General features: G+C 67.4%; 104 protein-coding genes, 3 tRNA genes and 3 riboswitches (2 of these 110 running past the window's edge). Of the genes, 61 read left to right on the forward strand and 46 right to left on the reverse strand.

Features of this window, described 5'->3' with window-relative positions; all coding sequences use genetic code 11:
• Positions 1-51: the 3' end of a GNAT family N-acetyltransferase gene (locus BLT71_RS03820; protein WP_015935736.1), read on the forward strand. The gene continues 279 nt to the left of window position 1, outside the view; 51 of the gene's 330 nt are visible here — the last part of the coding sequence; its start codon lies beyond the left edge, outside the window; it ends in the stop codon at positions 49-51.
• A gap of 122 nt (positions 52-173) precedes the next feature.
• Here BLT71_RS03820 and BLT71_RS03825 read toward each other — a convergent pair whose 3' ends face one another.
• Entirely contained in the window at positions 174-488 is a 315-nt protein-coding gene (locus tag BLT71_RS03825; protein WP_091723791.1) for a hypothetical protein, read from the reverse strand.
• Positions 489-820: 332 nt separating this feature from the next.
• Here BLT71_RS03825 and BLT71_RS03830 point away from each other — a divergent pair, with 332 nt between their 5' ends.
• From BLT71_RS03830 to BLT71_RS03850, 5 genes are read left to right on the forward strand one after another with little or no spacing between them, the layout of a single operon-like run.
• Positions 821-2443, forward strand: coding sequence for a pyridoxal phosphate-dependent decarboxylase family protein (locus BLT71_RS03830; protein ID WP_231994440.1), 1623 nt, complete (start codon positions 821-823; stop codon positions 2441-2443).
• Positions 2440-3816 carry a lysine N(6)-hydroxylase/L-ornithine N(5)-oxygenase family protein gene (locus BLT71_RS03835; protein ID WP_091717731.1) on the forward strand — a complete coding sequence of 459 codons (1377 nt, stop codon included), beginning with the start codon at positions 2440-2442 and terminating at the stop codon, positions 3814-3816. Before BLT71_RS03830 ends, BLT71_RS03835 begins: the two co-directional genes overlap by 4 nt.
• Entirely contained in the window at positions 3813-4412 is a 600-nt protein-coding gene (locus BLT71_RS03840) for a GNAT family N-acetyltransferase (RefSeq protein ID WP_091717733.1), read from the forward strand. The genes BLT71_RS03835 and BLT71_RS03840 overlap by 4 nt, the downstream gene beginning before the upstream one ends.
• On the forward strand, positions 4409-6298 hold the full coding sequence (locus BLT71_RS03845; RefSeq protein WP_091717735.1) for an IucA/IucC family protein: 1890 nt from the start codon (positions 4409-4411) through the stop codon (positions 6296-6298). Before BLT71_RS03840 ends, BLT71_RS03845 begins: the two co-directional genes overlap by 4 nt.
• Positions 6299-6307: 9 nt before the next feature.
• Complete coding sequence (locus BLT71_RS03850) at positions 6308-7099, forward strand: SDR family NAD(P)-dependent oxidoreductase (RefSeq protein WP_091717737.1); 792 nt, start codon at positions 6308-6310, stop codon at positions 7097-7099.
• Here the strand turns inward: BLT71_RS03850 and BLT71_RS03855 are convergent.
• Positions 7049-8140 carry an FUSC family protein gene (locus BLT71_RS03855; RefSeq protein WP_091717739.1) on the reverse strand — a complete coding sequence of 364 codons (1092 nt, stop codon included), beginning with the start codon at positions 8138-8140 and terminating at the stop codon, positions 7049-7051. The two genes, BLT71_RS03850 and BLT71_RS03855, sit on opposite strands and share 51 nt — an antisense overlap.
• 119 nt (positions 8141-8259) lie before the next feature.
• Complete coding sequence (locus BLT71_RS03860; protein ID WP_091717741.1) at positions 8260-9837, reverse strand: MFS transporter; 1578 nt, start codon at positions 9835-9837, stop codon at positions 8260-8262.
• Between the two features lie 700 nt (positions 9838-10537).
• On the opposite strand from BLT71_RS03860, the gene BLT71_RS03865 reads away from it, so the two are divergent.
• Entirely contained in the window at positions 10538-10795 is a 258-nt protein-coding gene (locus tag BLT71_RS03865; protein ID WP_091717743.1) for a hypothetical protein, read from the forward strand.
• A gap of 152 nt (positions 10796-10947) precedes the next feature.
• Here the strand turns inward: BLT71_RS03865 and BLT71_RS03870 are convergent, their stop codons facing one another.
• Positions 10948-13482: an ATP-dependent DNA ligase gene (locus BLT71_RS03870; protein ID WP_091717745.1), complete on the reverse strand. Its 2535-nt coding sequence runs from the start codon at positions 13480-13482 to the stop codon at positions 10948-10950.
• A gap of 40 nt (positions 13483-13522) precedes the next feature.
• Between BLT71_RS03870 and ku the strand changes: the two genes are divergently transcribed.
• The 3 genes from ku (at position 13523) to BLT71_RS03885 (ending at position 16117) form a co-directional block, all read left to right on the forward strand.
• Positions 13523-14695 carry a non-homologous end joining protein Ku gene (gene ku / locus BLT71_RS03875; protein ID WP_091717747.1) on the forward strand — a complete coding sequence of 391 codons (1173 nt, stop codon included), beginning with the start codon at positions 13523-13525 and terminating at the stop codon, positions 14693-14695.
• Between the two features lie 146 nt (positions 14696-14841).
• A complete protein-coding gene (locus BLT71_RS03880; RefSeq protein WP_091717748.1) occupies positions 14842-15684 on the forward strand; it encodes a class I SAM-dependent methyltransferase in 843 nt (280 codons plus the stop codon).
• A gap of 1 nt (position 15685) precedes the next feature.
• Positions 15686-16117, forward strand: coding sequence for an SRPBCC family protein (locus BLT71_RS03885; RefSeq protein WP_091717750.1), 432 nt, complete (start codon positions 15686-15688; stop codon positions 16115-16117).
• 101 nt (positions 16118-16218) lie between these two features.
• Here BLT71_RS03885 and BLT71_RS03890 read toward each other — a convergent pair whose 3' ends face one another.
• The 5 genes from BLT71_RS03890 to BLT71_RS03910 form a co-directional block, all read right to left on the reverse strand.
• Positions 16219-16497, reverse strand: coding sequence for an HPr family phosphocarrier protein (locus BLT71_RS03890; protein ID WP_091717752.1), 279 nt, complete (start codon positions 16495-16497; stop codon positions 16219-16221).
• A 66-nt stretch (positions 16498-16563) separates the two neighbouring features.
• Positions 16564-18621 carry a PTS fructose transporter subunit IIABC gene (locus tag BLT71_RS03895; protein ID WP_091717754.1) on the reverse strand — a complete coding sequence of 686 codons (2058 nt, stop codon included), beginning with the start codon at positions 18619-18621 and terminating at the stop codon, positions 16564-16566.
• Positions 18622-18623: 2 nt separating this feature from the next.
• The gene (locus BLT71_RS03900; RefSeq protein WP_091717756.1) at positions 18624-19616 is read right to left on the reverse strand and encodes a 1-phosphofructokinase family hexose kinase; all 993 of its coding nucleotides are present in this window, start codon (positions 19614-19616) and stop codon (positions 18624-18626) included.
• A complete protein-coding gene (locus BLT71_RS03905) occupies positions 19613-20419 on the reverse strand; it encodes a DeoR/GlpR family DNA-binding transcription regulator (protein ID WP_091717758.1) in 807 nt (268 codons plus the stop codon). Before BLT71_RS03905 ends, BLT71_RS03900 begins: the two co-directional genes overlap by 4 nt.
• A 262-nt stretch (positions 20420-20681) precedes the next feature.
• On the reverse strand, positions 20682-20939 hold the full coding sequence (locus BLT71_RS03910) for a DUF6458 family protein (RefSeq protein ID WP_045732066.1): 258 nt from the start codon (positions 20937-20939) through the stop codon (positions 20682-20684).
• Positions 20940-21203: 264 nt separating this feature from the next.
• Here BLT71_RS03910 and BLT71_RS03915 point away from each other — a divergent pair, with 264 nt between their 5' ends.
• The 3 genes from BLT71_RS03915 to BLT71_RS03925 all read left to right on the forward strand — a co-directional run bounded on the left by BLT71_RS03915 (position 21204) and on the right by BLT71_RS03925 (position 25377).
• Positions 21204-21839 carry an alpha/beta hydrolase gene (locus tag BLT71_RS03915; RefSeq protein ID WP_091717760.1) on the forward strand — a complete coding sequence of 212 codons (636 nt, stop codon included), beginning with the start codon at positions 21204-21206 and terminating at the stop codon, positions 21837-21839.
• 291 nt (positions 21840-22130) lie between these two features.
• Positions 22131-22904, forward strand: coding sequence for an HAD family hydrolase (locus BLT71_RS03920; RefSeq protein ID WP_091717762.1), 774 nt, complete (start codon positions 22131-22133; stop codon positions 22902-22904).
• Positions 22905-23031: 127 nt separating this feature from the next.
• Positions 23032-25377: a glycoside hydrolase family 65 protein gene (locus BLT71_RS03925; RefSeq protein ID WP_091717764.1), complete on the forward strand. Its 2346-nt coding sequence runs from the start codon at positions 23032-23034 to the stop codon at positions 25375-25377.
• 12 nt (positions 25378-25389) lie between these two features.
• Here the strand turns inward: BLT71_RS03925 and BLT71_RS03930 are convergent, their stop codons facing one another.
• The 7 genes from BLT71_RS03930 to gcvP all read right to left on the reverse strand — a co-directional run bounded on the left by BLT71_RS03930 (position 25390) and on the right by gcvP (position 35629).
• A complete protein-coding gene (locus tag BLT71_RS03930) occupies positions 25390-26676 on the reverse strand; it encodes an MFS transporter (RefSeq protein ID WP_091717766.1) in 1287 nt (428 codons plus the stop codon).
• A gap of 127 nt (positions 26677-26803) precedes the next feature.
• Positions 26804-27817: a lipoyl synthase gene (lipA, locus tag BLT71_RS03935; RefSeq protein WP_091717768.1), complete on the reverse strand. Its 1014-nt coding sequence runs from the start codon at positions 27815-27817 to the stop codon at positions 26804-26806.
• Between the two features lie 55 nt (positions 27818-27872).
• Positions 27873-29330 (reverse strand): L-serine ammonia-lyase, encoded by a 1458-nt coding sequence (locus BLT71_RS03940; RefSeq protein WP_091717770.1) that lies wholly within the window; start codon positions 29328-29330, stop codon positions 27873-27875.
• A 328-nt stretch (positions 29331-29658) separates the two neighbouring features.
• Positions 29659-30993 carry a serine hydroxymethyltransferase gene (glyA, locus tag BLT71_RS03945; protein WP_091717772.1) on the reverse strand — a complete coding sequence of 445 codons (1335 nt, stop codon included), beginning with the start codon at positions 30991-30993 and terminating at the stop codon, positions 29659-29661.
• On the reverse strand, positions 30990-31373 hold the full coding sequence (gene gcvH, locus BLT71_RS03950; RefSeq protein ID WP_015935762.1) for a glycine cleavage system protein GcvH: 384 nt from the start codon (positions 31371-31373) through the stop codon (positions 30990-30992). Before gcvH ends, glyA begins: the two co-directional genes overlap by 4 nt.
• A 245-nt stretch (positions 31374-31618) precedes the next feature.
• On the reverse strand, positions 31619-32767 hold the full coding sequence (gcvT, locus tag BLT71_RS03955; RefSeq protein WP_091717773.1) for a glycine cleavage system aminomethyltransferase GcvT: 1149 nt from the start codon (positions 32765-32767) through the stop codon (positions 31619-31621).
• A 9-nt stretch (positions 32768-32776) separates the two neighbouring features.
• The gene (gene gcvP / locus BLT71_RS03960) at positions 32777-35629 is read right to left on the reverse strand and encodes an aminomethyl-transferring glycine dehydrogenase (protein ID WP_091717774.1); all 2853 of its coding nucleotides are present in this window, start codon (positions 35627-35629) and stop codon (positions 32777-32779) included.
• A gap of 157 nt (positions 35630-35786) precedes the next feature.
• Positions 35787-35885, reverse strand: a riboswitch (glycine riboswitch).
• A gap of 260 nt (positions 35886-36145) precedes the next feature.
• A riboswitch (glycine riboswitch) is annotated at positions 36146-36244 on the forward strand.
• Positions 36245-36339, forward strand: a riboswitch (glycine riboswitch).
• Between the two features lie 51 nt (positions 36340-36390).
• Between gcvP and cycA the strand changes: the two genes are divergently transcribed.
• The 3 genes from cycA (at position 36391) to BLT71_RS03975 (ending at position 39693) form a co-directional block, all read left to right on the forward strand.
• Positions 36391-37935: a D-serine/D-alanine/glycine transporter gene (cycA, locus tag BLT71_RS03965; RefSeq protein WP_091717776.1), complete on the forward strand. Its 1545-nt coding sequence runs from the start codon at positions 36391-36393 to the stop codon at positions 37933-37935.
• Positions 37936-38153: 218 nt separating this feature from the next.
• Positions 38154-38960 (forward strand): hypothetical protein, encoded by an 807-nt coding sequence (locus BLT71_RS03970; RefSeq protein ID WP_091723794.1) that lies wholly within the window; start codon positions 38154-38156, stop codon positions 38958-38960.
• Positions 38944-39693, forward strand: coding sequence for a LamB/YcsF family protein (locus BLT71_RS03975; RefSeq protein ID WP_091717778.1), 750 nt, complete (start codon positions 38944-38946; stop codon positions 39691-39693). Before BLT71_RS03970 ends, BLT71_RS03975 begins: the two co-directional genes overlap by 17 nt.
• Before the next feature lie 27 nt (positions 39694-39720).
• Here the strand turns inward: BLT71_RS03975 and BLT71_RS03980 are convergent, their stop codons facing one another.
• Entirely contained in the window at positions 39721-41070 is a 1350-nt protein-coding gene (locus BLT71_RS03980) for a DUF445 domain-containing protein (RefSeq protein ID WP_091717780.1), read from the reverse strand.
• A 49-nt stretch (positions 41071-41119) separates the two neighbouring features.
• Between BLT71_RS03980 and BLT71_RS03985 the strand changes: the two genes are divergently transcribed.
• The 7 genes from BLT71_RS03985 to BLT71_RS04015 all read left to right on the forward strand — a co-directional run bounded on the left by BLT71_RS03985 (position 41120) and on the right by BLT71_RS04015 (position 45812).
• Positions 41120-42136, forward strand: coding sequence for a glycerophosphodiester phosphodiesterase (locus tag BLT71_RS03985; protein WP_231994441.1), 1017 nt, complete (start codon positions 41120-41122; stop codon positions 42134-42136).
• A gap of 2 nt (positions 42137-42138) precedes the next feature.
• Complete coding sequence (locus BLT71_RS03990; protein WP_091717782.1) at positions 42139-43485, forward strand: CoA transferase; 1347 nt, start codon at positions 42139-42141, stop codon at positions 43483-43485.
• Between the two features lie 100 nt (positions 43486-43585).
• Positions 43586-44053, forward strand: a complete 468-nt coding sequence (locus BLT71_RS03995; RefSeq protein ID WP_091717784.1) for a DoxX family protein — start codon at positions 43586-43588, stop codon at positions 44051-44053.
• 5 nt (positions 44054-44058) lie between these two features.
• The gene (locus BLT71_RS04000) at positions 44059-44796 is read left to right on the forward strand and encodes an AzlC family ABC transporter permease (RefSeq protein ID WP_091723797.1); all 738 of its coding nucleotides are present in this window, start codon (positions 44059-44061) and stop codon (positions 44794-44796) included.
• Positions 44793-45104, forward strand: a complete 312-nt coding sequence (locus BLT71_RS04005; protein WP_091717786.1) for an AzlD domain-containing protein — start codon at positions 44793-44795, stop codon at positions 45102-45104. Before BLT71_RS04000 ends, BLT71_RS04005 begins: the two co-directional genes overlap by 4 nt.
• A 90-nt stretch (positions 45105-45194) precedes the next feature.
• On the forward strand, positions 45195-45449 hold the full coding sequence (locus BLT71_RS04010) for a hypothetical protein (protein WP_091717788.1): 255 nt from the start codon (positions 45195-45197) through the stop codon (positions 45447-45449).
• A gap of 108 nt (positions 45450-45557) precedes the next feature.
• The gene (locus BLT71_RS04015; protein WP_091717790.1) at positions 45558-45812 is read left to right on the forward strand and encodes a hypothetical protein; all 255 of its coding nucleotides are present in this window, start codon (positions 45558-45560) and stop codon (positions 45810-45812) included.
• 21 nt (positions 45813-45833) lie between these two features.
• On the opposite strand, the gene BLT71_RS04020 is transcribed toward BLT71_RS04015, so the two are convergent.
• Together BLT71_RS04020 and BLT71_RS04025 are read right to left on the reverse strand one after the other, a co-directional pair.
• The gene (locus BLT71_RS04020; RefSeq protein WP_091717792.1) at positions 45834-46058 is read right to left on the reverse strand and encodes a hypothetical protein; all 225 of its coding nucleotides are present in this window, start codon (positions 46056-46058) and stop codon (positions 45834-45836) included.
• 217 nt (positions 46059-46275) lie between these two features.
• A complete protein-coding gene (locus BLT71_RS04025; RefSeq protein ID WP_091717794.1) occupies positions 46276-46920 on the reverse strand; it encodes a TetR/AcrR family transcriptional regulator in 645 nt (214 codons plus the stop codon).
• Positions 46921-47040: 120 nt separating this feature from the next.
• Between BLT71_RS04025 and BLT71_RS04030 the strand changes: the two genes are divergently transcribed.
• From BLT71_RS04030 to BLT71_RS04055, 6 genes are all read left to right on the forward strand, one after another.
• Positions 47041-47364 (forward strand): thiamine-binding protein, encoded by a 324-nt coding sequence (locus tag BLT71_RS04030; protein ID WP_091717796.1) that lies wholly within the window; start codon positions 47041-47043, stop codon positions 47362-47364.
• Between the two features lie 96 nt (positions 47365-47460).
• On the forward strand, positions 47461-48138 hold the full coding sequence (locus BLT71_RS04035; RefSeq protein ID WP_091717798.1) for an O-methyltransferase: 678 nt from the start codon (positions 47461-47463) through the stop codon (positions 48136-48138).
• A gap of 98 nt (positions 48139-48236) precedes the next feature.
• The gene (locus BLT71_RS04040; protein ID WP_091717799.1) at positions 48237-48716 is read left to right on the forward strand and encodes a Dps family protein; all 480 of its coding nucleotides are present in this window, start codon (positions 48237-48239) and stop codon (positions 48714-48716) included.
• Positions 48717-48815: 99 nt separating this feature from the next.
• Positions 48816-49838: an acyl-CoA dehydrogenase family protein gene (locus BLT71_RS04045; RefSeq protein WP_231994442.1), complete on the forward strand. Its 1023-nt coding sequence runs from the start codon at positions 48816-48818 to the stop codon at positions 49836-49838.
• The gene (locus BLT71_RS04050) at positions 49832-51226 is read left to right on the forward strand and encodes a bifunctional PIG-L family deacetylase/class I SAM-dependent methyltransferase (protein ID WP_091717801.1); all 1395 of its coding nucleotides are present in this window, start codon (positions 49832-49834) and stop codon (positions 51224-51226) included. The genes BLT71_RS04045 and BLT71_RS04050 overlap by 7 nt, the downstream gene beginning before the upstream one ends.
• Positions 51223-51975, forward strand: coding sequence for a glycosyltransferase (locus BLT71_RS04055; RefSeq protein ID WP_091717803.1), 753 nt, complete (start codon positions 51223-51225; stop codon positions 51973-51975). The genes BLT71_RS04050 and BLT71_RS04055 overlap by 4 nt, the downstream gene beginning before the upstream one ends.
• Before the next feature lie 66 nt (positions 51976-52041).
• On the opposite strand, the gene BLT71_RS04060 is transcribed toward BLT71_RS04055, so the two are convergent.
• The 5 genes from BLT71_RS04060 to BLT71_RS04080 all read right to left on the reverse strand — a co-directional run bounded on the left by BLT71_RS04060 (position 52042) and on the right by BLT71_RS04080 (position 56086).
• Positions 52042-52299 carry a hypothetical protein gene (locus BLT71_RS04060; protein WP_091717805.1) on the reverse strand — a complete coding sequence of 86 codons (258 nt, stop codon included), beginning with the start codon at positions 52297-52299 and terminating at the stop codon, positions 52042-52044.
• A 325-nt stretch (positions 52300-52624) separates the two neighbouring features.
• On the reverse strand, positions 52625-53833 hold the full coding sequence (locus BLT71_RS04065; protein ID WP_091717807.1) for a YihY/virulence factor BrkB family protein: 1209 nt from the start codon (positions 53831-53833) through the stop codon (positions 52625-52627).
• A gap of 116 nt (positions 53834-53949) precedes the next feature.
• Positions 53950-54624, reverse strand: coding sequence for a DUF3618 domain-containing protein (locus tag BLT71_RS04070; protein WP_091717809.1), 675 nt, complete (start codon positions 54622-54624; stop codon positions 53950-53952).
• Entirely contained in the window at positions 54621-55049 is a 429-nt protein-coding gene (locus BLT71_RS04075; protein ID WP_091717812.1) for a phage holin family protein, read from the reverse strand. Before BLT71_RS04075 ends, BLT71_RS04070 begins: the two co-directional genes overlap by 4 nt.
• Positions 55049-56086, reverse strand: coding sequence for a hypothetical protein (locus BLT71_RS04080; protein ID WP_091717814.1), 1038 nt, complete (start codon positions 56084-56086; stop codon positions 55049-55051). The genes BLT71_RS04075 and BLT71_RS04080 overlap by 1 nt, the downstream gene beginning before the upstream one ends.
• 187 nt (positions 56087-56273) lie before the next feature.
• Between BLT71_RS04080 and BLT71_RS04085 the strand changes: the two genes are divergently transcribed.
• Positions 56274-57095 (forward strand): hypothetical protein, encoded by an 822-nt coding sequence (locus tag BLT71_RS04085; protein ID WP_157693421.1) that lies wholly within the window; start codon positions 56274-56276, stop codon positions 57093-57095.
• A 20-nt stretch (positions 57096-57115) separates the two neighbouring features.
• Here the strand turns inward: BLT71_RS04085 and BLT71_RS04090 are convergent, their stop codons facing one another.
• The gene (locus BLT71_RS04090; protein ID WP_091717818.1) at positions 57116-58159 is read right to left on the reverse strand and encodes an NAD-dependent epimerase/dehydratase family protein; all 1044 of its coding nucleotides are present in this window, start codon (positions 58157-58159) and stop codon (positions 57116-57118) included.
• Positions 58160-58305: 146 nt separating this feature from the next.
• Here BLT71_RS04090 and BLT71_RS04095 point away from each other — a divergent pair, with 146 nt between their 5' ends.
• The 11 genes from BLT71_RS04095 to BLT71_RS04145 all read left to right on the forward strand — a co-directional run bounded on the left by BLT71_RS04095 (position 58306) and on the right by BLT71_RS04145 (position 70244).
• Positions 58306-59235, forward strand: coding sequence for a sigma-70 family RNA polymerase sigma factor (locus tag BLT71_RS04095; protein WP_091717820.1), 930 nt, complete (start codon positions 58306-58308; stop codon positions 59233-59235).
• A gap of 154 nt (positions 59236-59389) precedes the next feature.
• Entirely contained in the window at positions 59390-59926 is a 537-nt protein-coding gene (locus BLT71_RS04100) for a D-glycero-alpha-D-manno-heptose-1,7-bisphosphate 7-phosphatase (protein WP_091717822.1), read from the forward strand.
• Positions 59926-61014, forward strand: a complete 1089-nt coding sequence (locus BLT71_RS04105) for a glycosyltransferase family 9 protein (RefSeq protein ID WP_091717824.1) — start codon at positions 59926-59928, stop codon at positions 61012-61014. The genes BLT71_RS04100 and BLT71_RS04105 overlap by 1 nt, the downstream gene beginning before the upstream one ends.
• Complete coding sequence (locus tag BLT71_RS04110) at positions 61011-62039, forward strand: glycosyltransferase (RefSeq protein ID WP_091717826.1); 1029 nt, start codon at positions 61011-61013, stop codon at positions 62037-62039. The genes BLT71_RS04105 and BLT71_RS04110 overlap by 4 nt, the downstream gene beginning before the upstream one ends.
• On the forward strand, positions 62036-63295 hold the full coding sequence (locus tag BLT71_RS04115) for a glycosyltransferase (RefSeq protein ID WP_091717828.1): 1260 nt from the start codon (positions 62036-62038) through the stop codon (positions 63293-63295). Before BLT71_RS04110 ends, BLT71_RS04115 begins: the two co-directional genes overlap by 4 nt.
• Positions 63292-63993: a D-sedoheptulose-7-phosphate isomerase gene (locus tag BLT71_RS04120; protein WP_091717830.1), complete on the forward strand. Its 702-nt coding sequence runs from the start codon at positions 63292-63294 to the stop codon at positions 63991-63993. Before BLT71_RS04115 ends, BLT71_RS04120 begins: the two co-directional genes overlap by 4 nt.
• Positions 63990-65450, forward strand: a complete 1461-nt coding sequence (locus BLT71_RS04125) for a PfkB family carbohydrate kinase (protein WP_091717832.1) — start codon at positions 63990-63992, stop codon at positions 65448-65450. Before BLT71_RS04120 ends, BLT71_RS04125 begins: the two co-directional genes overlap by 4 nt.
• An 84-nt stretch (positions 65451-65534) precedes the next feature.
• A complete protein-coding gene (locus tag BLT71_RS04130) occupies positions 65535-66236 on the forward strand; it encodes an SDR family oxidoreductase (RefSeq protein ID WP_091717834.1) in 702 nt (233 codons plus the stop codon).
• Between the two features lie 41 nt (positions 66237-66277).
• The gene (locus BLT71_RS04135) at positions 66278-67705 is read left to right on the forward strand and encodes an aldehyde dehydrogenase family protein (RefSeq protein WP_091717836.1); all 1428 of its coding nucleotides are present in this window, start codon (positions 66278-66280) and stop codon (positions 67703-67705) included.
• Positions 67702-69261, forward strand: coding sequence for a D-glycero-beta-D-manno-heptose 1-phosphate adenylyltransferase (rfaE2, locus tag BLT71_RS04140; protein ID WP_091717838.1), 1560 nt, complete (start codon positions 67702-67704; stop codon positions 69259-69261). Before BLT71_RS04135 ends, rfaE2 begins: the two co-directional genes overlap by 4 nt.
• A 53-nt stretch (positions 69262-69314) precedes the next feature.
• Positions 69315-70244, forward strand: coding sequence for a spermidine synthase (locus BLT71_RS04145; protein ID WP_091717840.1), 930 nt, complete (start codon positions 69315-69317; stop codon positions 70242-70244).
• Here BLT71_RS04145 and BLT71_RS04150 read toward each other — a convergent pair.
• Positions 70241-71137 (reverse strand): LysR family transcriptional regulator, encoded by an 897-nt coding sequence (locus BLT71_RS04150; protein ID WP_091717842.1) that lies wholly within the window; start codon positions 71135-71137, stop codon positions 70241-70243. The genes BLT71_RS04145 and BLT71_RS04150 overlap by 4 nt on opposite strands.
• Positions 71138-71268: 131 nt before the next feature.
• On the opposite strand from BLT71_RS04150, the gene BLT71_RS04155 reads away from it, so the two are divergent.
• Positions 71269-72651, forward strand: a complete 1383-nt coding sequence (locus BLT71_RS04155) for an MFS transporter (protein ID WP_091717844.1) — start codon at positions 71269-71271, stop codon at positions 72649-72651.
• A 46-nt stretch (positions 72652-72697) separates the two neighbouring features.
• Positions 72698-73447, forward strand: coding sequence for a 3-hydroxybutyrate dehydrogenase (locus BLT71_RS04160; RefSeq protein ID WP_091717846.1), 750 nt, complete (start codon positions 72698-72700; stop codon positions 73445-73447).
• Between the two features lie 67 nt (positions 73448-73514).
• Here the strand turns inward: BLT71_RS04160 and BLT71_RS04165 are convergent, their stop codons facing one another.
• Together BLT71_RS04165 and BLT71_RS04170 are read right to left on the reverse strand one after the other, a co-directional pair.
• Positions 73515-73778, reverse strand: coding sequence for a hypothetical protein (locus BLT71_RS04165; RefSeq protein WP_091717848.1), 264 nt, complete (start codon positions 73776-73778; stop codon positions 73515-73517).
• Positions 73779-74040: 262 nt separating this feature from the next.
• Entirely contained in the window at positions 74041-74418 is a 378-nt protein-coding gene (locus tag BLT71_RS04170; RefSeq protein ID WP_091717850.1) for a winged helix-turn-helix transcriptional regulator, read from the reverse strand.
• A gap of 140 nt (positions 74419-74558) precedes the next feature.
• Between BLT71_RS04170 and BLT71_RS04175 the strand changes: the two genes are divergently transcribed.
• Positions 74559-75425: an SDR family oxidoreductase gene (locus BLT71_RS04175; RefSeq protein WP_091717851.1), complete on the forward strand. Its 867-nt coding sequence runs from the start codon at positions 74559-74561 to the stop codon at positions 75423-75425.
• Between the two features lie 139 nt (positions 75426-75564).
• Here the strand turns inward: BLT71_RS04175 and BLT71_RS04180 are convergent, their stop codons facing one another.
• The 4 genes from BLT71_RS04180 to BLT71_RS04195 all read right to left on the reverse strand — a co-directional run bounded on the left by BLT71_RS04180 (position 75565) and on the right by BLT71_RS04195 (position 79269).
• Positions 75565-76200, reverse strand: coding sequence for a LysE family translocator (locus BLT71_RS04180; RefSeq protein WP_091717853.1), 636 nt, complete (start codon positions 76198-76200; stop codon positions 75565-75567).
• Between the two features lie 48 nt (positions 76201-76248).
• Complete coding sequence (locus BLT71_RS04185) at positions 76249-77745, reverse strand: amino acid permease (RefSeq protein ID WP_172829901.1); 1497 nt, start codon at positions 77743-77745, stop codon at positions 76249-76251.
• Between the two features lie 150 nt (positions 77746-77895).
• Positions 77896-78486 (reverse strand): DinB family protein, encoded by a 591-nt coding sequence (locus BLT71_RS04190; protein WP_091717856.1) that lies wholly within the window; start codon positions 78484-78486, stop codon positions 77896-77898.
• Between the two features lie 63 nt (positions 78487-78549).
• Positions 78550-79269, reverse strand: a complete 720-nt coding sequence (locus BLT71_RS04195) for a class I SAM-dependent methyltransferase (protein WP_091717858.1) — start codon at positions 79267-79269, stop codon at positions 78550-78552.
• Between the two features lie 167 nt (positions 79270-79436).
• Between BLT71_RS04195 and BLT71_RS04200 the strand changes: the two genes are divergently transcribed.
• From BLT71_RS04200 to BLT71_RS04215, 4 genes are all read left to right on the forward strand, one after another.
• Positions 79437-80261 carry an IclR family transcriptional regulator gene (locus BLT71_RS04200; RefSeq protein ID WP_231994517.1) on the forward strand — a complete coding sequence of 275 codons (825 nt, stop codon included), beginning with the start codon at positions 79437-79439 and terminating at the stop codon, positions 80259-80261.
• Positions 80262-80473: 212 nt separating this feature from the next.
• Positions 80474-82216 carry a urocanate hydratase gene (locus BLT71_RS04205; protein WP_091717859.1) on the forward strand — a complete coding sequence of 581 codons (1743 nt, stop codon included), beginning with the start codon at positions 80474-80476 and terminating at the stop codon, positions 82214-82216.
• A 5-nt stretch (positions 82217-82221) separates the two neighbouring features.
• A complete protein-coding gene (hutH, locus tag BLT71_RS04210) occupies positions 82222-83814 on the forward strand; it encodes a histidine ammonia-lyase (RefSeq protein ID WP_091723803.1) in 1593 nt (530 codons plus the stop codon).
• A gap of 163 nt (positions 83815-83977) precedes the next feature.
• A complete protein-coding gene (locus BLT71_RS04215) occupies positions 83978-84214 on the forward strand; it encodes a hypothetical protein (RefSeq protein WP_045732783.1) in 237 nt (78 codons plus the stop codon).
• A gap of 114 nt (positions 84215-84328) precedes the next feature.
• Here BLT71_RS04215 and BLT71_RS04220 read toward each other — a convergent pair whose 3' ends face one another.
• Complete coding sequence (locus BLT71_RS04220; RefSeq protein WP_091717862.1) at positions 84329-84589, reverse strand: hypothetical protein; 261 nt, start codon at positions 84587-84589, stop codon at positions 84329-84331.
• A 188-nt stretch (positions 84590-84777) separates the two neighbouring features.
• Between BLT71_RS04220 and BLT71_RS04225 the strand changes: the two genes are divergently transcribed.
• The gene (locus BLT71_RS04225) at positions 84778-85647 is read left to right on the forward strand and encodes a fumarylacetoacetate hydrolase family protein (protein ID WP_091717864.1); all 870 of its coding nucleotides are present in this window, start codon (positions 84778-84780) and stop codon (positions 85645-85647) included.
• A gap of 38 nt (positions 85648-85685) precedes the next feature.
• Here BLT71_RS04225 and BLT71_RS04230 read toward each other — a convergent pair whose 3' ends face one another.
• Genes BLT71_RS04230 through BLT71_RS04245 form a run of 4 tightly spaced genes read right to left on the reverse strand, consistent with a single transcriptional unit; the run spans position 85686 to position 89166 of the window.
• Positions 85686-86078: a universal stress protein gene (locus tag BLT71_RS04230; protein WP_091717866.1), complete on the reverse strand. Its 393-nt coding sequence runs from the start codon at positions 86076-86078 to the stop codon at positions 85686-85688.
• A 38-nt stretch (positions 86079-86116) separates the two neighbouring features.
• Positions 86117-87655: a tripartite tricarboxylate transporter permease gene (locus BLT71_RS04235; RefSeq protein ID WP_091717868.1), complete on the reverse strand. Its 1539-nt coding sequence runs from the start codon at positions 87653-87655 to the stop codon at positions 86117-86119.
• Positions 87656-88159 carry a tripartite tricarboxylate transporter TctB family protein gene (locus BLT71_RS04240; RefSeq protein ID WP_091717869.1) on the reverse strand — a complete coding sequence of 168 codons (504 nt, stop codon included), beginning with the start codon at positions 88157-88159 and terminating at the stop codon, positions 87656-87658.
• Entirely contained in the window at positions 88156-89166 is a 1011-nt protein-coding gene (locus BLT71_RS04245) for a Bug family tripartite tricarboxylate transporter substrate binding protein (protein ID WP_091717871.1), read from the reverse strand. The genes BLT71_RS04240 and BLT71_RS04245 overlap by 4 nt, the downstream gene beginning before the upstream one ends.
• 255 nt (positions 89167-89421) lie before the next feature.
• Between BLT71_RS04245 and BLT71_RS04250 the strand changes: the two genes are divergently transcribed.
• Both BLT71_RS04250 and BLT71_RS04255 read left to right on the forward strand, forming a co-directional pair.
• Positions 89422-90996, forward strand: a complete 1575-nt coding sequence (locus tag BLT71_RS04250; RefSeq protein WP_091717873.1) for a sensor histidine kinase — start codon at positions 89422-89424, stop codon at positions 90994-90996.
• The gene (locus tag BLT71_RS04255; RefSeq protein ID WP_091717875.1) at positions 90993-91664 is read left to right on the forward strand and encodes a response regulator; all 672 of its coding nucleotides are present in this window, start codon (positions 90993-90995) and stop codon (positions 91662-91664) included. Before BLT71_RS04250 ends, BLT71_RS04255 begins: the two co-directional genes overlap by 4 nt.
• A 42-nt stretch (positions 91665-91706) precedes the next feature.
• On the opposite strand, the gene hutG is transcribed toward BLT71_RS04255, so the two are convergent.
• Positions 91707-92684 carry a formimidoylglutamase gene (gene hutG, locus BLT71_RS04260; RefSeq protein WP_091717877.1) on the reverse strand — a complete coding sequence of 326 codons (978 nt, stop codon included), beginning with the start codon at positions 92682-92684 and terminating at the stop codon, positions 91707-91709.
• 158 nt (positions 92685-92842) lie between these two features.
• The gene (locus BLT71_RS04265) at positions 92843-94288 is read right to left on the reverse strand and encodes an NCS2 family permease (RefSeq protein ID WP_091717879.1); all 1446 of its coding nucleotides are present in this window, start codon (positions 94286-94288) and stop codon (positions 92843-92845) included.
• 111 nt (positions 94289-94399) lie between these two features.
• Here BLT71_RS04265 and BLT71_RS04270 point away from each other — a divergent pair, with 111 nt between their 5' ends.
• Complete coding sequence (locus tag BLT71_RS04270; protein WP_091717881.1) at positions 94400-95020, forward strand: copper resistance CopC family protein; 621 nt, start codon at positions 94400-94402, stop codon at positions 95018-95020.
• 49 nt (positions 95021-95069) lie between these two features.
• Here BLT71_RS04270 and BLT71_RS04275 read toward each other — a convergent pair whose 3' ends face one another.
• Positions 95070-95693 carry an FAD-dependent monooxygenase gene (locus BLT71_RS04275; protein ID WP_091717883.1) on the reverse strand — a complete coding sequence of 208 codons (624 nt, stop codon included), beginning with the start codon at positions 95691-95693 and terminating at the stop codon, positions 95070-95072.
• A gap of 430 nt (positions 95694-96123) precedes the next feature.
• Between BLT71_RS04275 and BLT71_RS04280 the strand changes: the two genes are divergently transcribed.
• The 5 genes from BLT71_RS04280 to BLT71_RS04300 all read left to right on the forward strand — a co-directional run bounded on the left by BLT71_RS04280 (position 96124) and on the right by BLT71_RS04300 (position 103328).
• Complete coding sequence (locus tag BLT71_RS04280) at positions 96124-97167, forward strand: universal stress protein (RefSeq protein WP_091717884.1); 1044 nt, start codon at positions 96124-96126, stop codon at positions 97165-97167.
• 48 nt (positions 97168-97215) lie between these two features.
• On the forward strand, positions 97216-100089 hold the full coding sequence (locus tag BLT71_RS04285; protein WP_091717886.1) for a PEP/pyruvate-binding domain-containing protein: 2874 nt from the start codon (positions 97216-97218) through the stop codon (positions 100087-100089).
• Between the two features lie 104 nt (positions 100090-100193).
• Positions 100194-101429, forward strand: coding sequence for a LolA family protein (locus BLT71_RS04290; RefSeq protein ID WP_231994443.1), 1236 nt, complete (start codon positions 100194-100196; stop codon positions 101427-101429).
• Entirely contained in the window at positions 101426-102457 is a 1032-nt protein-coding gene (locus tag BLT71_RS04295; protein ID WP_091717888.1) for an ABC transporter ATP-binding protein, read from the forward strand. Before BLT71_RS04290 ends, BLT71_RS04295 begins: the two co-directional genes overlap by 4 nt.
• Before the next feature lie 73 nt (positions 102458-102530).
• Positions 102531-103328: an ABC transporter permease gene (locus BLT71_RS04300; protein ID WP_091717890.1), complete on the forward strand. Its 798-nt coding sequence runs from the start codon at positions 102531-102533 to the stop codon at positions 103326-103328.
• 25 nt (positions 103329-103353) lie between these two features.
• Here BLT71_RS04300 and BLT71_RS04305 read toward each other — a convergent pair whose 3' ends face one another.
• The 4 genes from BLT71_RS04305 to BLT71_RS04320 form a co-directional block, all read right to left on the reverse strand.
• Positions 103354-104871: a C40 family peptidase gene (locus BLT71_RS04305; RefSeq protein WP_091717892.1), complete on the reverse strand. Its 1518-nt coding sequence runs from the start codon at positions 104869-104871 to the stop codon at positions 103354-103356.
• Between the two features lie 181 nt (positions 104872-105052).
• Positions 105053-105973 carry a cation diffusion facilitator family transporter gene (locus BLT71_RS04310; RefSeq protein WP_091717894.1) on the reverse strand — a complete coding sequence of 307 codons (921 nt, stop codon included), beginning with the start codon at positions 105971-105973 and terminating at the stop codon, positions 105053-105055.
• A gap of 10 nt (positions 105974-105983) precedes the next feature.
• Positions 105984-106412, reverse strand: a complete 429-nt coding sequence (locus BLT71_RS04315) for a metallopeptidase family protein (protein ID WP_091717896.1) — start codon at positions 106410-106412, stop codon at positions 105984-105986.
• Between the two features lie 9 nt (positions 106413-106421).
• On the reverse strand, positions 106422-107468 hold the full coding sequence (locus tag BLT71_RS04320) for a DMT family transporter (protein WP_091717899.1): 1047 nt from the start codon (positions 107466-107468) through the stop codon (positions 106422-106424).
• 126 nt (positions 107469-107594) lie between these two features.
• Between BLT71_RS04320 and BLT71_RS04325 the strand changes: the two genes are divergently transcribed.
• On the forward strand, positions 107595-108284 hold the full coding sequence (locus tag BLT71_RS04325; protein ID WP_091717901.1) for a DsbA family protein: 690 nt from the start codon (positions 107595-107597) through the stop codon (positions 108282-108284).
• A gap of 45 nt (positions 108285-108329) precedes the next feature.
• Here BLT71_RS04325 and BLT71_RS04330 read toward each other — a convergent pair whose 3' ends face one another.
• Positions 108330-109364: a PHP domain-containing protein gene (locus BLT71_RS04330; RefSeq protein ID WP_091717903.1), complete on the reverse strand. Its 1035-nt coding sequence runs from the start codon at positions 109362-109364 to the stop codon at positions 108330-108332.
• 164 nt (positions 109365-109528) lie between these two features.
• On the opposite strand from BLT71_RS04330, the gene BLT71_RS04335 reads away from it, so the two are divergent.
• From BLT71_RS04335 to BLT71_RS04345, 3 genes are all read left to right on the forward strand, one after another.
• A tRNA-Glu gene (locus tag BLT71_RS04335) sits at positions 109529-109601 on the forward strand.
• Positions 109602-109691: 90 nt separating this feature from the next.
• Positions 109692-109765, forward strand: a tRNA-Asp gene (locus BLT71_RS04340).
• A gap of 48 nt (positions 109766-109813) precedes the next feature.
• Positions 109814-109889: transfer RNA gene (locus tag BLT71_RS04345), tRNA-Phe, on the forward strand.
• Between the two features lie 280 nt (positions 109890-110169).
• On the opposite strand, the gene BLT71_RS04350 is transcribed toward BLT71_RS04345, so the two are convergent.
• Positions 110170-112000, reverse strand: the 3' portion of a protein-coding gene (locus BLT71_RS04350) for a polysaccharide deacetylase family protein (protein WP_157693422.1). 701 nt of this gene lie beyond the right edge of the window; only the last 1831 of its 2532 coding nucleotides appear in the window; its start codon lies beyond the right edge, outside the window; it ends in the stop codon at positions 110170-110172.

The following is a 112000-nucleotide window of genomic DNA, read 5'->3' on the forward strand; positions in this document are numbered from 1 at the left end:
CTCCGCAAGCACGAAGGGTACGAGCAGTTCGTCGACTGGCCGGAGGGATAGTGCGGCAGTTCTTCAGCTGCCGCCACGGGAGCCGCGTGGGCGGGAGCGGCCTGGGTTCGCCGTAGCGCTACAGCTGGTGGGAGCCGGTCCCGCTGCATGGCGGGACTGCGGTCATTCCTGCGTCAGCTGGCCAGGGCCTGGTCGCTGACCGTGGCGCTGAAGGCGGGATCGTCGAGGGTGAAGCCGCAGGCGCAGCGGTACGTGACGACGGTTTCGGCCGGTGAGGCCGGGTCGGCGGGCAGCACCCCGCTTTCGTCGACGTAAACAGGCTGCCCGACGGGCAGGTCCAGCGGATCGAGCCGCTGCATCGGCGTGCGGCAATGCATGCGCGAATTGAGGGTGACCAGGAGCCCCAGGTCCAGTGGCTGGGCTGTGCTGCCGGCTGGCTCTGTGCGTTCCCCGGACGCGGCCAGACGGTGTTCCGTTGCGGAGGTCATGCGATGTTCATCCTTGGGCTTCTTCACGAGGCTGCTCTTCCAGCCCCGCCGCGAACTGCTTGCGGAGGTCATTTATCCCCACAAGCAAAGCATGCTTACTAAAGGTGTGACAAGCCGGACATTCCCGTCCGCGGCCGCCCCCGCGTTGCTGGCGGGGCGTGAATTGTGCACCATGGGCCCGCTTCGGCGCCAGTCAATGACCTTCTGCACATCCTGGAAACCCTGTCATTCCGGGGCGAAAGAGAAATAGGGCACAAAAGTTTGATTAAAAGGGCATCCTAAGTAAGGCTTACCTACGCAACGCCCCCAAATTGCTGACCGAAGGAAGACCCGTGCCGCTGATGCCCCGACTCGATGAGACGCAAGTGGACCACTCCACCCGCCCCGATGTGCCCCGCCAGGACCTGGACAACACAGTTCCTCCGGGGCAGGATTTCGGCTCGCGCGTGGAACTGGCCCTCGGGGCAACCAACCACCTCTTCAATGCCCGGAACTCACCCCGGTACGTTTCGCAGGTGCTGCAGGGCGTCACTACCGTGGCAACCAAGCTGGAGCGGACCACCCGGCCGTTCACCGGCGTCGGGCCCGCGGAAATGCGGAACCGCGTAGGCGCAGTGGACCTGGACACCCCCCTGCCGGACACCGCCGCGGCGCTGCAGGAACTTGAGGACGTCTACCTGCGTGACGCCGTCTATTTCCACGATCCCAAGTACGCCGCCCACCTCAACTGCCCCGTGGTGATTCCGGCGCTGGTGGGTGAGGCCATCCTGTCCGCGGTGAACTCCTCGCTGGACACCTGGGACCAGAGCGCGGGTGCCACCATGATCGAACGGCGCCTCATCGACTGGGCCGCCGAACGGCTGCACCTGGGCGTCGCGGCGGACGGCATCTTCACGTCCGGCGGCAGCCAGTCCAACCTCCAGGCCCTGCTCATCGCACGGAACCACGCCGTGGCTGGCCTCCGCCAGGACCCTGCACGGGCATCCCTCCGCCTCCCGGCACTGCTGGATACCCTGCGCATCTTCACGTCCGAGGACAGCCACTTCAGCGTCCAGAAGTCCGCCTCCATGCTGGGCCTCGGGTTTGACGCCGTCATCACCGTCCCGTGCTCCGCGGACCACCGGATGGACCCGGCGGCACTTGCCGCAGCCATGGCGGAAGTCCACGACGCCGGCCTGACCGCCATGGCCGTAGTGGCAACGGCCGGGACAACGGACTTCGGCGCGGTGGACCCGCTCGCAGAGCTCGCCGCCCTGGCCCGTGCTTACGGTGCCTGGTTCCACATCGACGCTGCGTACGGCGGCGGCCTGATGGTCTCCGGCCGGTACCGGCACCTGCTGGACGGCACAGGCCTCGCGGACTCGGTCACCGTCGATTTCCACAAGACCTTTTTCCAGCCCGTCAGCTCCAGCGCCCTGCTGGTCCGGGAAGCGGCGATGCTGCGCCACATCACCTACTACGCCGATTACCTGAACCCGGAGAGCGCCGCCCTGGCGGACATCCCCAACCAGGTGGACAAGAGCATCCAGACCACCCGCCGCTTCGACGCCCTGAAGCTCTGGCTTACCCTGCGCATCATGGGGGCGGATGCCATCGGCGCGCTCTTCGACGAGGCCATCGACCTCGCCGCCCGCGTGGGTTCGGTCCTCGAAGCCGACCACGATTTCGAGCTTGCTGCCGCACCGCAGCTGAGCACCCTGGTGTTCCGCTACCGCCCTGTGCTGGAATCCGGTGCCCGCCTCTCCGATGAGGACGCCGATGCCCTTAACCCCGCCATCCGGGCGGCCGTCTTCGCCTCCGGAAAAGCCGTGGTGGCCGGCACCAAGGTGGGCGGACGCCACTACCTCAAGTTCACCCTCCTCAACGCCGAGGCCACCCTCGAGGACATCACGGACATCATCACCCTCCTGCGCAGCACCGGCGCCGGACTCCTGCAGAAGGAAACCACCGCATGAGCACCCCCACCAACAGCACCATCTTCGACTTCGCCGCGATCGGCGTCGGGCCCTTCAACCTGGGCCTCGCCGCCCTCACAGAACCCGTGGAAGGCCTCAACGGCATCTTCCTCGAACAGCGCGATTCCTTCGACTGGCACCCCGGCATGATGCTCGAACCCGCACACCTGCAGGTTCCGTTCATGGCTGACCTGGTGACCATGGCTGACCCCACATCGCCCTACTCATTCCTGAACTTCCTGAAGCAGACCGGCCGGCTCTACCGCTTCTACATCAGGGAAAACTTCTACCCGCTGCGTGCCGAGTTCAACGAGTACTGCCAGTGGGTTGCCGGGCAGTTGCCGTCGGTGCGTTTCGGCACGGCAGTGCAGGAGTTGGCGTACGACGACGGCGTATACCGGCTCTCCGTATCAGGTCCGGACGGGCCGGAGGTGCTTTACGCGCGGCGGCTGGTGCTGGGCACCGGCACCTCCGCGTACGTTCCGGCGGCCGCCCAAGGCATCGTGGCGGGTGCGGCCGCCGGAAACGGGGGAGTGGCCTTCCACAACGCCGAGTACCTGGCCCGGAAAGTCGAACTGCAGCGGCAGCGCAGCATCACCATTCTGGGGAGCGGCCAAAGCGCGGCGGAGATCTATTACGAGCTGCTGCAGGAAGCGGACGCCTACGGATACCAGCTGAACTGGTTGACCCGTTCGGGCAGGTTCTTCCCGCTGGAGTACACCAAGTTGACCCTGGAGATGACCTCGCCGGAATACGTGGACTACTTCCATGGCCTCCCGCTGGAGCAGCGCGACCACCTGAACAAAACCCAGAAGAACCTCTACAAGGGCATCAACTCGGACCTGATCGATGCCATCTACGACCTCCTCTACACCAGGAGCCTGTCCGGCATGGTGGACACCCAGTTGCTCACCCACTCCACGCTGACGGCCGCCGAATGGGACGCGGCCGCCGGGACCCACCGGCTGCACCTGGAGCACGGCGAACAGGGCACCTCCTACGCCCTGGACAGCGAGGCCGTGGTGCTGGCCACCGGGTACGGCTACAGCGAACCGGCGTTCCTTAACGGAGTGCAGGACCGGATCGCCCGGGACGGTTCCGGCCGCTTCGCCGTGGACCGGAACTACAGCACCGGCGTTGAACCGGGCGAGATTTTCGTCCAGAACGCCGAACTGCACACCCACGGGTTCGTCACCCCGGACCTGGGCATGGGCGCCTACCGCAACTCCTGCATCCTCCGGGAAATGACCGGCCGCGAGATATACCCGGTGGAACGCAGCATCGCCTTCCAGCAGTTCGGGGCGCCGCTCACCGTCCCGGTCGGGCAGCCGGACCCGGCAGCGGGGAACGTATCCGTGGAGGTGCCGGCATGAGGTTCACGTTCCGGTGCGTGGACCCGGTGGCGGACGCACCCCTCCTGCACAGCTGGGTCACCCAGCCGTACGCCTCGTTCTGGGGAATGCTGTCCGCCACCGAGGCCGGCGTCATTGACGAATACGCGAAGATCCAGGCGAGCGGCCACCACCACGCCCTCCTGGGGCTCGACGGCGGGGTCCCCGCCTTCCTGATGGAGGAGTACCTTCCGGCGTCCTCACCGCTGGCCGACGCCTACCCCGTCCTTCCCGGCGACGCGGGGATGCACCTGCTGGTGGCCCCGCCGTCGGGCGTTCCGGAGCCGGGCTACACCACCGCAGTCATGGATGCCGTCCTGGCCCGGCTCTTCGCCAAGCCCGAGGTGGAGCGCATCGTGGTGGAGCCGGACGCCCGCAACACGAAAATCCACGCCCTCAACGAGCGGTTCGGGTTCCGGCCCGCGGGCGTGGTGGGGCTGCCGGACAAGGATGCGCTGCTCAGCTTCTGCACCCGGGACGGCTACCTCGCCGCCCGCGCAACCCTTCCCACCCTGGAACCCTCCGCCCGCATGGAATCCACCCGCCCCGAAGCCCTGCAGGGAGCCGCAGCACTATGACCGTCCAGCTCGAATCAACCGCCACCGCCGCCGCAGCGCCACACCTCGAAGCGGGCCGGTGGGATGCCGCCAACCGGCACCTGCTTCGCAAGGCGCTCGCCGAGTTCTCGCACGAACGGATCCTCACACCCGAGCCCGTGCCTGGCGCCCCGGAGGCCAACACCTACCGCGTGGCCAGCGCCGACGGCACCCACGAGTACCTGTTTACCGCCAGGATCCTGGAGCTGGAGCACTGGTCCATCAGCGCCGATTCCATCCGGCACATCCAGGACGGCACCGAAGCGCCGCTGGACGTGCTGGAGTTCATCACCGTGTTCCACGAGACCCTCGGCATCAACCTGCAGATGCTCCCGGTCTACCTGGAGGAGGTCAGCAGTACCCTGGCCAGCCATGCCTACAAGCAGTGGGCCGGCCAGCCCTCCGCCGGGGAACTGGCCGCCGGGGTGACGGGCGGGCAGGACATCGCCGCCGACTTCCAATCGATCGAGCGGAGCATGACCGAAGGCCACCCCTGCTTCGTGGCCAACAACGGCCGGCTGGGGTTCGGCGTCAGCGACTACCTGGCCTTCGCACCGGAAACCGGGGCGCCGGTGCTGCTGGAATGGATCGCCGTGCACCGCAGCCACGCCGTGGTCAGCACCAGCAGCGGGCTGGACTACGCCGCGCACCTCGACGCCGAGCTGGGACCGCTGGCCGGCAGCTTCACCAGCGAACTGCTGCTGCAGGGCCTGGACCCGGACCAGTACTTCTTCATGCCGGTCCACCCCTGGCAGTGGGAGAACAAGCTCACGGTCACCTTCGCGGCTGAAATCGCCCGGCAGCGCATCGTCTACCTGGGAACCGGAACCGATTCCTACCAGGCCCAGCAGTCCATCAGGACGTTCTTCAACACCAGCGCCCCGGCCCGGACGTACGTGAAGACCGCCATGTCCGTGCTGAACATGGGGTTCATGCGCGGCCTCTCACCCCAGTACATGAAGGCCACGCCGGCCATCAACGACTGGCTGCGGAAGCTGATCACCGCCGACTCCGCACTGCAACAGCGCGGGTTCACCATGATCGGCGAAATCGCGGCCATCGGCTACCACAACAGGACCTACGAGGCCGCGTCAGCCAGCGGTTCGCCGTACCGGAAGATGCTCTCCGCCCTGTGGCGGGAAAGTCCGCTGCCGCTTCTGGAATACGGGCAGCAACTGACCACCATGGCCGCGCTGCTGCACGTGGATTCGGCCGGAAATCCCATGGTCTCCGCCCTGATCGAGCGCTCCGGCCTGGCCCCGGAGGACTGGCTGCGCCGCTATTTCGAGGCGTACCTGGTGCCGCTGGTGCACTGCCTCTACAACTACGAGCTCGCCTTCATGCCGCACGGCGAGAACGTCATCCTGGTCCTTGAGGACGGTGTTCCGGTGCGGGCCATCATGAAGGACATCGCCGAAGAGATCGTGGTGATGGGCGACCGGCTAAAACTCCCGGAGGAGGTTTCCCGGATCCGGGCGGACATCCCCGACGGCGAAAAGGTGCTGGCCATCTTCACCGACATTTTCGACTGCATCTTCCGCTTCCTCGCGGCACTGCTCGACGACGATGGGACGCTTCCGCAGGAAACCTTCTGGCGTACCGCCGCCGACGCCGTGCGGGACTACCAGGCACAGCACCCCGGCCTGGCCGGACAGTTCGCCCGGCACAACCTGTTCGCTGCCGACTTTGAGCTGTCCTGCCTGAACCGCCTGCAGTTGCGGAACAACCAGCAGATGCTGGACCTCACGGATCCGTCCGGAGGCCTGCAGATGGCCGGCCGCCTGGCCAACCCGCTTGCACGCTTCGCCGGTGAAACCACAGGCGAAGCCGAGGGGATGACGGAGCCAAGCAGGGGCAGCGGTGGCTAGGCTGGCTGTATGACGCAGACCACTTTACGGACCACTGCCCTGGTTACCGGCGCCAGCGCAGGACTGGGCGCCGAGTTTGCCCGCCAACTCGCTGCCGAGGGCTGCCACCTGGTGCTGGTGGCCCGCAACAGGAGCCGCCTCGAGGAAGCTGCCGCGGAGCTGGAACGGCGGTACGGAACAACCGCTGAGGTGCTCCCCGCCGACCTGACGGACGACGCCGACGTGGCCGCCGTCGTCGAACGCCTCTCCGATCCGCAGCGCCCGGTTGGCATCCTGGTCAACAACGCGGGCATCGGGCTGCTGCACAACTTCGAGGACAACCCCGTGGAGGAGGAGAAGAGGCACCTGAAGCTGCACGCCGAAACCGCCCTGGTGCTCTCGCACGCCGCGCTCAAGGGCATGCTGGACCGTGGCGAAGGCCGGATCATCAACGTGGCCAGCATCGCCGCCTTCCTTCCACGCGGAACCTACTCGGCGGCCAAGGCGTGGCTGCTGAGCTTCAGCCGCTGGGCCAACCTGGCCTACCGGACCCGCGGCATCAAAGTGACGGCGGTGTGCCCGGGTTTTACGCACACCGAGTTCCACGACCGGATGGGGATGGACAAGTCCGTGGCACCGAAGTGGACCTGGTTGACGGCCGAGCGAGTGGTGCGGGAGGGGCTGGCGGACAACGCCAAGGGCAAAGCCGTCTCCATCCCGTCCAAGCGCTACAAGGTGGTGGCAGCCCTGGCCCGGATCGCTCCGCCCAGGCTAATGGCGGGGCCGCCGCGCAAGCCCCAGGAGGAGCGCGGGGGAGCGTGAACCCCGCCGGCGGACGGCCACCACAACGGCGATGCCCACCAGCGCGCCCACCAGGGTCTCGATGGCACGCTCCAGGATCAGGACGCCGGGATCCGCGGGTGCCGCGAGCTGGGTCATCAACAGGATCACCGGCGTGAAGGACACCATGGCCAGGCCGTAGTGCCGCGTCATGAACAGCTCGGTGGTGAACTGGAACAGGATCACCAGCAGTGCCAGGACCACTGCCTGCTGCCCGGGGAACAGTCCGGGCAGCGTCCAGGGGGCGGGAATAATCACGACGGCGGTCACGGCCAGCCCCACGAACGTCCCCACGATGCGGTGGATGCCGCGGCGGACGCTGCTGGGGAGGTCCGCACCGGCCAGCGGAACAGCCGCGGCAGCCATGGCCCAGTGCGGGTGGCCGCTTCCGGTGAGGACGCCGATGGTTCCGGCGGCACCGACGGCCAGCACGTAGCGGGCGGCGTGGATCAGCATGGCGCGGCGGTCCACCGGCTGCGACGCGGCGGGGATGCGGACGGCCCCGCGCTGCCACCGGCGCCGACGGACCCACCCGGCGAATCCCACCAGGACCGCGAACGCCGCTGACCCCAGGGCGATCAGCAGTGCGGTGTACCAAGGGACCGCCATGGGCACCGACGCGCAGGCGCCCAAGGCCAGGATGCCGAAGAACGGGCCGTTGGGCTTGAGCCGCACGCGGTCCGAGTAGAGCGAGCCCAGTCCCGCCAGTGCGGCTTCGATGCCCACCAGCGCCCACGAATGGATGTGGTTGACGGACAGGAGCACGCCCACCGAGACGCCGCCCAGGAGCACCAGGGCTGCCTGGGACTGGTGGAGGACCCGCAGCTGGTGCGGTTCTGACCGGCCGTACATCCCGGTCAGGGCGCCGAAGACCGCGTAGATGATGAGGTCCGCCCGGCCCGTGGCAAGCAGGAGCAGGGACGGGACAGCGACGCTGAGGGCAACCCGCAGCGCAGCGAGGTGGTCCGCGTTCGCTGGCTCCAGCCGGTGGAGGGCGCGCACGTGGTGCAGGACGCGTTCCATGCCGTGCCACCTCCTCCGTGCTTCCGGCCGCTTTGCGGACGACTCAACCTTAAACGCTCGGACCGCCGCACCCGGTATGGGTGCGGCGGTCCGTGTAACGGAGCGGAACAGTTGGCCGGTTAGGCGTTGACCGGGGCCTTGCCGCCGTCCTGCGGGTGGGTGTCGAACGGAAGTTCGTCAACGTTGATCAGCGGGTTCTCGTCCTGGGTCTTGACGAGTTCGCGGGCCTCCGCCTCGGTGTCCACGCTGGGCATGGATCCCGGAAGCGGGCGGTTGGCCGATTCCTTGAGGAAGTAGATTGCCACAGCGCCCACCAGGGAGGTGGCCATCAGGTAGTAAGCAGGCATCATGTCGTTGCCGGTCGATTTGATCAGCGCCTCAACGATGAAAGGAGTGGTGCCGCCAAAGATGGCCACCGCGAAGTTGTAGGCAATGCCCATCGCTCCGTACCGGCTGGACGTGGGGAACTGTGCTGGAAGGGCGGAGGCCAGGTTGGCCACATAGAAGGTCACCGGGAAGGCGACCAGCGCGAGTCCGGCCAGCGTGGACCATACCTCGCCGACGCCGATCAGCAGGAATGCGGGGATGGCCAGGACGATGGTGCTCACGGCGCCGATCCAGAGCACGGGACGGCGGCCGATCCGGTCGGACAGCTTGCCAGTGAGCGGAATGCAGAGGCTCATCACAACCAGGACGGGGATGGTCAGCAGCGTGCCGTGGACCTCGTCGTAGCCCTTGGAGGCGGTCAGGTACGTGGGCATGTAGGACGTCAGGGCGTAGCCGGCGGTGTTGGCTGCAGCCACCACCACCATGGCCACCAGGATGGGGCGCCAGTAGGCCTTGACGATGCCGACGGGTCCCTTGGCGGCGGAGGTGTCGCCGTCCGTGGCGTTCTTGGCGTTCTCCTCCTGGGCGTCCAGGGTGGCCTGGAACTGCGGGGATTCCTCGATCTTGCTACGGAAATAGACAGCAATCAGGCCCAGCGGACCGGCAACGAGGAACGGGATGCGCCAGCCCCAGTCCTCCATGGTGTCCTGGCCCAGGGTCAGCTGTAGTACAGAGACCAAGGCGGCGCCGATGGCGAAGCCCATGTAGCTGCCCAGGTCGAGGAAGCTGGCGAAGAAGCCGCGGCGCTTGTCGGCGGCATATTCGCTGACGAACGTGGTGGCACCAGCGTATTCACCGCCGGTGGAGAAGCCCTGGATCAGCTTGAGGAGCACCAGCAGGGCCGCGGCCCACAGGCCGATCTGCGCGTATCCGGGCAGCAGGCCGACGGCGAAGGTGCTGGCGGCCATGATCATCAGCGTGGTGGCCAGGATCTTCTGGCGGCCGATCTTGTCACCGAGCCAGCCGAAGACGACGCCACCCAGGGGGCGGGCAATGAACGTGGCGGCAAAAGTTCCCAGCAGGAACAGCGTTTGCGTTGTCGGATCCGACTCGGGCAGGAAGACCGGGCCCATGGTGGTGATGAGGTAGCCGAAAACGCCTACGTCGTACCATTCCATGGTGTTGCCTACGATGGTGCCGCCGAGGGCTTTCTTCAGCATCGGCTGGTTAACCACGTTGACGTCAGATTCCTTGAGCCGGCGGCGCGGCAGCAGCCTCGGCTTCTTGGCAGCCAGAGGGGCTGCAGGGTCGGTTCCGCGGGCGTTCCTGGCGCCTGCTGAAGAGTCGGTGTTGCTTTGGTCTGTGGGCATTTGGTCAGCTCCTGTGGAGGTCATTTGCTTGCGACTACTTGCTGCCCCGCTCCGGGCAGGCCTTCAATTTTACGCCGATTTTGTAGCGTTCGCCCGTCTGATGCCGTACTGTCTACCCTTTTGGGCACGTTTCAGACCAACTTTTCGAGGTTATTTTCCCCGTTTTCCGGCGTAAATACTGGGAAGCATGCTGATTGTGACCACTGTTACCGAATCTTTTTCCACAACCGTTCGTTGGAACACCGTTCCGGCCGTAATACGGCGCCGGATGTGATGGCGGACACTGCTGCGGCGCAGGTTTCCGGGCGCCGTTTTAGTCCCTTTCGCGGGAGCTGACCCGGCGCTGACCCGGGCCCTGGCGCCGGCGCCCGGAGGCTCGAAACCCGCCTCCCGCCGTCGGGCGCTTCAGCGGACCTGTGCGCCGCGCCTCCCGCCTCCGCCATGCACCGGTTCGCGCGACCGCCGCAAGGGGGTTCACAGGCATCGGGCCGGTGCCTATGGTTGATCAATGGACACACTGATCTTCGAATAGGCGGACGCGTGCGGCCGGGACGTCCCCGCTGCCCGACACCGAGCCAGTCACGTCGGCGCTGCTGTGCCTCACAGCGCCGACATTTACGAACGTGCCGGCGTTCCCGGCAATCACGGAGGCCCCGGTGCCTCTTCCCTGGACTTCATTTCATCGTGGAAAGGAAGAAAAATGGCTGACGAAAACCGCAAATCCCATCTCAATCCGGAGATGGCGGACCATCTGGCAGCGGCAATGGACACCCCGGACATGCCGGCAGCGGCCACCACCGCTGCGGGCGCCATGCCGCGGCAAAACTCCTGGCCGGACGGCAACGGCAAGCGCCGCCACCCGAAGGACCGGGGATCCGGCCATGGGCGGATGGGCCACGAAGCCTCCGTGGCCGCCGTCCACCGGACCGGGAAGCCGCAGATGCCGCACTCGTCCTAGGACGGGCGACCCGCACATTCATTACCGACACGGAAAATCCCTGACGCTCCCTTATAAGCGGTGCGGCAGGGATTTTCCGTGTCACGGGCGAGTTTGCGCGTCACCGGCGAGCCTGCGCGTCAGGGAGGCTCCGCATCGGCAGGCAGAGGGCGTCAATCCTCCCGGACCACCTCTGACGGGTCCTTGTCCACGCGCCAGCCACGCCACCGGGGATGCCGCAACCGCCCCGGGCCCGTCCACTCCCCGTAGGTCACCTCACCCACGAGATGCGGCGTGACCCAGTGCGCGTCCGCCGAGTCGGGCCGGGGAACCTCGTGGAACGGTGAAGTCTTCCGGGCCAGCTGTTCCACGGTCTGCCGCAGTTCGGCCAGTTCGCGGCCACTGAATCCGCTGCCCACCCGGCCCACATACTGGAGTTTGTTCCCGTCGGGGATGCCCACCAGCAACGACCCCACCGTTTCCTGGCGGCCGCCCTTGCCCGGGCGCCAGCCGCCCACCACTACCTCCTGGGTGCGCTCCGTCTTGAGCTTGATCCAGGTTCGGGTGCGCTGTCCGCTGACGTAACGGCTGTCCGTGCGCTTGGCCATCACGCCTTCGAGCCCCAGTTCCTGTGCGCTGTCCATGATGTGTTCCACCGGGTCATCCAGCACCATGGACAGTTCCACTGGGCAGTCCGAGGGCCGGAAGAACTGTTCAAGCCGTGGGCGCCGCTTGCTGAGCGGAAGGCGCCGGAGGTCCGTGCCGCCGTCGTACAGGAGATCGAAGAGCATCAGCCGGACGGGAATGGCCTTCTGCGCTTTAGCGACGTCGGCGGCGCGGGTCAGCTTCATCCGGCCTTGCAGCAGGCCGAAGTCCGGCCTGCCGGAGGGGCCGACGGCGATGATCTCACCGTCGGCCACGAACGGCTGCTCCGGCCAGCACCCCCGGTCCGTCAGCTCGGGGTAGGTCTTGGTGACGTCGTTGCCGTTGCGGCTGAAGATCCGGACTGTTGACTCATCCGCCACGAGGATGGCACGCACCCCGTCCCATTTGAGTTCAACCTGCCAGGCGCTGCCCATGAGGTCAGAGGGGACTCCCGCCGTGGCCATCATGGGGCCGAAATCATCGGGGGCGACGCTGACGGGGGAGTCCTCCGGTTCTTCGGAAGGGTCCCCGGATTTCCCGGCCTTGCCCACTCCTTTGGTACTGCCCGCAGGCTCCGCAGACGAAGATGCGTGCCGCCGTCGTCCGCCCTGGTCTTCCTTATCCATCAGGTGGATCAGCCACTGCTTTTCGGCATCGCTGCCCTGGCCGCGGCCCGTATGGATGAGGGCCACCTTCCTGGTGCCGCCCAGCCCGCCGCCCTCGGCGCCGGTGAGGGTGACGATCACCTCCTTGCCGTTGATCCACTTGTGCAGCTCATACGTGCCGGTGTCCCAAATGGTCATCTCGCCGGCACCATATTCACCCTTGGGGATGGTGCCGTGGAAGGTGAGGTAGTCCATAGGGTGGTCCTCGGTCCGCACGGCCAGGTGGTTCTTGCCGCCCGACTCCGGCACACCCTTGGGCAGCGCCCAGGAAGCCAGGACGCCCTCGTGCTCCAGCCTGAGGTCCCAGTGCAGGCGGCTGGCGTGGTGTTCCTGGATCACGAACGCATCGCCGCCGCGCGGTGCGCCACTGAACGGCTCAGGCGTGGCCCCGGGGTCGCGCATCGAACGGTACTTCACCAGGCGGGGATTCCCGTCGTCGTGCGTGCCGTCCTGCCCCGCGCCGGCACCATCGCCGGCGCCGGTGCCGGTCTCGACTTCATCGGGTGTTCCGGCAGCGCGGACGACGGCGGCGAACGGGTCCTTGCCCTCCTGCACCCGGCGCAGCACCTCGCGGTAGTCGAGGTGCTTGAGCTTGGGGGAGCTGATCTCCCGCCATGTCCGCGGCGCCGCGACCATGGGTGTGGGCCGGCCGCGCAGGGAGTAGGGCACGATGGTGGTTTTCGCTGCGTTGTTCTGGCTCCAGTCCACCAGTACCTTGCCCGTGCGGAGGGTCTTCTTCATGTCGCTGACGGCGAGGTCCGGGTGGTCGGATTCCAGGGCACGCGCCAGTTCCCGGGCGAACTCCGAGATCTGGTCCGAGGTCTGCGTGCCGTCCAGCGGCGCGTACAGGTGGATGCCCTTGCTGCCGCTGGTGACGGGTACCGGGTCCATGCCCACGTCCTGCAGGATGGCGCGGGCCAGCAGCGCCACTTCACGGCATTCGGCGAGGCCGGCGCCCTCGCCGGGGTCCAGGTCCAAGACCAGCCGGTCCGGGTTCAGTTGGTTGCCCTGGGAATCCACCCGCCACTGGGGCACGTGGATTTCGAGGGAGTTGATCTGCCCGAACCAGGTGAGGACGGCGGGATCGTTGACCATCGGGTAGTGGATGGTCCGGTCCTTGTGGGTGATGGCGGCACGGGGGAGCCAGCCGGGGGCGGAGTCCTCCAGGTTTTTCTGGAAGAAGACCTCGCCGGGCTTCTCCGCGGTGCCCACGCCGTTCACCCAGCGTTTCCGGGTGGCAGGCCGGTTGGCTGCGGCGGGGATGAGGACGTGGGCCACGGCGGCGTAGTAGGCCAGCACATCGGCCTTGGTGGTGCCGGTTTCCGGGTAGATGATTTTGTCCAGGTTGGTCAGCGTCAGCTCCCGCCCGGCCACGCGGACACGTTCCTTAGAAGCCATGGGTCTTCACCTCCGGCCCGGTGTGCTGTTGACTGTAGGGATGAGAGCCATCTGGAAGGGTGCCATCGCATTTGGGCTGGTCAACGTGCCCGTCAAGGTCTACAGCGCCACAGAGGATCATGACATCAGTCTGCACCAGGTCCACAACGCCGACGGCGGAAGGATCCGCTACCAGCGCCGTTGCGAGGTCTGCGGGCAGGTGATCGACTACTCGGACATCGAGAAGGCCTTTGAAGAGGACGGCCGCACGGTGGTGCTGTCCAAGGATGAGCTGAAGGCCATCCCGGCGGAAAACAGCCACGAAATCGAAGTGGTGCAGTTCGTCCCGTCCGAGCAGCTCGAACCCATGATGTTCGAGAAGAGCTATTACCTGGAACCGGACTCCAAGTCGCCCAAAGCCTACGTGCTGCTGCGCCGGGCCCTCGAGGACACCGACCGGGTGGCCATCGTCCAGTACGCCCTGCGCGAGAAGACCAGGCTGGGGGCGCTGAGGATCAAGGACGATGTCCTGGTGCTGCAGTCCCTGTTGTGGCCGGACGAGGTGCGTGAGGCCAACTTCCCCGCGCTGGACACCGCCATCAAAATCTCCGCGCAGGAACGCGACATGTCCGCAGCGCTGGTCGAATCGATGGCCGCTGACTTTGAACCGGAGTCCTTTACCGACGACTACCAGGTGCAGCTGCGGAAGCTCATCGACGCCAAGCTGGAGCAGGGCGAGTCCCTGGACACTGATGAAACGTTCGGCGTGGAAGCGGGCGACGGCGGCAAGGGCGAGGTCATCGACCTGATGGAGGCCCTGAAACGCAGCCTCGACAGGAAACGCGGTGGTGCGGCAGCGGCCACGGGCGGAGCGGATTCAGAGGAGGAAGAGTCCGACGACGGCGGTGCGGAGCAGGGGGATAAGCCCGCCAAGCCCGCGCGGAGGTCATCGGGCTCACGGTCGTCGGGAACGGGGACTGCCGCTGCTTCGAAAACATCAGCGTCCAAGGCCGCGGACACCAAGACCGGAACACGGTCCACGGCTGCCAAATCGACGGCTTCAAAGAGCACTGCAGCCAAGGGCACTTCAACCAGGAGCACCGCAGCAAAATCCACGGGCACTGCCGCAAAAACCGCCGCTGGCAAATCCACCGGGACCAAGGCGGCCGCGTCAAAGAGCACCGAGAAACCTGCCGCGAAGGCCACCACCACCAGGGCGCGCAAGCCAGCCTAGGCCGGGGCGGGGACATCGCCGCTGACCCTGCAAATAGCCGGACCACCTTTACAGCCGGTGCCCGCGCGGCCAGAATGAGTCGCATCGCGGCGCCCGCTGTGCCCGCAGCGCGCTGAAACCCAACGGCTCGATGAGGAGCGCGGACCATGAATGAGCAGACCGATGCGGCCGAGGCGGACCGGGCGCTGAAACAGAAGCACCGGGCCATGTGGGCGTCCGGGGACTACCCGGCGCTGGCGGATGAAATGCTCCTGGAGCTGGGCGCCATCCTGGTGGAAGCGTGCGGCGTCCGCTCCCGCCACCGGGTGCTGGACGTAGCCTCAGGTTCAGGGAACGCGGCTATCCCCGCGGCCATGATGGGCGCCAAGGTGGTGGCCTCGGACCTCACTCCGGAGCTCTTCGAGGCCGGACGCCGCGAAGCCGGCAACCGGGGCGTCAGCCTGGAATGGAAAGAAGCCGATGCTGAGGCGCTGCCGTTCGACGACGACTCGTTCGACGTCGTGATGTCCTGCCTGGGTGCCATGTTCGCGCCGCGGCACCAGGCCGCGGCGGATGAGATCCTCCGAGTGTGCAAGCCCGGTGGGAACATCGGGCTGCTCAGCTGGACCCCGGAGGGCTTCATTGGCCGGATGTTCGCCACCATGAAGCCCTTCGCGCCCCCGCCATCGCCGGGGGCCCAGCCGGCGCCGCTGTGGGGGAGCGAGGAGCACGTCCGCGAACTGCTGGGGGACAGGGTCACCGACGTGGCAGTCCGCAAGCAGGCCCTGGCCGTGCGGAGCTTCCACCAGCCCGGCGACTTCGTCCGCTACTTCAAATCCCACTACGGCCCCACCATCGCCGTCTACAAGTACATCGGCGCCGACGCGGACAAGGTCAAGGAACTGGACCAGGCACTGACGGACCTCGCCGACTCCTTCGGCGATGCCCACGGAGACACACCGTTCCAGATGGAGTGGGAATACCTGCTGTTCACCGCAAGGAAGGCCTGACATGCCCGGAGACTTCACGGCAACATCCAGCACCACCATCGACGCCCCGCCGGACCGCGTCTGGAATGTCATCACGGACCCCGCTGCCGCCAAGGAATTCATGTTCGGGGCAGAACTGGAAACGGACTGGGCCGAGGGAAGCCCCATCACCTGGAGCGGCGAATGGGAAGGCAAGCCCTACCAGGACAAGGGCAAGGTGCTGGAGGTGGATCCCGGCCGGAAACTGGTGCACACCCACTTCAGCGCCCTCAGCGGCGAGGAAGACGTCCCGGAAAACTACCACACGCTGACCTGGACGCTGCAGGACCGCGACGGCGGCACCCACCTCACGCTCGCCCAGGACAACAACCCGAGCGAAGAGGCGGCAAGCCACTCGAAGGGCATGTGGGACAAGCTCGTGGCCGACGTGAAAGCCATCGCCGAACGGACGTGACCCTGACGCTTAAAGCCAGCGGCCGCCGTCGTGCCGTTCCCTCGAGGGAAAGGCGCGACGGCGGCCGCTTGGCTTAATCCGGCTGCCGGGCAGCCTGCCTGCTACTCGGCGTCGTGGTCCGTTTCCAGGATCTGCACCAGGCGTTCCAGGGCGTCGTCGGCGCCTGCACCCTCGGCGCGGAGCACCACGACGTCGCCGTGTGAGGCACCCAGGCTCATGAGGGACAGGATGCTTGCGGCATCCATGGCCTCATCGACCGGCTCGCCCTCACGGGCGATGGTGATGTCCAGGTCGAACTCGCCGGCTGCCTCGGCAAAGATGGCGGCCGGGCGGGCGTGCAGGCCCACGCGGCTGGCAACGGTTGCTGTGCGTTCTGGCATTTTTGCTCCTTTAGTATTTCGGCGTGCTGATGGTTCAGTGCCGGGAAGGTATGTGGCTAAACCGGATCAGACGGTTACGGGAACCGGTTCAACCGTATCAACGGTCTTCTTGACTGCCCAGCGCTTCAGTGCCACCACGGCCAGTGCACTGACCACAGTGCCGGCGATGATCGAAACGATGAACATCAGCACGTTGCCGATGGCGAAGAACACGAAGATACCGCCGTGGGGTGCCTGCGACGTGACGTTGAAGGCCATGGTGAGGGCACCGGTGAGCGCGCCACCCAGCATGCTGGCGGGGATGACGCGCAGCGGGTCGGCCGCGGCGAACGGGATGGCGCCTTCGGAGATGAAGGATGCGCCCAGCAGCCAGGCTGCCTTGCCGTTTTCACGCTCGGCCAGGCTGAAGAGCTTCTTGTCCAGGACGGTGGCGAGGGCCATCGCCAGCGGCGGAACCATGCCCGCTGCCATCACGGTGGCCATGATCTGCCACGGTGCCTGGTTGGTGGCGCTGCCGGCACCAAGGCCTGCCACGGCGAAGGCGTAGGCCACCTTGTTCACCGGGCCGCCCAGGTCGAAGCACATCATGAGGCCCAGGATGATGCCCAGGACGATGGCGGAAGCACCGGTCATGCCGGACAGCCAGCTGTTGAGTGCGAGGGTGATGCCGGCGATCGGGCCGCCGAGGAATAGGAACATCAAGCCGGAGGCCACAATCGACGCGAGCAGCGGGATGATGACCACGGGCATCAGGCCGCGCAGCCAGCGGGCCACCTGCCATGTACCGATCAGGTGTGCGATGTAGCCAGCCAGGAGGCCGCCGACGATGCCGCCCAAGAACCCGGCGCCCATGAACCCAGCGACAGCCCCTGCGACGAAGCCGGGTGCGATGCCCGGGCGGTCAGCGATGGCGTAGGCGATGTAGCCGGCCAGTGCGGGAACAAGGAAGCCCATGGACAGGGCGCCGATCTTGAAGAAGACCGTTCCCAGATAGAGGGCGAGGTTGCCGTCGGGCAGGTTGAACAATGTGTTGTTGGCCAGAATGTCATTGGCCTTGGTGCCGAGGGCGATGTCGAAGCCCGCAAGCAGGAAGCCGAGGGCTATCAGAAGACCACCACCTGCAACGAACGGGATCATGTAGCTGACGCCCGTCAGCAGTGCTTTCTTCAGCTTCTGGCCGATGTGCTCGCCCTTTTCGGTGGCTTCGTTCTCGGCCTGTTCCTCGGCCCCGAAGTGCGGAACCCGGCGTGCGTTCGGGTTGTCAGCCGCCGCGAGGGCTTCCTGGACCATCTTGGCGGGCTCGTCGATGCCGCGCTTGACGGGTGCGTTGATGACGGGCTTGCCCGCGAAACGCTCCTTGCCGCGGACGTCCACGTCCACCGCGAAGATCACGGCGTCGGCAGCTGCGATGACGGCCGGGTCCAGCGGCTTGGCCCCGGAGGAACCCTGGGTCTCAACCTGCAGGTCAACGCCCATTTCCTGGGCGGCGGCCACCAGCGAGTCGGCGGCCATGTAGGTGTGGGCGATGCCGGTGGGGCAGGCGGTGACGGCCACGAGGCGGCGGGTGCGGGCGGTTGAGTCTGCGGAAGCGGTGGCTGAGCCAGCAGGAACCGAGCTAGCAGCAGCGCCCGCGGCGACCGTTTCAGCCGGTGCAGCAGCGTGTGCGGCCGGCTTGTCGGCGAGGGCGCCGTCCACCAGTTCCACGATCTCTGCCTCGGAGGAGGCGTTGCGGAGTGCAGCCGTGAAGTCCTTTTTGATCAGGGACCGGGCCAGCTTGGAGAGCAGCTTCAGGTGGGCCTGGTCGGCACCGTCCGGAGCGGCAATGAAGAACACGAGGTCCGCGGGGCCGTCCTTGGCGCCGAAGTCCACCTTGGGGGACAGGCGGGCCATGGCCAGGGTGGGCTCGACCACCGCAGCGGAGCGGCAGTGCGGGATGGCGATGCCGCCGGGGATGCCGGTGGCGGTCTTCTGTTCGCGGGCGTAGGCGTCGGCAAAGAGGCCTTCAACCTCTGTTGCGCGTCCGGTGGCAGCAACCTTGCTTGCCAGGTGCCGGATCACCGCCTCGGGGTCGTTGCCCAGGTTCCGGTCGAGCTCGACCAGTTCCGTGGTGATGAGCTGAGTCACTGTCAATCCTTTCGAAGGGCCGTGATGGTTACGGCTTCCGGGGTGGTTTGGTGCACTGCCGGAACCGTTGAACCGGGCAGGGAGGCGGCGGCGGCCCCATGGGCCACCGCCTGACGCAGGCAGTCAGCCGGGGCGGCGCCCTGGCTGTGGGCGAGCAGGTAGCCGGCCAGTGCGGAATCTCCCGCACCCACCGTGCTCACTGCGGCGACCGGCGGATGCGTGGCCAGCCACGCGCCGTCGGCCGTTACGAGGACAGCTCCCTTGGAACCGAGAGTTGCCAGCACAGCACCCACACCGGAACGCACGACGGCGGACGCGGCCTCGGCGGCTGCCGCCGGGTCCGCTTCCAGTTCGTCAGCGGCGGCCGTGGCGAATCCGGCTGCAGCAGCCAGTTCCGCCAGTTCCTCGGCGTTGGGCTTCAAAAGATCCGGCATGCCCTCCGCGCCGCCTGTAAGGGCGGCGGCGAGTGGCTGGCCGGACGAGTCGACGGCGATCAGTGGCGTGTGCCCTGAGGACTCGCCGTCGGCAGCTGAACGCAGGCGGCGGGCCGCCGTCGCGTAAAAATCTGGTGGGAACCCCGGCGGCAGCGAACCTGCCAGGACCACCCAGCCGGCACCCCGGGAGCTTTCCAGCAGCAGCTTCAGCAGCGCCTCCTGCTGGTTGTCATCCAGGACCGGGCCGGGCTCGTTGATCTTGGTGGTCACCCCGCCGGGTTCGGTGAGGGCCACGTTGGTGCGCAGCGGCTCGTCAATGGGCAGTGACACGAAGGGCACGGCGCCGGCGCGAAGGCCGGCCAGCACGGGATCGCTGTCCGCGCCGGGCAGGACTGCCAGGGATTCGAGGCCGGAGGCCACCAGCGCACGGGACACGTTGACACCCTTGCCGCCCGATTCCTGGGTGACGGACACAGCGCGCTGCACTTCGCCGCGCTCCAGGGGTCCGGGCAGGGCGACGGTGCGGTCCAGGCTGGGGTTGGCCGTGAACGTGACGATCATGCGATCACCACGTCAACATCGGCCTCTTCCAGGGCTGCGGCGAGTTCGGGGCTGGGTTCGCTGTCTGTAATCAAGGTGTCCAGGTCTTTCAGGGAGGCGAACTGGACCAGCGTTTCCGCGTCCAGCTTGGAGGAATCGGCCAGCACAACGATGCGGCGAGCCGAGTGGACGAAGGCAGCCTTCACTGCGGCTTCTTCAGGATCTGGAGTGCTGAGTCCGAAGGTGGGGTGGATGCCGTTGGTCCCCACGAAAGCAATATCCGGGCGGATCCGTGCGGCGGCGTCCACCGTTGCCTGGCCGACGGCCACCTGGGTGATGCCGCGGACCCGGCCGCCCAGGATGTGCAGCGCGATGCCGGGGACGCTGGAGAGCTTGCCGGCAATGGGTACGGCGTGGGTGATGGCCACCAGTTCGGTGCCGGCGGCGCCGGATTCGGAAAGTTCGACGACGGTGCGCCGGGCCAGCATGTCGGCGAGGACTTCGGTGGTGGTTCCGCCGTCGATCAGGACGCTGCCGGGGGAGTTGCGGGGGATGAGCGCGAGGGCGGCCTCGGCGATGCGGCTCTTCTGGTCCGGCCGGCGGATGGCGCGTTCGGTGACGCTTTCCTCGGTGGTGCTGAAGCGGTCTGCCGCAACCGCCCCGCCGTGCACGCGGCGGACGGTGCCGACGTTCTCGAGGGCGGCGAGGTCCCGGCGGACGGTTTCGGTGGTGATCCGGAAGCGCTCAGCCAGCAGGGTCACGCTGACCCGGCCGCTGCCGGCAACAAGCTCGGCAATCTTCTGCTGGCGTTCCTCGGCGAACACGTACCCTCCGTTGCGTAGCTTGCTGGTGCTGTGGTGTCCGGCGCCCTGTTTCGGCGTGACTGGCATCACATGATGTTGAGTTACTTGACTTTATCTTTGCTTATGTTGGTTTGTCAACGGAAACCAACACGAAACAATATTGGGTTCTCTTCGCCTGGGGAATGCCCTCGGGGACGCGAAAGCCGGGCCGGACGCTGTTGTCCGGCCCGGCTTCCCGGGTTCATGGTCTGCCGCGGTCCTGGCTGACCCGCAGTCGGTTTGGCTAGATGGTTCCGTCGCGGCTTTCGTTCCGGGTGATCCGCTCACCCGTGTTCGGATCCACGACGGAACGGGTCTCGCTGACCCGCCGCGTACGGCCTGGGGAGGCCAGGACCAAGGAGGCGATCAGGCCGATGACGCCTACGGCCATCAGGATGTAGCCCACCAGGGCCTGGTCCACGAAGGGGATGAGTCCCGGGGCCACCGCCCAGGCGAGGATGGCGCCGAGGGCGATAAGGAAGATTGACGAGCCGATTCTCATGACTTGCTCCTTCTGCTGGCCGCGGGTTGCGGCTCCTGTGGGGCGGTGCACGGTATTGCGGTTAGGTCACTGCGCTGCTTTGTTTGTAAAGCCACTGGTCAGCATGCTGATAGTAGGCGTCACGCTACAGTGCACCCATAACCGATTCAATGAATGATGCCGAGTCGTTGTCGGGAATTTCTGCGGTTCTGCTGTGATTGCCGGGGCGCATGGGTTCATCAACGTCGTGGCGTGGGCGCCGCATTGCCTCGCTAGTCTGGTCCGATGGAAACAGTTGTGTGGTCCAAGCCTGAGGGCCAGCGCGCCGGGACGCCCCTGCTGGTGATGATGCACGGCTACGGCACGGATGAATCCCGCATGGTCCGGCTGTTCGAGTACCTGCCTCCAGAGTTCACCTTCGCGGCCCTCCGGGCGCCGAAGCCCATCGGAGACCACTATGGCTGGTTCCTCCTGGACTACTTTCTCGCCAACGACTTTGCCGACGTCATCTCCGTCACCGGCGCCGTGCATGGCTGGATCAACTCCGTCCGCGGCCAGCACACCAGCGTGAGCCTGATGGGGTACTCGCAGGGCATGGCTATGGCCACCACCCTCCTGCGCCTCCACCCGCGCGACTACGCCGCGGTCGTGGGCCTTTCCGGCTTTGTGCTGGATAACGACCTCCTGGCCCTCACCGATGAGTTTGAGACCAGGCCGCCGTTCTTCTGGGGGCGCGACAAGGCGGACCTGGTGATCAACGAGGATGCCACCGCCTACACGGGTGAATGGCTTGAAGCACACACGCTGCTGACCGCACGGACGTATCCCGGAATGGGGCACGCCATGTCGAAAGCCGAGATGGCGGATGTTGGCGCGTTCCTTCGGCATTACGTGCTCCGTGGCGGGGCCGCCGGAAACTAAGCGGCCGTCATATTGGGCCGGCTGGGCGGGGCCGGGCATAAAACAGTTGCGAGCGAAATATGCAAGCGTTTACACTCATCCTCGGCGCTGCCGTACGCCGCCGCCGGGTTGTCCTGTGCGGGCAACAAGTTCAAGATGGAAGACGAATGTAGATCAGCAAGGCCCCGGAATGGCGCCGGTTCCCCCACCGGCACGGCCCGCTGCATGTGCAGATTCGAGCGGCGCCGACGCCACACCCACCCCGCGTAATTCGTCTTCACTGCCCGCTGCCTGAGAGGATCCCCCCTGCCGATGAGCAACTCCGCCCACGAAGCACTCGCCAACGAGCCTTCCACCGCAACGGCCCCCGAGAACACCGCCTGGACTGGCGCATCCGCCATCCTGTTCGACCTGGACGGCGTGCTGACCCCCACGGCCACTGTGCACGAGCAGGCCTGGAAGGAACTCTTCGAAGGCTTCCTTGCCGGGCACCCCGAGGTCCAGGGCTACCGCGAAAGCGACTACTTCGACCACATCGACGGCAAGCCGCGGTTCGACGGCGTGCGGGACTTCCTCGCCTCACGCAGCATTGAGCTCCCCGAAGGACCGCTGGACGACGATCCCGCCAACATCACTGTCCAGGGCCTCGGGAACCGCAAGAACCGGATCTTCAACGACATCGTCAGCACCGGCGTCGAGCCGTTCGAAGGCTCGGTGCGTTTCCTCGAAGCCGCGCTGGACCGCGGACTGAAGGTCGCCGTCGTCTCATCCTCCCGCAACGCCCCCGCCGTCCTGGCCGCCGCAGGCCTCAGCCACCACTTCCCCGTCGTGGTGGACGGTGTGGTGGCGGCCCGCGAAGGAATCCCCGGCAAGCCCAGCCCGGCGACGTACGCCTACGCGGCCCGGCTGCTGGAACTGCCCAGCGAGGAGTGCGTAGTGGTGGAGGATGCTGTCTCCGGCGTCCAGGCCGGCCAGGCGGGATCGTTCCATTCCGTCATCGGCGTGGACCGCGGTGCCGGGCGCGAAACCCTCCTCGGGGCCGGGGCAACCCTGGTGGTCAACGACCTTGGAGAGCTCCTGCCCTGACGGGAGCCCCGTTCCACCCCGGACACGCTGCCACCCCCGGGCAGCACCCATCCGGGCAAGCTTTCACTTCGAATTCCCTCTGCCGGACTTGTGCCGGTGCACAGCATGCCTAAAAGGACCCAACACCATGGCTATCATCTCTGCGGACCGCGAACGGTTCCCCAATACTCCCTGGCAACTGGTGGAAACCCGCCACGAACCGGGAAACGCAGGGACGCTTGAAACGCTCTTTTCCCTGGGCAACGGCCACCTCGGAATCCGTGGCGCCCACTGGGCAGCGGCGGATGCCGAGCTTCCCGGCAGCTTCATCAACGGGCTGCACGAAATCTGGGATATCAAGCACGCCGAGAACGCCTTCGGATTCGCGCGGACCGGCCAGCGCATCCTCTACATCCCGGACGCCAACAACTTCACCGTCGTGGTGGACGGGGAGTCCCTGGGCCTTGCCGAATCGGAGGTGCTGGACTACCGGCGGAGCGTTGACTTCTCCACCGGCATCTACGAGTGCCGCATCACCTGGCAGTGCCGGTCCGGATCCGTGGTCACCACCACCGAACGGCGTGCGGTGGGGTACGAATCCCGGGGCAGCCTGGGCCTTTCCCTCGAGGTTGCGGCGGACCGCGATATTTCGCTCGACGTCACCTCGTCCGTGATCAACCGGCAGGACCAGCCGGTAGAGGACCACTCCGCCCACGATCCCCGCCGCGCCGGCCGCCACGCCGGACGGGTCCTGCTGCCGCTGCGGCTCGATGGCGGCGACGGATCACTGCGGCTCTCCTGGGAAGCCGCCGAATCCAAGCAGCGCGTGGGCCTGGCCGTGGACCACTGGACATCCGCCGGGCACCAGCCTTTCGAAACCCTGGTGGACCAGGACGACAGCAGCGTCCGCTACGTGCTGGCCGTCAGCGCCGGCGAACCCTTCCGGCTCGAGAAAAGCGTCAGCTACGCCGCGGGCCGGACCGTGCAGGACGAGGGCGTCGACGCCGCAGCCCTGGCCGAAGCAGGCCTGCGCCCCGTCGCGGACATCTTCGCCGAAAGCGAGGCGCACTACCGCGGCTATTGGGCAACGTCCGACATCGTAGTGGACGGTGGCGAGCCGGAGCTGCAGCAGGCCATCCGCTGGAACCTGTTCCAGCTGGCCCAGGCCACGGCCCGTGCCAACGTGGCCGGTATCCCGGCCAAGGGCGTCACCGGATCCGGCTACGAGGGCCACTATTTCTGGGACCAGGAGGTGTACCTCCTGCCGTACCTGACGTACACCAACCCGGACGGTGCACGGCAGGTCCTGGAGTTCCGCCATGCCATGTTGCCTGAAGCCAAGGTCCGGGCCAAGGAACTCAGTGTGGACGGCGCACTGTTCCCGTGGCGGACCATCAACGGCCTTGAAGCCAGCGCCTACTACGCCGCCGGCACCGCGCAGTTCCACATCGCGGCAGCCATCGCGTTCGCCACCAACCGCTACCTGTGGGCCACGGGCGATTCCGCGTTCCGGGAGGGCATGGGGGCTGAGCTGCTGATGGAAACCGCGCGCATGTGGATTTCGCTGGGCTTCTTCGGCAAGGACGGCCTGTTCCACATCCACGGTGTCACCGGCCCGGACGAGTACACCGCCGTGGTCAATGACAACCTCTACACCAACGTCATGGCCCGGTTTAACCTGCGGGCCGCCGCAGCGCTGGACCACCCCGGCGTGGCCCAGGAAGAGCGGCAGCTGTGGGCAGCGGCAGCCAACCTGATGCACCTGCCGTTCGACAGCCGCATGCAGGTCCACTCCCAGGACAACGACTTCATGACCCTGGAACCATGGGACTGGACCACGCCGCGGTCCAAGTACCCGCTCCTGCTGCATTTCCACCCGCTGGTGATTTACCGCCACCAGGTGCTCAAGCAGGCGGACACCGTCCTCGCCATGTTCCTGCAATGGCAGGACTTCACAGCGGGCGAGAAGCAGCGCGCCTTCGATTTCTACGATCCCATCACTACCGGCGACTCCACCCTGTCTGCATGTGTGCAGGGCATCATGGCTGCCGAAGTGGGGTACTCCGGGGAGGCCCTGAAGCACTTCACCAACGCGGTGTTCATCGACCTGGACGACACCCACGGCAACACCATTGATGGTGTGCACATCGCCTCCACCGGAGGGGTGTGGAGCTCCCTGGTGTGCGGCTTTGCGGGCCTGCGCGACCAGGGCCCGGTGCCGTATTTCGATCCGCGCCTGCCGGAGGAATGGGACGGACTGACCTTCCACCTCAGGATCAGCGGCCGGCTGCTGCTGGTCAGGCTTTCCTCCGGCGCCATCACGCTCACCGTCCAGGAAGGGGACCCGCTCGACGTCAACGTCCGGGGCCAGATGCTGGCCGTAGGCTCCGATCCCGTCAGGGTGGAGCTGGAGCCCGTCGCGGAACCGGAACCCACTGTCTTCCCCAGCGGACTCCCGACGGCGAGCATTCCGGTGGTCCTCGCCAACAGCTGATGTGCCCCGAAGTCAGGCCACGGCGGCTTCGGGCGCCGTGTCCAGCGGGTTTGCCAGTTCGTCGCGGGGCATCCTTGCGGCGGCGGAAGCGATGACGGCCATGACGGGGCAGACCACGCCCGCCACCAGGAAAATCAGCCAGATGGGCAGCACCTCAGCTGCAGGCCCGGCCAGCGCCATGGACACCGGCATCAGCGCCAGGGACACGAAAAAGTCCAGGCTGGAGATGCGGCCCAGCAGGTGGGACGGGACGCGGCGCTGAAGCAGCGTGCCCCAGATGACCATGCCCACGCTCCCGGTGGCGCCCCAGATGAACAGGGCTGCAGCCATCAGCCAGAAGTTGTCCATGAGGCCGACGGCGGCAATCGGCAGGCTGCCCACGCCCCAGGACACCATCATCACCGTGAGGTAGCGGCGCGGCAGGCGGAGTGACGCCGTCACCAGGGAGCCCAGGGCTGCGCCCACCCCCATGACCGCCAGCAGGAAACCGAACATGCTCGAATCCCCGCCCAGCTGGTCCCGCACCAGGAATGGCAGGAGGACCTCGATGGGGCCGATCAGGAACAGCACCGAAATGCAGGCCCAGATCAGCGTCCAGAGCAGCCATGGTGTCCTGATGGTGTAGCTGACTCCTTCGCGCAGGTCCTGGACGAAGGACGATTTCCGGTGTGCATCCTCGTGCCCCGCCTCTTTGGGGCTTGTGGCCAGGGTGTGCTGGCCCAGGAAGTTCAGCACAATGAAGGCCAGCAGGTGGCACGCGGCCACTCCGGTCACCGCATGCGACGGGGAGAGGGCTGCCACCAGGATGCCGGCCACCGCCGGTCCCGCAGCCTGCTGCAGCACGGGGCGCATGGTCCCCTCCATGCCGTTGGCGGCCAGCAGGTCCTCAGCCGGAAGGATGCGCGGCAGGATGGCGGAGTAGGCAGGGAAGAAGAAGGCCGCGCCAACGCCCAGCACGAACGCACCCGCAGCCACATGCCACAGTTGCAGCCAGCCGGCCATCGCCAGGCCGCTGATCGCGGCAATGACTGCCAGGTTGGCGCCCTCGACGGCGATGATCAGGCGCCGCTGCGGGACCCTGTCCGCCGCTATCCCGCCGGCCAGGACAAAGGCCACCAGTCCCACGCTTCCGGCGGCGGCCACCAGCGAGAGCTCCAGCGGACCGCCGCCCAGGTGGATTACCTGGTAGACCATGGCTACGGCCCACATGCCGGAACCGAAGATCGAGATGGCCAGCGCTGCAATCAGGACCCGGTACTCGCGGTGGATGAACGGGCGCAAGGCTTTGGGGGCGGGCATAAGCCCCAGTTTAAGCCCGGACGGCGGCTTGCCTGATGCCCCCCAATCAGCATCAGGCCGGCCGCCAGTGGTGAATCCGTCCGGTACATATAGGTCCCGGACATTGCCCAAGCGTTGCTGGCGGAATCTATCCGGCCAGGAGGGTGGCGGCTTCCTGGCGGGTGGTGCCGGAGTCCTGGATGCCGTCGGCGATGTGGGCGAGTTCGGCGGGGATGTCGCGGCCTTTTTTGCGCATGGCGGTGGCCCAGAGGCGGCCGGCGCGGTAGGAGGAGCGGACCAGGGGGCCGGACATGACGCCGAGGAAGCCGATTTCTTGGGCTTCGTTTTGGAGGTCGACGAATTCCTGGGGTTTGACCCAGCGGTCCACGGGGAGGTGGCGTTCGGAGGGGCGGAGGTATTGGGTGATGGTGATCAGGTCGCAGCCGGCGGCGTGGAGGTCGCGGAGTGCTTCGGAGATTTCTTCGCGGGTTTCGCCCATGCCGAGGATGAGGTTGGATTTGGTGACCATGCCCAGGTTGCGGCCTTGGGTGATGACGTCGAGGGAGCGTTCGTAGCGGAAGGCGGGGCGGATGCGCTTGAAGATCCGGGGGACGGTTTCGACGTTGTGGGCGAAGACTTCGGGTTTGGAGTCGCAGATTGCGGCGATGTGGTCGGGGTTGCCGGAGAAGTCGGGGATGAGGAGTTCGACGCCGGTGCCGGGGTTCAGTTCGTGGATTTTGCGGACGGTTTCGGCGTAGAGCCAGACGCCTTCGTCTTCGAGGTCGTCGCGGGCCACGCCGGTGACGGTGGCGTAGCGGAGTTGCATGGATTGGACGGAGCGGGCCACTTTGGTGGGTTCGAACCTGTCCACGGGGGAGGGTTTGCCGGTGTCGATCTGGCAGAAGTCGCAGCGGCGGGTGCATTCGGAGCCGCCGATGAGGAAGGTGGCTTCTTTGTCTTCCCAGCATTCGAAGATGTTGGGGCAGCCGGCTTCTTCGCAGACGGTGTGGAGGCCTTCTTTTTTGACCAGGTTCTTGAGTTGGACGAACTCGGGGCCCATTTGGACTTTGGCCTTGATCCATTCCGGTTTGCGTTCCACCGGGGTGGCCGCGTTGCGCTGTTCGATCCGCAGCAACTTCCGACCTTCGGGTGCCAATGTCATGATCGATTTCCTTTGATTGGGTGGTGCCGGTGGTTGAGCTTGTCGAAACCTTCGGTCAGCATTCGACGACGTTGACGGCGAGGCCGCCCATGGCGGTTTCCTTGTATTTGGAGGACATGTCCTTGCCGGTTTCGCGCATGGTGATGATGACTTCGTCGAGGGAGACCCGGTGGGTGCCGTCGCCCCAGAGCGCCATCTTCGCCGCGTTGATGGCCTTCGCCGCGGCGATCGCGTTCCGCTCGATGCACGGGACCTGCACCAGCCCGCCGATCGGATCACACGTCAGGCCCAGGTTGTGTTCCATCGCGATTTCCGCGGCGTTCTCCACCTGCGCCGGGGTGCCGCCCATGACCTCAGCCAGTCCCGCCGCCGCCATCGACGACGCCGAAGCGACCTCGCCCTGGCAGCCCACCTCGGCACCGGAAATGGATGCCTGTTCCTTGTAGAGCACCCCCACGGCACCGGCGGCGAGCAGGAACCTGGCCACCACGCCGTCGCGGTCCTCCTGCGTGGCCTGGTCCATGCCCGGGGCGAAATGCAGCGCGTAGTACAGGACCGCGGGAATGATCCCGGCCGCCCCGTTCGTGGGGGCCGTGACCACACGCCCGCCGGAGGCGTTCTCCTCGTTCACGGCCAAGGCCACCAGGTTCACCCACTCCTGCCAGTACCTCGGGTCATGGAAATCCCAGTCCGTGAAGTCCAGGTCCTGGCTGTCCACGCCCGGACGGGCGCATTCCTTCTTCAACCGGTCGAACCAGTCCGGGGCGCGGCGGCGGACCTTCAACCCACCCGGCAGCACCCCGTCACGCTTCAGCGAGGTCGCCACGCACGCCTCCATCACGGACCAGATATGCAGCAGCCCCGCCCGGATCTCCTCCTCACCCCGGGAGGACTTCTCGTTGACCAGCATCACATCACTGATCCCCAACCCGGTGTCCACGCAATGCTTCAGGAGTTCCGCGGCGGTCCGGAACGGCAGCGGCAGCTCCTTCTTGGACTCATCGAGTTCCTGCTGCGCGGCGTCCTCCTCGCCCTCACGGACAATGAACCCGCCGCCCACGGAGAAGAACGTCGCCGCGTGCAGCGCCGCCCCGTCCGCGTCCGTCACGGTGAACGTCATCCCGTTCGTGTGCCGCGGCAACACCGTCAACGGCCGCAACACGATGTCCTTCACCCCGTACGGCAGCTTCACGCCTTCCCCGTTACCGGCCCCGGCCAGGTTCAGCGTCCCGGTCTCAGCGATCGCGGCCAGCCGCTCCTCCACCTCAGCCGGCAGGATCCGCTCAGGATGGAACCCTTCCAAACCCAGCAGGACCGCCGTCATCGTCCCATGCCCATGCCCCGTCGCAGCCAACGACCCATACAGATCCACCCGCAACGAAGCCACCCGGGACAACACCCCGGCACCCCGCAACTCCTCCACAAACACCGCAGCAGCCCGCATCGGCCCCACAGTATGAGAACTCGACGGCCCAATACCGACAGAGAAAAGGTCGAAGACGCCAACGGCCATGGTGGGATTCCTAACTAAAAACGTGCGTGGTCGGGGTGGAAAGGGAGCGGGACATCCTCTGCATGCTGCTCCTTCGTCGCTCTGACGCATGCTGCCGGATGCCCCGCTCCCTTCCTGCAGGTCCGTCGCCTTGGCTCTCGCCTAGCTTGCGCCCTTCACTAGGTGACGGTGCACGGCCCTATGGGGCTGGCATCCAGAAGTGTGCGTCGCCAAGGGGACATGCCCACAAGGGCCGGCGGAGCCGGACTTTTCGAAAGCCTGCGTCAAAGCGAGGAACGAGCAGCAGGCGTGAAAATGGCCGGTCCGCCGGTCCCGAAGCCAGCCAGCTCTAGGACAGCGGTGCGACGCCGGGGTAGAGCGGGTGGGCTGCGGCGAGTACTTCGACGCGGTGACGCAGGCCGGAAAGGTCTGCGTCGGCGTCGGCCGTCAATGCCTCGGCGATGATGTCCGCAACTTCGCGGAAGGCGGCTTCGCCGAACCCGCGGGTTGCCAAAGCCGGGGTGCCGATGCGCAGGCCGGAGGTGACCATCGGCGGGCGCGGGTCGAAGGGCACGGCGTTGCGGTTGACGGTGATGTCAATCGCGGCCAGGCGGTCTTCGGCCTGCTGGCCGTTGAGTTCGCAGTTGCGGAGGTCAACCAGGACCAGGTGGACGTCCGTGCCGCCGGAGATGACGTTGATGCCCTTGGCGGTGACGTCCGGCTGGACCAGGCGCTCGGCCAGGATGCGGGAGCCGGCGAGGACGCGCTCCTGCCGTTCCTTGAACTCAGCCGAGGCGGCGATCTTGAAGGCCACGGCCTTGCCGGCGATGACGTGCTCCAGCGGTCCGCCCTGCTGGCCCGGGAACACAGCCGAGTTGATCTTCTTGGCGATGTCGGCGTCGTTCGACAGGATGATGCCGCCGCGCGGACCGGCGAGGGTCTTGTGCGTGGTGGAGGTGGTGACGTGCGCGTGCGGCACCGGGCTGGGGTGCAGGCCCGCAGCGACGAGGCCGGCGAAGTGGGCCATATCCACCATCAGGTAGGCGCCCACCAGGTCGGCGATCCGGCGGAACTCGGCGAAGTCCAGCTGGCGTGCGTACGCGGACCAGCCGGCAACGATCAGCTGCGGCTTCGTTTCCAGCGCCAGTCGCTCCACCTCTGCCATGTCGATGGTGTGGGTGTCTTCGCGGACCTGGTACGGCACCACGTTGTAGAGCTTGCCGGAGAAGTTGATCTTCATGCCGTGCGTCAGGTGTCCGCCGTGGGCGAGGTTCAGGCCCATGATGGTGTCGCCGGGCTTGATCAGCGCGTGCATCACCGAAGCGTTGGCCTGTGCGCCGGAGTGCGGCTGCACGTTGGCGAACTCGGCACCGAACAGGGCCTTGAGCCGGTCGATGGCGAGCTGTTCGATGACGTCCACGTGTTCGCAGCCGCCGTAGTAGCGCTTGCCCGGGTAGCCTTCGGCGTACTTGTTGGTCAGCACCGAGCCCTGCGCCTGCATGACGGCGGCGGCGGTGTGGTTCTCGGAAGCGATCATTTCCAGGCCGTCGCGCTGGCGGCCCAGTTCGTCGTCGATTTTCGCTGCGATCTCCGGGTCGAGGACGGACAGGTCCGCGTTCAGGCTGGGGGATTCAACCTGGTGGAATTCTGTCTCAGTGACGGCCGTGCCGGCAGCCGCGCTCACAGTTCGCCGCCGTTCGCTGCGGCGTATTCCTCGGCGGACAGCAGCGGGCCTTCTTCGGTGACGGACACCTTGAACAGCCAGCCGGCTCCGTACGGGTCGCTGTTGATGAGGGCGGGATCGGACACCACGCCGTCGTTGATCTCGGTGACTTCGCCGGTGACGGGGGAGTAGAGGTCCGAAACGGACTTGGTGGATTCCACTTCGCCGCAGGTTTCGCCGGCGGTCACGATGGAGCCAACCTCGGGCAGGTCCACGTACACGATGTCGCCCAGCGCATCGGCGGCGACGGCGGAGATACCGATCCCGGCAGGGCCGGACCCGTCAACAGCAATCCACTCATGTTCGGCGGAGTACTTCAGTTCAGCTGCAACTTTGCTCATTGTCTGTTTCCTTAGGTTTAGGTGATGAAAAGTGAGAGGGCGTCTGCGCCAGACCCGCCAAATGTGAGCGGGCGTCCGGTTCAGACCCGCCAAAAGTGAGCGGGCGTCCGGTTCAGACCCGCCAAAAGTGAGCGGGGGTCAAGGGCCGGCGGAGCCGGACTTTTCGAAAGCCTGCGTCAAAGCGAGGAACGAGCAGCAGGCGTGAAAATGTCCGGTCCGCCGGTCCCGGGGTGACCACGCGGGCTTTAGCGGGTTCGCTTGTAGAACGGCAGTGCCACTACTTCGAAGCGTTCGGGCTTGCCGCGGAGGTCGACGTCGACGATGGTGCCGGGTTCGGCGAATTCGACGTCGACGTAGGCCAGTGCCACGGGGTAGCCGAGGGTGGGGGAGGGCTGGCCGGAGGTGACTTCGCCTATGAGGGAGCCGTCCTTGAGGACCGGGTAGTGGCCGCGGGCGGCGCGGCGCCCGGTGCCCTTGAGGCCCACGAGCTTTTGGCCCACGGTGGATCCGACGCCGGCGGCCTTGATGGCTGCCAGGGCCTCCTTGCCCACGAAGTCGCTTTCCTTGGCCAGGGACACGACCGGCCCCAGCCCGGCGGCGTAGGCGTTGACGCGGCGGGAGAGTTCGTTGCCGTAGAGCGGCATGCCGGCTTCGAGGCGGAGCGAATCGCGGGCGGCGAGACCCGCGGGGATGAGGCCGGAACCTTCGCCGGCCGCGAGCAGGGCCTCCCACAGGGCGGCGGCCTCCAGGTTGCCGACGTAGATCTCGAAGCCGTCCTCGCCGGTGTAGCCGGTGCGGGCCACCAGCAGGTCCCGGACAGCTCCGTTGACCGTGATGCCCACCTCGACGGCGGCGTAGTACTTCAGTTCCGTGACCAGGGAGTGCTGGTCGGCCGGTACGAGCGCCAGCAGGATGGCCTCCGCGGCGGGGCCCTGGACAGCGATCAGGGATGTCTCGGCCGAGGCATCCTGCACGGTGACGTCGAAGCCGGCGGCGCGTTCCTGCAGGGCCTCGGCCACTACCTTGGCGTTGCCTGCGTTCGGGACCACCAGGTACTTGGCTGTTCCGTCCGCAGCCGCGGGGAGGCGGTACGTGATCAGGTCGTCGATGATGCCGCCGTCGGTGTCGCAGATCAGCGAGTACTTGGCCTTGCCTACCGCGATGGCTGACAGCTTTCCAGCAAGGGCAAAGTCGAGGAAAGCGCCGGCATCCTGGCCGGTGACCCAGACTTCGCCCATGTGGGAGAGGTCGAACAGGCCGGCGGCGTTGCGCACGGCGTGGTGCTCGGCGAGTTCGGAATCGTACTTGAGGGGCATCTGCCAGCCGCCGAAGTCGGTGAAGGAGGCGCCGGCTTTCTTGTGCTGCTCGTAGAGAGCGGTGTAGTTCTCAGTCATGGGAAGTCCTTAGTTCTCGAAGTCGGAAAGCGGAGGGCAGGAGCAGACCAGGTTGCGGTCGCCGGCTGCGCCGTCGATGCGTCCCACGGGCGGGAAGTACTTGTCCTGCCGCAGGGAAGCGACGGGGAACGCGGCCTGCTCGCGCGGGTAGGCACGGTCCCAGTCGGAGCTGACGACGGCGGCAGCCGTGTGGGGTGCGTTGCGCACCGGCGATGCCTCCAGGGAGAAGTCGCCGGCTGCCACCTGCTCGATCTCGGCGTGGATGGTGATCATGGCGTCGATGAAGCGGTCGATCTCCGCGAGGTCCTCGGACTCGGTGGGTTCGACCATCAGGGTCCCGGCGACGGGGAAGGCCAGGGTGGGGGCGTGGAACCCGAAGTCGATCAGGCGCTTGGCCACATCCTCAGCCGTGACGCCGGTGCGGGCGGTGAGTTCGCGCAGGTCCAGGATGCACTCGTGCGCCACGAGTCCGCCTTCCCCGGTGTAGAGCACGGGGTAGAACTCGTTCAGCCGGGCAGCGACGTAGTTCGCGGCCAGCAGCGCGGACTTGGTGGCCTCGGTCAGGCCAGCACCACCCATCAGCTTCACATACGCCCAGGAAATCGGCAGCACCCCCGCAGAGCCGAAGCGGGACGCGGAAATCGCCACCCCGTGCCCTTCCTCATGGGCGGCCTTGTTGGCGTCGCCGGGCATGAACGGTGCCAGGTGTGCTTTCGCAGCGACCGGGCCGACGCCGGGTCCGCCGCCGCCGTGCGGGATGCAGAAGGTCTTGTGCAGGTTCAGGTGCGAGACGTCGCCGCCGAACTTGCCCGGCTGCGCCAGGCCCACGAGGGCGTTGAGGTTCGCGCCGTCCACGTACACCTGTCCGCCTGCGGCGTGGACCGCGTCGCAGACCTCGGTCACGTCGCCGTCGTAAACACCGTGGGTGGACGGGTAGGTGATCATGATGCAGGACAGGGCGTCCCTGTTCGCCTCGATCTTCGCGGAAAGGTCGGTGTGGTCGATGGTGCCGTCCGGGGCGGTGGCGACAACCACGACTTTCATGCCGGCCAGGACTGCGGAGGCGGCGTTGGTGCCGTGCGCCGAGGCGGGGATCAGGCAGACGTTGCGCTGCTGATCGCCGCGGGAGTGGTGGTAGCCGCGGATCGCCAGCAGGCCGGCGAGTTCGCCCTGGGAACCGGCGTTGGGCTGGATGGACACCTGGTCGTAGCCGGTGATCTCGGTCAGGTCAGCCTCGAGCCCGGTGATCAGCTCACGCCAGCCCTCGGTCTGGGAATCCGGGGCGAACGGGTGGATCGAGGCGAACTCGGGCCAGGAAATCGCTTCCATCTCGGCGGTGGCGTTCAGCTTCATGGTGCACGAACCCAGCGGGATCATGGTCCGGTCCAGCGCCAGGTCACGGTCGGACAAGCGGCGGATGTAACGCAGCAACTGCGTCTCTGACCGGTGCGTGTTGAACACCGGGTGCTCCAGGTAACCGGAGGACCGCAGCACGGATTCGGGCAGCTCGAAACCCTCGGCGTCGCCTACCGGACCGGCACCAAAGGCGACGGCCACCGCGGACAGCGTTGCCGCCGTCGTGGTCTCATCGATGGATACGCCCACGGTGTCCGCGTCGACGAAGCGGAGGTTGATGCCGCGCGCTTCGGCGGCGCTGATGACCTTGGCGGCCTTGCCCGGCACGCGCACGGTGAGGGTGTCGAAGAAGGAGTCGGTGACCAGTTCGCGGCCCATTGCGGTGAGGGCCGTGGCCAGGATCCTGGCGTTGTGGTGGGCGGTTTCCGCGATGGCCTTCAACCCGTCCGGGCCGTGGTACACGGCGTAGAAGGAGGACACGATGGCCAGCAGCGCCTGTGCGGTGCAGATGTTGGACGTGGCCTTCTCGCGGCGGATGTGCTGCTCGCGGGTCTGCAGGGCCAGGCGGTAGGCCGGAGCGCCGGCGTTGTCCTTGGAGACACCGACGATCCTGCCGGGGAGGGTGCGTTCCATGCCCTTCTGCACGGCCATGTAGGCGGCGTGCGGACCGCCGAAGAACAGCGGCACACCGAAGCGCTGGGTGGAGCCGACGGCGATGTCCGCGCCCTGCTCGCCCGGAGGAGTGATCAGCGTCAACGCCAGCAGGTCAGCGGCAACAGTGACCAGCGCACCGCGCTCCTTGGCCTCTGCGATAACGGCGCTCTGGTCCCATACCCGGCCGGACACGCCCGGCTGCTGGAGGACGATGCCGTTGATGGCACCCTCGGGCAGGCCCGCGGAGAGGTCAGCAACCTCCACCTCGAAGCCGAGCGCTTCGGCACGGCCCAGCACGATGGCGATGGTCTGCGGGAGGCAGTCGGCGTCAAGGACGGTTTTGCCGCCCTTGGCGTCCTTATTTTTGTTCGCGCGGCGCATCAGCAGCACAGCCTCGGCCACAGCGGTGGCTTCATCGAGGAGCGACGCGTTGGCCACGGGGAGGGCGGTGAGGTCCTGGACCATGGTCTGGAAGTTCAGCAGCGCCTCCAGCCGGCCCTGGGAGATCTCGGGCTGGTAGGGCGTGTAGGCGGTGTACCAGGCCGGCGCCTCAAGGATGTTGCGGCGGATCACGGCCGGGGTGACGGTGTCGTAGTAGCCCTGGCCGATCATCTGCACGGCAGTTTTGTTCTTGCCCGCCAACCGGCGCAGCTCGGTGAGGACCTCAACCTCGCTCAGGGCGTCCTGCAGCTTCAGTGCCGTTTCCTGGCGGATCGACGCCGGAACAGCCACGTCCACCAGGCCGTCAACGCTGTCGTAGCCCACAGCCTTGAGCATGGTGTCGATGTCGGCCTGCCGGCGCGCGCCGATATGGCGGTCAACGAACGTGGTTGGAAGGGATTGAATCGTCATGAGGAACTCCAGGTCTGGCCGGCCAGGGTGGCACGGCATGGGATGGGTTCCTCCCCGCTCTGTATTGGACCTGAGAGATTCCGCGAAAACCCTGCGTGGCGGGTTCGCTTGCACCGTCGGTGAACCTGGCTTAGGCCGGGTTACTTTCCAGAGTTGCCTCGCCGTGACGGTACGGGGGCCTGAGAGATTCCTGGGGAGGATTTGCTCCTACGGCGCCTGCCCGGTGGTGCCGGGAGGACTCTCCCGTCACAGCTCGAAAGGCTATTCAACTGTGGGTGATTCGCCTCACACCGTACAGGTTAGTTGAAAGGAAAACAAATCCGACAGTCACACAGTGGGCGGCGGCTGCCTTGTTGCGGGGGTGGAAAAATGGGGTTTGACATTCGATCGTGACCCGCACCACACTGGGTCCGGTGATCAGCACCGTGTCCGGCTGGCTCAACTCATCGGAGCAGCCCGGGCCAACGTTGCCCCGGAAGGGTGCGGCCGCTGAGCATACCTAACTAAACATGCCTTCGACCTGCGGCGGGAGAGTCCTGCCGGGTACATTTAGCAGGCGCCGTAGGAGCAAACCCTCCCCAGGAAACTCTCAGGCCCATGTACCGCCGCGGACAGGCAACTCTGGAAAGCAGCCGGACCAGTTCCGGCTCACCGGCGGTGCAAGCGGCTTGGGCCGCGGAAACTCTCAGGTTCACTACAGAGCGGGGAGGAACCCAACTTCTGCGGCACCCAAAAATGCTGCTTTATCGATGGAGTTCCCCATGGCGAATCATCCCCTCACGTCCAACGGCGAGCCACCCCGCAACAACCCTCCTGCGGGCAGCGCCGCCCGCAGCGAGCCTCCCCACCTGGAGCGGCAGCTCAGCAACCGGCACATCCAGCTCATTGCCATCGGCGGTGCCATCGGCACCGGCCTCTTTATGGGCTCCGGCAAGACCATCTCCGCGGCCGGCCCGTCCGTCATCTTCGTCTACATGATCATCGGCTTCATGCTGTTCTTCGTTATGCGGGCCATGGGCGAGCTCCTGCTCTCCAACCTGAACTACAAGTCCTTCAGCGATTTCGCCGCTGACCTGCTGGGGCCGTGGGCCGGTTTCTTCACCGGCTGGACCTACTGGTTCTGCTGGGTGATTACCGGCATTGCGGACGTGATCGCCATCGCCGCCTACTCGGAAGAACTCTGGCCGGGCATTCCGCTGTGGATCCCGGGCATCGCCACGGTGATCATCCTCCTGGTCCTGAACCTCGCCACCGTCAAGGCATTCGGTGAGACCGAGTTCTGGTTCGCCCTGATCAAGATCATCGCCATCGCAGCCCTGATCATTGTTGGCCTGTTCATGATCTTCAGCGGTTTCCAGTCCGACGCCGGCCCTGCCACCTTCACCAACCTGTGGAGCCACGGCGGGATGTTCCCGAACGAATTCATGGGCTTTGTTGCCGGCTTCCAGATCGCCGTGTTCGCCTTCGTGGGTATTGAGCTCGTAGGCACCACCGCCGCCGAAGCCAAGGACCCGGAGAAGAACCTGCCCAAGGCAATCAACTCCATCCCCATCCGCGTTCTGCTTTTCTACGTAGGCGCCCTCATCATCCTGATCTCCGTCACTCCGTGGACCGAGTTCCGGGCCGGCCACAGCCCGTTCATCGCCATGTTCTCCCTGGCCGGTCTCGGCGCCGCGGCCACCATCGTGAACCTGGTGGTGCTCAGTTCCGCCATGTCCTCGGCCAACTCCGGCATCTACTCCACCTCCCGCATGGTGTACGGCCTGGCCCAGGAGGGCGACGCGCCCACCATGTTCAGCCGCCTGTCCAGCCGCAAGGTCCCGCAGAACGCCCTGTTCCTTTCCTGCATCCTGCTGCTCTCCGGCATCGTCCTGATGTACGCCGGCAAGGACATCGCCAAGGCCTTCGACATGGTCACCACCGTGGCCGCCGTCTGCTTCGTGTTCGTCTGGTCCATCATCCTGGCCAGCTACCTGAAGTTCCGTTCACGCCGGCCTCACCTGCACAAGGCGTCCAAGTTCAAGATGCCCGGCGGTGTCCCCATGGTCTGGGTGGTCTTCGCGTTCTTCGCCTTCGTCCTCTGGGCCCTGACCACCCAGCCGGACACCCTGGCTGCACTGCTGGTGACCCCCATCTGGTTCCTCGTCCTGGGCGTGGCCTGGTTCTTCCTCCGCCGCCGCCCCGCCCACCTTGCCCGCTTCGAAGTCTTCCGGGCCGAGCTGCGCGCCGATGAGCAGGCGGCGGCCGGCGGGCTGGACCGTGAAAAGTCCGCCCAGGAGGAAGCCGCCCGGGGCTCCCGCTCCTAGGCTTCATCGCCGATCCGGGCCGTCAAGGTACTGATCAGCGAATAAGCTCCTGATTGCAACGCTGCGGCGGGACTCACTCCGGGTCCCGCCGCAGTGCTGTCTGCAGCCGGAGGTGGAGGGGCGCCGGCGTTAAAGTTCAGCATGCTTAGTGTTTCTGCATCTAGGATGGAGAAGCACGGCAGCCACCCGCTGCAGCTCGACGTGAAACGAAGGTGACCATGGCTAAGCGCAGCAACCCAGCAGTACGGATCGCCCAGGAAACGGCCCACAACGCAGTCTTTGACAAGGACGGCAAGCCCAAGCCCGGCGTCCACAACATGCTCCTCAAAGCCGTGGAAATCCAGCGGCCGCTGGTGCTGGCCTATATCCGCCGGCTGCAGAAGAAGCACCCAAAAGCCACGGCAGCCCAGCTGGCCGGCATCCTTGAGCGCGACTACCTCCGCGCCGTCACCGGCGGCGGCGCAATCGTGGGGGCCACCGCCGTCGTGCCCGGTGTGGGGACCGTCGCGTCGCTGGGACTCTCGGCAGCCGCCACGGTGGGCTTCCTCGAAGCAACCGCCCTGTACGCCACCTCCCTTGCAGAGCTCCACGGCATCCGCCTGACCAACCCGGAGAAGGCCAGCACCATGGTCATGGCCATCATGCTGGGCGAAGAAGGTACCGCCCTGCTTGGCACCCTGAGCGGACAAATGGCCGGCAACGGCGCTGGAGCCACCAAGCAGTGGGGCAGCGTGCTCTCCAAGTCGATGCCGATGCCGGGCTTCAGCACCATCCGGAACCGCATCCAGAAGGCCTTCCTCCGGAACCTCCTCAAACGCCAGGGAACGGCGCTCCTGGGCCGGGCCCTGCCCTTCGGGATCGGTGCCGTGGTGGGCGGAGCCGGTAACCTCGTGATGGGCCGTGCGGTGGTGGCCAACGCCAAGGAGGCGTTTGGACCCATGCCGGACAGCCTGCCCGGCGAGCTCACGGCAGCCGGGACCACGGACAACCAGTTGGAAGGCAACACTTTTGGATCTCAACGCTGACCTCGGCGAATCATTCGGCTCGTGGACCATGGGCGATGACGCCCGGATGTTCCAGCTGGTCACCAGCGCCAACGTGGCCTGCGGATTCCACGCCGGGGACCCCGTCACCATGCTGGACAGCTGCCGTGCGGCCTACGAACTGGACGTCACCGTCGGCGCCCACGTGGGCTACCGGGACCTGGCGGGCTTCGGCCGGCGTTCCCTGGACACGAGTTTCGATGAGCTCTTCGGCGATGTGCTGTACCAGCTGGGCGCGCTCGACGGTGTGGCCCACGCCGTAGGTGCGTCGGTGGACTACGTGAAGCCGCACGGGGCGCTCTACAACCGTTTGGTGCACGACGTCGAGCAGGCCTCCGCTGTGGTGGCGGCCGTCAACGCCTACGACCCCGGGCTGCCGATCCTGGGCCTCCCCGGTTCGGAGCTGCTCAAGCAGGCGCAGGAAGCCGGGCACCCGGTGTTCGTCGAAGCCTTCGTGGACCGCGCCTACCGGGCCGACGGAACGCTGGTGCCGCGGTCCGAGGAGGGTGCCGTGCTGCACGACGTCGACGCGATCGTTGAGCGGGCCGTCCGTCTTGCCACGAAGGGCGAAGTCGTGGCCACCGACGGCACAGTGGTCCAGGTCCGGCCCGATTCCCTGTGCATTCACGGAGACACCCCGGGGGCCGTGGAAATGGCCGCCGGTGTCCGGGCAGGCCTGGAAGCCGCAGGCGTCAGCCTGGAGTCCTTCGCCTGACCCTGGGGCTCCCGGCCGCAGCCGCGGCTAACCGAAGATCAGGTGCGCCACCGTGAAGATCAGCAGCCCGGCCAGCGAGCCCACCACGGTGCCGTTGATCCGGATGAACTGCAGGTCCTTGCCCACCTGGAGTTCGATCTTCTGCGAGGTCTCTTCCGCATCCCAGCGCGCCACGGTATCCGTGATGACGCCGGCGATATCTGACCGGTACGTCTTCACCAGGTAGCCGGCGGCGTCGCCGATCCAGGTGTTGACCTTGCCCGCGAGTTCGGGATCGTTGACCAGCCGCGAACCGAAGTCGCGGACCGCTGCCTTGAACTTCACGGTCAGTTCGCTGTCCGGATCATCCACGGCGCCGAGCAGGGCGTTCTTGACGGTGCCCCATGTCCGCGAGGCCAACTCCCGGACCTCGGGATCGCCCAGGACCTGGGCCTTGACGTCCTCTGCGCGCGCAATCATCTTGGGGTCGTGCTGCAGGTCCTGCGCCAGGTCGTTGAGGTACTTGTCGATCTGTTGCCGCACCTGGTGGTTGGGGTCCGACTGCACGGCACGGGCGAACTTGAGGATCTCAACATAGACCTTGTCGCCCACCAGGCCATCCACGAACTGCGGTACCCAGGTGGGGGAGCGGTCGGACACCAGCCGCGAGACAGTCTCGTGGTTCTCGTCCACCCAGTCGGCGGCGCGGTCCACCAGAAGGTCCACCAGGGTGTGGTGGTGCCCGTCGTGGAAGATCCGTTCCGCGAGCCTGCCCACCGGCGGTCCCCACGGCGGCGTGAGCAGGTGCTTGCGGACCATGCCCTCGATGACCGCCTGGACGTCGTCGTCGTTCAGGACCTTGAAGGCGCCCCGGATGACCGCCGCACCTTCCTTGGCCACCCTGTCCGCGCCGCCGGGCGCGGCGAGCCATTCGCCGGCGCGGCGGGCAATGTTCACGCTGGCCAGCTTGTCCTGGACCACCTGCTCGGAGAGGAAGTTGGTCTCCACGAACTCGCCCAGGGAGGCGCCGATCTGGTCTTTCCGGCGCGGAATGATGGCGGTGTGCGGAATCTTGATGCCCATGGGGTACTTGAACAGCGCGGTGACGGCGAACCAGTCAGCCAGCGCACCCACCATGCCGCCTTCCGCGGCAGCGCGCACGTACTGCAGCCACGGGTACTCCTCCTGAAGCGCAAACGCGAAAACGAAGACCACGGCCATGGCGATGAGCAGGCTCAGGGCCAGCATCTTCATTTTCCGCAGCGCTGCCGCCTTTTCGGCGTCTCCCGCGCTGAGTTGATGGCCGACGACGGCGGCCCGCGGTTTCGCGCCTTCGTGCACCGGCGGAGCGGTGCGGGGAGGGGATTCCCGGGCAGTTGGCTCAGAGTTCACCTGCATGAGCCAAGCCTAGCCCCGCTGACCGGACCGGGTCGGCTACCGTGTCCCCATGACACCTGACGAGCCGACACGCGGCAGGACCGCAGCTAATGGGACCGCAGCCAACGGGACGGCAGCTGATGGGACCGCATCTGAGGGAACCACTCGGAACGGGGCCACTCTGAACCTGACCACCCCGGGTGGGCTGGCGCAGCGGCCGCTGGTCTTCGCCCACCGCGGCTCGAGCGCCGCCTTCGCCGAGCACACCCGCGCCGCCTACCTCCAAGCGCTGGCCGACGGCGCTGACGGTGTGGAATGCGACGTCCACCTCACCCGCGACCAGCATGTGGTCCTGCTGCATGATGCCAACCTGGACCGTACCTCGGACGGCACCGGCCCGGTGGCCGAGCGGACCCTCCGCGAACTGCGCCAGCTGGACTTCTCCTCCTGGAAGGGCGCCCGCATCCCGGAAACCTACGGAGCCCGGTCCGAGCAGCTCCTCACGCTCCCGGAACTCCTGGACGTCCTCCGCGGCGCGGGCCGGCCGGTGAAGCTGGCCATCGAGCTCAAACACCCCAGCCCCTACCAGCTCAAACTGGAGGACCGCGTGCTGGAGGTCCTGCGCAGCGAAGGCTGGGATCCCGGAAGCTCCACGGTGGACAACGTGGCGGTGACGTTCATGAGCTTCAGCCCGGATTCGGTCCGGCACCTGCTGCAGTCCGTCCCCGCGCAGTACATCTGCCAGCTGGTGGACGACCTCACTGTCCATGAAATCCGCGGCGGCCTGGGCCTTGGCCTGATCACGGGCGGTGCTGTCGCCAACCTCATGAAGGCCACCCAGCTGGAAGGCGAACGGATCCTCGACGCCGGCCTGGTGGGGCTTGCCGGGCCGGGCATCGACTACGTCCGTGAACGCCCGGACACCATCCGGCAGTGGCTGGAGGCCGGGCGGCGATTCCGGGTGTGGACCGTGGATTCGGCGGAAGACGTAGCGCTGTGCCGGGAGCTGGGGATCCAGGAGGTCACCACGAACGTCCCGGCCCGGGTGCTTTCGCAGCTGCAGGTGGCCCCCTCGCAGGGACGATAGCAGTGCCTCCGGCGGATACAGCGGGCCTGCGCACCTGGTGGGGCGGGCCGCTCGATGCAGAAGGCCTCGCCTTGGCTTCGGTGGGTGCCGCGGCCGCCGCGTTGGACCGGTACACGGGTGCTGCCGGCAGGTACACCGCCAGCCCGGAACTGACCGCTGCCGCCTTCGACTCCTCGGGACACCTGAGGATCGCCGGCCGCACCTTGCAGGGGTTTGCTCCGCTCTCGGGCTTCCGCCGCACCCGGGACGGCTGGATCCGGCTGCATGCCAACTACCCGCACCACCGGCAACGCCTCCTGCAGGCCCTGGATGCCACGACGACGGAGGAAGCCGAAGCTGCCCTGCGGGGCATGGATTCCCTCGAGGCCGAGTCCGCCCTCCAGGCACGGGGCGCAGTGGCGGCGGCCGTCCGGACCCGGGCCGAGTGGCAGGCCTCGGACATGGGCCGGGCAGCAGCTGCCGGACCATGGATCGTCCTTGACCCGCAGGTTCCGGACGGCCCGGCTGCTGGCGCTGCCACGCAGGGCGGCGGCCGCCGGGACATCCCGCAGCCCGGCGGCAATCCGCGCCGGCCACTGGCGGGGGTGCGCGTCCTGGACCTCACCCGGGTGATAGCGGGCCCGGTGTCCACGCGGCTGTTGGCGGCGCTGGGAGCCGACGTACTCCGGATCGACCCTCCGGCGCTGCCCGAACTTTCCGACCAGTTCGTGGACACCGCCTTCGGCAAACGCAGCGCCGTGGCCGACCTCGGCCGGCCCGGCACCCGTGCCGCGCTGGAACGCCTGGTGGCCGGGGCCGACGTCGTGATCACCGGCTACCGCGGCGGCTCGCTGGACCGCTTCGGCCTTGACACTGCGTCCCTGCTGTCCACCCGGCCGGACCTTGCGGTGGTCACGCTGAACAGCTGGGGGACCGATGGGCCGTGGAGCAGATTGCGCGGCTTCGACAGCATCGTCCAGGCCGCCAGTGGGATTGCCCACCTGTACGGAATGACGGACGACGCCGGTTGGCGGCCGGGTGCCCTGCCTGTCCAGGCCCTAGACCATGCCACAGGTTACGGGGCAGCGGCCGCGGCGGTAACCCTCCTCGCCCGGCGGCGTGAAAGCGGCGCCGGTGGATCGGCCCGACTGTCACTCGCCCGGACAGCGGAGGAGCTCTTCAGGCTTCCGCCGAACCCGCACGGACTGCAGGCCCTGCCGTCGCCGGAATACCGCACCGTGGCCAGCTCCTACGGCGAGCTGCGGTACGTCGGGCCTCCGCTGCTGGTGGAGGGGCAACCGCTGGACTACCCCGGCCCGCCACCGCCCTACGGCAGCTCCGCCATGGACTGGGTGCCGGACGGAGACTGAGCATTTGGAGGCGCACATCGACAGCAGCCCACCGCGCACCCCTGAACAAGGGGGTGCGCGGTGGTTTCTGCCGGTGCCCGCGCTGTGATTGAGTGGAGCCATGCCTTTCCCCAGCTCCGGCCGGGCTGCACGAAACCTGTCCGCTGCTGCGATGAGCGCCCTGCTCCTGGCCAGCGCCGGCAAGCACTTCCGAAGCCCCGGCTTCTACCGCCAGGTGGTTCCCGACTACCTCTGCCGTGAAGACCCCGCCCCCGGCACCGTGCCCACCGGCGCCAACGGACCCCTCGCCGTCCTCTCGCGCGAGGAATGGATCGCCGCGTCCGGCCTGATCGAGGCCGCGGCCGCCGTCGGGCTCCTCATCCCGGCCACCCGCAAGGTCACCGCCACTGCCGTGGCCGCGATGTTCACCGCGTTCGTCGCCGGCCACGTTGACGCGCTCCGGCGCGCCTACGGCCCGGATGGGACGCCGCTCCAGCGGCGGATCCACACGGTCCGCCTGCCGCTGCAGGCACCCCTCATCGCCTGGGCCTGGAGCCTCCGCAACACTGGCCCGGACGGCCCGCGGTGAAGCTGATGGCGTCCCCCGCCGTGCGGGTGGGGATCTCCATCAGCATTGCCACCGGCCTTTATGGCGTGTCCTTCGGTGCCCTGTCCGTCACCTCCGGCCTGGACTTCTGGCAGACCATGGCCCTGAGCCTGCTGCTGTTCAGTGGCGGCTCCCAGTTCGCGTTCATCGGCGTGGTGGGCGGCGGCGGTTCCGGCATTGCCGCCATGAGTGCCGCCACCCTGCTGGGCATGCGCAACGGGATCTACGGCATGCAACTCAATGCCCTTTTGCGGCCGGAAGGATGGCGCAAATACGTCGGCGCCCAGCTGACCATCGACGAATCCACGGCCACGAGCACCGGCCAGGCTGATCCTGCCGAGCAACGCCGTGGCTTCTGGGCAGCCGGCGTCGGTATCTATGTGCTCTGGAACCTTTTCACCGCAGTAGGCGCGCTGGCCGGCAGCGGACTCGGCGATCCCAAGCAGTGGGGGCTCGACGGCGCCGCGGTGGCCGCCTTCCTGGCGTTGCTCTGGCCGCGCCTGAAGGGCCGGGAGCCGGTGGCCATCGCCGTCGTCTGCGCCGTGGCCACCGTGCTGGCCGTGCCGTTCGTCCCCGCGGGAGTGCCCATCCTGGTGGCCGCGCTGGTGGCGGCCCTGATCGGCTGGTTCAGCCACGGCCGCAGCGATGAGGGCCTCGAACCCGATGTGGAACCGTACGGCGGCCACCACCACGGGCCGGGCGACGCGGCGGAGGCCGGCCGATGAACCTCTGGTTCTGGATCCTCGTGTCCTGCGTGCTGGCCTACGCCTGGAAGCTGGTGGGCTACTTCGTTCCCGCCCGGTTCCTGGAAAACCCCCGCATGTCCAGGATCGCCGGCACCATGACCATCGGACTGCTCGCCTCCCTGACCGTGGTGAACGCCGCGGCCACCGGGCAGGCACTTGCCGCAGACGCCCGGCTGGGGGCGCTTGCCGCGGCAGCCATCGCCCTGGCACTGCGGGCGCCCTTCCTGCTGGTGGTCATTGTTGGGGCCGGCACCGCAGCCCTCCTCAGGATGGCCGGCTGGAAATGACGTGATCTGGCTCACAGGAAATGGGCGGGACCGGCGGTATCATAATTTCGGCTATGCAGTTGGCCGTTGGATTACCTGTGAACGGCCACCATGGAAAATCAGCAGCACGCCGGCGAAAGAGCCGGCCGATCCCACCGCAAGAACCCCCGGCGCCGGGCCGGTCTCCCGGCCAAACACTTCATCACCCGCTTCGCCGGGCTCTCCGATGTCCCTGCCGCAGACCTGGAGTTACTGGCAGGCAGCCTAAGGAACGGACTGGACCTGCAACCTGGCTCGCCCGTCCCGGCGCTGCATGCCGCCGTCCACCGGGAGATCCGGCGCCGCGCGGATGCCGCTGCCGGATAGCCGCCTCACCGGCCGGCCGCAACCCTCTGTGGTGGACTGTAAGCAGGCCGCCCGCCACACGGCGGCGGCGAAAACCTACGCCTGGCGCCGCCAGAAGGAGGACCCGCGATGAACGACAAGTCACCCCACGGCTCCGAATCCACCAGGGAATTGCGGGACACCGCCCGTCGCCGCAGGGACGCCGAGGAGAAGCTGCAGCAGCATCTCCTCGAGGCCAGGGACCACGTCCCCAACGACTACAGCGAGCAGCCGGCCACCGATGCCGGCGCAAATGGCGCTGCACCTGATGCAGGCACAGTAAATGCAGGCACAGCTGCTGCAGGGGATCCAGGTTCAGGTCAACGGGATAACGAAGGGGCCTAACGGCCGGACGGGCGGGGGCGGTTACGCCACGCCGTGTGCCGCCCCGTCCGGCGAAACCGTCCGACGGTTGCTCTCTTCAAGGGCAAGGTCATACCAGGCCTGCGCGCCGAAGGCAGGTTCAACAGTGTCGAGTTCCTGGAACAGAAGGTCCAACAGGCCGGCCAGGTCTTCGGCGGGCAAGTTTGCCAGGACTTCTTCGGGATCGCGGGGATCGCTGAGGAAAGAAAAAAGCTGGGGAGTATTCATGGGATGCCGCTCTAGCGCGCCGAATGCGCGGGGGAATGCTTCACGGGTCGCTCCAGGGAGGAAGAACTGAGGCTGGCTGCGTAACCCTGAGTGAAGTCTAGGGCACCGGCGGGAACCCCCACAATGGCCCGCGGACAGGTGCGCCGCCCGCGGCGTCCGGTCTGGTGCGGTCCGGGCCTCAGGGCAGGGGACCTGCCGCCCGCCCGCAGGCCGGCTGTCAGTCCCGAAGGCTGCCCGGCTGCTGCGCTGTTGCAGTAGCCGGCACCGGCACATGGGCGGGCAGCGGACGCGCCGGTCGCGTGGACCTGATGGCGTCCTCCACCAGCGCCAGTGGCCGCCGCCAGGCGTCCGATCCGGGTTCCATCGTGTCCACCACGGAAATCAGCATGGCCAGGAGGCGGAACATGTCCGTCATGGAGACGTCCTGCCGCAGGCTGCCCTGGCCCTGCCCGCGGACCAGCAGGACACTGAGGGAATCCATCAGGGAGCCCGTGATGCCGGTCAGGAGCTCGCGGCGCCCGGCCACGGCGCCGAGCAGGTTGGCGTCAGCGCTGGCGGCGTCCATCAGGGCTTCCAGCACCCGGAACAGCCCGTTGGCCGCATCAATGTCAGCCAGGGCGCCGTCAACCACGGGGTCCACCGAGATCCGCAACTGCCGGTTCAGTGCGGCCAGGACGAGTTCTTCCTTGTCGGCGAAATTCCGGAAAAGCGTGGCCGGTCCAACGCCGGCGGTGGAAGCGATGGTCTGCAGCGGAACGTCGGGTCCGAACTCCCGGAAGCACTGCCGCGCCGCGGTGATGATCTTGTCCACATTCCGCGCTGCGTCGGCGCGGAGGGGCTTGCGGGCGACTGCGAGGCTCATGCGAAAAGGTTAGCAACGGAGTACTCACCCTTCACCGTTACTGAGGGGTAGGAGCTTATTGTGACGGCGGCCCTGCCGGGGCGGATTCTGCCCCGTGGCGTGCAGTGGCAGACTTGCCCCATGCTCCTTGCCTTTTCAGTCGCCCCGTCAGGTACTCCCGCGGGAGGTTCACGCCCCGGCGACGCCTCCGTGCACGACGCCGTTGCCGCCGCGGTCAAGATCGTCCGCGACTCAGGCCTGCCCAACAAAACCGATTCGATGTTCACCACCATCGAAGGCGAATGGGATGAGGTGTTCGACGTCGTCAAACGGGCCACCGAAGCCGTGGGGCAGTACGGCAGCCGCGTTTCCCTGGTGATCAAGGCCGATATCAGGCCCGGCTATTCGGGCGAACTGACGGCCAAGGTGGACCGGCTCGAAGAGGCGCTCACGGACGGCTCCTGAACATCCCCTTACCGTCCCCTGCGCTGCGGGGGCAGTCGGTTTGCCGGCCGCCGGAAGCCTCTGGACCGGCTGATCACTGCGTGCCAAACTGTGCCCATGTTCGAGCACAAGCCCCGGCCGGAATGGATCGCCACCGAAGAGTTCCTCTCGCGGGTGGTGGTCCACCCGGACCCCGCGCTGGAGCAGGCCATCCGGTCCGCGGCCGACGCGGGCATGCCGGCCATTGAGGTGGCACCCAACGCGGGAAAGCTGCTGATGCTCCTGGTGCAGCTCTCCGGCGCCCGGCGCATCCTGGAAATCGGTACGCTTGCCGGCTTCAGCACCATCTGGATGGGCCGCGGACTGCCCGCCAACGGCACGCTGGTCACCTGCGAGTTCCTCCCCAAGCACGCCGAGGTGGCGTGGGCCAACATCGATTTCGCCGGCCTGGGCCAGAAGGTGGAAATCCGGCTGGGCCCGGCACTGGAGACGCTGGCTGCGCTGGAGGAAGAGGGCCGCGAGCCGTTCGACTTCATCTTCATTGACGCGGATAAGGAGAACAACAGCCGCTACCTGGACTGGGCCGTCCGGCTGGGCAGGCGCGGCGCCACCGTGGTGCTGGACAACACCATCTGGGAAGGTGCGGTCCTGGATCCGGCAATGGACCCCGTGAACGCCCCCGGCATTATCGACGCCCTCACCCTGCTGGGGGAGCATCCCCGCCTGGACGCCACCGTCATCCAGACCGTGGGTTCCAAGGGCTGGGATGGTTTCGCCCTCGCCCGTATCACCTGACAACGCCCTCAAACGCCCACCGGATCTCCATTGATAAGTATGCTTAGAATAAGTGTTCGGCTGGCGGGCAGCCGGACAGGCCGCAATGGAGGAAAACGATGAAGGCATCACCCACCCTTGCCAGCAACCTGCAGATGGTCCTCACGGACCTGATTGAACTGCACCTGCAGGGAAAGCAGGCCCACTGGAACCTCGTGGGCACCAACTTCCGGGACCTGCACCTGCAGCTGGATGAAATCGTCTCGGCGGCACGGCTGTTCGCCGATGAGGTGGCCGAGCGCATGCGGGCCCTTCACGCCCTGCCGGACGGCCGCAGCAGCACGGTCACAGCGGACAACCGCCTGGCTGAATTCCCCGCGGGCCTCACGTCCACGAAGGACACCGTCAAGCTCATCACCGCCCGGCTGGAGCGGACCGTGAAAACCATTCGCGATGTCCACGACGACGTCGACGACGAGGACCCCACCAGCGCAGACCTGCTGCACAAGATCATCGAACGGCTGGAGCAGTTGGCCTGGATGGTCAACGCCGAAACCATGGCGCCTACCGCCGCAGTGACCGAGCCGGCCAGCAAGTAGGTGGCGGTGGGGGACAGCCCGGACAACGGTCGGGGCGCACTGCAAGGAAAACCGGAAAACGGCGGCAGCCCCGTCCGGCCCGTGCTTCTCAGTTCAACGGTGGAAGAGCTCGCGCGGTTTGCCCCCGGTCTTTCGGCTGTGGGCGGCGCAGCAGGGGATGTCCCGGCGCTGCTTCAGCTCGCCGTCGCGGCTGGACGCTCCTGGCCGTTGCCGGGCGAAGGCCGGACCGCACAGCTGTGGGAGCTCCTCGCTTCCGTGGCCGCCGTCGACGTCGCTGCCGCCCGGGTCTTCGAACCGCACCTCGACGCCGTGGCAATCCTGAAGCAGGCAGCGGCAGCGGCAGACGCGGGCGAAGGCTCCTGGGGTGTTTTCGCAGCCGAGGGCCCGGGGCTCCGCCTCCGGGCCACAGCCGACGGCGCCGGGTACGTCCTGAACGGGTCAAAGCCCTGGTGCTCCCTGGCCGGCCGGCTGGACCATGCGGTCATCACCGCGCACACGGACGACGGCGGCCGGGCAGCGTTCGCCGTTGACCTCCGCCACGCCGGGGTAACGGCTGAGGAGCCGGAATGGATTGCACGGGGACTTCGCGAGATTCCCAGCGGTACGGTGCACTTCGACAAGGTACCCGCTGCGGCTGTGGGCGGCATCGGCTGGTACCACAGCCGTCCCGGCTTCGCGTGGGGCGGGATGGGGGTTGCCGCCTGCTGGCTCGGGGGAGCGGTGGGCGTTGCCCGCGATTTCCGGGACGGCCTGCGGAAAGGCGCCGAATCGGGCCGCGAGCCGGACCAGCTGGCGCTTGCTGCCCTGGGCGAAACGGACCGGATCCTCGTTTCGGCACTGCAGTACCTGGCCAAGGCCGCCGAGCGCGTGGACGCCGTTGGAACCGCGGCCGGGAGCAGCAGCGACTGGAGCGAAGCGCAGCGTGTCCGCGGAACTGTTGCCTCCGCCGTCGACCACGTCCTCCAGCTGGTGACGGCCAACCGCGGCCCCGGGCCACTGGCGTTCGACGCCGCGTACGCCAAGCGGGTGGCTGACCTTGCCCTCTATGTCAGGCAGCACCACGGGCGCCGGGACGACGCCCAGTTGGGTGCACTGACCCTCAAGGGTGACTGCCCATGGTGACCTTCTCCCACGCGGACCTGGGCACCGCCGAATCGTCATGGATGGCGGCCGGATTGTCCGCCGCCCCTGAGCTGCCCCTGGACAGCGGCGAGCTGGCGGCTCTGGGCTTTGTGGTCCTCGCGGCCCACCCCGACGACGAAACCCTTGGTGCAGGAGGGCTGGCAGCAAGCCTGCGCGAGCTGGGGGCGGCCGTGGAAGTGCTGCTCTGCACGGCAGGCGAGGGCTCCCACCCGGAATCCGTAACGCACACGCCCGAACGCCTCGCCGCGGCCCGGCTGGAAGAGTTTGGGGCAGCCCTCACGGCGTTGGGGCTGGAGGGCCGCTGGCGCTTCCTCGGCTTGCCGGACCGCGGACTTGGCCTGCACGCGGACGTCATCGCTGATGCGGTCCGGCAGGCCGCAGCCAGGCTCGCCGGTACTTTCGGGGAACGCCGGGACGTGGTGGTCGTGGCACCGTACCGCGCCGACGGCCACGCCGATCACGACGCCCTGGGTGCAGTGGCGGCGGACGTTGCTGCGGAGGGCGGCCACGGCCTGCTCGAATACCCCATCTGGTACTGGCACTGGGCCGGCCCGGACCATTCGGACTGGCGTGACTGGATGAGGTTCCACCTTGACCCGTCCGCGCGGGACGCCAAGGACCGCGCCATGGCCGCCCACGCCACGCAGGTCCTGCCGCTGTCGCCTGCCGCGGGTGACGAAGCGCTGCTCAGCGAGGGCTTCCTGAGGCACTTCGCCAGGGGGTTCGAGATGTTTGCCTGGACGCCGCCGCGGAAGCCGGGGGACCCCGTGCACAGCAGCGGCGAGGCCACGGAAATCTTCGACGCCGTGCACCAGCGCACCGAGGACCCCTGGAACTACAGTTCCAGCTGGTACGAACAGCGCAAGCGTGCCCTGACGCTGGCAGCCTTGCCTGAGGCCTCCTACGGGGCAGGACTGGAAATCGGCTGCTCCATCGGCACCCTGACGGCGGACCTGGCACCCCGGTGCCGGAGCCTGCTTGCGGTGGACGCGAGCGGGGTGGCCGTGGAACACGCGAGGCACCGGCTGGCGGGGGCACACCACGTCACCGTGGAGCAGGCCGTGCTTCCGGAAGCCTGGCCGGAGGGCTCCTTCGACCTCATCGTGGTGTCCGAGGTGGGCTACTACCTTGCCCGCGATGAGCTTGCCAACCTGTGGGATCGGGTGGAGGCTGCCATGCAGCCCGGCGGGACGCTGGTGCTCTGCCATTGGAGGCACCCGGTGGCGGGCTGGGAGCTTGATGGCGAATCCGTCCACGCCCTCGCCAGGGAGCGGTTGAGCTGGCGCCAGGCAGGGATGTACCGGGAACGGGATTTCCTCCTGGAGGTCCTCGTGGCTCCCATTCCGGCCAGGACGGCCCCGGAATGACAGCTCCAACCGGCCAGCGCGTCAGCCATCTTGGCGTGGTGGTCCCCGCCCACAACGAAGAGCGGCACTTGGGTGACGCACTTGAGGCTGCCCGCACCGCCGTCGGCGACCTCCAGGTGCAGCGCCCCGGACTGGGCGTCCGCGTGCTGGTGGTCCTGGACGCCTGCACCGACCTGTCAGCGTCCGTGGCTGGCCGGTTCGCTGCGGCAGATCCCCGGTTCAACGTCCTGGCAGCTGATTTCCGAAGCGTTGGGCGGAGCAGGCGGGAAGGGAACAGGGCGGTCCTGGCCGAAGCCGGTGCCCTGGGTGTTCCCGCAGGGGAAATCTGGATTGCCAACACCGATGCCGATTCCCGCGTTCCTGCGCACTGGCTCACCCGGCAACTGGAACTGGCTGATGCCGGCGCCGACGCTGTGCTGGGCTCCGTGGAACCGGACTCTGACGGCATGGACACGGGGCTGCTGCAGCGATGGCATGCACGCCACCGTCTGCAGGACAACCACCACCATGTCTACGGCGCCAACCTCGGTGTCCGTGCATCCGCCTACCTGGCAGCCGGTGGATTTCCCGCCGCAGAATCCGGGGAGGACAGGAGCCTTGTCAGGAAGCTGCGCAGCGGAGGCGCGGTGATCGCCGCTACCGACAGCAACCGCGTCATCACCTCCGGCAGGTTGGAGGCGCGTGCTCCCCGAGGGTTCGCCGGCTACCTCCTTGCCCTTGCCCTTGACCCGCGCGGCGCAGAGGGCTGAGCGGAGGAGCTGAGGAGACACGAAAGGGCTGCCACGGAAAGCCGTGGCAGCCCTTTCGGTTAGCGCTCAGACCAGGTCGGGTGCGCTGGCAATAATGTAGTCAGCTGCCGCGGGGCCGGTCATGGAGAGGTTGTTGCTGTCGGGATCGATGCCCTTCACTTTCAGGGCTCCCCACAGGTCTTCAGGCGCTTGGAGCTGGACCTTGTTGATCAGGCACCAGCTGGTGTACAGGCCGTAGAGTTCGTCGCGGCCGAGGCCCAGGCCGGGCTCCTTTGCCGGAACAACTGCGTCCGCAAGAAAATCTTCAAAATGGTTGGCAGGCATATCCGCTCACAAGGTTTGACCGTGATTTCCGCCGTGTCTGCTTCAGCGGCCCTGCCATCAGTTGGCCGGCAAGGTAAGTAAACATGAAGGTATTTCAGCACGGGCAGTTTGTCCAGTTATGCGAGCCTTGCCCGCCACGGCATATGGCCAGGTCACGTGGGGATCCGCCCGGGCGGAATCCGTCCAGGGGGCCGACGGCGACTGGGGGGACTGGCCTCGGTCTCAGAAGAGGCCATCTCACCGCCGGCCCCGCCTAACCCCGGGCTTCACGCACCCGGGAACTCTTCAGGACCTGACTAATCTTCCACCAATTCGGGGGTCCTGCCTAGTGCCTTTGGTGTCCCCGGTCATCGTCTTCCGGCGTGCCGTGCGTGGCGCGGTCGCGGACCTTGTCCCGGACCCGTTCCCGGTGCGGTTCAGTGGGCGCGTTTTCCACGGCGCCGGTGCCCTCTGCGTCGCCGTTGTCCCCGTTTTCCGCGGCATATTTCTCACGCAGTTCGCGGCCATGCTTGATGTCTTCTTCTTCCTGGGCCTGCAGTTTTTCGCTCTTCTTGGTGTCGCGCGGCGGCAGCTGGATGGTTTCCTCTGCCTTGATGCCGGCCTGGAGCTGGCGGCCGCGTTCTGTCTCGGCGTCGAACTCGGCTCCAAAGAGCAGCGACATGTTCAGGATCCAGAGCCACAGCAGCATGACGATCACGCCGCCCAGGGCGCCATAGGTCTTGTTGTAGTTGCCGAAGTTCCCCACGTAGAAGCCAAATCCCAGGGAGGCCAGCAGGAAAACGACCAGGGCGATGCCCGACCCCATGCTCATCCACTTGAACTTGGGCTGCTTGACGTTGGGTGTGGCGTAGTAAAGGACGGCGATGATGACGATGATCAGTGCCACCATCACGGGCCATTTGGCGATGTTCCAGACGGCAAGGAAAACCCCGCTGAGCCCGATAAAGCCGCCCACGGCCTCTGCCACCGGGCCGCTCAGGACCAGCATGCCGGCGAGGATGGCGATGATGGCAATCGCGAGCACGGTCACGGCCAGCATGGTTCCGCGCAGCTTAACGAACGGGCGTCCCTCGTCCACCTCGTACACGCGGTTCATGGCACGGCCGAAAGCACCCACGTACCCTGAAGCCGACCAGAGCGCGGTGGCCAGGCCGATGACCAGGGTGAATCCGGCCGCCGGGGCGTTGGCCAGGTCTTTCACAACGCCGCCGATGGTGTCCACGGTCTCGCCCGGGACGAACCCGCTGACGATCTGCAGGAGCGCGTCCGTGGTCTTCTGCGGATCGCCGAACAGCCCGATCAGGGATACCAGGGCCAGGATGGCCGGGAACAATGACAGGACCGCGTAGTAGGTCAGGGAAGCAGCGAGGTCGGGGCACTGGTCCTTGCTGAACTCGCGCAGTGTCTTCTTGGCGATGTATTTCCAGTTCGGCTTGTCCAGCTCCTTGGGGCTGTCCGGCTTCCTGGAGTCGTTTGGATCCGGCGCCTGCCCCGCCTTCGCGGTACTGGTTTCGGATGCGTCATGAGTTGCCATGGGGGTGTCCTCTCGGTCAGGGGGCCAACCAGACAGGCCGGCTCCGCGGGTGGGCGGGGCCGGCCTGTCGTGTTAATGCAGTTGCCTACGGAATGACGTGCAGTTGCCGCGCCTGCCTAGGTGTTTTGGATTGTGTCTTTGGCGTTGGAGGCGCGGTCTTTGACGTCGGTGGCGGCGTCTTGGCCGTCGGTTTTGACGTGTTCGATGCCGTCGGTGGCAGTGGTTTTGACGTTGTCCATGGCCTGTTGGGCTGGTTCTTTGAGGTCCTGGACCATGCCTTTGGCGGCGTCGGTGAGTTCGGTGGTGAGGGGTTCGGCGGCGGTTTTGAGCTGGTCTGCTGCCTGGCGTTCCTTCTCGCTGGCGGGGATCAGCGAGGAGACCAGCATTCCTGCGCCGAAGGCGATGAGGCCGGCGGCGAGGGGGTTACCCTGGGTTTTGGCTTTCACCCGGTCCGGTGCTGCGGCGACGGTGTGGCCGGCGTCGGAGAGGGTGGAGGCGACGTTGTCCTTGGCGTCGTGGAGGGTGTCGCCGGTGCTGTGCAGGGCGTTGGTGGTGTGCCCGGCCCCGGAGTGTGCGGCATCCTGGACTCGGGTGCCCGTGTGGTCTGCTGCTCCCATGATTTTCTCCTTGACCCCTGATACCGCGTCTTTGACTGTTTCCTGGACGCGGTCCGCTTGGCGGTGGACGATGTTGGACGGAGTGACCTTGTCCGCGACGGCGTCGACGTTGGTGCCGAGGCGTGTGCGGGTGGCTTCGATATCTGCTCGGATTGCGTCGGGGTTTTCGCTCATCGGTTTACCTCACCTGGTTTGAGGGTCGGGGGGATTTCGGCGAGGGTTTCGCCGGTTTGGGGCAGGCCCTTGATTTCTTTGAGGTTCTTCCGGCCGATGCTGGCGAGGACCGCGGCTGCGATGGCCCAGATGACGGCGACGATCACGGCGGCCCACCCCAGGGGCATGAGGGCGCCGAGGCCGAACATCAGGGCCAGGGACAGGAAGAGCAGGACGAAGTGGCCTGCGACGCCGGCGCCGGCGAGCATGCCGCCGCCTTTACCGGCCCGGGTGGCGGACTGTTTGAGTTCGGCTTTGGCGAGGTCGACTTCCTGGCGCATCAGGGTGGATAGGTCCCGGGTGACATCGCCGAGCAGTTCACCCAGCGACGCTGTCTCTGCCTTCTGGTGCGCCACGCTCGGCGACTCAGGAATCTGGCTACTCATCAGAACCTGCCGGACTCGCCGTCCGCGGACCTGTTGCGGGTGCGTGGGTCGTTTGCCATGGGGTCATCCGCGAGGTCGCGGTCATAGACCGGGTCGTCGGCGATCTGGTTTCCGGACCAGGGCTCCTCGACCAACTGGGGGCTGTCCAGCCCGCTGGCCGGACGCACAGGTTCCGGATACCCGCTGCCGGGAGCGCCGCCGTCGTACCCTGCCGTGGTGGTCGCCGGGCCGGGCAGCTGCACCGGCGGGGGCGGGACGGTACCTCCGGCCGGTGCGTAGGACTCGCTGTACTGGTCGCCGTATCCGGTTCCCGAGTACTGGAGTCCGCCGGAGTGCCTGCCAGTGGTGCTGGCCGTGCCGGTGCCGGAGGACGCCTCCGGGGCGCCCGCCGTGAGGCTGCGGGTCAACCGGCCAGCCAAAACACCTGCGCCTGCCGCAAGCAGCAGGAACGTCCCGGGCTTGTTGCGGGCGAAGCGCTGCACGTCGCCCAAAAGGTCACCGGGTTCCCTGCTCTCCAGCCATGACGCCACGGAAGAGCTGCGCTCGGCCGCCTGCCGGATCAGGTCACTCGCCACACCCTGTTGCTCCGGGGCGGTGGCCATGCTGTGCAGCTGGTCAGAGATGTTGCGGATCCCCTGCGCGGCCTTCTGCTGCTGGGCGCCTGCCTCGCTGGTCAGGCCTGTCTTCGCCTGGTTCATGAGGTCCTTGGCGTTGGTCTTTGCCTCGGCCGCGACGTTGGCGGCTTCTTCCTTTGCCGTATGCGCCACATCCTTGGCTGCCGACGTTGCCTGTCCCGCCACGTCAGAGGCTTCCGCCTTTGCCGCATCGGTCTTCGAACCGCCTGACGGATTGCCCGCCTGGTAACCGCCTGACGGGTAGTCACCCGTCCCGGTTGCTGACTGGTAGTCACCCGTGCCGGGTACTGGCGTCTGTGGAGTTGTGGCGGCGGGGAAGGTGGTTGCAGCCCGCTCGCCGGGAATTCCTGTATTGGCCGTGGGAACCGCGTTGGGGTCCTCGGGCCATTGGTTCTCTGTCATCTTCCATCTCTCTTTCCAAGAAGGCCGGTTGTTGATCAAGAACCAGCAATACTGGCCGTAAAATGATAAGCATGATTACTAATGAAAGGTAAGTACCCTTCGTAAACGAGTTATAACCGAACCCGATAAGTCAGCCGGACGGCGAGGGCCTGCCCGGTCACAACTGAAGTGGAAAGTGGTGGGTAGCGTGGAAACAGCTCCATGGATTTGGATAGTCATTGCCGTCGTTGTGGTGTTGCTGATTGTTGTCCTGCTGATGAGCGGGCGGCGCCGGAAGGCCGTCCAGGAAAAGCGCGAGCAGGAACACCGCGAAAAAGCAGCAGAAATCCGCAGGGAAGCGGAGACCAAGGAAATCGATGCCCGCGAACGTGAGGCCAAGGCTGCCCGCGCACGTGCTGACGCCGAGCAGGCGCAAGTCAATGCCGCACGCCTTCGCCAGGAGGCCGACGAGAAGGCCCGCGAGGCGGGTTCACTCCGCAACGAAGTCGCCGATCACACGCGCAAGGCTGACGAAATAGATCCCGACGTCACGAACGACGCCGGCCGGCGGGCGCGCAGGGCCGACGACGGCGAGCAGCGTCCGCGCCAATCTGACGCGGCTGCCGGAACAGTGGGCCACGGGCATGATGACCGCGTGCAGGGCGACCATGCACACACCACCCCTTCGCAGGATGACCAGGCCTATGGCGGCCAGGCTGACGCCCGCCGCGACACGACACACGATGACAGGGCCTACGGCGGCCAGTCACATCATGACACTGCGCGCGATGACAGTGCTCGCGATAACCGGGCGTACGGTGACCCGGTGTACGGCGACCACGCGGGAAGCAGCCGCGAGGCTGACGGGCGAGGGCCGGCGACCGGGCAGGACGGTGCCGATGGCAGGACCCTTGGTGACGAGCGGCGCCCCGGCGAGCGGGATCCGCACCTGGACGAACGGGACCGCCAGCCAGGCGACGGCGTTGACGAAACCAGTCACGGGGAGCGTAATCCGCGCGACGGAATTTAGGCACCGGGGAGCCGTCGCGGCTAGGTGCCGCTTCGCGGTTTCAGTACGGGGGAGGGAGCTATTCCCTTCCCCGTTCCCATGCCTTCCAGCACTTCGCGGACAGCGTCCACAGCCGAGGTCTTTGCCTCCCACCCCAAAATCCGCTGTGCCCGCCGGGTGTCCATGACGGGCGCTCCAGCGGCCATCTCCACCCACCCGGAATCGGTAGGTTGGAGCCGCAGCCGCCACGCGAGCCCGGCTGCCCGGTGAAGCAGCCACATGGGCACGGGGAGGATTCTCCTGGCGCCCAGGATCCGGGCCAGCTCCTGGGGATCCAGGACCGGTTCGGCAGCGATGTTGAAGGCGCCGTTGGCCCGCTGATCCACCACGCGCCAGTAAGCCTCTGCCACGTCATCGGCGTGCACCGCCTGGAACACCAGGTTGTCCGGTGCGGGCAGCAGCGGAATCCGCAGCTTGCCGGGCAGCAGCCGCGGAATGACCGGGCCCAGGAAGTACCGGCCGATTTCGCTGCCTGCGTCTCCTTGGAAGATCAGGCCCGGGCGGAGCCTGGCCACGGCAATGCCGGGCTCGGACTCGGCGAACCGGTCCAGCAGCGCTTCCTGCTCAGCCTTGTGTCGGCTGTAGTGGGAGCCCCGCATCCCCTGGGCGGGCCAGGATTCGTCCCTGCGCCCGTCCTTGGATGACTTGCTGTACGCGCCCACCGAGGACGCGCAGACCACTTGCTTCACACCCGCGGCCCTGGCTGCGTCCAGTACATGCCTGGTCCCGGCGACGTTCGTCCGGTACAGCTGCTCCAGGTCCCGGTTTGGCTGGATCTGCCACGCCAGATGGACGACGGCGTCAGCTCCTTCCAGCGCTGCTTCCAGCTTTTGGCGGTCCTGCTCCAGCCCCACGTCGAGCGTGTGCCAGTCCACCCCTGCGTACGGAGCCTGGCTGGTATCCGGGAGGCGGCGGCTGATCCCGGCGAGCTGGAGGCTCCCGGGTTTCCTGGCGAGCTGGCCCTGCAGGTTCCGCAGGAGGGCCGTGCCGGCATTTCCACTGGCCCCGGTGATGACAATCCGCATGAGGGTGCTCCTGACGCAAGGTGGACAGAACTGCGTACCAGACGAGCCTATCGCCGAGAAGGATTGTTTTATAAGCAAGCTTATGATTTGCTGCTTCTAAGTCTTGCCGCAGGCTTTCGGAACCATCCCCGAGGGAACCAACGTCAATGCCAGAATCCTTCTCTCCAGTTGCCGTGGACGCTTCATTCGTCCACAGCCACCAGTCCACGCCGACGCAAACACCCGCTTCCCCCCACGATCCGCACGCCAGGTCGGGGCAGCTGCGGGAGACCTTCGAAAACGATTTGGTCCTGGGCTACCTTGACCTCGCCGAAGCACTGGCCTCGCGCTTCGAAGCCCGCGGCCGCGAGCGGGCGGACCTGAACCAGGTGGCCTACCTGGGACTGGTCAAGGCCGCCCGTGGTTTCGACCTGTCCAAGGGCGAGAGCTTTCCCGCCTACGCCGCCCCCACCATCACCGGGGAGCTGAAGAGGTACCTGCGTGACCGGACCTGGGTGGTCCGCCCGCCGCGGAACATCCAGGACCTGCGCACCCGGATGTTCAGGGCCGAACCGGAACTGACCCAGGCGCTGGGCAGGACTCCCAGTGTGGAAGAGCTCGCCGGTGAACTGGAAACAGATCCGGCGGAGGTACAGGAGGCCATGTCGGCATCCAGCAGCATGCACCCGGACTCCCTGGATGCGGTCAACCCGCATTCGGACGCGCCGTCCATCGGCGAATTGCTCGCCTGTCCGGACACGCCCCTGGAACGGCTGGAGGAACTGGCCTGCCTGCGCGATGCCATGCATGACCTGGACCCGGCGGACAGGGAGCTCCTGTACCGCCGCTACTTCTGCGAGGAAACCCAGGTGCAACTGGGCAAACGGCTTGGCATGTCGCAAATGCAGGTTTCACGGCGGCTGGCCCGCGTGCTGGTGGAACTCCAGCGCCGCCTCGAAAACAGTTCCCGGCTCGAACCATCCGCCGAATGCCCCGGCACTGCGACCTCCGGGGGGCGGGCGCAGACCCAACGCGCCGCCCACTCCCACCGGGAGCCCGCCCGGCGCCGCGGTTTTGGCCGGCCGTCGATGCCGTGACCGGACTGCACTGACTTCCGGCCCGGCCACGGCCGGGCGCGCCACACCACAGATTTCCTATCTTGCCTGTCCAGCGGGCCGGAAACGTTGCTGTCCGACGCCCGGTGCGATGTCGGCCTGTTTAGGAGCAGCAGCAGGAGGGAACAGGACTGACATGGGAAGCCCCACAACTGCCAAGATCCGCGCCGTGCTGTTCGACAGGGATGGAACCCTGGTGGTCGATGTCCCCTACAACGGGGACCCCGCCTTGGTACGGCCCGTGCCCGGTGCGAGGGAAGTGCTGGACAGCCTGCGGGCGGACGGCATTGCCACGGGCGTGATCAGCAACCAGTCCGGTATTGCCCGCGGACTCATCAGCGAGGACGACGTTGCCAGCGTCAACGCCAGGGTGGAAGAACTGCTTGGCCCCTTCGACGTGTGGGAAGTCTGCCCGCACTCGGACCAGGACAACTGTGACTGCCGCAAACCCGCCCCGGGAATGGTTCACAGTGCCTGCAGGAAGCTGGGTATTGACGAATCCGAAGCGGCCCTGATCGGCGACATCGGCGCCGACGTCCGGGCCGCCGAGGCTGCGGGAGCTACCGGAGTCCTGGTACCCACCCCGGTGACCAGGGCCGAGGAAGTGGCTGCCGCCCGGCTGGTGGCACACGACCTGGCCGGCGCCGTCGTCCTCCTCCGGGAGGCGCCGTAATGGGGCGCGTGCTGGTGGCGCGGCTGGACAGCATGGGCGATGTCCTGCTGGCCGGACCCGCAGTGCGGGCAGCCGCCAACGGCCGCGTCCCGGACGGCAGCGGCGCGAACCATGTGGTGATGCTGTGCGGCCGGCAGGGCGAGGCCGCCGCGGGACTCCTGCCCGGCGCCGCCGAGGTCTACAGCTGGGACAGCCCGTGGATCATGAACCCGGCGCCCAAAATGACGGGCCCCCACGCGGACCGCCTCATCGAGTACGTCCGCAACTCCAGGATTACCGAAGCCGTCATCCTCACCTCGTTCCACCAGTCCCCGCTGCCGCTGGCACTCCTGCTCCGGCTGGCCGGCGTCGAGCGGATCACGGGCGCGTCAACGGACTATGCCGGTTCGCTGCTCGATGTGCGGCTCAAACCCGGCGAGGACTTCCCCGAAGACCAGCCGGAAGCCGAACGTGCGCTGGGCATCGCCGAAGCCGCAGGATTCAGGCTCCCCCAGGGTGACGACGGCAAGCTCCACATCACTCCCGGCCCGGATGTCCGTGACCTCGTCGGCGACGGGCCCTACGTGGTGGTCCATCCCGGCGCGGCCGTACCGGCAAGGGCGTGGCCCCCGCTCCACCACGCCGCCGCCGTCGAACTCCTCCAGGGCGCCGGCCACCGCGTGGTGGTGACCGGCGGCCCCGGCGAAACCTCGTTGACGGCCACCGTGGCTGGCCCCTCCGCGCTGGACCTCGGCGGCCGGACCGATGTGCACACGCTCGCGGGCGTCATGGCCGGCGCCGATGCTGTGGTCACCGGAAACACCGGCCCCGCCCACCTGGCAGCAGCGGTGGGCACGCCGGTGGCCTGCCTCTTCTCCCCCGTGGTCCCGGCCATCCGCTGGGCACCGTACGGGGTGCCGCTGGAGCTGCTGGGAGACCAGAACGCGGCCTGCCGGATGACCCGCGCCCGCATCTGTCCAGTCCCCGGCCACCCCTGCCTGGACTCCGTATCCCCCGAAGAAGTGGTGGCCGCCGTTGAACGCCTGATCAGCGGCGTGAGCTCCTTCAGCACCCACGTCAGCACCCGTAGAAAGGCCCGCAACAGATGAGAATCCTGCTCTGGCATGTCCACGGATCCTGGACGGACGCCTTCGTCCGCGGCAGGCACGAATACTTGCTCCCCGTCCTGCCCGACGGCGGGCCATGGGGCCTGGGCCGCGCCGGGCGCAACTGGCCGGACTCCGTGCGGGAGGTGGACCTGGCGACGCTGGACGCAGGCTCTGTTGACGCCGTCGTGCTGCAACGGCCCGAAGAAATCAGCGACGTCTCGCGGGTCCTGAGCCGCACCCCCGGAGGGGACCTGCCCGCGGTCTTCGTGGAGCACAACACGCCCAAGGGTGATTTCCCCTTCACCCGGCACCCGCTTGCGGACCAGAACACCATCCCCCTGGTGCACGTAACCCACTTCAACCGGCTCGCCTGGGACAACGGATCAGCCCTGTCCACAGTCATCGAGCACGGCATCCCCGACCCCGGCCAGCTATATACGGGGGAGCTGCCGGACCTGGGCGTGGTGGTCAACGAACCCGTGCGCCGCGGCCGGGTGACGGGCACGGACCTGCTGCCTGCCTTCGCCGACGTGGCGCCCCTGCAGGTGTTCGGGATGAAGACCGAGGGATTGGCAGTTGCCGCCGGCATCGGAACGGACCGGCTCACCCCGCGCGGCGACCTGAAAACGCAGGAACTCCACCGGGAGCTGGCACGCTGCCGTGTCTACCTGCACCCCATGCGCTGGACTTCCCTGGGCCTGTCCCTGCTGGAGGCCATGCACCTGGGCATGCCCGTGGTGGTGCTGGCCGCCACCGAAGCTCCCCGGGCAGTCCCGCCGGAGGCCGGAATAGTGTCCGCGGACATCGACGAGCTGCTCCGGTGCGCCCGCAGGCTGGTCGCCAACCCGGATGAAGCACGACGGCGGGGCGTCGCCGCGCGCGAGGCCGCACTGGCCCGCTACGGCCTGGGCAAATTCCAGGACAGCTGGGACGGGCTCCTGGCGGATCTCGGGCGCAGCCCCTCTGCCCGCCACCGGCCGGACGGGCAGGTCCTTGTTCCGGCGCAAGAAAGGAAGACCGCATGAAGATCGCGATGATTTCCGAGCACGCCAGTCCGCTGGCAGCCCTGGGCGGGGTGGACGCCGGCGGGCAGAACGTCCACGTCGCCGCACTGTCCGAAGCGCTGGCAAGGCGCGGACACCAGGTCACCGTATACACCCGCAGGGACGCGACAGAGCTTCCCGCCCGCGTAAAGGTGGGACCCGGTTTTGACGTGGTCCATGTGGACGCCGGCCCTCCGCAGCACGTTCCCAAGGACGAGCTGCTGCCGTTCATGGGCGAACTGGCCGACGGCGTGGCCCGGGACTGGGACCAGCGGCCCCCCGACGTGGTCCACGGACACTTCTGGATGTCCGGCCTGGCCGCCCTGGACGCCGCCCGGCGGGCCGGCTCGGGCTACCGGGTCCCCGTCATCCAGACCTTCCACGCACTGGGCACGGTCAAGCGCCGGCACCAGGGTGCCGAGGACACCAGCCCGCAGGAACGCCGCTGGCTTGAACCGGGCGTCGGGCGGTCCGCGGACCGGATCATCGCCACCTGCTCGGACGAGGTGTTCGAGCTCAAAGCCATGGGCATCGACACGGGAAAGATTTCCATTGCACCCTGCGGCGTGGACCTGGATGTCTTCGGACCGGATGGTCCGGTGGCCGCCAAACCCAGGTCCCACCGCATCCTTTCCGTGGGCAGGCTGGTGCCGCGCAAGGGTGTGGACCTGGTGATCCGCGCCCTGCCGCACTTGCGCGCAGCGGGCTTTGCCGACGTCGAACTCCTCATCGTTGGCGGCGGCGGGGACTCGGGTGCCCTTCACTCAGACCCCGAGGTGCGCCGGTTGCTGGACCTTGCCGCAGAACTCGGCGTCCAGGACCAGGTGGTACTTGAAGGCCAGGTGCCCCGCGGGGACATGCCCGGCATCTTCCGCAGCGCCGATGCCGTGGTCTGCGCCCCTTGGTACGAGCCGTTCGGCATCGTTCCCCTCGAAGCCATGGCGTGCGGCGTGCCGGTGGTGGCCGCAGCGGTGGGCGGGCTGCGGGACACCGTGGTGGACCATGCCACCGGCCTGCACGTCCCGCCCCGCGACCCGAAAGCCATCGCGTCGGCCGTGGCCATGCTGTTGGGCAACCCCTCCCTGCGGTCCGAACTCGGTGATGCCGGCCAGCGCCGCGCACGTGCCCGCTATTCGTGGGACCGGGTGGCCGCGGAATCCGAAAAGGCGTACAAGCTCGCGGTGGCGGGTGCCGCCGCCCGCCCCGCAGCCATCCCCATGGAAGGAGCGGCACTGTGACTGCTGAATCATCCCTCCGCGACATCGACCTGGCGCACCTGGCCATGGCACCGGCCCTCCCTGCGGTGCTGCCCGGTGCCGCATACGTGGATTCCGCCAGCGCCGACGCCGTCAGGCTGCACCTGGATAACGTGGTTCCCGCCCTGGAATCCCTGCGCAACCAGTCCGGCCGGCTCGCCGCCTGGGGTGTGGAGCTTGCCCAGCGGATGCTCCGCGGGCAGCGGCTGCTGGCAGCCGGAAACGGCGGGTCCGCCGCCGAAGCCCAGCACCTCACGGCCGAGCTGGTGGGACGGTTCGACGGCGAGCGGGTCCCGTTCTCCGCCATCTCCCTGCACGCGGAAACATCCGCCATGACGGCCATCGCCAACGACTACGGGTACGACGACGTCTTCGCCCGCCAGGTGCGCGCCCACGGCCGCTCCGGCGACGTGCTGGTCCTGCTGTCCACCAGCGGCAAAAGCCCCAACCTGCTGCGCGCAGCGGAGACCGCATCCCGCCTGAACATCACCACCTGGGCGCTGACCGGTGCAGGGCCGAACCCTTTGGCCAGCGTCTGCGATGAAGCCGTGATGATCGATGCCCTCAACGCGAACGCCCAGGAGGGCCACCTGATCGCCCTGCATGCCGTGTGCCGGGCCTTCGACCTCGAGGTGGCCCGCCACAGCCCCGCCATCCTGCAGCAGGGAGGCCTGCCATGAGGATCGTGGTGGTGGGCGACGTGATGCTGGACGTGGACCTCTCCGGCGAGGCGACCCGGTTGAGCCCGGATGCACCCGTCCCGGTGGTGGACGTCTCCGGGATCCGCAGCCGCGCCGGCGGCGCCGGCCTGGTGGCACGGATGCTGGCCGGGGAAGGCTGGCCCGTCACCCTGGTGACGGTGTTCGGCGATGACGACGCCGGGCGGCAACTTCGCGGCGAACTCGCCGGCGTGCGGCTGGTGTCCGGCCCCAGCGGCCACCCCACACCGGTGAAAACCCGGGTCCGGGCCGGCTCCCATGCAGTGGTCCGGTTCGACCAGGGGTGCGGCAAGCCACCGGTACCGGAGATGTCCCCCGCCATGCTTCGTGCCGTGGAGGAAGCCGGTGCCATCATCGTGGCCGACTACGGGAGGGGAGTGGCGGCCAGCCCGGAGCTGCGCCGCCTGCTTGCCAGGCGCACGGCCGAAGTGCCCGTCATCTGGGACCCGCATCCGTCCGGGCCGGAACCGGTGCCGGGAGTTGCCGTGGTAACGCCCAACCTGGCGGAGGCCACCAAAGCCGCCGCCACTTACGCAAGCCCCGCTTCAGGTGACGGCGCGCCCGGTGACCCGGCCGCCGGCGTCGGACGCATCCTGCTGGAACGCTGGCAGGGCAACGCGGTCCTGGTGACCAAGGGTTCGGACGGGGCCGTGCTGCTGCAGCGGGACAGCGTGTCCCCCCTGGATGTTCCGGCGCCGCGGGTGGAAGCCGGGGATCCCTGCGGGGCCGGCGACCGCCTGGTTGCAGGCCTGGCAGTCCACCTCTTGGCCGGCAGCGCCCTGCCCGAGGCGGCGGGGCTGGCAGTCAACGATGCCGCCGACTTCCTGGGCGCCGGTGGCGTCGCTGCCTTGCCTGACCGGAGCTCGGACCACGGCGTGGTCCGGGACGACGGCGGGGACGCATCGGGACCAACCGGTGCGTCGGTGGAACGGCCGGCGGACGGACCCACACGGCTCCGGCGCGCCACCGAACCGCTGCTGCTGGCCCGCGCGGTCCGCGGCAACGGCGGAACGGTGGTGGCCACCGGCGGCTGCTTCGACCTGCTGCACGCCGGCCACGTGCGCTCGCTGGCCGCCGCCCGCGAACTCGGCGACTGCCTCATTGTCTGCCTCAACTCGGACAGCTCGGTCCGGCGGCTCAAGGGCGCGGAACGCCCCATCATCGGCCAGCAGGACCGGGCTGAACTCCTGCTGGCCATGGAGTGCGTGGACGCCGTGATGGTGTTCGACGAAGATACTCCGGAAGTTGCCCTGGACCGGCTTCGCCCTGACATCTGGGTCAAGGGCGGCGACTACAAAGGTTCCCGGTTGCCCGAAGCGGAGCTCGTGGAGAGCTGGGGCGGCAGGTGCGTCACTGTTCCCTACCACCCGGCACGGTCCACCACCGGCTTGGCCGATGCGCTCGCCAAGGTGAGCTGACTTTCCCTATCCACCCAAATGCCGCACCACACAGATCAATCGCACAACACCCCGACGATTTGATTCCCCATTGAAAGGAACACCATGACTGCAGATGCCAACAACCCCGGACGCGTACTGGTTACCGGAGGCGCCTCCGGACTGGGTGCCGCCGTCGTCGACGCCGTCCTGAAGGCAGGCGGAACGCCCGTGGTCCTGGACCGCGATATCAGCAGCGTGTCCGGCGTCAAGGCGTTCGAAGTGGACGTTGCGGACCGGCTGGCCGTGGAAGCGGCCGTGCGTGAAGCGGCCGAAACGGTGGGCGGCCTGGACGGCGTGGTGACCGCCGCCGGCATCGACCGCTGCGGCAAGCTCGCCGACGTGGACGCCACGGAGTGGGAGAAGGTCATCGGGGTGAACCTGATGGGCACCGTCTCCGTGGTGCGCGCCGCGCTGCCCTACCTGAAGGCCAACCACGGCCGCGTCATCACTGTCGCCTCCACGCTGGGCAAACGCGCCGTGGCCGATGCCACCGCCTACTGCGCCTCCAAATTCGGTGTGGTGGGTTTCAGCCACGCCCTCGCGGCGGAAACCGGAGGCGAGATCGGTGTCACCACCATCATCCCCGGCGGCATGAAGACCCGGTTCTTCGATGACCGCACGGAACAGTACAAGCCGCAGGACGATTCACGCCTGAACGATCCCGCCAACACCGCCCAGGCCATCCTGTTCGCGTTGAACCAGCCCCGTGGCTGCGAAGTCCGCGAAATGCTGATCTGCCACGAGGAAGAAGGGTCCTGGCCCTAAACCGGCCACAGGCCACGTCCGCACACGACGGGAGGAACCCCATGCCCACCACAGCGATCGACACACCAGCAGGCCGGGACACGGCCGAATCCGGCGGCATCACCATCACTGACCCGCGCACCGGCGAGGTCCTTTGGACAGTCCACGAAGCAGGCCCTGAAGCGGTGAACCATGCCGTGGAGGTGGCCCGCAGGGCTGCCCCGGAATGGGCTGCCACCGCGCCCGCGGACCGCGGGGCGGCCCTCAAGGCTGCGGCCCGGGCACTGGACTCCGCCGCGCAGGAGCTGGCCGGGCTCAACGCCAGCGAAACCGGGCGGCCGGTGGAGGAAGCGCTGGCCGGCATCGGAGCGGCCGTTTCCACCCTTGAGCAGTACGCCGAGCTTGCCCCGGTACATCGGGGCCACAGCCTCCGGGGCAACCGGCTCGCCGCCGACTACACCGTGGCCGAGCCGCGCGGGGTCGCGGTCCTCCTGACTCCGTGGAACGACCCCGTGGCAGTGGCCTGCGGCCTGATCGGTGCCGCCCTGGCCACGGGCAACGCCGTCATCCACAAGCCGAGCGAACGCTGCCCGAGGCTGGGCGAGGCGCTCGGAGAGGTCCTGGCGCCGGCCTTCCCGCCCGGAGTGCTCCTCACCGTTTCCGGCGGTGCCGGGGTTGGCGCCCTGCTGTCCCAGGCCGAGGTGGACGTACTGGCGCACGTGGGTTCAAGCGCATCAGGTGCCAGGATTGCCCGTGCGGGCGCCCTGACCGGCGCACACGTGCTGCGCGAAAACGGCGGCAACGATCCGCTCCTGGTGGACCGCGACGTCGACCCCACCTGGGCGGCGGAGCAGGCCGCCATCGGCGCCTTCAGCAACAGCGGCCAGATCTGCACGGCAGTGGAACGGATCTACGTGCACCGGGACATCACGGAACCATTCACCGCGGCGCTCAAGGCGGAGGCCGCGCGCCGCAACGGCAGCGGATCCGTGGCCCCGCTGGTGGACGGGCGGATGCGCGACGAGGTCCACGCGCAGGTCACCGAAGCCCTCGGGGCCGGCGCCATTGCCGTGGAGGGCGGTGACCTGCCGGACGGGCCGGGATCCTTCTACCCGGCCACCGTGCTGGTTGGCTGCACCGCACAGATGCAGGTGATGACTGAGGAAACCTTCGGCCCGGTTGCCCCGGTGCAGGTGGTGGACTCGTTCCACGACGGCCTGCGGCTCGCGTGCAGCGGCAAGTACGGCCTCGCGGCCACCGTCCTGAGCAGCAACATCGCCCACATCCAGCAGGCCGTGGCGGCGCTGCCGGTGGGCACGGTCAAGGTCAACGCTGTATTCGGCGGAGCCCCGGGCGGCGCAGCGCAGCCCCGCGGCGACAGCGGAGCCGGGTTCGGCTACGGGCCCGAACTGCTGGACGAATTCAGCCAGGTCAAGGTGGTCCACATCTCCGCGCCGCCCGCGCCCGCTGCCGAACAGGCCCGGCCATGAGCCTGCACCCGGACACTGCCGACCTTTCCACCCAGCGGGCGCTCGCCGAATGGCTGCCCGGACGCTTGGCGGCAGAACAGCCGAGCGTGCTGGTGATCGGTGACCTCATGCTGGACGGCTGGTGGAGCGGCACCATCGAGCGGCTCTGCAGGGAAGCTCCGGCGCCGGTGGTGGACATCGCCGTCCGGGACTCTTTTCCGGGCGGTGCGGCAAACACCGCCATGAACCTGGCCGCCCTGGGCGCCCGGGTCTCCGTTGCCGGCATCATCGGCACGGACGACGCCGGTGCGGACCTGCGCCGCCAGCTCGAGACGGCGGGCATCGACGTCCGGCACCTGCACTCGCACCCGGACATGGTGACCACCACCAAGATCCGGATCAGCAGCGGCGGCCAGGTGATGCTCCGCATCGACGACGCCGCCCGGACCGTGCCCGCCGAAGCGCTCGCCGAGCTGGCCTCCTCGGTGCGCGCCGCCGTCGAACGCCAGGATGCCGTGCTGGTGTGCGACTACGGCAACGGCGTGCTCGCGGACCCCGTGCAGGAAAGCCTGGTGGCAGCCCTGGCCAATGCCGGGACTGCCGGGAATGCCGGTAAACGCCGCCCGCTGGTGGTGGTCGATTCCCATGACCCGCGGCCCTGGGCGCCGCTGCGGCCGGACCTGGTCACGCCCAACGCGCAGGAGGCCGCACGGCTCCTCGATGTCCGGCTCCCCGCCGGGCCGGACCGGGCGGACACTGTCACGGGGCAGGCACCGGCGCTGCTGGCAGCCACCGGCGCCGCAGCGGTGGTGGTCACCCTGGACCGGGACGGCACCGTGCTCATCAGGCCCGACGGCGCCACCCACCGCACATGGGCACGCCCGGCTGCCGAGAAGCAGGCCTCCGGGGCGGGCGATACGTTCGTGGCGGCGCTGACCCTGGCGCGCTCTGCCGGGTTGCCGCTGACGGCCAGCCTGGACCTCGCCCAGTCGGCCGCCGACGTGGTGGTGCACCAGCCCGGGACCTCGGTATGCAGCACCAGCCAGCTCAGCCGGTACCTGGCAGCCTTCGCGGACACCGCCCTGGGAGCTGACGAGCTGCAACAGCAACTGGACCTGCACCGGTCCGAGGGGCAGCGCATCGTGCTGACCAACGGCTGCTTCGACGTCCTGCACAGCGGCCACACCCGCTACCTGAACCAGGCCAAACAGCTGGGCGATGTCCTGGTGGTGGCGCTGAACAGCGATGACTCCGTCAGCCGCCTCAAAGGGCCGGGGCGGCCCATCAACGCCGTCGCGGACCGCGCGGCTGTGGTGGCGGCCCTGAGCTGCGTGGACTACGTGACTGTTTTTGACACCCCCACCGCCGAACCGCTGATCCGGCAGCTCCGCCCCGACGTCTATGCCAAGGGCGGTGACTACACGCCGGAAATGCTGGCGGAGACGCCGGCAGTTGAGGAGTCAGGCGGCCGGGTGGCCATCCTGGACTACGTGGCCGAGCGTTCCACCACCGCCGTGGTCAACCGCATCCGCGGCGGCCAGGGAGCTGCAACGGCACTCCAGGGCTCGGGGGAGTAGCCCCGCCGCAGTTCCACTAGGGTTGGATCCATGACTGAGGCGGGGCACGGGTAATGGCGAAACGCGGAAAGTCGGGTGGCCGCGGGCGTGCTGCGGCCGGCGTCGTGGAAAGCCCGGGTCCCGGGTCCAAAGGTCCGGTGGAAGGCGTCTACTACGTTGATACCGGTGACTGCGAGCTGATCGCGGACCAGGACAACTCCACCGGCTGGCTCCTGAAAATCAACGGTGTCATGAGCTCGCACATCGACCTCGCGGACCCGCTGTTCCTCGACTTTGAATACATGCGGTGGATCGCCGCGCTCATCGAATCCCGCTGGCCGCCGTCGGACGCTTCGTCCACCCGGGGCGGGGCCGCCGATAACCCGGGGAAGCTGCGCGGCCTCCACCTCGGCGGCGGAGCCTGCTCCCTCGCCAGGTACTTCGCTGCTGCCTACCCCGACGCGCGGCAGGTGGTGGTGGAACTTGACGGCAAGCTCGCCGAGTACGTCCGCGGCTGGTTCGACCTGCCCAAGGCGCCGCTGCTCAGGATCCGGGTGGGGGAGGCCCGGGAGGTCACCGAAACCCTCACCGCGGACACCCGCGACTTCATCATCCGGGACGTCTTCGCCGGCGCTTTAACGCCGCGGCCACTGACCACCGCCGAGTTCAACCAGCATGTCCGCCGGGTCCTTGCCCCGGGCGGCGTGTACGTGGTGAACTCCGGGGACGCCCCGGACCTGAAGAGTGCCCGCGAGGACGCCGCCACGATCGCCGCTTCCTTCGAACACACCCTGATCATCGCCGATCCCGCCATGCTCAAGGGGCGGCGCTACGGAAACATGGTGATGGCCGGCAGCGACGTCCCCTTCGGTGACGATCCCAAACTGGCCCGCAGGCTGCTGGGCGGAGCGGTACCGGCGCACATCTGGGACGACGCCCAGGTCCGCGCCTTCGCGGCCGGCATCCCGGTGCGCCACGACGCCCCGGCACCTCCGGAGGATTAGCCCCGGCCCAGCAGCTTCTCCCGGTGCATCGTCACCTGTTCGCGCAGGGCCTGGACCACGGCGGCAACAGCCGGGCGGCGCATCGAATCGGGCCGCAGGACCATCCAGTAGGGGAGCAGTTCGGCGATCTGGTCCGGGAGCAGCCGGACCAGGTCATCGTGCAGGTCGCCCATGAAGCAGGGAAGGAAGCCGATGCCCGCGCCGGCACGGGTCGCTTCAACGTGGACGAAGACGTTGGTGGACGTGAGCCCGTCCCGCATGGCCGGAACCAGGCGCCGCGGGGCGTCCAGGAGGTCCACCTGCAGCATGGAATCCACGAAGTAGACCAGCGGATGCCCGTTGAGGTCAGCCACGGTGCCAGGTGTGCCGTGCTCCGCCAGGTATGCGCGCGAGGCATACATCCCCAGCACGTACTCGCCCAGCCGGACCGCCTCCGCGCGGTGCACCTGCGGCTCACCCACCACCACTTCGATATCCAGGCCGGAGCGCTGCTGCAGCGCGCGCCGGGTCATGGTGACGACCTCCACGCTCAGCCCCGGGTGGGCGCGCCGGAGCCGGGCCACCGCGGGTGCGGCAATGTAGGCGCTGAAACCGTCCGTCGCGGTCATGCGTACGACGCCGGTAATGGGGTCGGGTGCGCGGCCGCCGGGTCCCAGCGTGGCCAGGACCTCCTCCACCTGCTCGGCCACGCGCACCGCCCGCTCGCCCAGTTCGGTCAGCTCCCAGCCGCCCGCCGCCCGCGCCAGGACGCGTCCGCCGAGCGACTTCTCCAGTGCGGCGATCCTGCGTGAAACGGTGGTGTGGTTCAAGCCCAAGGCCTGCGCCGCCGTCGTGAATTTCGCCGAACGTGACACCTCAAGGAGGACCAAAAGATCATCGGGGTTGGCATTCATATCTGCAATTGTGCACACAGCGGGTGCCTCTTTGGTCATTGAAGGCGCAAGATTGTGCAGCAATACTCAGGGTAGTCACTTGTGCTGGAGATCACAGCACGTGTCAACGTGGACACTAAAGGAGAAAACCAGTGAGCGTAGGAGAACGCCCGGCCAACCAGGGCGCCGGGACCCCCACAAAGGGTGGAGGACTAAAGAAGATCGTGGCCGCCTCCATGGTGGGCACCGTGGTGGAGTGGTATGAGTTTTTCCTCTATGCCACGGCCGCCACCCTGGTCTTCGGCAAGTACTTCTTCCCCTCCACCGGCAACGAGCTGGACGGCATCATCCAGGCCTTCATCACGTACGCGGTGGGATTCGTGGCCCGTCCGCTGGGCGGCATTGTCTTTGGCCAGATCGGCGACCGGCTGGGCCGCAAGCCCACCCTGCAGCTGACCATCGTGATCATCGGCGTCTCGACGTTCCTGATGGGATGCCTCCCAGGCTTCGCCGACATCGGCTACCTGGCACCGGCCCTGCTGGTGTTCCTGCGCTTTATCCAGGGCTTTGCCCTCGGTGGTGAATGGGGCGGCGCGGTCCTCCTCGTGGCCGAACACAGCCCCAACAAGACCCGCGCCTTCTGGTCGAGCTGGCCCCAGGCGGCGGTGCCGGTGGGCAATCTGCTGGCCACGCTGGTCCTGTACATCATGTCCTCCACCCTCAGCAGCGAAGCCTTCCTCGGCTGGGGCTGGCGCGTGGCATTCTGGCTCTCCGCCGTGATCGTGTTCGTGGGCTACTATATCCGCCGGCACGTCTCCGAAGCCCCCATCTTCCTCGAAGCCAAGGAGCTCGTGGAGAAGGAGAAAGCCGTCAGCTACGGCGTGGGCGAGGTCATCCGGAAGTACCCCAAAGGCATCCTGCAGGCCATGGGCCTCCGCTTCGCCGAGAACATCATGTACTACCTGGTGGTCAGCTTCGCCATCGTGTACCTGAAAAGCGTCCACAAGTACGACACCTCGTCCCTGCTGCTGGCGCTGCTCATCGCGCACGTCATCCACTTCCTGGTGATCCCGCAGGTGGGCCGCCTGGTGGACCGCTGGGGCCGCAAGCCCGTCTACCTGGTGGGTGCCATCACCGGCGCCACCTGGCCGTTCTTCGCCTTCCCGATGTTCGATACCCGCAACGCCGTGGTCATCGTGCTCGCCGTGACCATCGGCCTGTGCCTGCACGCCTTCATGTACGCCGGCCAGCCCGCCATCATGGCCGAGCTGTTCCCCACCCGGATGCGGTACGCCGGCGTCTCGCTCGGATCCCAGGTGACGTCCATCTTCGCCGGCTCGCTGGCGCCGCTGCTGGCCACCCAGTGGCTCAAGGACACCGGTTCCTGGCTCCCCACAGCCATTTACCTGGTGGTTGCCTGCGCCATCACCGCGTTCTCCGTGCTGAGCCTGCGCGAAACCAAGGGGATTGCGCTGCAGGACGTGGACAAGGCCGACGCCGCCCGCGAGGGCCTGCTCAACGCCTCCGCGCGCTGAGCTGCCACGGCCCCACGACAGTCAGTGCGTACGAAGGGATTTTGAGATGGAACACGAACTGAATGGCCGGAAGGCCCTGGTCACCGGCGGTGCCGGCGGCATCGGCGCGGCCTGTGTCCGGGAACTTGCGGCCCGCGGGGCGAAAGTGGTGGTGGCCGACGTCGACGCGGCAGCGGCTGCCGCCCTCGCCGACGAAGTGGGAGGCACGTCCTGGGCCGTGGATCTGCTGGACGTGGACTCGCTCGCCACCCTGAGCCTGGACTGCGACATCCTGGTCAACAACGCCGGAATCCAGCGGATCAGCCCCATCGAGGAGTTCGATCCGGTGCAGTTCCGCCGGATCCTGGCCCTGATGCTGGAGGCGCCGTTCCTGCTCATCCGGGCCGCGCTGCCGCACATGTACGCCAACAAGTTCGGCCGCATCATCAACCTGTCCTCGGTGCACGGGCTCCGCGCCTCCCCGTTCAAGAGCGCGTACGTATCCGCCAAGCACGGCCTCGAGGGGCTGAGCAAGGTGACTGCGCTTGAGGGCGGGGAACACGGTGTCACATCCAACTGCGTCAACCCCGGCTACGTCCGGACGCCGCTGGTGGAAAAGCAGATCGCGGACCAGGCGGCCGTTCACGGCATCCCCGAATCCGAAGTGCTGGCCAAGGTGATGCTCACGGAGGCGGCCGTTAAACGCCTGGTGGAGCCGGAGGAAGTGGCGTCCCTGGTGGCATGGCTGGCCTCCGACCATGCCGGCATGGTGACCGGTGCCAGCTACACCATGGACGGCGGCTGGTCTGCCAAGTAGGGCTTTCCTTGCCCACGGATCCGTGCGCGAACCCCTGAATGCCAGGCTGGGCTGGCCGCTCCGGCGGTCAGTCCAGCCTCCGCAGTTGCCGGTGGTCGTAGAAGAAGAGCCCGCGGACGGTTTTGACGCCAACGGTGGTTCCCTCCTGCGTTACCACCGTCCCTTCGTGCCTGCCGTTGAAGGGGTCGTCCCCCAGCACGGCATCCCCGATCCGGTAGGGGCTGCGGGGGCGCAGTGCCTCAACCGCCCTGCCCCATCCCAGCGCCACCGCCGAGCCAAGGCTGATGGGACGGCCCATGCCGGACAGGTCCTGGACATCACTCGTATCCATGCGTACCAACTCCCAGGCGGCAGCCTGCCGCTCAGTCGCGGTGCCTGGTGCCGGAACGCTCCCCAGCAGAGGATGGTCCTCGTAATCCCGGCATGCACCTTACGCCAAAGCTATGCGCTAATCACACCAGTCACACCAGTAACAGGTACTCAGGTTTGAAAGCATCACTACCCGGAGGAGGACACGGGAAGGTCACGGAGCCTGGCGGCCCACGGGAGCCGGTTTGTTGGGGCTGCCTGGCAGCCCATGCCGGGGCCTTACCTCAGGCCCTGCCGTTGATGATTTCCTCGGCATTATCGAAGGTCCACGCCACCAGGGGCACCAGCAATGCGCTGAGTTCGTAGCCTTTTTCCGTCAGGCTGTAGTCCACCCGCGGCGGGATGACGGGCTGTGCGTCCCGGCTCACCAGGCCGTCCCGTTCCAGGGTTTTCAGGGTCTGCGCCAGCATCTTCTCACTGATGCCCTCCGCCCTGCGCCGCAGTTCGCTCCACCGTTGCGATCCCTCGGAGAGGGCAATGAGGATCAGGACGCCCCATTTACTGGTGACGTGGTCCAGGAGCGTGCGGCTGGGGCATCCGGCCGGGAACACGCCGTCGGAAAAACTGAGCGGAAGGGGAGCGGGCTGGAGGGTTGCGTCCATGGCACCAGCTTACCGCTGGGTTGGTACCTTACCAGTAGGTAAGTACCTTACTTAAAAGTGCGTACTCTCTTTCGGGAAGCAATCCCATCAGGGCGTGGTTGTGACCTTTGACAGAGCAAACATCCCGAAAGGATCCACCCATGAGCATCGTCGTTACCGGAGCCACCGGACACCTGGGCCGCCACGTCCTCGAAGCACTGCTGGAGCGCAACGTTCCCGCCGGTGACATCGTGGCCGCCGGGCGCTCCGTGGACAAGCTGGCAGATTTCGCAGCCAAGGGCGTCAGCGTCGTGTCCGTCGATTACTCGGACGCCGCCTCCGTGGCAACTGCCCTCAAGGGTGCCACCCGCGTCCTGCTGATCTCCGGCAGTGAAGTGGGCCAGCGGGTGGAGCAGCACCGCACCGTCATCGAGGCGGCCAAGGCCGAGGGCGGCGTGGAACTTCTCGCCTACACCAGCATCGCCAACGCGGACACCACCGGCATGAAGCTGGCGGACGAGCACAAGGCAACGGAGGAACTCCTGCGTGAATCAGGCGTTCCGTTCGTCCTGCTGCGCAACGGCTGGTACCTGGAGAACTACACGGAGCAGCTGCCCGGGACTCTCGCGCAGGGTGCCATTGCCGGCAGCGCGGGTGACGGCAAGGTCAGCGGTGCGTCGCGGCAGGATTACGCGCAGGCGGCCGCAGCCGTGCTGGTGGCCGACGGCCAGGCCGGCAAGGTGTACGAGCTTGGCGGCGACCACGCCTTCAGCATGGCCGACCTCGCCGCGGAAATCACCGCGGCCACGGGCACGGACATCAGCTACAACAACATGCCCAGTGACGATTACGCAGGCCTCCTGGCCCAGGTGGGTGTTCCGCAGGCATTCGCGGAGATCCTGGCAGACTCGGACCTGGGCATCGCCCGGGGCGATCTCCTGGTCAGCACCGGCGATCTGCAGAAGCTGATCGGACGCCCTACGACGTCCCTCGCCGAGGCGGTCCGGTCCGCCACGGCTTCGGCCTAGCCAACGCAAACGGTGCCCGGTCCCTTTCGAGGGGCCGGGCACCGTTGTTTTTCCGGTCAGCCGTGCTGCTGTGCTTCTGTGCTTCCCTGCGGGGCCGGCCGGCCGGCCCCGCAGCCAAGCTTCCGGCCGCGGGCGAGTCCTAGGATTTGCTGCCCGTCAGGGCCAGCGTCCCGCCAAGGCCGATCATCAGCGCGCCGCCTGTTGCCTTGACGGTGGAAACCCGGCGCGGCGACCTGGCGAACCATTCCCGGACGGTTCCGGCGGCAACGGCCCACAGGCTGTCGGAAACCACTGCAATGACGAGGAACACCGCGCCGAGGATCCCCAGCTGCAGGGGAATCGATCCCGAGGGATAGTCGACGAACTGCGGGAGTACCGCCACGAAGAACACCACGGACTTCGGATTGGTGGCACCCACCACCGCCCCTTCAGCCACCAGCCGCCGCGGGCGTGTGGCGGTTGGGCGGCCTTCGGAACTGGCGGGGACCTTCCGATGCCTGATGGCCTGGACGCCCAGGTAGATAAGGTAGGCAGCCCCCGCGAATTTCACTGCGCTGAAGAGCAGCACCGACTGAGCCACCAGCACCCCAACCCCCAGCGCCACCGCAGCCACCTGCAGCAGCTGGCCGCAGGCATTGCCCAGCACTGTCAGGACGCCGCCCTTCCAGCCCAGGGCCAGGGACCGGCCGATGACGAACAGTACGCTGGGGCCGGGGACGGCGATCAGCACCGCCGAGGCCAGTGCAAACGCCAGGAGGCTGGGGGCAGGAACCATGCCTGATCTTAGCCCCGGAAGGAGCCCACTGACGCTGCTTTGCCGCTCTCAGTCTGCCTGGGTGCGCCCGGCCGGCTCCACCACCGGCAGCGGTGACGTTTCGTCCTCAAGCTGGGCCCGCCGTCGTCCGTCACCCTTGACCCACAGGCGGTAGCCGAGGACCAGCAGTCCCAGCCACGCTGCGCCGACGTACAGGGCGATCCGGGTGTCCTCGAAGGCGCCCAGCACCACGATGACCAGTGCCATGAAGGCGATGGTCAGCACCGATGCCGCCGGCCACCACGGCGAGGGGAACTCCGACGCCGGGAGTCCGCCGTGCTTGATTTCCCGCTTCATTGCCACATGGGAAGCGAGGATCATGACCCAAACCCAGACGGTGGCGAACGTGGCAATCGAGGCGATGACCAGGAAGACGTCCTCGGGGATGACGGCGTTCAGGACCACGCCCACCAGGAGGATCGCGGTCATCATCACTACCGTCATCCACGGAACTCCGTGCCGGGAGACCTTGCCGAAGGCAGCGGGTGCATGGCCCTGCTGCGAGAGCCCGAAGAGGATGCGTCCGGCACCGAAGATGTCGCTGTTGATTGCCGAAAGCGCTGCCGTGATGACCACGGCGTTCAGGATGTGCGGGGCGGCCGGGATGCCCAGCCCGCTGAAGATCTGGACGAAGGGGCTGCCGTTGCTTCCCACCTCGTTCCAGGGGAAAAGGCTCATGAGCACGCCGAGGGTGAGGACGTAGAACAGCAGCACGCGGACCGGAACGGTGTTGACGGCCTTGGGGATGACCTTCTTGGGCTCGGCTGCTTCGCCTGCGGTGATGCCGAGGGTTTCGATGCCGCCGAAGGCGAACATCACCACGGCAAAGGATGCCAGGAGCCCGCCGAACCCGTTGGGGAACAGGCCGCCGTGCTCAACGAGGTTGCCCAGGCCCGGGGCCACGCCGGAGCCGCCGGCCTGGAAACCGAAGGCGATGATGGCGGCGCCGCCGGCGATCATCGCAACGATGGCTGCCACCTTGATCAGCGAGAACCAGAACTCGAGTTCGCCGAAGACTTTGACGCTGAGGAGGTTCAGGGCGGCCAGGAAGCAGATGATGGCCAGGATCCAGATCCAGCGGTCTACCTGCGGAAACCAGAAGCCCATGTAGATGCTGAAGGCCGTGACGTCGGCGATGGCCACGATCGCCATCTCGAACACGTAGGTCCAGCCGGTCACGAAGCCGGCCAGCGGGCCAAGGTAGCGGCTGGCGTACTGGCCGAAGGAGCCGGATACCGGGTGCCGCACGGCCATTTCGCCCAGTGCCCGCATCACCATGAAGACTGCGGCGCCGCCGATGATGTAGGCCAGCAGGACGGCGGGGCCCGCCTTCTGGATGGCGGAAGCGGAGCCGTAGAAGAGGCCGGTGCCGATGGCCGAACCGAGGGCCATGAACCGGATGTGGCGGACGTTCAGCCCGCGGTTCAGGACGCTTCCGACGGCGGCTGCCGGGGTCTGCTGTCCGGCGCGGCTTTCGTTCCGGGTTGGGGATGGTGCTTGTTGCATACACTTACCTTCTCGTCTTTGGGAGGGGAGCCGCTAACCAGCAGACCACTTCCGGGGACGCCGTGATGAGCCTCACGCAGGCTTGGTGTCTTTGATCTCAGACTGTCCGGGCGGCCCTGTTGGTTGGGCCCGGCGCCGGCTGTGTGTCGGTTACCCTCGCCCTTCAGTCGATGCTGTCCGCGCTGCACTTTCGATGGCGGCGCGGTGGCTGGCCCATTCCTCCGGGGTCCGGGACGTCAGGTTGGGATCGCCGGGACGCTGGCCTGCCGTCCCGTCGATCAGTTCGCGAAGGATGTCGGCGTGGCCCAGGTGGTGCGCCCGCTCGGCAACCATGTGCACCAGGATCTGGTGCAGCGTGACCTGGCTTCGCTCCTCCGGCCACCATGGCACCGACCCCACTGCATCCAGCGGCAGGGCTTCGATGGTGGCATCGCTGTGCTCGCCGGCGAACCGGTGCAGCTCGAGGATGTCCGCGAGGGACTCGTCGGCGGCTGCCCACATGTCCGCATCGGGAAGGGCGTCGGCGTCCAGCCAGGGCAGGTGCCGCCCGCTGGGCCGGCCGAAGACCACGCCAAAATAGTCGAGCTCCACGCTGGCCACGTGCTTAACCAGGCCCAGCAGGTTGGTGCCGGTGGGTGTCAGCGGCCGGCGGGCGTCGTACTCGCTCAGCCCATCAAGCTTGCCGAGCAGATTGTCGCGCCGGACGCGAAGGTACCGGTGCAGTGTCTCTTTCTCATCCATGCAACGCACCCTACCCACATGGTCCGCCTATCGGTTCCGTGTCAGCGCGCCATCACGTCCGGGTCACACAGCGCGGCAGACGAAAACCATGATGGGCGCGTCATCCGTGAAGGGCGTACGCACCCAGTCGCCGTAGGTTGCCTCCACGGCGAAGCCCGCTTCGACAAGGTCATCGGCCATGGAGTTGCGGTCGCGGAATGCCAGTAGCTGCGTGTCGTGGACGCGTTCACCGGTGGCGGCAAACGTGGTGGACGCCTGAAGCTTCACGACTCCCGGTTCCGGTGCGGAGACAGTCCTCCGCTCGATCAATGGCCCGTGCAGGCTGTCCCGTCGTTTGTCCACAAATGCCCAGTTGTCCCAGGCACGCGCCGCCGGATTCCGGCTTTCGAAGGCCAGTGTTCCGCCAGTTGCCATGGCCAGACGGAGGTCGTGAAGTGTCCGGGACCAGTCATCGCCCGGAATGGCCTGGACAACATTTCCGGTCATGATGGCGAAGTCGTAGCCCGTCCCGGGGATGCTCCTGCTGTCGCCCACCACCCAGTCGACGTGTGCAGCGCCCGGCCGGTTGCGGGCGAAGCCGATCATCGCTGTTGACGGGTCAACTCCCACCACAGTGCGTTCTGCCGAGGCAAGGGTGACAGTGAGGATGCCTGTGCCGCACCCCAGATCCACCACGTTCCGGGCAGACACTTCGCTGGCCAGGCCGCGGTAGAAATCATGGTCCGGCCCGTCAGGATTGTCTTGGTCATATAAATCCACGAGCCGCGGGTGGTAGTCGGTCATGCTGGCCAGCCTAGGCCACGCAATATCCGGCCTGCGGATCCCGCTTGTCCGGAATACCAGACAGTCGGCTTCTGAACGGCCACTTTGCTGCCCCGATAGAGGTGCATGCTTGAGTATGGGATCCCGGACACGGCCGGATCCCGGTGAAGGGAGTACGGATGGTTGCCATGGAGGCGATGCCGGGGGCAGCGGAGCAGCCGGCGCAGGATGCCAAGCCGGCGTCGAAGGTCCCGGCCGCCGAGAACACGCTCCGGATCCTCAAGCTGCTGGCCTCCCGCCGCGGCCCGATGGCCGCCTCCCAGATCGCCTCGTCGCTGGGCCTGCCGCGCTCCAGTGTCTACCACCTGCTGGGGGTGATGGAGGCGAACGGTTTTGTGCTGCACCTGCATGAGGAGCAGCGCTACGGCCTGGGGATCAGCGCCTTCGAACTGAGCTCCGCGTATTCCCGGCAGGAGCCGCTTTCCCGGCTGGGCCGGCCCCTGCTGGCGTCGCTGGTGGACGCGTTGGGGGAGAGTGCGCACCTGGCCGTCCTCCACGGCCGGGACGTGCTGTACATCGTGGAGGAGCGGGCCAAGAACCGCCCATCGCTGGTGACCGACGTCGGCGTCCGGCTTCCCAGCCACCTCACCGCCAGCGGCCGGGCCATCCTCGCGGCCCTTCCGAAATCCCAGGTCCGCGCTCTGTACCCCAACGCCGCCGCATTCACCGCGAGGCACGAAACTGAATCGCCCATCATGAAGTACTCGGCGCTTTCCTCGCACCTGGACCAGGTGCGGCAGCGCGGCTACGCCACCGAACACGGCGAGGTGACCCCCGGTTTCGGCTCCATCGCCGCAGCTGTGACCGACCACCTTGGCTGGCCCACCGCCGCTGTGGCTGTCACCTTCCTGGAGGAGAAACTCGCCGCGGACTCCTGGCCAGTCCTGGCCGCCCGGGTGCAAAAGGTGGCCAACGAACTGTCTGTCCGCATCCACGGACGGCCCGCCACCTAGCCCCACTTGCGCCATCACTTCGGGTCCCTAAAGCCGCCTGTCAGGGCCTCGAGGTGATAGGGCAACGGACGACGGCGGGCATGTCTGGAACCCCGGACAGCACCCCCGCGAAACCCCTGTAAGGCCCGTTCCCAAAGGGCTTTAGTAGATACAGAAGCACTTTCCCATCCCGGACTTCCGCAGAACCAGACACACAATGAAAAGGAGCCACCATGGCACCCGCCGATTTCACCACCGGTGCCCGCCCGGTCAAAGCAGCCCGCGGCACTGAGCTCACCGCCAAGTCGTGGCAGACCGAAGCGCCGCTGCGCATGCTGATGAACAACCTGGACCCCGAGGTGGCAGAACGCCCGGACGATCTTGTGGTCTATGGCGGCACTGGCCGCGCCGTCCGGTCCTGGGCAGCCTTCGACGCCATTACCCGCACCCTGGAAACCATGGAAAAGGACGAGACCCTCCTGGTCCAGTCCGGCAAGCCGGTGGGCGTGTTCCGCACCCACGAATGGGCTCCGCGGGTGCTGCTGGCCAACTCCAACCTGGTGGGCGACTGGGCAACCTGGCCCGAGTTCCGCCGCCTCGAGGCCGAAGGCCTGCTGATGTACGGCCAGATGACGGCAGGCTCCTGGATCTACATCGGCACGCAAGGCATCCTGCAGGGCACTTACGAAACCTTTGCCGCCGTCGGACGCAAACTTGCCGACGCCCGGCAGGCCACCGCCGGCCGCCCCGCGCCCGCAGAGGAAGGGTCCACCGAAGGACCCCTCGCCGGAACCCTGACCCTGACCGGCGGCTGCGGCGGCATGGGCGGCGCCCAGCCGCTGGCCGTTACCCTCAACGACGGTGCCTGCCTGATCGTCGACGTCGACGAATCCCGCCTGCGCCGCCGCGCCGGCAAGCGCTACCTGGATGAGGTTGAAACAGACCTCGACGCCGCCATCGCCAAGGTGCTCAAGGCCAAGGAAGAGCGCCGCGGCTGGTCTGTGGGCTATGTGGGCAACGCCGCCGAGGTCTTCCCGGAACTGCTCCGCCGCCACCAGGCCGGCGAGTTGACCATCGACGTCGTCACGGACCAGACCAGCGCCCACGATCCCCTGTCCTACCTGCCTGAGGGCATCACGGTGGAGGAATGGCACACCGAGGCGGAGGCCGATCCCGAGGGGTTCACCAAGAAGGCCCAGGCCTCCATGGCGCGCCACGTGCAGGCGATGGTGGAATTCCAGGACGCCGGCGCCGAGGTCTTCGACTACGGAAACTCCATCCGCGATGAAGCCCGCAAAGGTGGCTACACCCGGGCGTTCGAATTCCCCGGCTTCGTCCCCGCTTACATCCGACCCCTGTTCTGCGAGGGCCTCGGCCCGTTCCGCTGGGTGGCACTGTCCGGTGATCCGGAGGATATCCGCGTCACCGACGAAGCCATCAAGGAACTGTTCCCCGAGAACAAGCACCTCCACAAGTGGATCGACGCCGCCCAGGAGCGCGTCGAGTTCGAAGGCCTGCCCGCCCGCATCTGCTGGCTGGGATACGGCGAGCGCGCCGAGGCCGGTCTGCTCTTCAACCGCCTGGTTAAAGAAGGCAAGGTCAAGGCTCCCATCGTGATCGGCCGTGACCACCTGGACTCCGGCTCCGTCGCCTCCCCGTACCGGGAAACCGAAGCCATGGCCGACGGCTCGGACGCCATCGCCGACTGGCCGCTGCTGAACGCCCTCCTCAACACCTCCTCGGGTGCCACCTGGGTGTCCATCCACCACGGCGGCGGCGTCGGCATCGGCCGCTCCATCCACGCCGGCCAGGTCTCCGTGGCCGACGGCACCGACCTCGCCGCCGAAAAACTCGAACGCCTCCTCACCAACGATCCCGGCATGGGCGTCATCCGCCACGTCGACGCCGGCTACGACCGTGCCGCCGAGGTCGCCAAGGAACGCGGCGTCCGCATCCCCATGAATGAGAGCAAGTGACCACCATGACTGCCATTACCCACGAACCGCTGACCGTCACCCTCGGATCCGCCGGCGTCACGCCTGAGGATGTGCTCGCCGTCGCGCGCCACAACGCCAAGGTGACCATCTCGCAGGACGCCCTGGACACCGTTGCCAGGGTCCGTGCCCACATTGACGGCCTCGCGGCCAGCGACATCCCGGCCTACGGCATCTCCACTGGCTTCGGAGCGCTGGCCAACCGGCACATCCCCAACGACCTCCGCACCCAGCTGCAGAAGTCGCTGATCCGCAGCCACGCCGCCGGCATGGGCCCGGCCGTTGAGCGGGAGGTGGTGCGCGGCATCATGTTCCTGCGCGCCAAGACCCTGGCATCCGGCCGTACGGGCGTCCGCCCGGTGGTCCTGCAGACTATGGTGGACGTCCTCAACGCCGGCATCACGCCGGTGGTCCGCGAGTTCGGCTCGCTCGGCTGTTCCGGCGACCTCGCGCCCCTCTCGCATTGCGCCCTGGTGCTGATGGGCGAAGGCGAGGCGGAAGGGCCCGACGGCGTCCGCTATGGCGGGCGCGGAGAGGAACCTGTCGCCGGGCTGCTTGCGGAACACGGCATCGAGCCCGTCATCCTCGCCGAGAAGGAAGGCCTGGCGCTGGTCAACGGCACCGAGGGCATGCTGGGCATGCTGCTGATGGCCATCGCGGACCTCCGCAAACTGCTGACGACGGCTGACATCACCGCCGCGCTCAGCGTCGAGGCGCTGCTGGGCACCGACCAGGTGTTCCTGCCCGAACTGCACGCAGCCCTGCGGCCGCACCCGGGCCAGGCCGCCAGCGCGGACAACATGCTGCGGGTCCTTTCCAACTCCCCGATCGTCGCATCCCACCGGGTGGGGGACCCCAAAGTCCAGGACGCGTACTCGCTGCGCTGCGCACCCCAGGTGGCCGGGGCCGTCCGCGACACCGTGGACCACGCCGAGCTGGTGGCATCCCGCGAGCTCGCCGCGGCCATCGACAACCCCGTGGTCCTGCCGGACGGCCGGGTCAGCTCCAACGGCAACTTCCATGGCGCGCCGGTGGCCTACGTCCTGGACTACCTGGCCATCGCCGTGGCGGACCTCAGCTCCATCGCCGAGCGCCGCACGGACCGGATGCTGGACCCGGCGCGTTCGCACGGCCTGCCCGCATTCCTTGCCGCGGACCCCGGCGTGGACTCCGGCCTGATGATCGCCCAGTACACCCAGGCCGGCCTGGTTTCTGACAACAAGCGGCTGGCAGTGCCCGCCTCCGTTGACTCCATCCCCAGCTCCGCCATGCAGGAGGACCACGTGTCCATGGGCTGGCACGCTGCCCGGAAGCTCCGCAAGGCTGTGGAGAACCTCCGCCGGGTCCTGGCCATCGAGCTGGTGACCTCTGCCCGGGCGCTGGACATGCGCACGCAGCTGTCCGGCGGCGCCCTCACGCCGGGACCGGCGGGCACCGCCGTCGTGGCCGCATTGCGCACCGTGGTGGACGGTCCGGGGACGGACCGCTTCCTTTCGCCGGAACTCGAAGCGGCTGACCGCCTCGTTTCCTCCGGCGACGTGCTCAGGGCAGCCGAATCCGCCGTCGGAACGTTGGCCTGATACCGAAGAATCTTCAGCGTCTGCGCACTCCGCGTCCATCAGTTGGAATTTTGGCCGACACGGCGGCCGGTGGCACGCGGAGTGTAGTAGAACTGAAGGTGTAGTGAAAGTCACACCGAAGACGCTGTGACGGCAGAACGCATACAAAGGGGTAGTAGTTCAAATGAAAGCACGTGGGGCAGTCCTGTCGAGGCGCCATGCCCATTCCGCCGCGGTATCCGACTGGAAATCACTCCAGGTTGGCGACCACGTCGAGATCATGAAGCATGCGCATGTGGTAGCCGCCGGTGAGGTGGAAGAAGTATCCCAGAGCGGAAACGTCCTCTGGCTTGTACCTGCCGGGCCGGCGGAGAAGCAACTCTTCCTCAAGTCCGACGGCGTGCAGGTGCGCCGCAGCTAGCATAACGGCCTGCACAACGGAACGGACCAAACGGAATCCCCGCCCACTGCCTCACGGCAGGGCGGGGATTTCGCGTTTTTAAGTTGTGTGCCGACTGTGGCGGTAGCGGCGCTGTCAGGCCGCGATGGCCTCGAATGTCTGGCCGAACGGCACCGACTCGTCCAGGGCAACCGTGTAGCGCCCAGGGTAAAGGCGGGTCACCAGGATGCCGCAGGAAGCATCCTGTGCCGCCACGCTGATCAGCTCGGCAACTGCATCCTCCAGTCCGGCGTGGACTTCGCTGGCACTGGAGAACTCCAGGTCGATGGACCGGTGCGCGGACGCTTCGGCGAGGCCAAAAGCGGCGGGACGGCGTTCCAAGGTAGCTGTACTCATGTGCTGAACTTTCTGTGTTTTTTGCGTGAAGCTACAACAGTTTACCGCTTGGCTGCCCAGATGTCAGATGTCTGTTTTTTAAACGCCGGTCATAAACCGCCGGTTCACGGTGCACGGCAGCAATCCGCGACCATTGGAGAGGGGCTCGGAGCACCCGGCCCGCAACCCGCCATCAAAGGAGATCCGCCATGAAACTCATGCGCCTGGGCAACGCCGGCGAGGAGCAGCCGGCAGTACTGGTTCCCGCAGCGGACGGCACAGACAGGTACTTCAGCCTGCTGCCCCTCACCACGGATGTGGACGGCCGATTCCTTGCCGCCGGCGGCCTGGACCGGGTGCGGAAAGCCCTGGCGGCAGGGGAACTGCCACCCATCGAGAACGCCGGGGACCTCCGCATTGGCGCTCCGTTGGCCCGGCCGGGCTCGGTGGTGGGCATCGGCATGAACTACGCCGCCCACGCGGCCGAATCCGGCTCCGCGCCCCCGGAAATCCCCGTGGTGTTCCTCAAGCCGACCAACACTGTCACCGGGCCCTGCGATCCTGCCCCCATCCCGCCGCACTCACGGAAGTACGACTGGGAGGTGGAACTCGGCATCGTGATCGGCAAGGAGGCCAGCTACCTCACGTCCGAAGAAGAGGCCCGGGAGTGCATCGCCGGATACGTCACGGCCAACGACCTTTCCGAACGCGAATACCAGATCCCCGGAGCGGCGGGCCAGTGGACCAAAGGCAAGTCGCTTCCAGGGTCCACGCCGCTGGGGCCGTGGCTGGTTCCGGCAGGGGATGTTGACGCCGGAAACCTGTCCCTGGGCAGTTGGGTCAACGGGGACGTGCGCCAGGATTCGAACACGGGGGGACTGATCTTCAGCCCGGCCACGCTGGTCCACCACTGCAGCCAGTACATGCGGCTGGAGCCCGGTGATGTGATCATCACCGGGACTCCGGAGGGGGTGGCGCTGAGCGGCCGCTTCCCCTACCTCCAGCCGGGGGATGTGGTGGAGGTGGAGGTGGAAGGGCTGGGCCGCCAGCGCCAGGAGCTGTACCGCGCGGGTGCGTGACACGGTGCCGCCCGCGCCGGCGCCTGACGCCGGTGGGGCTAACCCGCCTTGACGGCCAGGACGGGGCAGTCGGCTTCCAGCAGGATCCGCTGCGAGACGCTGCCCATGATCAGCTTGCCCACCGGGGTCCGGCGGCGCAGGCCGATCACGATCAGCTCGGCGTTGTGCTCCTCGGCCGCGTCGAGGACTTCCGCTGCGGCATCGTGGCCACGGACCGGCTGCTTGATCACGTGGTCGATGCCCTGGGTGGCAAGACGGTCCTCGATGCTTTGGATCTCCTGCTCCTGGGCGTAGCGGTTATCCACCAGGGCGTCACCCTTGGAGGAGTTGATGACCAGCAGGGTGGTGCTGTTCCTGCGGGCCTCGGCGATAGCCTGGGTGAGGGCGGCTTCGCCTTCGGGTGTCGGGACGTATCCCACCACGATGGTCATGGTGTCTCCTTTGGTTTCTTGGACCGCGCTTCGGCGGTTCAGTCGCTGTAGTCTGCTGCGCCGGAGTTCGCCGGGAGCAGCGGGCTGTTCTTCGGACGGTTGCGGCGAATGAGCTTGTAGGCAAACGGCCACAGCAGGATCAGGCCGATGATGACGTAGATCCCGACGGCGATCGGTTCGCTCCACAGGCCGGCAGGATCGCCTGCGCTCAGCTGCAGGGCTTTGCGGAGCTGTCCTTCAATCCGCGGACCGAGGATCACGCCGAGGATCAGCGGCAGCACGGGAAGCCCGAAGCGCCGCATCATGAACCCGAGTGCGCCGAGCACCAGCAGGAGCACCAGGTCGAAGGCCTGCAGGTTCACCGAGTAGGCGCCCAGCGTGGCGAAGAACAGGATGCCGGCGTACAGGTACGGGCGGGGGAGCTGCAGCAGCTTGGCCCACATCGGTGCCAGCGGCAGGTTGATGATCAGCAGCAGGAAGTTGCCGATGAAGAGGCTGGCGATCAGCGCCCAGACCAGGGGTCCCTGGCTGGTGAAGAGCTGCGGGCCCGGCTGGATGCCATAGGACGTGAAGGCGGCCAGCATCACGGCGGCCGTGGCGTTGGTGGGCAGGCCCAGGGCAAGCATGGGGGTCAGGGTGCCGGCAGCGGCTGCGTTGTTGGCCGCTTCCGGACCGGCGACACCTTCAATGGCCCCCTTGCCGAATTCTTCAGGGTGCTTGCTGAGGCGCTTTTCCGTGACGTATGAAAGGAATGTGGGAATTTCGGCTCCGCCGGCAGGGAGTGCACCGAAGGGGAACCCGAAGGCGGTACCGCGCAGCCACGGTTTCCAGGAGCGCTTCCAGTCGGACTTGCCCATCCAGGGCTGCCCCACGGGGATCGCGTGCAGCGGGGTCCGGCGCAGGTGCGCCGCTACCCACAGTGCCTCGCCCACGGCGAAGATCGCTACTGCCACCACCACGATGTCCAGGCCGTCCGCCAGCAGCGGCTGGCCGAAGGTCAGGCGGCGCTGGCCGGTGACGGAGTCCATTCCCACCAGGCCGATGGCCAGGCCGAGGCCCAGCGAAGCGAAACCGCGCAGCCGCGATGAACCGAGCACCGCCGTCACGGCCAGCAGGGCCAGCACCATGATGGCGAAGTAGCTGGGAGCGCCGAGGCTGACGGCGAACTTGACCACGATCGGTGCGCAGACAGCGAGTAGCGCCGTGCCAATGGTGCCGGCGACGAACGAGCCGATGGCCGCCGTCGCTAGCGCCTGCGCAGCCCGGCCCGCTTTGGCCATCTTGTTGCCCTCGATGGCGGTGACCACTGAGGACGATTCGCCGGGGGTGTTGAGCAGGATCGAGGTGGTGGAGCCGCCGTACATGCCGCCGTAGTAGATGCCGGCGAACATGATGAAGGCACTGGTGGGTTCCAGGGCGTAGGTGACCGGGAGCAGCAGGGCGACGGTCATGGCCGGGCCCAGGCCGGGAAGGACGCCGACGGCGGTGCCCAGGATGACGCCGATGACGGCGTACATGAAATTCATGGGAGTCAGGGCGGTGGCAAAGCCGTCCATGAGGGAGGACCAGACGTCCATTTAGAGGATTCCTTCCAGGAGGCCGGCCGGCAGTGCGATGCCCAGGCCGAGGTAGAAGCCGTAGAAGGTCAGCAGTGACAGTGCCACGGAGATCAGTCCGTCCCGCACGTAGTGGCGGCTCCCGAGAGCCAGGACGCTGCCCCAAAACAGGACGGTGCCCGAGATGACCCAGCCGGCCCAGTCAACGAGCAGGATGTTCAGGATGAAGGCGCCCGCCAGCGGCAGGATGGTCTTCCAGTCGGCGGGGTGCTCCAGGTCGACGTCCTCGCCGCCTTCGGCCTCTCCCTTGCCGCCGCGCAGGACGTTGATGGCCAGCAGTACCGCGCAAACCACCAGCATTCCGGCCACGATGAACGGAACGGTCTTGGGCCCTACCGGGTCGGACTTCGAATACGGGGTTACCAGGCCGTTGGCGTCCAGGAAGACCAGGACGCCGGCCGCGCCGAGCAGGAGTGAGACTCCCAGCTCGGCGCGGCCTTTAAGGCCTGTGGTCAGGGATGTCACGCCAACCCAAGCTTGGTGAGGACGTCTGCCACCCGCTTGTCCTGCTCGGTGAGGAAGCTCTTGAACTCGTCACCGGTGATGAACGCATCGGTCCAGCCGTGGGTCTTCAGTGCTTCCTTCCAGCCTTCGGTGCCGTGCATCTTCTCGAGTGCCGCGATCAGGGAGGACTTGTCCTCGTCGCTGATGCCCGGAGGGGCCACGATGCCGCGCCAGTTGGTGAAGACGAGGTCGATGTTGGATTCCTTCAGCGTGGGGGCGTCGACGCCGTCGAGCCGCTTCTCGCCGCTCGTGGCCAGGACACGGACCTCGCCGGATTCGATCTGCTTCAGGTACTCGCCGGCGCCGGAAGCCGCGAAACCAAGCTTGTTGCCGAGGATCGCGGGGAGAAGGTCGCCGCCGCCGTCGTAGGAAACGAAGTTGACCTTGGTGGCGTCGATGCCCACGGCACCTGCCAGCTGCATGGGCAGCAGGTGGTCCGGGCCGCCCGGGGAGGAGCCGCCGCCCACGGCGATGGAGCCCGGATCTGCCTTCCAGGCCTTCACGAGGTCGTCGATGGTCTTGTAGGGGGAGTCCTTGCTGACCATGATGGCGCCGGGCTCTTCGATGAGCCGTGCCAGCGGAGTGGTCTCGGTCAGCTTCGACTCGGACTTGTTGGTGTAGCTGGCACCCACCACGCCCAGGCCCATCAGCATGGTGAGGTCGCCGTTGCCCTTTTCGTTGACAACGCGGGCCAGGCCCACGGTGCCGCCGGCCCCGGCAAGGTTGAAGACTTCGGTGTTGGTGGAGATCTTCTCGTCGTCGAGGACCTTCGCGGCGGCGCGTGCAGTGGTGTCGTAGCCGCCGCCCGGGGTGTTGGGGACCATGATCTGGAGTCCGGTGACGGGCTTGGCGGCGGAGCCGGAGCTCTCGGCGCCGGTGGAGCTTTTGCCGGTGGCACCGCAGCCGGTGGCCATCAGGGCGATGCCGGCAGCGACGGCGGCAATTCGCAATGCGCGGATCTGGCGCATGGGGTTCCTCTTCTCATGAAAAACGATCAGCAAGACTGACTGGTGCAACCGATGCTATGGCCGGCCGTGATGCCGGTCACTCTTATGTACGCAGAGAAAGTTAAGTACATTGCGTTCACGTTTCCGAAGTCCCACTCCGCATTCTTCCGCGCTCCGGTGGCGCCGCAGGTGGGATATAGTTCCCACGTATTGTGGCCGGAACGGTGGCCGCATAAAGCCAAAAAAGGACCAACCACAGTGACTCGACGAAGAGGCATGTCCCTCGCGGGGCAGTACCTGGTGCTGCAGTTGCTGATCGTGTTGGCCGTGCTGGTGGCCGTGGTGGCCATCTCGCTGGCGCAGTCCGCCGCAGCTTTCGAACGTGTGGAGGGCCGCCGGGCATTGTCCGCGGCCGAAGCCCTCGGCGCCAACCCTGCGGTCCGCGAACTGCTTCCGGCGGCCGAACCGCGGGGCGGTGCCGCCCTCCCGGCCGTGGCCGAGTCGGTGCGGATCGTCTCAGGCTCCTCCCAGGTGGCGCTTGCCCGGAAGGACCGGACCGTGGTGACCGCGTCGGATCCCAGCCTGCTGGGACAGCAGCTGGCCCTCGGCGAAAGCCGGGTCATGGAGGGCAGGGCCTGGACCGGGGTGCTGACCACCAACGGAACGGCAGTGCTGTCCGCGCACGTTCCGGTACTGGACGATGACGGCAAGATGATCGGGATCGCCTCCATCAGCCGCAACTATCCCACCACGCTGGAGCGCCTGGGCGATGCCGTCCCCAACCTGCTGACCTACGTGGGGGTGGCCAGCGTCCTCGGTGTGGCAGGGTCACTGTTGCTGTCCCGCCGGGTCAAACGGCAGACGCTGGGCATGGAGCCGAGCGAGATCACCGGCCTGGTGGAGAACCGCGAAGCCATGCTGCACGGGCTGAAGGAAGGCGTGGTGGCGCTCGATCCGAATGAGCGGATCACTGTGGCCAACGACAGCGCCAGGGAATTGCTGGGCCTGCCCGCGGACTGCGTGGGCAGGAAACTGGCGTCCCTCCCGGTGGACCCGGCGCTGAAGATTGTGCTTACCCGGGACCAGCCGGACCCGGACCAGCTGGTGCTGGTGGGGGAGCGGCTGGTGGTCCTGAACCGGGTCCCCATCCAGTCGCGGGGCCGCGGGATCGGATCGGTCACCACCCTGCGTGACCGGACGGAGCTGTCCTCGCTCGAGCGGGAACTGGGCGCCACCCGGACCGCCACGGACACCCTCCGCGCGCAGGCGCACGAGTTCGCCAACCAGCTGCACGTCATCTCGGGGCTGATCCAGATTGGCGATTACGATTCCGTGGTCCAGTTCGTCAACGGGGCAACCGTGGAACGGACCCGGCTCAGCGACGAGGTGACGGGCAGGATCAAGGACCCCGCCCTGGCCGCGCTGCTCATCGCCAAGTCCAGCCTCGCCACCGAGCGGGGCGTCGCCCTCCAGCTGGATCCGGCGTCGTCCTTGCTGCCCGTGGACGAGGAACTGTCCCGGGACCTGGTGACAGTGGCGGGGAACCTGGTGGACAACGCGTTCGACGCCGTCTCCGGGCTCCCGCAGGCAACCGTCCGGGTGCTGGTGGAAGACGGGGCGGATCAGGTAATCGTCACGGTCCGGGACAACGGGCACGGGGTTCCCGCCGACGCTGCGGACCACATCTTCCGGCAGGGCTTCACCACCAAGGATGCCCGGCGGGAAGGCGGCCGCGGCTTCGGCCTGGCCCTCTCCCGCGTGGTGTGCCGCCGGTCCGGCGGGGACCTGTCGGTAGCCAACGACAACGGGGCGGTCTTCACCGCCCGCTTCAACAAAGGTGCACACGCATGATCAAGGTCCTGATCGTCGACGACGACTTCATGGTGGCCAAGGTCCACGCCGGCTTCATCCAGCGCACCGCGGGGTTCACCGTGGTGGGCGCCGCGCACACCGGTGCCCAGGCCGTCGTCGAGACCCAACGCCTCCAGCCGGACCTGGTGCTGCTCGACATCCACCTTCCGGACATCAACGGCCTGGACCTGATGCACCGGTTGCGCGAGGTGGCGCCGGAGCTCGATGTGCTGGTGATCAGCGCCGCCCGTGAGGTCGAAACGGTGCGCAAAGCGCTGCGCGGCGGGATCGTGCACTACCTCATCAAACCCTTCTCCCAGGCTGACCTGCAGGAACGGCTCGACCACTACCGCAGCGCCTACCACGGCCTCGATTCGTCCAAGGACGTGGCCGAGCAGTCGGACGTCAACAAGGTCTTCGGCCTGGACAGCGCTGCCGCCCAGCGGCCGCTGCCCAAGGGGTGCAGCGTGGAGACCTTGCGGCTGGTTGAAGGCGCCTTGAAAGGGGCCGACGGCGACCTGTCGGCTGCCGAGGTAGCCGAACAGTTGGGCACGTCAAGGGTGAGCGCGCGCCGCTACCTGGAGTACCTGCACGACGAAGGGCTGTTGGAAGTCCGGTTGAAATACGGGGTGGGGCGGCCGGAACGCAGGTACCTGCCCAAGGCCTGATCCCGAACCCGGTCTTGGAACGCGGCCCGGCGGGACGGCCGGTCAGCGGAGCAGCGTGTCCACCAGCCGCGCTGCAACGCGGGCGGTGCGGTGGTCAAGGTCGAACTCCGGGTTCAGTTCCGCCACATCGCAGTGCAGGAGCTTCCCGCTCCGGGCAACCTGCCGGCACACCGCGCTGATGACCGGCAACGGAACGCCGTAGGCTGCGGGTGCGCTGACGCCGGGTGCCACCGACGCCGGAAGCACGTCCAGGTCGATGGTCAGGTACAGGACATCGATGCCGTCGAGGAAGGACGCCACGAATGCCTCCACCCGGTCCGCTTCGCAGTCCTCGTCCAGCAGGTAGCGGACCCCCAGACGGTCCGCGGTGTCGAACAGGGCCCGGGTGTTGTTCGCTTCGGAAATCCCCACCACGGCGTACCGGAATTCGCGGCCGGCGCCGGCTTCCGCGCGGGCCATCTGGAGGAACGGGGTCCCGGAACTGGGAACGGGTTCGTCGCGCAGGTCGAAGTGGGCATCGAGGTTCAGGACGCCCAGCCGGCGGCCGTTCCGGACGGCACCGGACGCGCTGACGCCGAGGTAGCTGGCGTAGGCGGTCTCGTGGCCGCCGCCCAGCACCACTGTCAGGTGGCCGGCGTCGAGCAGGGCCGTCACAGCGCTGCCCAGCCGGTCCTGGCCGCCTTCCAGGTCGGGGCCCGGAACCATGACGTCGCCGGCGTCGCGCACTGACCGGTCCAGGTGGAATGCCAGCGGGCCCAGTGCCTTGCGGATCGCGGCGGGGGCGGCGGCCGCACCCGGGCGGCCCTTGTTCCGCCGGACTCCTTCGTCGCTGCAGAACCCCAGCAGGACCGCCGGACGGCCGTCGGCCAGGACTCCGGCCTGGCCGTTGGTATCGCTGCCCGCCGCGTCCGCGCAGGATTCCACGGCCTGCCACCAGCGCCGGTGCTCCGGCCCGTCGCCATCGAACCTGCCGGTCCAGGCGCTGGGCGGGGTGTCGACGTCGGGGGTTAAGGAAGCCATGCTCCTAGCTCACCGCATGGCCGCCGCGAAAGCGAGCAGGGCCGCCGTCGTCCTGTCTGGAATGCCGGAACCTCCCCCCAACGCGAAATGGCACCTCGCGGCAATGTCTGTACAGAAACACTGCCGCGAAATGCCATTCCGCGAATGAAAGGGACTGGTTAGAGCATGCCCAGGGCGGCCTCGATGGGACCGATGGCGAAGAATAGCAGGAACGCCGCGGCCACGGCCCACATCAGGGGATGGATTTCCTTGGCCTTGCCCTGCACGGTCCGGATCAGCACGAAGCTGATGAAGCCGGCACCCAGGCCGTTGGCGATCGAGTAGGTGAACGGCATCAGGGTGAAGGTCAGGAACGCCGGGATGGCGATGCCCCAGTCCTGCCAGTCGATCTTGCCCACCTGGGACACCATCATGAAGCCGACCACCACCAGGGCGGGGGCAACTGCCTCGAACGGAACAAGGTTGATGAGCGGGGTAAAGAACATGGCCACCAGGAAGAGCAGGCCGGTGACGATCGAGGCGAAGCCTGTCCGGGCGCCTTCGCCGATGCCCGCGCCGGCTTCAACGTAGATTTGGTTGGAGGACACAGACGCGCCGCCGCCAATGATGGCGCCGAGGGCATCCACCTGCAGGACGCGGTCGACGTCGGGAATGTTGCCGTGCTCGTCCACCGTGCCGGCCTCGTTCGCCAGGCCCACCATGGTGCCCATGGCGTCGAAGAAGATGCTGAGCAGGATGACGAAGGCCAGGAGGGTGGCGGCCACGAAGCCCAGGTGCTCGAAGGCGCCGAACGGGTTGGCCTTGCCGATCAGGGAGAGGTCCGGCGCGGCCCACTCGGAGAACGCGGGGGAAACCAGGGACCAGCCCTGCGGGTTGAACGGCTTGTCAGGCTGCACGCTGGGGCCGATGTGCAGGGTCATTTCCAGGATGACGGCCAGCACGGTGGAGGTAATGATGCCGATCAGGATGGCGCCCTTGACCTTGCGGACCACCAGGGCGATGGTGAGCACCAGGCCGAACACGAACACCGCAGTGGGCCAGCCGAGAAGCTTGCCGTCGAAGCCCAGGCCCACCGGGACGGTGGTGCCGGCGACGTCGGGAATGCGGCGGACGAAGCCCGCGTTCACGAGGCCGATCAGGGCGATGAAGAGGCCGATGCCCACCACGATCGCCGTCTTGAGCCCGTCCGGAACGGCTTTGAAGACCGCGGTGCGGAATCCCGTGAGGACCAGGATGAGCATGGTCACGCCGGACAGCACCACCAGGCCCATCATGTCCGGCCATGTCAGCCCGGGGTTGGTGGCGACGGTGACCGCCACGAACGCGTTGACGCCCAGGCCGGTAGCCAGGGCGAAGGGGTGCTTGGCCCAGGCCCCCATCAGGATGGTCAGGATGCCCGCCACGAAGGCCGTTACCGCGGCCACGGCGGTGAACCCGAGGGTGTTGCCGCTGGAGTCCGCCCCGGAAAGGATGAGCGGGTTCAGCACCACGATGTAGCTCATGGCGAAGAAGGTGGCGAACCCGCCGCGGATCTCGCGGGAGAGGTTGGAACCGCGTTCGGTGATCTTGAAATACCGGTCCAGGGCAGAGCCTTGCTTAAGCATTAGTCCTCCGGGGGAATGATGTGGGGATACCTGCATCCTATTGGGGAGGCGGCGGGACGGCCGCCAATTTCACCTAGTCTGTAAGGAAGCCAACACAAGGAGCAGTGCACCATGCGTCCCTTCCGCCATTTCCGCGCCCTTCTGCTGGGAGCTGCCGTCCTGGCCGCTTCGCTGGGCCTGGCCGGTCCGGCAGCCGCCCACGACGCCGCAGAATCCAGCAGCCCGGCCCAGGGCGCGTCAGTCCCGGTGCCACCCGGGAAGGTTTCGGTGACCTTCAACAACAAGCCGCTGGGCATCGGGGCGTCAATCTCGGTCAAGGATGCCGCAGGCGCCGAATGGGCTGACGGTGCGGTGGAGATCGTGGACAACGTGGCGTCGCAGAAGCTGCGGCCGGGCGGCCCGGCCGGTGGGTACACAGTGGCGTGGCGAGTGGTCAGCTCCGATTCGCACCCCATCGAGGGGACGTTCACGTTCACTGCTGCCGCGGCGGCGGAAGGGGCCGGAGCACCGGCCACAGGCGGTACGAGTACGACGCCGGGCGGCGCCGTTCCGGGGGCGGGCACCGCCCAGCCCGGAGCCACAGCGCCTGCCGAACCGGCAAGCTCCGGGCAGCCGTTCCAGTGGAGCATCGTCATCTTTGCGGTGGTTGCGGTAGGCCTGCTGGTTGCACTTGCCGTGATCGCCAGGCGCCGCCTATCCGGCGGCGGCGATGAGGAAGCGGACGGCGAATAGGAACCCAGTTGCCGGGAGGCTGCTGCCTCCCGGTGCCTTCGGCAGGCCGCTAGCAGGGCAGCATGGCCAGGCTTCCCGTTGCCGGGAAGGCCGTGCTGTCCGGGTTGACCTTGGCGGAGATGGCCTGGCCCACTGTCTTTGCCTGGCGCAGCACCTCCTTGGGTGACGGCGTGATCAGCTCTCCCACGCCCACCAGGTAAATGCCGATGGCACGCATGGCAGCGGCGAGGTTCCGGCCAACAGCAATGCCAAAGTCATTGATCATGCGCCGCAGCTGGCTCTGCGCGCAGCGGGTGAGCACAATATGGTCCGCCACCAGCACGCCGGTGGGGGTGTGCACTTCCCACTGCGGGCTTGCTGTGCTTTCCGGGTTGCCGTCTACCTGGGTCAGCTGCACGGCCCGGGTGCTGCGGATATCGACGTCGTGGCTGGCGGCGTAGTTGCGGAGGTGCCGCAGGATCTCGTTGCGTTCCTGGAGCGTCGCGGAATCTGCCGTGTCAATGCGCTGGAGCGAGGTGGTGACCGCTGGCGGCGTGGCCCCGGAGGTGTCCAGGCCGTCAACCACGATGGAGTCGATACCCCTGCGGCGCAGCTCGGCCGCCACAGCGAGTCCGGACAGCCCGGTGCCAATGATCACGGTGGTGGTCTGTTCGGTTCCGGCATTTCCAGGCATGTTTGACACTGCTGTTTCCCTCCTTCGACATTTCTGCAGGTGCTGGCGTCATCGCCCGCGGGCGCGGTCCCGTTGCCCCAAATGCAAGGCCGCACAGTGGTCCCGGGCAGCCGTCGAACGGAAGTTACTGTCGGCGTCCCGGACCAACAATGTCCAGAAGACTACAGAACAAATTCGCCCATGGATAGCCCAAAACGTAAACATTCTTCAGCGGCTGAACACGCTTTCCCATTGGGTGTGGAAAAACTGTGGATAACCTGTGGATCCCGGGCCTGAGCAGGCTTGCTATGGTCCTTCGGACGCGGAATAGTGAGAACTGGAAGTGGTTCTCGTCCGCACAGTTCCGGCAGCGGCCGGGGGTGCACGGAGAGGGGTCCGCTTTCTGGCAGAATGGCCGGAACATCAGGCAGTAGCGCAAGGAGGCGGCCCCATGGGCGCACAAGAGTTGCATCCGGACCCGGCGCGGGATGGTGGCACGTCCGCCGCACCCGAAGGAATCGTCGTGGGCGTGGACGGCTCCGACCATGGCCAGTGCGCCCTCGTCTGGGCCGCGCGCGAGGCGCAGCGCCGGCGTCGTCCGCTGCACATCGTGACCGCGTACTCGGTGCCCATCTTTGCTGCCTCCGGCCTGGACGGCGGCTACGCCACGGTGGACGATTCCGTCATCCGCGAGGGTGCGGAAGCCATCGTGAAGCAGGCCATGGAGAAGGTTGCGGGCTACGGCATCGATGTCAGCGCCTCAGTGGAGAACGGCGACGCCTCGGGCGTCCTGCTGGACATGTCGGAAACCGCCGAACTCCTGGTCTTCGGGACCCGCGGCCGTGGCGGCTTTGTAGGACGGCTGCTGGGATCCGTGAGCAGCGCCCTGCCCGCGCACGCGAAATGCCCCACCGTTACCGTGCCCCTCATCTGCTCGGACCGGCTGGGTGAAACCACCGAGGACAGGCGCGTCCTGGCCGAGCAGGCCAAGTCCGGGCACCAGCTCGTGGAGAACGTGGTGGTGGTGGGCGTGGACGGCTCCGAACAGGCCCGGGTTGCGGTCCTGGACGCCGCGGACCAGGCCGAACGCCTCGGCGCAAAGCTGCGGGTGATGTGCGCCGTCCCCCAGTACAGCGGTTCGCTGGCCTGGGTGCCCGCGCCCATGGACCGCAAGGCGCTGTTTGCCGAAATCCAGGTCACGCTGGACGCCGGCATGGCCTGGCTGCGCAGCCACTATCCCGGCCTTGACGCCGAATGCGAGCTGAAGGACGGTTCGCCCGTGGACGTCCTGGTGGGGGAGAGCCGGCACGTCGAACTGGTGGTCGTCGGCACCCGGGGACGCGGCGGGTTCACCGGCATGCTCCTGGGCTCCACATCGGACGGCGTGCTGCACCACGCCAAGGGGCCGGTCATGGTAGTCCCGGACCACGCAGATCCCCGTCTGGCCGACAGGCCCAGGTTCGGACCCATCCTGGGCGACGCCGACGCCGCCTGATCCCGCCGCGGCCGGGCCAGTCAGCTACGGACACGTGGAGGCGCCATCATGCAGCATCCGGAATCTTCCCAAAGCGGCGGGCCCGCTGCCGCGTCCGGCGCGGACCTGGTGGTGGACCTGCGCCGCCTCGGCGCCGGAATGCTCGCGCAGGTAGGTGGCAAGGCCGCCAACCTGGGCGAACTGTTGTCCGCCGGGCTTCCTGTGCCGGAGGGATTCTGCCTCACCACGGACGCTTACCGGCTGGTGACCGGGGCTCCGGACGCGGTAAATCCGGACCTGGCAGCCGTCCATGCGGCCCTGCGTACGGCGCAGGGCGGGGCCGGTCAACCGGACAGCGCAGCCCCGGAAACTCCCGCCAACGGCATTCCCGCCCCGGAAACTTCCGCACTGGATAATCCCGCACTTGATATTCCCGCCTTGGCCGCGAAGGCCCGTGCCGCCGTCGTGTCCGCCATGCTGCCGCCGGAGGTGAGCGCCGCCGTCGAACGCGCCTACGGGCAGATGGGGCCGGACGTGCCGGTGGCCGTCCGCTCGTCAGCCACCGCTGAAGACCTGCCTTTTGCCAGTTTCGCCGGGCAGCAGGACACCTACTTGAATGTCGTTGGGGCCGCGGCGGTGCTGGAAGCCGTCCGGAAGTGCTGGGCGTCGCTGTGGACCGACCGGGCAACCACCTATCGGGCAAGCCTGGGCATCGATCCTGCCGAGGTGGCCCTGGCGGTGGTGGTGCAGCGGATGGCGGACGTGGAGACGGCCGGGGTCCTTTTCACCGCCAACCCCATAACGGGCCGCCGGAACGAGGCCGTCATCGATGCCAGCCCGGGCCTGGGGGAAGCCGTGGTGTCCGGCGCAGTCAATCCGGACCACTTTGTGGTGGACCCGGCGGCGGGTCGCGTCCTGGAGCGGCGGCAAGGCGACAAGAAGATCGCCGTCCTCGCCGTGCCCGGCGGCGGCACCCACACTGTGGACGCCACGGACCACGCCGGCTTCTGCCTCACCGACCGGCAAGCCGTGGATCTGGCGCGGCTTGGCCTGAAAGCGGAGCAGCATTTCGGGGCGCCGCAGGACCTCGAGTGGGCCATCAGCCGCGGCGGCGCGCTGTGGCTCACCCAGTCCCGGCCCATCACCACCCTGTACCCCGTCCCCCGCCGCCGGGACGGTGCGCCCGGGACCCGGGCGTACCTTTGCTTCAGCCTCGCCCAGGGCCTGACCCGGCCCATCACTCCGATGGGCCGGGCCGCCATCCGGCAGATCGCTTCGGCCGTGGCACGGACAGCGAAAATTCCCGTCACAGACCCCCGCGAGGGACCGCCGGCGTACGCCGATGCCGGGCAGCGGATCTTCATCGACTTCACTACCCCCATCCGCAGCACCGTAGGCCGGGCAATCCTTCCCCGGGTGTTTGACGTCATGGAAGCCCGCTCCGCGGCGGTGATGCGGCGGCTCTTCGACGACCCCTCGTTCGCCATCACGCTGCGGACGCCACTGCCGCTGCTGCGCCGCGTCCTGCCCGCCGCAGCCCGTGCCGGTGTGCCCGAAGGAGTCCTCCGCGGGATCTTCCGCCCGCAGGCCGCGCTCCGGCGCCTTGACCGGTTCACCCGGGACTTCGAAACCGCCCTCGAACTCGACCTGGGGGCCACGTCGCAAGTAGGGGGCGGGCCCTCAGCCAGGGACCGGTTGGCGCATGCCGAGGGCCTCCTGCAGCGGCGGCTGTTCACCATTGTTCCCGCCATCCTGCCCCTCGCGGCCCTGGGGTTCGGCATGCTGGGAGTGGCGGGCAAGCTGCTCGGCGGAAACCGATGGGATGACCTCCAGGGCGTGCTCCGCGGGCTGCCCAACAACGTCACCACGGACATGGACCTGGAGCTCTGGCGGCTGGCTGCGGCCATCCGGGACGATCCTGGGTCGCGTGCATTCCTGGCAGGGAAGGGCACGGCGGCGCTGGCAGCGGCCCACCGGGCAGGCGGCCTTCCGCCACGGCTGGAGGCAGGGCTCAGCCGGTTCCTCGACAGGTACGGGCACCGCGCCGTTGCCGAGATCGACGTCGGCATGCCCCGCTGGTCCGACAACCCCGCCCACATCCTGGGGGTCCTGGCGAACTACCTCCGGCTGGAGGACCCGGACCTCGCACCCGACGTCCAGTTCAGCTGCGCCGCCGAAGCTGCCGAGGCCCAGGTGGAGCGGCTGGCTGCCGAAGCAGCCACCAAGGGGCGGATCCGGGGAGCCCTGGTCCGCGCCGCCCTGCGCAGGGCCCGGCTATTCGCGGGGCTCCGGGAACTGCCCAAATACCAACTGGTGCTCGGACTGGCAGAGGTACGCCGGCAGCTGCAGCATGTGGGGGCGGACCTCGAAGCGGCAGGCACCCTTGACCAGGCTGAGGACATCTTCTTCCTCGACTTCGCTGAGGTCAGCGAGGCCCTGGACACGGCAACCGGAGCTGGGCCCGCAGGCCCCGGCGCCAGCCAGACGGGGGACAGGCTGCGCGCACTGGTGGCGGAGCGCCGGGCTGACTATGGCAGGGAGCTTGGGCGGCGGCACATCCCCCGGGTGCTGCTCACCGACGGGACCGAGCCGGAGGCGGCACAAACGGCTGCAGCCGGCATCACCGAAGGCACCTTGACCGGCAGCCCGGCCTCCGCCGGGACGGTCACCGGAGTTGCCAGGGTCATCCTGGATCCTGTGGGGGCGCACCTCGAGCCGGGCGAGATCCTGGTGGCGCCGTCCACCGATCCCGGGTGGACCCCGCTGTTCCTCACCGCGGGAGGGCTGGTGATGGAAATGGGGGGCGCCAATTCGCACGGTGCCGTGGTGGCCCGCGAATACGGGATCCCAGCGGTAGTGGGGGTGCCGGACGCCACCGGCAGGATTTCGACCGGGCAGGAAATCACGGTGGACGGCGGCGCTGGAACCATCGTTCCCGCGTAGTCTTCCCGCCCGGTTCCGTCGCAGTACAGCGCCGGTGGCGTCCGTTCCCGGAGCAGGCCCGGATAGCCCGTGTGGCGGGACGCGGACAGGCGTAACCTTGAGCTATGGGCACCGAGACCACGGGATCCGCCACGGGCACCGACTCAACGTTCCAACTGCACGGCAACCGCCGCAGCGGCCGCAACTGGCCGCGATGGTTGCCTGCCCTCGCAGCGCCGGTGGTGATCGCCGCCGCCGCGCTCGCAGGGACCCTGCCTGCAAACGCCGGTGACCCGCTCCCGCAAAAGACGCCCGCAGAGGTGCTGGCCCTGGCGGCCGCGCACCACACCCAGGCCTTTTCCGGAACCATTGAGCAGTCCTCGGACCTTGGGTTGCCCGCCCTGCCCTCCACAGGTGCCTCCTCCGACCCCGCGTCCGCAGGCGGTGCCGCGTCCGTGGTCGAATTCCTTTCCGGACAGCGCACCGCCCGCGTCTACATGGACGGCACCACCAAAGCCCGCATCCAGGTGGTGGACAGGCTTGCCGAGCGCGATATCGTCCGCCGGGACAGCGACGTCTGGTTCTACTCCTCCAAGGACAACTCGGCCGCCCATCTGACCCTGCCGGCCCACGCCGCCGACCTGCCGCTCTCCGCTCCACCGGCACAGGGCGAAGATCCCGCTGCCCCCGCGCAGTCCGGTTCACCGTCGGAATCCATGATGCCGACGCCGGAGGACCTCGCCCGGCAGTTGCTGGAGAAAGTGGACCCCACCACTGCCGTGACAGTGGGAGCCGACGTGGAAGTAGCCGGGCGGGCGGCCTACAACCTGCTGCTTGAACCCCGGTCCGAAGCCACCCTGGTGGGCCAGGTGGCCATCGCCGTGGACGGTGAAACCGGAATGCCCCTCGCTGTCCAGGTCACAGCGCGCGGCGCCGGAACGCCTGCCTTCCGCCTCGGGTTCACCGCCCTGTCCCTGGGCACACCGGGCGATTCCCTCTTCACGTTCTCCCCGCCCCCGGGCAGCACCGTGAAGGAGCTGCAGGTGCCTGACCCCGGGCAGAAGACCTACGGCGGTCACAACTTTGGTGACCATGCCGGCGACGGCATGGGCCCTGGGCATCCGGCCGTCACCGGGCAGGGCTGGGAAACCATCCTGCGGCTTCCTGCCGCGGCAGCGGGCGCACCGGCTGCCAATTCCTTCCTGGCCGATCCGTTGCTGGCCCAGGCCGCCGTCGTCGTTCCCGGCGGGCGGCTGGTGTCCACGGCGCTGCTCAACGTGCTCATCACCGATGACGGCCGCGTTTTCGCGGGCATGGTGCCGCCGGACAGGCTGCAGGCCGCCGCTTCGGCGGCCCCGTGAACCCGGGCCCTCGCGACCCGGAAAGAAGCTACGGGCTGACCATTGAGACGCATGGGCTGACCAAGAAGTTCGGCCGCCAAGTGGCCGTGGACGGTGTGGACCTTGCAGTGCCGCCCGGCTCCGTATTCGGCTTCCTGGGACCCAACGGATCGGGGAAGACCACCACCATCCGCATGTTGCTGGGCCTTGCGTCGGCCTCTGCCGGGACGGTGAACCTCCTGGGCATGGAGATGCCGGGCCGGTTCCACGAGGTGCTGCCACGGGTGGGGGCGCTCGTGGAAGGGCCGGCGTTCTACCCGTTCCTGTCCGGGGCCGCGAACCTGCACCGGCTGGACGCCGCCACGCGGCACACGGTGCCTGCAACGCGCCGGGCGCGGGTGGACCGTGCGCTGGACCAGGTGGGCCTGGCCCACGCCGCCAAAAAAAGGGTGCACGCGTATTCGCTGGGCATGAAGCAGCGCCTGGGTATTGCGAACGCACTGCTCTCGCACCGGGACCTGCTGGTGCTGGACGAGCCCACCAACGGGCTGGACCCGCAGGGCACCCGGGAAGTCCGGCACCTGGTCCGCTCCCTGGCGCACAACGGCACCACCGTCTTCGTCTCCAGCCACCTGCTGGCCGAGGTGGACCAGATGTGCACGCATGCCGCCGTCATGAGCGCCGGGAAGCTGGTGGCCCAGGGTTCCCTCGCCGACCTCCGCCGGTCCGGCGGCGCCAGGATCCGCCTCCTCACTCCGGACGGGGGACCGGCGCGGAACGTGCTGGTTGGCCTCGGGTTGGACTGCAAGGCCGGCGATGCCCAGCCTGGAGGGGAGACCCTGCTGGCTGCCCTGATGCCTGCCTCCGGTGCCTCCTCAGCGCGGATTGACGGGTCCCCGCAGGCCCGGTCCGGGGAAGTCCTTGCGGAGGACATCGTGGCGCAGTTGGTGGCGGCCGGGGTCCGGGTCCGGGGATTCGTCGTCGAACGCGAAAGCCTGGAAGACCGTTTTGTCGCACTGACAGGGGAGGGGTTCGACGTTGCCCAGTAGCATCCCGGCGGACATCCCCGGTTCGGCCCGAACACAGAAAGAGGCCGTGCCGCGCTGGTCCGGGCTCTCATTGATGCAGTCCGAACTGAAGGTCCTGTTTGGTCGCCGGCGCACATGGGCCCTCCTCCTGGCCCTGGCAGCGATTCCCATCCTGATCGCGGTGGCCGTTCGGCTCTCCTCCGGAGTCCCTTCCGGCCGGGGCCCGGCATTCCTGGACCGCATCACGCAAAACGGGCTGTTCGTTGCCTTCACCGCCATGCTGGTCTCCGTGCCATTGTTCCTGCCGCTTACCGTTGGCGTCGTGGCGGGCGACACCATTGCCGGCGAAGCGAACATGGGCACGCTGCGGTACCTGCTGGTGGCTCCCGCCGGGCGCGTGCGGCTGCTGCTGGTCAAGTACGCTGCGGCGCTCGCATTCTGCATGGTGGGGCCCCTGACTGTGGCGCTGGCCGGCGCCGCGATCGGGGCCGCCCTGTTCCCGGTGGGGCCTGTCACCCTGCTGTCCGGTGATGTGATCCAGCCGCCGGAGGCCGCGGTGCGGATGCTGCTGATCGCGGCGTACATGGCGGTGTCCCTGGCCGGGTTGTCGGCCATCGGCCTGTTCCTGTCCACGTTGACGGTGGTTCCGGTAGGGGCCATGGCGGCCACGGTAGTGGTTTCCGTGGTGTCGCAGATAGCGGACCAGTTGCCGCAGCTGGAGTGGCTGCACCCGTGGCTGTTCAGCCACTACTGGCTGGGCTTTGGCGACATGCTCCGGCAGCCGGTCCTCTGGGATTCATTCGGCAGCAACGCGCTGCTGCAGGCCGGCTACATTGCCGTGTTCGGTGCGCTCGCCTACGCCCGGTTCACCACCAAGGACGTCCTCAGCTGACCGGGTGACGCCCCGGCATGGGTGCTTAGTACCTCGCCGCGTAGGGGTGCAGCTGCATCCCGGCCATGGAACTGAGCTGGGTGACGCCGATTCCCTCCTGCGGGTTGAGTGCCTGCACCACCTGGCCGTTCCCCAGGTAGATGGCCACATGGTAGAAATCCGGTCCTGAGCCCCACACCAGGAGGTCGCCGCGGCGGGCCTGCGAGAGGGGCACGTGGACGGGAGCGGCAGCGTACTGCTGGCTGGCGGTCCGGGGCAGGTACTTCCCGGCGGCAGCGAATGCTGTCTGCACGAGCCCCGAGCAATCGAAGCCGGTGGGTCCCGTGCCGCCCCACTGGTAGAAGTACGGCGAACCCACCTTGCTGAGGGCCACGGAGATGGCTGTTTCGAGAGTGGCGCCGCCGGTAGTTGGGGGAGCTGGTGCGGGCGCGGGGGCTGGGGCCGGAGCGGGCGCAGGTGCGGGCGCGGGGGCTGGGGCTGGAGCCGGAGCTGGGGCGGGAACAGGAGCAGCGGGGGCCGGTGCCGCAGGAGCCGGAGCGGGGGCCGGAGCCGCCGGTGCAGGGGCCGGTGCAGGTGCCGGCGCCGGGGCAGCTGGAGCCACAACTGCGGTCGCGGCCGCTGATCCGCCCTGGTTGGCCCCGGTTTCACCAGCCCGGGCTTCACTGCCTTGGGAATTTGCAGTGGCTGCCGCTGCGTTGGCCGCGGCCGTCACGGCAGCCAGGCGCGCTTCCTCGCGCTGCCGTTCGAGCCCGTCCACCCGGGCGGATTCGAGCTCCACCGTCGTGTTGCGCAACTGCGCCAGCTGGTCCACCAGGACGGTCCGCCGGGCACGGGCATCCGCCACGGCCGCGGCCTGGGCGGCGTTGGCCTGCTCGGCGCCGGTTTTCCGTGCTTCGGCGGTCCGGGCCGCTTCATCCGCTGCCTTTGTGGCGTCTCCTGCCGCAGCCGTCAGGGTTTGCGATGCGGTGGCGGCAGCGTCGGCCGCCTCGAAGGCGCGGCTGCGGCCGGCGGACAGCGCCTGAAGCGTTGCGGCCTGCTGCAGGCTTTCGCCGGTGCCGCTGACCAGGGTCCCGAGCGTTGGGTTCAGGCCGCCGTTCCGGTAGAGGTCACCGGCCAGCTGTCCCACCTGCTTGCGGGTCTTGTCCTGCTCCGCTTGCGCTGCTGTTGCGCGGGCAGCGGCCACGGACGCGGCCTCCGACCGCTGCTGCAGCTCCACCAGGGCTTCGCTGTAGGAGTTGTTTGCCTGCATTGCCACAGCAAAAGCCGCCTGCTGGGCGTCCGAGGCGTCCCCAAGGATGCGTTCGATCGCGGCGACCTGGTCTGCTGTTGCCGCTTCGCTGGCCTTCGCAGCAGCAATGTCCTCAGGGGAGGGAAGGGCGGGCGAAGCCGGAGCCGGCGCGGCGGGAAGGTGCGCGCCCGGGGCGGCTGCTGCGGGAAGGCCTATGGATCCCAGAAGTACGACGGCGGCGCACAGCGCTGCCGTTTTCCGGCCGGACGCAGCCCGAAGGCCGGGCAAAAGCGATGTAGGCAGAAACCTCGGCATGGACTGGAACCTCGCAGCAGTTGGGGCTGGGAGTGAGGTCCTGGTGGTGACACGGAGGTACGCCTCGGCTGCTCGCCAGCAGTCCGAGGTTACGTCACCCGTTGCACAGAAGCAACAACTGTCACATCAATAACACTAATCACAACAGTGTCATTACGGCCGCAGGTTTTGTGGCGTGTTGTCAGGCGTGCTGGCGTTCCTCGTGTTCGGAGTGGCTGGCCGGCTCAAGCTGGAAGGTGCAGTGGTCGGTGTCAAAGTGGGAGCCCAGGCAGGTGACAAGCTTGTCCAGCAGCTGGTCGGCGCCCCGGGCATTGAGGACGCCGTCCTCCACCACCACATGGGCCGAAAAGACCGGCACTCCGGAGGTGATGGTCCAGATGTGGATGTCGTGTACGTCAGTGACGCCGTCCACCGAAAGGATGTGTTCGCGGATCATCTGCACTTCCACACCCTTGGGGCTGGCCTCCAGCAGCACGTCCACCACGTCCCGGAGCAGGCTCCAGGCCCGCGGCAGGATCATCAGGGCGATCACGACCGAGGCGATCGTATCCGCCGCCTGGTAGCCGGTGAAAATGATGACCACGGCCGCAATGATCACGGCGAAGGAGCCCAGCAGGTCCCCCAGGACTTCCAGGTAGGCGCCGCGGACGTTGAGACTTTCCTGATGGGCGCCGCGGAGGATCAGCAGCGAGACCAGGTTGGCCACGGCGCCGAGGATGGCGGCGAAGAGCATGATGTCGGTGTGGACTTCAGGCACGGATCCGATCCTGCGGATGGCCTCGGTGAAGATCACCACAGAGATGACAATCAGGATCAGCGCGTTGGCCAGGGCGGCAAGGACTTCGGCGCGCTGATACCCGTAGGTCCGCTGGTCGCTGGCGGGCCTGCCCGCTATCCAGGCGGCCAGGAGGGCGATCGTGACGCCAGCGGCATCGGACAGCATGTGGCCTGCGTCCGCCAGCAGGGCGAGTGATCCGGACAGGAAGGCGCCCGCCACCTGGATCAGCACCACGCTCAGCGTAATCGCCAGGACGGCCACCAGCCGTTTGCGGTGCCGCCCGGTGGCGGTGATTCCGTGCGTGTGGCTGTGGTCGTGTCCCATGCCTACAAGGCTAGCCCCAGCCGAGCTCGTGCAGCCGCTCGTCCGAAATGCCGAAATGGTGCGCGATCTCGTGGACCACCGTCACTGCCACCTCGTGGATGACATCCTCGCGCGAATCACAGATTTCGAGAATGGGTTCTCGGAATATCGTGATCCGGTCGGGCAGTGATCCGGCGTCCCACCAGGAATCCCGTTCAGTCAGGGGCACGCCCTCATACAGGCCCAGCAGCACGGTGTCCGGGTCTTCTCCCGGGTGCGGTTCGTAGTCGTCATCAATGAAGACGGCCACATTGTCCATGGCCCGCGCCAGCTTCGTTGGGATGCTGTCCAGGGCGTCGGAGACGGCGGCCTCGAACTCGTCCGGGGACATGGTGAAACCCCGCGGTTCGTGCGGGCCCTCCGGGATGATGGGGAGACCGGGCGGAAGGCTTGCAGGCATACCTCGACTTTAGTCGCGATTGTCCCCCGGGACGGCGGGATTTTGTGATGAAACACCCCCGGCAGCCCCACTGGCGCCGCCGCGGGCAGCCTCACCGGCACCGCCGCGGCGGGTGCGGGTCCGGCGGCGCGTCAGGCTGACGCCCACCAGGCACACCAGCCCGCCCACCAGGCCCCAGGCCGTGGGGATCTCACCCAGCAGGAGCCACGAAATCAGCACCGTCGTTCCCGGAACCAGGTAGGTGGTGGCCGCCAGCTTTCCGGCGTCCACCAGCGACAACGCATAGGCCCAGGTGGTGAAGGCGATTGCTGTGGGAAAGATCCCCAGGTACACCAGCCCCGCGGTTGCCGCGGGCGGTGCGGCCTGCACCTCGGACACCAGCTGCCCGGCGAAGGGGAGGCAGCATACCGCGCCCACCAGGATGCCGAACCACGTGGCCTGGGCCGCGGGAAACTTCCGCAGCACCGGCTTCTGGATGATGACGCTGACTGCGGCGAGCACCGCGGCAAGGAGGCAGAGGAGCACGCCGGCCATGTCCGTCGTCGCGCTTTCCCCTGGCCGGCCGGGTGCACCGGACCCCAGCGCGATGAGGGCGACGCCGGCGAAGGCGATGGTGCTGCCGATGAGCAACCAGCGCGGAAAGCCTTCCTTGAGGAAGATGCCTGCCATGATGGCCACCAGGATGGGATTGACGTTGATGAGCAAGGCGCTGGTACCTGCGTCGAGGACATGCTCGGCAGCGTTCAGCGCCACGTTGTAACCACCGAACCACATGACCCCGTACGCCAGGATGGGCCACCACTCGCGGCCCCGCGGCACGAGGCGGGTCTTCAGTATTTTCGGCAGCGCCACGGCGGCGAGCACGACGGCGGCAATCGCCAGCCTGCCCAGCGTCAGGGAGCCGGGGGAGAAGTGCGGGCCGATGGCGCGGATACCCACGAACGCCGAAGCCCACAGGACCACGGTGACGGCCATGGCAGCGATGCCCAGTGCCTTGACGGGGGCGGCCGCCGATGACGCCGAAGCGGGACTGCTGACAGGGGTAGTGGAAGGCATGAGCCCAATCTAGTCGCGCAGGCCGGGCCCGGGCTGGCGGAAATCGGCCACGTCTGGCCAACTTCCTGCCAAAGTGGAGCTGGGCGTGGGGCGGGGCCACTCCCTGCCTCGGCTAGGATGCGAAACATGGTCTCAAGCCCTGCCCCACCCCGTGATACCGCACGCCTCGTCAGGACAGTGATCTGGATTGTGCTGGCAGCCGCCGTCATCGGTGGAGTGGCCTGGTACGCCGTGTTCGCCGCTAACAAGGAGCAAAATGCGGCTCCGCCCGCGCCGGGATCGGGGTCCGAACAGCTCGTCCGGGAGAACAGCTACCGCCTCACCGCGCCGGCCGTGGAAAAAGCGCAGTTGGTGGAGTTCCTGGATTTCGAATGCCCCGCGTGCGGGTCCATCCATCCCGTGGTGGAGGAACTCAAAGCCGAGTTTGGCGACAGGATTACCTTCGTGAACAGGCACTTCCCGCTGGCGGCCCACGCCAACTCCGGCCAGGCGGCACTCGCTGCCGAGGCGGCAAGCCAGCAGGGCAAGTACCAGGAAATGGCCAACAGGTTGTTCGACGCCCAGCCGCAGTGGGCCGGCCAGCAACAGTCACAGGCCCCCTTGTTCCGCACGTACGCGGAGGAACTCGGATTGGACCTGGCGCAGTTCGATGCAGCCGTGGCTGACCAGGAAACCGAAGAGCGCGTCCTGGCGGACATTGCCGACGGCGAGGCGTTGGGCGTCCACGGGACGCCCACCTTCTTCCTCAACGGGGAGAAACTGACGCTCACCACCAAAGCCGAATTCCGGCAGAAACTCGCCGACGCCGTCAAATAGCCGCAGCACGCCACCGCCGCCGACGTCAGGGGGACTGGCAGGGCTTTAGGTGGCCGCCCAGTCAAGGAGCCTGTCCACCGGCCAGGTGGTGATGATCCGCTCCAGCGGCACGTCATTGCGTTCGGCCCGCTCGGCCCCGTACTGGAGGAAATCCAGCTGCCCGGGCGCGTGCGCGTCGCTGTCGATGGAGAACAGGCAGCCTGCTTCCACGGCCAGCTTGATCAGATCATCCGGCGGGTCCTGCCGCTCTGGCCGGGAGTTGATCTCGACGGCAACGTTGTTCTCGGCGCAGGCGGCGAATATTTCCTTGGCATCGAATTCGGACTGGGGGCGGGTGCCGCGCGAGCCTTCCACCAGCCGGCCCGTGCAGTGGCCCAGGATGTTGCTGTGCGGCGCCAGGATGCCGCCGAGCATCCGCGCGGTCATGGTTTTACGGTCTGCCCGGAGCTTCGAGTGGACGCTGGCCACCACGATGTCCAGCCGGTCCAACAGTTCCGGGTCCTGGTCCAGCTCACCGGATTCCAGGATGTCCACTTCGATGCCCGTCAGCAGCCGGACCGTGCCGTCGTGCGCACCACCGTCCTTACTGCCGTCGTTGATGGCGGCCACCACGTCGAGCTGCTTCGCCAGGCGTTCGGCGGAAAGGCCGTTGGCGATGGTCAGGTTGGGGGAGTGGTCGGTCAGGGCCAGGTACTCCCGGCCCAGAACCTCCGCGGCGGCAACCATTACTTCAATGGGGGAGCCGCCGTCGGACCATTCGCTGTGGCTGTGCAGGTCGCCGCGCAAGGCTTTTCGGACGGCGGCTCCGCCGACGGCCAGTGGCTGCGCGCCTTTCTCGCGGAGGTCAGCGAGGTAGTCCGGGACGGATCCGTCCACCGCCTGCTGGATCACCTGGAAAGTCCTGTCACCTATGCTCTTCATTGACTTCAGCCGGCCGTTCCGCGCCCGCGCGGCCACTTCGTCCGGTGGCAGGGCGCTGATGGCGGCGGCGGCCTTGCGGAACGCCTGGACTTTGAAGGTGGCAGCGCGTCCGCGCTCCAGCCAGAAGGCGATCTCGTTGAGCGCTGCGACGGCATCCATCAGTCCATCTTCGCCCGTTCTTCCTGTTCAGGCACGGGTTTTTGGCCGATTTTGGATAATCGCAGAGTAAGCCCTATAGTTGTTGAGTCCAGTTCGGAGAAACGCAAAGGACAAAGACGGAAAGCCTCGCTTTACGCCTTTTATTTTGTTCCGAACGGGTTCTGGCCCCCATCGTCTAGCGGCCTAGGACACCGCCCTTTCACGGCGGCGGCACGGGTTCGAATCCCGTTGGGGGTACGCAAGGAACTGGTCAAACAGACAAAAAATGTCTGGTAGGCTGGAAGCCTTGAAAAAAGCAGTAGAGATACTGTGAAGCAAGAAAATCAAGGCCCTGTAGCGCAGTTGGTTAGCGCGCCGCCCTGTCACGGCGGAGGTCGCGGGTTCAAGTCCCGTCAGGGTCGCTCTGGTTGTCGGAAGAGATTTCGGCGGTCATGGTGACATGTCACCTAGGCTCTGTAGCTCAGTTGGTAGAGCGTTCGACTGAAAATCGAAAGGTCACCGGATCGACGCCGGTCGGAGCCACCACTGGGAAGCATCAGTTCTGCGGAACTGGTGCTTTTCTTCTTTAACCACACTTTTCAACCGCACTTTTGGAACTGGACTTCTGGAGGCCCGGAAGTCGGTCCTGGCCTTGTTCGCACATCAGAGCCTTCAACGGCCGGACCAGCGAACAAGTCCCTGACCTGTCGCTGCCGGAGCGGGCAATGCCCCTCCACATGACTGCTCCCCGGCAGTTGAACCTGGAGATCAGGTCTTCTGCCGGGGAGCGGTTCACATGCTCAGCGTGGCTGGCTTCCTGCGTCTGTCAGAGGAAATATCCCGAGACGTCGGCGATCAGATGCGTTGTGCCGGTTGAGCTGTTGGTGAGGTTGACCTTGCCGTCCGCTCCCAGGGGAACAGTGACGCTGTTCGGGACAATCTGCCCGGCGGCGTAGTTCACGTTGGAGGCATTCGGCAGGGACGCGCCGGACGGGTAGGCCGTGACGAAGCCGTTCCTGGTCGGATTGGCTACGGTCAGGTTGAAGATGGTCGCCGAGGCCGTTGCCGGAACCCCGCCGACGCTTCCAACCTGGACGGAGATAGTCCCGTTGGCACCCACCGGGTTTCCGCTCCTGGTGTCGAGGAAGCGGTTAGGCGTAATCGCCTGGAACATGCCGGGCAGGCTCACGATGCCCGCCAGGTAGTACCCGGATACGTCTGCGATCAGGTGGGCGGTGCCGGCAGAGTCGTTGTACAGCGAGACCTTGCCGTCGGCACCCACCGGAACCGTGACCCTGTTCGGGACAATCTGTCCCCTGTCGTAGTTCAGGTTCGACGCCGTGGGGACGCTGGTGCCCGAGGCAAACGCCGTGACGACGCCGTTGGACGTCGAGTTGGCGACCGTCAGGTTGAAGGTCACTGCCGAAACGCCTGCCGGAATACCGCTGTTTCCGCCAACCTGGAAGGAAACGGTTCCCTTCGGAGCCACGGGCGTGCCCGTATTCCGCGTGTCAAGGAACCGTGCCGGCGCCACTGCCTTGAACGACCCGTTCGCCACTGCCGTTCCGGCTGCGTAGTAGCCGGAAACGTCGGCAATCAGGTTGGCCGTGCCAGCCGACTCGCTGTAGAGCGTGACCTTGCCGTCGGCACCCACCGGAACCGTGACACTGTTCGGGACTGTTTGCCCGGTGTCATAGTTCAGGTTCGAAGCATTGGGCCGCGTGGTGCCTGACGCGTACGCCGTGACGAATCCGTTGGAGGTGGGGTTGGTGACGGTCAGGTTGAAGGTCACCGCTGCAACGCTTGCCGGGATCCCGCTGGCTCCGCCCACCTGGAACGAAACCGTCCCCCTGGGCGCGACGGGACCGCCACTCGTCCTTGTATCCAGCAGACGCACCGGCGTCATGGGCTGGAAGGCGCCCGGGTCAAGAACCGCCTTTGTCAGGCTGTAGTCGTCCGTCACCAGGGTTCCCGTGCTGACCAGTGTCAAGGACATGCTCATGGCAGTAGCACCGGCAGGAACGGGTGGCGATGTGTACGACACCTGGGTGAAGCTCGCGGACGAAGCAAAGAACGGGCTCGATGTCCAGTACTGCCAGTTGCCCGTACCCAGCCTGTAGTACAGCTCGAACTGGGTCTGGGCCGTCGAGTTGTACCACCCGGACATCGTGTATCTCTGTCCCGGCGTCACCGTCGGCGTGCACTGGCCCGTGTCCAGCGGCGGCAGGATCTTGGCATTCCCGCTCTGGTAGGACGACATGACCAGCTGCTGGGCCGCTGTCCCCGTATGCGCAGCAGCTACTGTGCTGTACGTGTACGTGTTGATCCCGTATCCACCCGGTACCCAGCACGCAGGGGCATCTCCGGCAATGGGGCCCGCCGTTTCAAACCCCGGGTTACGGATGAGGTTTCCCGAGGTGAGGGGTGCCGGCGGCTGTGGTCCGGCGCCGTTGGTCTTCACCGCTCCGCCAATCACCTGGTCAACGGTCTTGACGATCACCCGGCCGGCGCTCTGCTCAGCGGCCAGGAAGTCGATGAGGGCCCGGAAGTTCTCGGTGGTCACGGAAAGAGGTTCAGTGGCCACTCCGATGTGGTGGAACGTGTACTGGATCCAGCCGCCACCCGGCTCGGCCTTGAGGGTCAGGTCTTTGAGGTTC

Source organism: Pseudarthrobacter equi (assembly GCF_900105535.1).
GTDB classification, from domain to species: domain Bacteria; phylum Actinomycetota; class Actinomycetes; order Actinomycetales; family Micrococcaceae; genus Arthrobacter; species Arthrobacter equi.

What these genes read in the sequence shown, in the direction of transcription:
- BLT71_RS03825 (WP_091723791.1), bottom strand. Translation starts at nt 488, where the DNA reads ATGACCTCCGCAACGGAACACCGTCTGGCCGCGTCCGGGGAACGCACA.
- BLT71_RS03835 (WP_091717731.1), top strand. Translation starts at nt 2,440, where the DNA reads ATGAGCACCCCCACCAACAGCACCATCTTCGACTTCGCCGCGATCGGC.
- BLT71_RS03840 (WP_091717733.1), top strand. Translation starts at nt 3,813, where the DNA reads ATGAGGTTCACGTTCCGGTGCGTGGACCCGGTGGCGGACGCACCCCTC.
- BLT71_RS03845 (WP_091717735.1), top strand. Translation starts at nt 4,409, where the DNA reads ATGACCGTCCAGCTCGAATCAACCGCCACCGCCGCCGCAGCGCCACAC.
- BLT71_RS03850 (WP_091717737.1), top strand. Translation starts at nt 6,308, where the DNA reads ATGACGCAGACCACTTTACGGACCACTGCCCTGGTTACCGGCGCCAGC.
- BLT71_RS03855 (WP_091717739.1), bottom strand. Translation starts at nt 8,140, where the DNA reads ATGGAACGCGTCCTGCACCACGTGCGCGCCCTCCACCGGCTGGAGCCA.
- BLT71_RS03860 (WP_091717741.1), bottom strand. Translation starts at nt 9,837, where the DNA reads ATGCCCACAGACCAAAGCAACACCGACTCTTCAGCAGGCGCCAGGAAC.
- BLT71_RS03865 (WP_091717743.1), top strand. Translation starts at nt 10,538, where the DNA reads ATGGCTGACGAAAACCGCAAATCCCATCTCAATCCGGAGATGGCGGAC.
- BLT71_RS03870 (WP_091717745.1), bottom strand. Translation starts at nt 13,482, where the DNA reads ATGGCTTCTAAGGAACGTGTCCGCGTGGCCGGGCGGGAGCTGACGCTG.
- ku (WP_091717747.1), top strand. Translation starts at nt 13,523, where the DNA reads ATGAGAGCCATCTGGAAGGGTGCCATCGCATTTGGGCTGGTCAACGTG.
- BLT71_RS03880 (WP_091717748.1), top strand. Translation starts at nt 14,842, where the DNA reads ATGAATGAGCAGACCGATGCGGCCGAGGCGGACCGGGCGCTGAAACAG.
- BLT71_RS03885 (WP_091717750.1), top strand. Translation starts at nt 15,686, where the DNA reads ATGCCCGGAGACTTCACGGCAACATCCAGCACCACCATCGACGCCCCG.
- BLT71_RS03890 (WP_091717752.1), bottom strand. Translation starts at nt 16,497, where the DNA reads ATGCCAGAACGCACAGCAACCGTTGCCAGCCGCGTGGGCCTGCACGCC.
- BLT71_RS03900 (WP_091717756.1), bottom strand. Translation starts at nt 19,616, where the DNA reads ATGATCGTCACGTTCACGGCCAACCCCAGCCTGGACCGCACCGTCGCC.
- BLT71_RS03910 (WP_045732066.1), bottom strand. Translation starts at nt 20,939, where the DNA reads ATGAGAATCGGCTCGTCAATCTTCCTTATCGCCCTCGGCGCCATCCTC.
- BLT71_RS03915 (WP_091717760.1), top strand. Translation starts at nt 21,204, where the DNA reads ATGGAAACAGTTGTGTGGTCCAAGCCTGAGGGCCAGCGCGCCGGGACG.
- BLT71_RS03920 (WP_091717762.1), top strand. Translation starts at nt 22,131, where the DNA reads ATGAGCAACTCCGCCCACGAAGCACTCGCCAACGAGCCTTCCACCGCA.
- BLT71_RS03925 (WP_091717764.1), top strand. Translation starts at nt 23,032, where the DNA reads ATGGCTATCATCTCTGCGGACCGCGAACGGTTCCCCAATACTCCCTGG.
- BLT71_RS03930 (WP_091717766.1), bottom strand. Translation starts at nt 26,676, where the DNA reads ATGCCCGCCCCCAAAGCCTTGCGCCCGTTCATCCACCGCGAGTACCGG.
- lipA (WP_091717768.1), bottom strand. Translation starts at nt 27,817, where the DNA reads ATGACATTGGCACCCGAAGGTCGGAAGTTGCTGCGGATCGAACAGCGC.
- BLT71_RS03940 (WP_091717770.1), bottom strand. Translation starts at nt 29,330, where the DNA reads ATGGCCGTTGGCGTCTTCGACCTTTTCTCTGTCGGTATTGGGCCGTCG.
- gcvH (WP_015935762.1), bottom strand. Translation starts at nt 31,373, where the DNA reads ATGAGCAAAGTTGCAGCTGAACTGAAGTACTCCGCCGAACATGAGTGG.
- gcvT (WP_091717773.1), bottom strand. Translation starts at nt 32,767, where the DNA reads ATGACTGAGAACTACACCGCTCTCTACGAGCAGCACAAGAAAGCCGGC.
- gcvP (WP_091717774.1), bottom strand. Translation starts at nt 35,629, where the DNA reads ATGACGATTCAATCCCTTCCAACCACGTTCGTTGACCGCCATATCGGC.
- cycA (WP_091717776.1), top strand. Translation starts at nt 36,391, where the DNA reads ATGGCGAATCATCCCCTCACGTCCAACGGCGAGCCACCCCGCAACAAC.
- BLT71_RS03970 (WP_091723794.1), top strand. Translation starts at nt 38,154, where the DNA reads ATGGCTAAGCGCAGCAACCCAGCAGTACGGATCGCCCAGGAAACGGCC.
- BLT71_RS03980 (WP_091717780.1), bottom strand. Translation starts at nt 41,070, where the DNA reads ATGCAGGTGAACTCTGAGCCAACTGCCCGGGAATCCCCTCCCCGCACC.
- BLT71_RS03985 (WP_231994441.1), top strand. Translation starts at nt 41,120, where the DNA reads ATGACACCTGACGAGCCGACACGCGGCAGGACCGCAGCTAATGGGACC.
- BLT71_RS03995 (WP_091717784.1), top strand. Translation starts at nt 43,586, where the DNA reads ATGCCTTTCCCCAGCTCCGGCCGGGCTGCACGAAACCTGTCCGCTGCT.
- BLT71_RS04000 (WP_091723797.1), top strand. Translation starts at nt 44,059, where the DNA reads ATGGCGTCCCCCGCCGTGCGGGTGGGGATCTCCATCAGCATTGCCACC.
- BLT71_RS04005 (WP_091717786.1), top strand. Translation starts at nt 44,793, where the DNA reads ATGAACCTCTGGTTCTGGATCCTCGTGTCCTGCGTGCTGGCCTACGCC.
- BLT71_RS04010 (WP_091717788.1), top strand. Translation starts at nt 45,195, where the DNA reads ATGGAAAATCAGCAGCACGCCGGCGAAAGAGCCGGCCGATCCCACCGC.
- BLT71_RS04015 (WP_091717790.1), top strand. Translation starts at nt 45,558, where the DNA reads ATGAACGACAAGTCACCCCACGGCTCCGAATCCACCAGGGAATTGCGG.
- BLT71_RS04020 (WP_091717792.1), bottom strand. Translation starts at nt 46,058, where the DNA reads ATGAATACTCCCCAGCTTTTTTCTTTCCTCAGCGATCCCCGCGATCCC.
- BLT71_RS04025 (WP_091717794.1), bottom strand. Translation starts at nt 46,920, where the DNA reads ATGAGCCTCGCAGTCGCCCGCAAGCCCCTCCGCGCCGACGCAGCGCGG.
- BLT71_RS04030 (WP_091717796.1), top strand. Translation starts at nt 47,041, where the DNA reads ATGCTCCTTGCCTTTTCAGTCGCCCCGTCAGGTACTCCCGCGGGAGGT.
- BLT71_RS04035 (WP_091717798.1), top strand. Translation starts at nt 47,461, where the DNA reads ATGTTCGAGCACAAGCCCCGGCCGGAATGGATCGCCACCGAAGAGTTC.
- BLT71_RS04040 (WP_091717799.1), top strand. Translation starts at nt 48,237, where the DNA reads ATGAAGGCATCACCCACCCTTGCCAGCAACCTGCAGATGGTCCTCACG.
- BLT71_RS04050 (WP_091717801.1), top strand. Translation starts at nt 49,832, where the DNA reads ATGGTGACCTTCTCCCACGCGGACCTGGGCACCGCCGAATCGTCATGG.
- BLT71_RS04055 (WP_091717803.1), top strand. Translation starts at nt 51,223, where the DNA reads ATGACAGCTCCAACCGGCCAGCGCGTCAGCCATCTTGGCGTGGTGGTC.
- BLT71_RS04060 (WP_091717805.1), bottom strand. Translation starts at nt 52,299, where the DNA reads ATGCCTGCCAACCATTTTGAAGATTTTCTTGCGGACGCAGTTGTTCCG.
- BLT71_RS04065 (WP_091717807.1), bottom strand. Translation starts at nt 53,833, where the DNA reads ATGGCAACTCATGACGCATCCGAAACCAGTACCGCGAAGGCGGGGCAG.
- BLT71_RS04070 (WP_091717809.1), bottom strand. Translation starts at nt 54,624, where the DNA reads ATGAGCGAAAACCCCGACGCAATCCGAGCAGATATCGAAGCCACCCGC.
- BLT71_RS04075 (WP_091717812.1), bottom strand. Translation starts at nt 55,049, where the DNA reads ATGAGTAGCCAGATTCCTGAGTCGCCGAGCGTGGCGCACCAGAAGGCA.
- BLT71_RS04080 (WP_091717814.1), bottom strand. Translation starts at nt 56,086, where the DNA reads ATGACAGAGAACCAATGGCCCGAGGACCCCAACGCGGTTCCCACGGCC.
- BLT71_RS04090 (WP_091717818.1), bottom strand. Translation starts at nt 58,159, where the DNA reads ATGCGGATTGTCATCACCGGGGCCAGTGGAAATGCCGGCACGGCCCTC.
- BLT71_RS04095 (WP_091717820.1), top strand. Translation starts at nt 58,306, where the DNA reads ATGCCAGAATCCTTCTCTCCAGTTGCCGTGGACGCTTCATTCGTCCAC.
- BLT71_RS04100 (WP_091717822.1), top strand. Translation starts at nt 59,390, where the DNA reads ATGGGAAGCCCCACAACTGCCAAGATCCGCGCCGTGCTGTTCGACAGG.
- BLT71_RS04105 (WP_091717824.1), top strand. Translation starts at nt 59,926, where the DNA reads ATGGGGCGCGTGCTGGTGGCGCGGCTGGACAGCATGGGCGATGTCCTG.
- BLT71_RS04110 (WP_091717826.1), top strand. Translation starts at nt 61,011, where the DNA reads ATGAGAATCCTGCTCTGGCATGTCCACGGATCCTGGACGGACGCCTTC.
- BLT71_RS04115 (WP_091717828.1), top strand. Translation starts at nt 62,036, where the DNA reads ATGAAGATCGCGATGATTTCCGAGCACGCCAGTCCGCTGGCAGCCCTG.
- BLT71_RS04125 (WP_091717832.1), top strand. Translation starts at nt 63,990, where the DNA reads ATGAGGATCGTGGTGGTGGGCGACGTGATGCTGGACGTGGACCTCTCC.
- BLT71_RS04130 (WP_091717834.1), top strand. Translation starts at nt 65,535, where the DNA reads ATGACTGCAGATGCCAACAACCCCGGACGCGTACTGGTTACCGGAGGC.
- BLT71_RS04135 (WP_091717836.1), top strand. Translation starts at nt 66,278, where the DNA reads ATGCCCACCACAGCGATCGACACACCAGCAGGCCGGGACACGGCCGAA.
- rfaE2 (WP_091717838.1), top strand. Translation starts at nt 67,702, where the DNA reads ATGAGCCTGCACCCGGACACTGCCGACCTTTCCACCCAGCGGGCGCTC.
- BLT71_RS04145 (WP_091717840.1), top strand. Translation starts at nt 69,315, where the DNA reads ATGGCGAAACGCGGAAAGTCGGGTGGCCGCGGGCGTGCTGCGGCCGGC.
- BLT71_RS04150 (WP_091717842.1), bottom strand. Translation starts at nt 71,137, where the DNA reads ATGAATGCCAACCCCGATGATCTTTTGGTCCTCCTTGAGGTGTCACGT.
- BLT71_RS04160 (WP_091717846.1), top strand. Translation starts at nt 72,698, where the DNA reads ATGGAACACGAACTGAATGGCCGGAAGGCCCTGGTCACCGGCGGTGCC.
- BLT71_RS04165 (WP_091717848.1), bottom strand. Translation starts at nt 73,778, where the DNA reads ATGGATACGAGTGATGTCCAGGACCTGTCCGGCATGGGCCGTCCCATC.
- BLT71_RS04170 (WP_091717850.1), bottom strand. Translation starts at nt 74,418, where the DNA reads ATGGACGCAACCCTCCAGCCCGCTCCCCTTCCGCTCAGTTTTTCCGAC.
- BLT71_RS04175 (WP_091717851.1), top strand. Translation starts at nt 74,559, where the DNA reads ATGAGCATCGTCGTTACCGGAGCCACCGGACACCTGGGCCGCCACGTC.
- BLT71_RS04180 (WP_091717853.1), bottom strand. Translation starts at nt 76,200, where the DNA reads ATGGTTCCTGCCCCCAGCCTCCTGGCGTTTGCACTGGCCTCGGCGGTG.
- BLT71_RS04185 (WP_172829901.1), bottom strand. Translation starts at nt 77,745, where the DNA reads ATGCAACAAGCACCATCCCCAACCCGGAACGAAAGCCGCGCCGGACAG.
- BLT71_RS04190 (WP_091717856.1), bottom strand. Translation starts at nt 78,486, where the DNA reads ATGGATGAGAAAGAGACACTGCACCGGTACCTTCGCGTCCGGCGCGAC.
- BLT71_RS04195 (WP_091717858.1), bottom strand. Translation starts at nt 79,269, where the DNA reads ATGACCGACTACCACCCGCGGCTCGTGGATTTATATGACCAAGACAAT.
- BLT71_RS04200 (WP_231994517.1), top strand. Translation starts at nt 79,437, where the DNA reads ATGGAGGCGATGCCGGGGGCAGCGGAGCAGCCGGCGCAGGATGCCAAG.
- BLT71_RS04205 (WP_091717859.1), top strand. Translation starts at nt 80,474, where the DNA reads ATGGCACCCGCCGATTTCACCACCGGTGCCCGCCCGGTCAAAGCAGCC.
- hutH (WP_091723803.1), top strand. Translation starts at nt 82,222, where the DNA reads ATGACTGCCATTACCCACGAACCGCTGACCGTCACCCTCGGATCCGCC.
- BLT71_RS04215 (WP_045732783.1), top strand. Translation starts at nt 83,978, where the DNA reads ATGAAAGCACGTGGGGCAGTCCTGTCGAGGCGCCATGCCCATTCCGCC.
- BLT71_RS04220 (WP_091717862.1), bottom strand. Translation starts at nt 84,589, where the DNA reads ATGAGTACAGCTACCTTGGAACGCCGTCCCGCCGCTTTTGGCCTCGCC.
- BLT71_RS04225 (WP_091717864.1), top strand. Translation starts at nt 84,778, where the DNA reads ATGAAACTCATGCGCCTGGGCAACGCCGGCGAGGAGCAGCCGGCAGTA.
- BLT71_RS04230 (WP_091717866.1), bottom strand. Translation starts at nt 86,078, where the DNA reads ATGACCATCGTGGTGGGATACGTCCCGACACCCGAAGGCGAAGCCGCC.
- BLT71_RS04235 (WP_091717868.1), bottom strand. Translation starts at nt 87,655, where the DNA reads ATGGACGTCTGGTCCTCCCTCATGGACGGCTTTGCCACCGCCCTGACT.
- BLT71_RS04245 (WP_091717871.1), bottom strand. Translation starts at nt 89,166, where the DNA reads ATGCGCCAGATCCGCGCATTGCGAATTGCCGCCGTCGCTGCCGGCATC.
- BLT71_RS04250 (WP_091717873.1), top strand. Translation starts at nt 89,422, where the DNA reads ATGTCCCTCGCGGGGCAGTACCTGGTGCTGCAGTTGCTGATCGTGTTG.
- BLT71_RS04255 (WP_091717875.1), top strand. Translation starts at nt 90,993, where the DNA reads ATGATCAAGGTCCTGATCGTCGACGACGACTTCATGGTGGCCAAGGTC.
- hutG (WP_091717877.1), bottom strand. Translation starts at nt 92,684, where the DNA reads ATGGCTTCCTTAACCCCCGACGTCGACACCCCGCCCAGCGCCTGGACC.
- BLT71_RS04265 (WP_091717879.1), bottom strand. Translation starts at nt 94,288, where the DNA reads ATGCTTAAGCAAGGCTCTGCCCTGGACCGGTATTTCAAGATCACCGAA.
- BLT71_RS04270 (WP_091717881.1), top strand. Translation starts at nt 94,400, where the DNA reads ATGCGTCCCTTCCGCCATTTCCGCGCCCTTCTGCTGGGAGCTGCCGTC.
- BLT71_RS04275 (WP_091717883.1), bottom strand. Translation starts at nt 95,693, where the DNA reads ATGCCTGGAAATGCCGGAACCGAACAGACCACCACCGTGATCATTGGC.
- BLT71_RS04280 (WP_091717884.1), top strand. Translation starts at nt 96,124, where the DNA reads ATGGGCGCACAAGAGTTGCATCCGGACCCGGCGCGGGATGGTGGCACG.
- BLT71_RS04285 (WP_091717886.1), top strand. Translation starts at nt 97,216, where the DNA reads ATGCAGCATCCGGAATCTTCCCAAAGCGGCGGGCCCGCTGCCGCGTCC.
- BLT71_RS04290 (WP_231994443.1), top strand. Translation starts at nt 100,194, where the DNA reads ATGGGCACCGAGACCACGGGATCCGCCACGGGCACCGACTCAACGTTC.
- BLT71_RS04300 (WP_091717890.1), top strand. Translation starts at nt 102,531, where the DNA reads ATGCAGTCCGAACTGAAGGTCCTGTTTGGTCGCCGGCGCACATGGGCC.
- BLT71_RS04305 (WP_091717892.1), bottom strand. Translation starts at nt 104,871, where the DNA reads ATGCCGAGGTTTCTGCCTACATCGCTTTTGCCCGGCCTTCGGGCTGCG.
- BLT71_RS04310 (WP_091717894.1), bottom strand. Translation starts at nt 105,973, where the DNA reads ATGGGACACGACCACAGCCACACGCACGGAATCACCGCCACCGGGCGG.
- BLT71_RS04315 (WP_091717896.1), bottom strand. Translation starts at nt 106,412, where the DNA reads ATGCCTGCAAGCCTTCCGCCCGGTCTCCCCATCATCCCGGAGGGCCCG.
- BLT71_RS04320 (WP_091717899.1), bottom strand. Translation starts at nt 107,468, where the DNA reads ATGCCTTCCACTACCCCTGTCAGCAGTCCCGCTTCGGCGTCATCGGCG.
- BLT71_RS04325 (WP_091717901.1), top strand. Translation starts at nt 107,595, where the DNA reads ATGGTCTCAAGCCCTGCCCCACCCCGTGATACCGCACGCCTCGTCAGG.
- BLT71_RS04330 (WP_091717903.1), bottom strand. Translation starts at nt 109,364, where the DNA reads ATGGATGCCGTCGCAGCGCTCAACGAGATCGCCTTCTGGCTGGAGCGC.